Origin of the sequence: Streptomyces sp. NPDC002888 (assembly GCF_042888465.1) — a bacterium.
Taxonomy (GTDB): Bacteria; Actinomycetota; Actinomycetes; order Streptomycetales; family Streptomycetaceae; genus Streptomyces.
On sequence record NZ_JBIAPU010000009.1, the window covers coordinates 55,464 to 169,280 of the forward strand.

Here is a 113,817-nt window from a genome sequence, read left to right on the forward strand (position 1 = left end):
CACCGCGCGCAGCCAGCCCGGGAACAGGGCGACCGGGAACCACAGGCCGCCGAGGACGGACAGGCCCAGGTTGCACAGCATGTTCGCCACGCCCGTGGCCGGCCCGGTCAGCTGGTAGCCGTTGCCGAGGCCGAGCAGGGTGAAGGGGAACGAACCCAGCCACAGCAGCAGCGCGACCGCCGCCCACTGCCAGGCCGCCAGCCGTACGCCGTTGAGCAGGCCGCCCGCCGCGAGGACCGCGACGATCGCCGGAAGCACGGTCACCGAGCCGGTCAGCGCCCGGCCGACGACGACCGCGCGCGAGCTCAACGGGGTGACCCTCAGCTGCCGCAGCCAGCCGATCGCCCGGTCCTCGGCGACCCCGCCACCGGTGTTGACGGCGGAGCCGACGGCCCCGTACGCCGCCATTCCGACCATCGCCTCGGTGCGCCAACCGCCGTCGTCGGCGCCCAGGTTGGTGAAGAGCAGGTACATCAGCACCGGCATCGCGATCCCGCCGATCACGAAGCCCGGGTCACGCAGCGTCCGGCGCACCTCAAGCCACACGTAGTCCCTCATCGCGCCGACTCCTTCTGCTGTGCCGTCTCCCGCCTTGTGAGGTTCAGGAACGCGTCGTCCAGCGACGCCGGGGCGACCTCGAGGCCGCGGATCGCGCCCAGCCTGGCCAGGGCGACCACGGTGGCGTCGGAGTCGTCGGTGCGCAGCCGCGCCCGGCCCCCGGTGACCTCCACCGACCGGACGCCGGGCAGCAGGGCCAGGTCCGCCGGGCCGCGGCCCGCCCGGTCGACGGAGACTAGGTTGCCGCCCGCCGAGCGCCGCAGTTCCTCGCCCGTGCCGTCGGCGACGACCCGCCCGCGGTCGAGGACGAGGACCCGGTCGGCGTACGCGTCGGCCTCCTCCAGGTAGTGGGTGGAGAACAGCACGGTGTGGCCGCGCCGGGCGTAGGCCCGCATCGCCTCCCAGAAGGCGTGCCGTGCCTCGACGTCGAGGGCCGCCGTGGGCTCGTCCAGGACGAGCAGCGCGGGGTCGCCGGCGAGCGCGACCGCGAACCGGACCCGCTGGGTCTGGCCGCCGGACAACCGGTCCACGCGCCGTCCCGCCAACTCCGCGATCCCGGCCAGTTCCAGGGCCCGTGCGACGGGCAGCGGGGCCGGGTAGCGGCCGGCCACGAAGGCGACCAGCTCGCCGACGGTGACCCGGGGCACCGCCCGCGCCTCCTGGAGCATGGTGCCGACCCGGCCCGCCCGCACGGACACCTCCGGGGGCGCGCCGAACAGTTCCACCGTGCCCGCGTCCGGCTCGGCGAGGCCGAGCAGCAGGGAGATCGTCGTCGACTTGCCCGCGCCGTTGCGGCCCAGCAACGCGACCGTTTCGCCGTGCGCGATCTCCAGATCGACGCCGTCGACGGCGCGGACGTCGCCGTAGGCCTTGACCGCCCCTCGGAAGGAGACGGCCCGCTCTGTCTGTGTCATGGCCTCGACGCTACGGACCCGGCGCTCCCGCCCGGCAGATGCGCTTGTCCGGACTTCCGTAGGACAAATGTCAGGGGTGCCGCTCATTCTGCATCGGTGTTTCTGACATGCCGTCAGGAGACTTCACAAGTGCAGGTGCCTGGGCTATACAGAGGGTCCGCCGTACTGGAACGCGTTCTAGATCCGCGCCTTCCGCGGCCCGTGAACGACCTCGGTACGGCCGACGGTGCGGACGGCCGTACCGGGGTCTTCTCCATGAGTGACCGCAGTAACCGCAGTGACCGCAGTGGCCGCAGTGGCCGCAGTGACCACAGTGGCAGTGAACGCAGTGACCGCCGACTTCAGGAGCCCCATGCCCATCGATGCAGCCAAGGCGCTCGCCGCCGAGCCCCGCTCCGGCGAGCTCTCCTGGGACCACAAGGACGTGCAGCTCTACCACCTCGGTATCGGCGCGGGCAGCCCCGCAACCGATCCCGACGAGCTGCGCTACACCCTGGAGTCCCGGCTGCACGTCCTGCCCAGCTTCGCCACCGTCGCGGGCTCCGGCTCGCCCGGCGTGATCAGCGGACTGTCCATGCCCGGCGTCGACGTCGACCTCGCCCACGTCCTGCACGGCGGCCAGTCCCTGACCGTCCACCGCCCCCTCCCGGTCCGGGGCACCGCCACCGCCACCGGCAGGATCGCCGCCGTGTACGACAAGGGCAAGGCGGCCGTCCTCGTCATGCGCACCGAAGTCGGGGACACCGACGGGCCGTTGTGGACGAGCGACGCGCAGATCTTCGTACGGGGAGAGGGCGGCTGGGGCGGCGACCGGGGGCCGTCCGGGCGTCTGGAGCCACCGGCCGGTGAGCCGGACCGTGTCGTCGAGCGCCCGGTCCGCGAGGACCAGGCCCTCCTCTACCGCCTCTCCGGCGACTGGAACCCACTGCACGCCGATCCCGAGTTCGCCAAGCGCGCGGGCTTCGACCGGCCCATCCTGCACGGCCTGTGCACCTACGGCATGACCCTCAAGGCGGTCGTCGACACGCTGCTCGGCGGCGACGTCACCCGCGTCCGCTCCTACACCACGCGCTTCGCCGGAGTCGTGTATCCGGGCGAGACGCTGCGCGTCCGCATGTGGCGGCAGACCGGGAGGGTCCAGGTCGCCGTGACCGCCGTGGAACGCGACGACGCACCCGCCCTCGCCGACACCGTCGTCGAACACTCCTGAGCCGCCCACCGTCAGTCCACCGTCGAGTCCCGCAGTCTTGAGCCGCCCACCGTCGAGTCCCGCACTCTTGAGCCGCCCACCGTCGAGTCCCACACTCCTGAGCCGGCCCAACGTCGAGCCGAACAGCCCTGAGCCGGCCCACCGTCGAGTCCCACATTCCTGAGCCGGCCCACCGTCGAGCCGAACAGCCCTGAGCCAGCCCACCGTCGAGGGGAGCCGCACCATGCGCGCAGCCGTACTGCAGGAGATCGGCCAGGAAAAGCTGGAGGTGCTGGACGACGTCGAGGCGGTGGGCTTTGGTCCCGGCAGGGTGAGGATCCGGGTGCGGGCCACGGGCCTGTGCCACTCGGACCTGTCGGCGATGAACGGGGTGCTGCCGCAGCCGGCACCGTTCGTGCCCGGCCACGAGGGCGCCGGCGAGATACTCGAAGTCGGCGAGGGCGTCACCCACCTGAAGGCGGGCGACCGGGTGGTGGTCTGCTGGCTGCCGGCCTGCGGCGTGTGTCCCGCCTGCAAGCGCGGGCAGACCGAGCTGTGCCTGGCCGGGTTCATGAACGCGGGCACGCCCAACTTCCGCCGCCCCGGCGGGGATCTCTTCGGCTTCGCGGGCACCGGCACCTTCGCCGAGGAGGTCGTCGTGGACGCGGGCTGCGCGGTGCCGATCCCCGGCGACGTGCCCTTCGACATCGCCGCCCTCATCGGCTGCGGGGTCACCACCGGACTGGGCGCGGCCCTCAACACCGCCGACGTGGAAGCGGGTTCGTCGGTCGCCGTCATCGGCTGCGGGGGCGTCGGCATCTCCGCGATCCAGGGCGCGCGGCTGCGGGGCGCCGCCGAGATCGTCGCCGTCGACCCCGTCTCCGCCCGCCGCGAGGCGGCCCTCAGGTTCGGCGCCACGCAGGCCGTATCGCCGGACGAGCTGGCCGACGCCAAGCAGCGCGTCACCGGCGGCGAGGGCTTCGACTACGTCTTCGAGGTCGTCGGCAAGTCGGCCACCGCGCGGACGGCGTACGAGACGACCCGGCGCGGCGGCACCCTGGTCGTCGTCGGCGCGGGCGCCATGGACGACTTCCTCCAGCTCAACATGTTCGAGCTGTTCTTCGACGAGAAGCGGATCCTGCCCTCGATGTACGGCGGCGGCGACGTCCTGCGCTCCTACGAGCGCACCATCGCCCTGTGGCGGGCGGGCCGCGTCGACCTCGACGGCCTCATCACGCACCGGGTGCCGCTCGCCGAGGTCAACGAGGCCCTCGACCAGATGCGCACGGGGACCTCGCTGCGCACCTGCGTCGAGATCTGAGGCACGGGGGCCTTCATGTCACTGCCACTCGAGGGACTCTCCGCCATCGTCACCGGCGCCGGGCGCGGCCTCGGCCGGGCGGAGGCGCTGGAGCTCGCCCGGCTCGGCGCGGCCGTCGTCGTCAACGACTACGGGCGGCCAAAACGCGACGGATCGGGTCCGGCCTCCGCCGGCCCCGCCGAGGAGGTCGCCGCCGAGATCCGCGCGGCGGGCGGCACCGCACTCGCCCACACCGGGGACGTCGGCGACTTCCAACAGGCCCGCGAACTGGTTGAGTTGGCGATCGCCGAGTACGGCAAGCTGGACATCCTGGTCAACAACGCGGGCATCCTGCGTGACCGTATGGTCTTCTCCCTCTCCGAGGAGGAGTGGGACGCGGTGCTCCGGGTCCACCTCAAGGGCCACTTCAACACGACCCGGTTCGCGGCGGCGCACTGGCGGGAGCGGTCCAAGGCGGCGGGCCGGCCGGTGTACGGGCGGATCGTGAACACCTCGTCCGAGGCGTTCCTGGCCGGCTCGGCCGGACAGCCCAACTACGCGGCCGCCAAGGGCGGAATCGTCGGGCTGACCACCTCCACGGCCCTCGCCCTCACCAAGTACGGCGTGACGGCCAACGTCATCTGCCCGCGCGCCCGCACCCGGATGACCGAGGACGTCTTCGCCCGCATCGAGCAGCCCGCCGAGGGCCTGGACCCGCTCGCCCCCGAACATGTCGCCCCGCTCGTCGGCTACCTCGCCTCGCCCGCCGCCGGGCGGATCAACGGCCAACTGCTCGTCGTGCACGGCGGCATGGTCGCGATCGTCGAACGGCCACGCATCCAGGCGAAGTTCGACAGCAAGCAGGACGCCTTCACGTACGACGAGCTGGACACCCTGCTCACACCGCACTACGCGGACCGGCCACCGGGGGAGACGTTCGCGGCGGCGGAGGTGCTGGCGCTGAAGCGGGGGTGATCGTCCCCGGCCGCACGGCGGTCGGGCCGTAAGCCGGTCCGGTCGTACGGCACTCCGGCCGTAAGCCGGTCCGGTCGTAAGCCGGTCCGGCCGTAAGCCGGTCCGGTCGTACGGAACTCCGGTCGTACGGTGCTCCGGCCGTACGGTGCTCAGGCCGTAAGGCGGTCCGGCCGCACGGCGTTCATGACAACGGCCCCGCCCGTCCGGAGACGAGCGGGGCCGTGTGCCGCGTACCCGGGAGACCGGGTCACGCTGACGTACCGTCAGGCCGCCGTTTCGGCGGTTCGGTCCGCCGGCTTGCGGTGGCGGCCGCGCGGGGCCGCCTCGCTGTCCTGGGCCGAGACCGGCCCCCGGTGCTTTCCGTGCCCGGTGGCCTCCTGGGCCTCCTTGGCGTCGGTCTGCAGCGGCTGGGTCGTGCTGGCGTCGTTCATCGGAAGAATTCACCCCGTCAACATGATCTTTCTTACAGCCGGGCGAGTCTAACCGGCACACCTCGGCCCGAATCCAGCCGCACACGCCAACCGGCACTAGTTCGTTACAAGGCGTCCCAACGGGGCCTGTTGCAGGGGAACGGGCCGTGCAGCCACGGGCTCCGGAGGCGACTCGGCGTCCGCCGGGTCCGTCGGCTCGGGAGCCGGTGCCGGTACCGACTCGGGCGCGGATTCCGACACCGGCACCGACACCGGCTCCGGTGCCGGCGCCGAAGCCGTACTCTCCTGGATCGCTCCCATCGGAACCTCCAACTCCGCCACACCGCACGGCACTTCCGTCGTGGCGTACGGCAACCGCAGTACCGCCTCCGGCGTCCACAGGCCCGCCCCCGTCAACCACCCTTCCGGGGCCCGGAGATGGTGCAGCTGCCGCTGGGCCGGCCGCCACACCGCGAGCGAGCTGCCGTACGGCCCGTCGACGCGCAGCGCCACCGCGCAGCCCTCCGGCGTCAGCATCTGCTCCGGCTGGATCGCGAAGGGCGTGACCGTGCAGCCGGACACCCGCAGGCACTCCGGGAAGCGCACCGGCAGCGAGCTGCCCAGCACGCCCCAGCCCAGTCGCCGGCGCCCGGGCGAGGGCGCGTCCGAGGCGATGAGGAGCAGCCCGCTGTCGGGGTCGGCGAGCAGCAGCCGGTCGTCGCTGTCGGCGGTGATCTGGAGCAGCGGCGACACCTCGCCACCCCGCTCCAGGTCCACCACGACCGCCTTGGTGCGGCCGCCGACCTCGCGGTCCAGCGCCAGCATCCGCCCCGTGCGGTCCAGCCACACCCCGCCCGAACAGTGCCCGGGGATCTCGGCCAGGTGTTCGGGCCCGAACGCGCCGCCCGCCACCAGCCACACCGCCGTGGAGTGCGGGCCCGCGGCGATCGCGTACGCCCGTTCGCCGCCCGGCGCCGGAGGCAGCAGTCGCAACCGGGTGACGTCGTCCGGGCACTCGACCGCGCCCAGCGGGAGCTCGCCGGTGCCGGGGCCGGTGGGGTAGAGGAGCGAGAACGCGTGCCGTCCGTCGACGAACCGGCGGATGAGGACGCGCCCGTCCTTCATCGGCTGCACCTCGGTGCCGGGCTCCTCGGGCTGGTTGCCGGGCAGGGGCACGGCGTACGGCTCGGGGCCGTCGAGCGTCCAGCGCTCCGGGAACCAGATGTCGGGCCCGGCGCCCCGGGCGAGGCGCGCGGCGTAGCCGCCGTCCACCGTGATCACGCATCCCGCCTGCGGCGTCCGGTCGTCCTCGTCCTCAGCGGCGGGTTCGATGGCACAGGCTGTCATCGTTCGGTCACCTCCGGTCACTCTCGGCGACGAAGGTAGTTTTCGTACGCACGGACGTGGGAGCGGGGCCGGACGCTTCACACATAAGGGTGGTGGAGAAGCGATTCGCCTGAGCCGACCGGGGCGGATGTGCTGACCGGGCCGTTCGCCCCCGGGAGCGGTGCGTTCGCGCAGAACGGCCAGGTAGCCTTTCCCCGTGCCCCGTCTGTCTGAAGTCATCACCGCGCTGGAGAACCTGTGGCCCGCCGAGCGGGCCGAGTCCTGGGACGCGGTCGGCACCGTCGTGGGCGACCCCGGCCAGGAGGTCTCCCGGGTCCTGTTCGCCGTCGACCCCGTCCAGGAGATCGTCGACGAGGCGGTGAAGATCGGCGCCGACCTGCTCGTCACCCACCACCCGCTCTATCTGCGCGGGACGACGACGGTCGCGGCCTCCACCTTCAAGGGCCGAGTGGTGCACACCCTCATCAAGAACGACATCGCGCTGCACGTGGCGCACACCAACGCGGACACGGCCGACCCGGGTGTCTCCGACGCCCTTGCGGGCGCCCTGGACCTCCGTGTCGTACGACCGCTCGTGCCGGACCCCACCGACCCCGAGGGCCGTCGCGGCCTGGGCCGGGTCTGCGAGCTGGACCACCCCGTCACCGTCCGCGAGTTCGCCGCCCGCGCGGCCGAGCGGCTGCCCGCCACCGCGCAGGGCATCCGGATCGCCGGAGACCCCGAGGCGGTCGTCCACACGGTCGCCGTCAGCGGCGGATCCGGCGACAGCCTCTTCGACCACGTCCGCGCGGCCGGCGTCGACGTCTTCCTCACCGCGGACCTGCGCCACCACCCGGCCTCCGAGGCCCGCGCCCACAGTCCCCTCGCGCTGCTCGACGCCGCGCACTGGGCCACCGAATGGCCCTGGTGCGAGCTGGCCGCCGCCCAGCTCGACGAGATCTCCGACCGTCACGGATGGGGCCTTCGCGTCCACGTCTCGAAGACGGTCACCGACCCCTGGACGGCCCACGCGGCGTCCACCGCCACCGAATCTCTGGGAGCCCCCAACTGAACGCCGCGCCCGCCGACCAGATCCGACTCCTCGACGTCCAGGCCCTCGACGTCCGCCTCCAGCAGCTCGCCCACAAGCGGAAGTCGCTCCCCGAGCACGCCGAGATCGAGTCGCTGACCAAGGACCTGACGCAGCTGCGCGACCTGCTCGTGGCCGCGCAGACCGAGGAGAGCGACACCGCCCGCGAGCAGACCAAGGCCGAGCAGGACGTCGACCAGGTCCGCCAGCGCGCCGCCCGCGACCAGCAGCGCCTCGACTCCGGTGCGATCACCTCCCCGAAGGACCTGGAGAACCTCCAGCGCGAGATCGCCTCCCTCGCCAAGCGCCAGGGCGACCTCGAGGACGTCGTCCTGGAGGTCATGGAGCGCCGCGAGTCCGCCCAGGAGCGGGTCGCCGAGCTGACCGAGCGGGTCGGCTCCGTCCAGGCGAAGATCGACGACGCGACCGGGCGCCGGGACACGGCCTTCGAGGAGATCGACGGCGAGGTGGCCTCGGTGACGAAGGAGCGCGAGGTCATCGCCGCCGCCGTCCCGGCGGACCTCCTCAAGCTCTACGACAAGCTGCGCCAGCAGCAGGGCGGCGTCGGCGCGGCCCGGCTGCTCCAGCGCACCTGCCAGGGCTGCCGTCAGGAGCTGTCGATCACCGACATCAACGACATTCGCAAGGCCACGCCCGACATGGTGGTCCGGTGCGAGAACTGCAGCCGCATCCTGGTGCGTACGGGCGAGTCCGGGCTGTAAGAGGCAAGCGCGGCAAGCGCGTCAGCGACAGTAAGGGGCTTTGGTCGTGCGGGAGTTCATCGTCGAGGCGGACGGCGGATCACGGGGCAACCCGGGGCCCGCGGGCTACGGATCCGTCGTGATCGACGCGGCGACGGGGCAGGCGCTCGTCGAACGCGCCGAGTACATCGGCGTCGCCACGAACAACGTCGCCGAGTACCGCGGCCTCGTGGCCGGCCTGCACGCCGCCCGCGAACTCGACCCGTCCGCCAAGGTCCACGTCCGCATGGACTCCAAGCTCGTCATCGAGCAGATGTCGGGCCGCTGGAAGATCAAGCACCCCGACATGAAGCCGCTGGCGATGGAGGCGTCCCGCGTCCTCCCGCCCGAGCAGGTCACCTACGAGTGGATCCCCCGCGAGCAGAACAAGCACGCGGACCGCCTGGCGAACGAGGCGATGGACGCGGGCAAGCGGGGCGAACGCTGGGAGCCGTCGACGTCGACCGCCGAACTGGACGCGGCGACCCCGTCGCTTCCGACGGCCGGGTCTCCCGGCACCGATGCCGCCCTCGGTACCGGCACCGATGCCGCCCTCGGTACTGGCACCGATGCCGCCCTCGGTACTGGCACCGATGTCACTGGCGCTACCGACGCCACGCTCGGTGCCGATGCCACCCTCGGCACGGATGCCACCCTCGGCACGGATGCCGCCAAGGCCGATGCCGACGTGCGGGCCGCGCGTGCCGTGGTCAGCCCCGGGTGGGCCCCCGCCGACATGGGTGCCCCCGCGACCTTCGTGCTGCTGCGGCACGGTGAGACGCCGTTGACGCCGCAGAAGCGGTTCTCGGGGAGTGGCGGGACGGATCCGTCCCTGTCGGACGTCGGGCGCGAGCAGGCCGAGCGGGTCGGCGCGGCGCTGGCCCGGCGCGGCACGATCCAGGCCGTCGTCGCCTCCCCCCTCGCCCGCACCCGCGAGACCGCCGGCATCGTCGCCGCGCGCCTCGGCCTGGAGGTGAGCGTCGACGACGGGCTGCGGGAGACCGACTTCGGCGCCTGGGAGGGCCTCACCTTCGGCGAGGTCCGCGAACGCTACCCGGACGACCTGAACGCCTGGCTCGCCGATCCGGAGGCCGAACCGACCGGCGGCGGCGAGAGCTTCGCGGCGACCGCCACCCGGATCACCGCCACCCGCGACAAGCTGATCGCGGCGTACGCGGGCCGCACGGTCCTGCTCGTCACCCACGTGACCCCGATCAAGACCTTCGTACGGCTCGCCCTGGGCGCCCCGCCCGAGTCCCTGTTCCGCATGGAGCTCTCGGCGGCCGCGCTCTCGGCGGTGGCGTACTACGCGGACGGCAACGCGAGCGTCCGCCTGTTCAACGACACGTCCCACCTGCGGCCCTGAGCCGGGAGGCGGCGCGCGCCAGGCTCTCGACCCGGGCCCAGTCCCGCGCCGCCACCGCGTCCGCCGGAAGCATCCAGGTCCCGCCCACACACGCCACGTTGGGCAGCGCCAGATACTCCGCCGCGTTGTCCGGGCCGACCCCGCCCGTCGGACAGAAGCGGGCCTGGGGGAGCGGCCCGGCCAGGGACCTGAGATAGGCCGTCCCGCCGGCCGCCTGCGCCGGGAAGAACTTCATCTCCCGCACCCCGCGCTCCAGCAGCGCCACCACCTCGGACGTGGTCGACACCCCCGGCAGGAACGGCAGCCCCGACGCCCGCATCGCCGTCAGCAGTACGTCCGTCCAGCCAGGGCTCACCAGGAACCGCGCCCCCGCCGCCGCGCACGCCGTGACCTGCTCCGGCGCGATCACGGTCCCCGCCCCGACCACGGCCTCCGGGACCGCCCCGGCGATCTCCCGGATCGCGTCGAGCGCGACCGGCGTCCGCAGAGTCATCTCGATCGCGGGCAGCCCGCCTGCCACCAGCGCCCGCGCCAGCGGTACGGCGTCGGACACGTCGTCGAGGACCACCACGGGCACGACAGGGGCCAGATCCAGTACCGAGGCAGCCGGAGAGGAGGGCAGCGGTGAGGTCATGCGCCTCATCCTGCCCTCGGGGTGCAGCCTGCGCAAAGGTCATTGCGTATGTTGCAATATCGACCCCGGATGCGCGATTTGATCGGCTCAGTGCACCTCGTCCACCAGCACATCCAGCGTCCAGGGCGTCCCCGCCCGCGCCGGCTCCCGCGCCTCCACCACATACCCGAGCTCGCGCAGCGCCTCCACCAGCTCCGCCGGGCCCTTCGGCGCGATCCCGGCCGCCAGCAGGCTCCGTACGATCCGCCCCTTCGTCGCCTTGTTGAAGTGGCTGACCACCTTCCGGGTCGGCGCGTGCAGCACCCGCACGCTCGCCGTGCGCCCGGCGACCTCCCCCTTCGGCTTCCAGGCCGCCGCGTACGCCGACGACCGCAGATCCAGCACCAGCCCGTCCCCGGCCACCTCGGGAAGCGCCGCCGCCATCGGCGCACGCCAGTACGCGCCCAGTCCCCCGAGCCCCGGCAGCTTCACCCCCATCGAGCAGCGGTACGACGGAATCCGGTCCGTCACCCGGACCGCACCCCACAACCCCGAGAACACCAGCAGGGACCGGGCCGCGCGCCTCTTCGCGGCCGTGTCCAGCGAGGCCAGGTCCAGGGCGTCGTACAGCACACCGGTGTAGATCTCCCCGGCGGGCCGGGCCCCCGCCGTGCGCAGCCCGGTGTTCTTCGCGACCTCACCGCGCAGCCCCTCGCTCAGCCCGAGCACGTCGCGGGCCTTGTCCTCGTCGCCGGCGCACAGTTCGACGAGCTCGCCGAGCACGGTCTCACGGGCGGCGGTGAGCTCCGGCAGCGACAGCGACTCCAGCTTCAGCGGGGCGCCACGACCGGACGAGGCCTTGCCTTCGGAGGGCGGCAGCAGGACGAGCACGGGGGATCTCCTTCGGTTGAGCTCTGCGACAGCGTACGGCGTGCCGCCCCGCGACCCCGGCCCTACGCTCGTTGCATGCCCCGCCGCCACATCCGCGTGACCGGCGCCCCCGAAAACCCCCTCCGGGCCGCCCTCACCGCCCTGCGTGTCCGACTAGGTGTGCCGGAGAACTTCCCGACGGAGGTCCTGGCCGAGGCGGACCGCGCGGCGCAGTCCGCCGACCCGCCGCCCTACGACGCCACCGACATCCCCTTCTTCACCATCGACCCTCCCACCCGTCGCCCGCCACCACCCTTCCCACGAGTCGCTACGCGACCACCTCTTGATTCCACCGACCTCGACCAGGCGCTGTACCTCGCCCGGCAGGGCACCGGCTACCGCGTCCGGTACGCCATCGCCGACGTCGCCGCCTTCGTCGTACCCGGCGGAGCACTCGACGCGGAGGCCCACCGCCGGGTGACCACCCTGTACTTCCCCGACGAGAAGACCCCGCTGCACCCGCCCGTGCTCAGCGAGGGCGCCGCGAGTCTCCTCCCCGGCCTGCCCCGCCCGGCCGCGCTGTGGACGATCGACCTCGACGAGGACGGCCGGACGCTCGCCGTCGATGTCCGCCGGGCCCTCGTCCGCAGCCGGACCAGGCTCGACTACACCGCCGTACAGAAACAGATCGACGTCAAGACGGCCGAGGAACCGCTGGCGCTGCTCAAGGAGCTCGGCCAGGCGCGCGAGCGGCTGGAGACGGAGCGGGGCGGCATCTCACTGAACGTGCCGGAACAGGAGATCGTCGAGCGGGACGACACGTACGAACTCACCTACCGCGCCCCCCTCCCCGTCGAGGGCTGGAACGCCCAGATCTCCCTGCTCACCGGCATGGCGGCCGCCGACCTCATGCTGGCCTACGGCACCGGCGTCCTGCGCACCCTCCCCGCCGCCCCGGACGGCGCCGTCGGCCGTCTACGCCGTACCGCCCGCGCCCTGCGCATCGACTGGCCGCACCACGTCTCGTACGCCCAGCTGATCCGCTCCCTCGACCCGCACCGCCCCGACCACGCGGCCTTCCTCCAGGAGTGCACGACCCTGCTGCGCGGCGCCGGCTACACGGTCTTCCGCGACGGCAGGCTCCCCGCCATCACCACACACGCCGCCGTCGCCGCCCCGTACACCCACTGCACCGCCCCCCTGCGCCGCCTCGCCGACCGCTACGCCACCGAGATCTGCCTCGCGGCGGCAGGCAGCCGGCCCGCCCCACCCGACTGGGTGCTCGCCGCCCTCGACACGCTCCCCGGCGAGATGGCCGAGGGCGGCCGCAGAGCGGCGGGCATCGAGCGCGCCTGCGTCGACATCGTCGAGGCCGCCCTGCTCAGGGACCGGGTCGGCGAGATCTTCGACGGCTGCGTGGTGGACGTGGAGGAACGCCGACCGACCGTCGGAACGGTCCAGCTGGAGTCCCCGGCCGTCATCGGCCGCATCGACGGCGACCCCCTCCCCCTGGGCGAGCGCCTCCCGGTCCGCCTCACCCGGGCCGACCCGACAGCTGCGACGGTCCGCTTCGCTCCCGCGTGAGGGCATGGGTCAGGGCCCGTACGAGGTCGTCGGCGTCGTCGGCGTGAAGGCGGACGAGGCTCACCTGCCGTGCCCGGCCGAGCAAGGTGAGGTGGGTGACCGGCTCGGCGGGCTCCAGAGTGAGGGAGGTCTGCGAGCCGACGGCGACATCCAGCTCACCGTCGCTCCGCTCGTGGCTCATCCGCCCCAGGCCGGTGAACAGCCGCAGCTCATGCCGGAGGAGCACGGACGCGACCCTCATGGCGTTCCTTCCGTTCCGTCGATGAGCATCCGCAGCGCAAGACGGAGCGCCTCCGCCTGCGCCGGGGCGAAGTCCGCGTACAGGGCACGCAGGAAGGCGTGGTCGTGGTCGATGTCGCCCTCCGGGAGCATTTCCCGGGGGATGAGGGAGGCCAGGACCCGGGCCGCTTCCGTCACCCGGGGATCATCGGTCTCCGCATCCGCGAGCGCGTCGAGCAGGGTCAAGCGAGCGGTTCGGTGCCTGACGGCCGCCGTGATCGTGTGCCACGATCGAGGGAACGGTTCCCGATCCACGGACAGGTGATCCACCGATGTCCCAGTCTGGCGAGCGACCGAAGGAGGGGCGTGACATGACTGCCATGGCCCATGAGCCGCTCACACAGGAAGAGATCCTGCTGGACGGCTTTCTCGCCCTGGACACGCCGGAGGGTTTCCGGGCGGAGCTTGTCGAGGGGGACATCGTTGTGACACCGCCGCCGGACGGGGATCACGAGGACTACATCGGGCTCATCCTGGAGCAGGTGCTCCAGCGGTCCCGAACCAGGATGCAGTTCGCCGGGCACAAGGGGCTGAAGCTGGGGAAAGCGGAGGGGTGCCCGAAGGACCACGTGATTCCGGACGGCACGTTCGCTCCCAGGGAACTACGGCTCTATCGGGGCGCCGACCCCTGGATGCCCTGCCAGGGCGTCGCCATGGTGCTGGAGGTGACGTCCACCAAGCCCCAAGCAGACCGTGAAGTCAAACGCCGCTGCTACGCCCGCGCCGGCATTCCCTTCTACCTGCTCGTCGACCGCGAAACCACTGAGGTCACACTTCTCAGCAATCCGGGTCCAGACGACTACCGCCAGCGCTGCACCGTCCCCTTCGGCAAGCCGCTCAACCTCCCCGACCCCTTCGCCTTCGACCTGGACACGAGCGACTTCCTCTGATCCCCTGTGAGCCGGGAGGGGGTGTGAGGTGAGCGCACGGGAACAGGCCCTGTGGACCAGGGCGCGGCTCGGTCGTTGCGGACCCCCGCTCGACCTGCTCACCGCCTGCTTCGACCACCACGTCTACGCCCCGCACGCCCACGACGAGTTCACCATCGGCGTCTGCGTGGGCGGCTCCGAGTTCATCGACTACCGCGGCGGCCGTATCCACACGGGCCCGGGCTCCATCGTCGTACTGGCCCCCGGCGAGATGCACACCGGCGGCCCCGCCAACGCCACCGACGGCTACGCGTACCGCGCCCTGTACGCGGAACCCTCTCTCCTCACCGAGGGCACCCTCGGCAGCGGCCTCCCGCACTTCCGTGACCCCCTCCTCGACGACCCCGAGCTGGCCGCCGCCCTACGCCTGACGCACACCGAGCTCAGCGCCTGCCCCGACCCGCTGGAGGCGGAGTCCCGCCTGCCGTGGCTGCTCACGGCACTGGCCCGACGCCACTCCACGGCCCGCGCGGGTTGCGACACGGTCCCCGGCGCCGCGCTCGTCGCCCACGCCGTCCGCGACCGCCTCGCCGACGAACTCCTCGCCCCACCGTCCCTCGCCGCCCTCGCCGCCGACCTGGGCCTGTCCCGCTACCAGCTCCTGCGTGCCTTCCGTACGACGATGGGGGTGCCGCCGTACGCATGGCTGGCCCAGTACCGGGTCCACCGGGCCCGCGGCCTCCTGGAGTCCGGCCTGCGCCCGGCGGAGGTGGCGACCATGGTGGGCTTCGCCGACCAGGCACACCTGACCCGCTGGTTCCGCCGCGTCCTGGGCGTGACACCGGCGGCGTACCGCAACAGCGTTCAAGACACGGGCGGTTGACCCGGCCGACACTCCCCGCATGACTGCACGCGGCTGGTTCCTCTTCTCCCTCATGGGCGTGATCTGGGGCATCCCCTACCTGATGATCAAAGTGGCGGTGGAGGACCTCTCCCCGTCCATGGTGGTGTTCACGCGATGTGCCTTGGGGGCCGTGCTCCTGCTCCCCTTCGCACTCCGGCAGCCCGGCCTGCCCCGCACGATCCGCGCCCACTGGCGCCCCATGCTGGCCTTCGCGTGCATCGAGATCATCGGCCCCTGGTTCACCCTCACCGACGCCGAACGCCACCTCTCCAGCTCCACGGCGGGCCTGCTGATCGCGGGCGTCCCCATCGTCGGAGTACTCTTCGCCCGCTACTTCGGCGACACGGAGACCCTGGGCATACGCCGCGTGACGGGCCTCGCCCTCGGCCTCGCAGGGGTGGCCGTCCTCACCGTCCCCCACCTCACCGGCGGCGACGCCCGCTCCCTGGGCGAGGTCTTCCTGACGGTGCTCGGGTATGCGACGGCCCCGCTGATCGCCGCTCGCCACTTGAAGGACGTCCCCTCCCTCCACCTCACGGCCCCCTGCCTGGCCCTGGCGGCGCTGGTCTACGCCCCGGCGGCGGCAGCAACCTGGCCCACGGAACTCCCTTCCGCCGAAGTCCTTGCCGCCCTCGCCGGCCTGGGCGTGATCTGCACGGCGGTCGCCTTCGTCGCCTTCCTGGAGCTGATCAAGGAGGCGGGCCCGACCCGGGCGACGGTCATCACGTACGTCAACCCGGCGGTAGCGGTCGCGGCGGGCGCCCTGCTCCTGGACGAGCCCCTGACGGCAGGGATCGCCGTAGCCTTCGGCCTGATCCTCGCAGGCTCGGTCCTGGCGACGGCCGGACCCGGCAGGAAGCGCCCCTCCCGCCCGGTAACATGGTCGACACGGCAGACGAGCCGGGCGGACGGCCGCGTGGAATCCTCTCTCGGAGGACTCCCCGAGGAACGTCCGGGCTCCACAGGGCAGGGTGATGGCTAACGGCCACCCGGGGTGACCCGCGGGACAGTGCCACAGAAAACAAACCGCCCGGCGCTTCGGCGCCGGGTAAGGGTGAAACGGTGGTGTAAGAGACCACCAGTGCCCAGGGCGACCTGGGCAGCTAGGTAAACCCCACCCGGAGCAAGGTCAAAAGGGAGTGCCTGTAGGGATACGAGGCGCTCCTGCGCGGACGTTCGAGGGCTGCCCGCCCGAGTCCGCGGGTAGACCGCACGAGGCCGGTGGCAACACCGGTCCTAGATGGATGGCCGTCTCCCCGGCCGCCGCGAGGCGACTGGGTGACAGAACCCGGCGTACAGCCCGACTCGTCTGCCATTTGAGCCCTGACCAGGGAAAACAACCTGGCCGGGGGAGCTCTCGGGCGGTTGTGCACTGGATGTGCCGGAGGTGGGGTGCTGTTGGGTGGGGCTGCGGGCTGTGAAGGGCGCGCGGGTAGGATTCCTCGGCAGGACTTGAACTTGCGGTCAAGCGCTCGGCGGCCAGCCTCCGCAGCCGGCGCAGCACTTCACGCTCGGCCGTCAGCTCTCCCGGCGCCCCCTGCCCACGGTCGATCGTGTCCTGCTTGACCCAGTTCCGCAGTCCCTCGGCACTGACCTGAGCTCCCGGGCCACCTCGGTGACGGGCTTCCCGGACGAGCGCACGAACGCGACCGCATTCCGTTCGAACCCCTCCGTGTACCGCCTGCTGCGGTTGCTCTTGCTTCCCACCTGGCCTGCTTCCTCTGGAAGCTCACGTCCCAATCTCCAGGTGTCCTGGGTCAAGGGGAAGGTTCAGGGGTGCCTGGCGACTTCGTCTTTCCGGTCCTGATCGGACTTGGTGGAATGGCCGCCGTGCTGCTGCTACGGGCGCGGTGGCCTGAATAGTTCGTTTGTTGCTGCTGAGGAATGGGGGTGTCACCCGCTGCAGTGGCGCACACGGCACACGGCGTCCGTACTGATACGTCTCGCGGGTGCGTCGCGGCGATCGTGTCTGGTCTGGATTTCTTCCTTGCCGATGGGGTCATGGTCAGTCCCGGCGAACTCAAGGCAGTAAGGACTGCTGTGTTCGATTCAAGCGGCCTGGCTGCTGCAGCCGACAGCAATGTCGCCAGCCGCCCGCGCACACTGGATCCTGATCAAGCCAGGGTCTGCGCCCCCTGCTGTCACCGGTGATCTCGCGGGTAGGGTTGCTCGGTGGGCTCAGGGGTGGGTGGTTGTGCGGTTGTGATCAGCCAGACGCAAGAGCAGCGGTACCGCGAGATACGAGTCGTGCATGAGGGGGATTGGCAACGCCATGGATGTGTTCGGCGCGCATGAGCGGCTCATCGAGGACTACGACGAGTTCACGCGCTCCCTGGTCTGGGTGAGGGATACTGCCATTCGTGAGCACCTCAAGGTGGAGCGGGACAGAAAGTCCAGGTGGCCTGATCCATGGATTTCGCTCAATCCCACATTCCGCAAGGGCGGAACGGTTGCGGAACTGACCGAACCGGGATCCGATGACACCAGGCTCCTTCATCCGCTGTGCGCGCAGTACTTCCGCAACAAGAACCGCGCGGGTGATACGGCCGCGGACGAAGACATCACGCTTACCCTGCACTACCACCAGCGCCAGGCGATCGAGATCGCCGCGTCGAAGAGTTCGTACGTCCTGACCACCGGAACCGGGTCTGGAAAGAGCCTCTGTTACCTGATTCCGATCGTGAACGAGGTCCTTGAGAACCCGAACCCCGACGGCATCTCCGCGATCATCGTGTATCCGATGAATGCCCTGGCCAACAGCCAGATGGACGAGCTCAAGCACTATCTCGAGAACGGGGTGGCTTCCGAGGACCGCCGCGTCACCTTCGCCCGCTACACAGGGCAGGAGAAGCGCAAGGAGAAGGAGTCCGTACTCAACAGCAAGCCGGACATCCTGCTCACGAACTACATGATGCTGGAGTACCTCCTCACCCGTCCCGATGAGCGCAAGGAGCTGATCAAGGCGGCGAAGGGCCTGCGCTTCCTCGTCCTGGACGAGCTGCATACCTATCGCGGCCGCCAGGGAGCTGACGTGGGCATCCTGGTGCGTAGGCTCAGGGAGGCGTGCGAGGCGACGGATCTGCGTTGCGTCGGGACGTCCGCGACCATGGCCACGACGGAGACGTTCGCCGAGGCCCAAGAAACGGTGGCCGAGGTCGCCACACGGCTCTTCGGCACCCCCGTCGATCCGGACCGGGTGATCGGAGAGACGCTTGAGAGGGCCACTGATCCCGGCCGGCCACTCGCGCCCGAGGAACATGCAGTCGCCCTCACCGCCGCTGTGCGCCGTGCGGTCTCCGGTCCCGATGCCCTGCCGTCCTCGTATCAGGTCCTCAGCCGTGATCCGCTCGCTGTCTGGGTCGAGCATGCCTTCGGCCTTGAACTGGAGCCGGGCCCCACGGACGGAGACCCGCGGCGCTTCCGCCGCCGCAGTCCCACCACGATTCCGCGGGCTGCCGTCGACCTGCGCCGGGCGTGCGGCGAACAGACCGTGTCGGAGGCCGACTGCAGGGAAGCGATCAAGGCGATGCTGGAGGCCGGCGCACGGGTGAAGGATTCCGGCACCCGCCGCCCCCTGTTCGCGTTTAGGCTCCACCAGTTCCTCTCCAAGGGCGACACGGTCTACGCCAGCCTTGAGGCACCCGCCGCCCCTCGCCATCTCACGAGTCAGTACCAGCTGCGGGTACCCGGACACCGGGATCGGCCGCTGGTCCCGCTCCACTTCTGCCGTGAATGCGGACACGACTACCTGGCCGTGACCCACGACGGGCGGCAGGAGCGCTACTTCGCACGCAAGGACCCCGAGGCCCCGGCCGAGGCAGGTGACGGCTACCTCTACGTGGACAAGGAACGTCCCTGGCCCAGCGACCCCGAGGAGATCCTGGACCGGCTTCCGGCAAGCTGGATCGAGACGGACGACCAAGGACAGCGCACGGTCGTCAAAGCCCGCAAGGACGACCTTCCCGAACAGGTGTGGATCAGCCCCGACGGGCGGCGGGCGCAGCCCGGCACCGGACTGCGCGCCTGGTGGATCAGGGCACCGTTCCGCTTCTGCCCCCGCTGCCGCGTCGGATACGAGCAGCTGCGCGTCCGGGACTTCGCCAAGCTCGCCACCTTCTCGGCCGAAGGGCGCAGTTCCGCAGTGTCCCTGGTCAGTGCGAGCGTAGTGCGGTCACTGCGTGGCCAAGCCGACCTCGGCAAGCGTGCTCAGAAGCTGCTGACGTTCGTCGATAACCGTCAGGACGCCAGTCTCCAGGCCGGCCACTTCAACGACTTCGTCCAGGTCACCCAGATCAGGGGCGCTCTGTACCGGGCCCTGGACAAGGCGGGTACGGCGGGGCTGCGCCACGACGCGCTGCCTCAGGCCGTCGCCGAGGCGCTGAACCTGCCGCTGACGGCCTACGCCCGCAACGCCCAGGTCAAGTACGGGCCGCTGGAGGACACCCAGGCGGCCCTGCGTTCCGCACTGGCCTACCGCATCTACGCGGACCTGGAGCGCGGCTGGCGGCTGACCATGCCCAACCTCTCCCAGACCGGCCTGCTGCGCTTCGACTACACCTCGCTCGCCGACATCGCCGCCGACGCCGACCTTTGGCGCGGCACCCACTGGGCTCTGGAGAACGACGACCCCGCTCATCGGCAGGAGATCGCGCGCACCCTGCTCGATGAACTGCGCCGGGCTCTCGCCGTCAACGAGAAGTGGCTGACCCAGCTGGGACACGAGCAACTGGTCGCTCTCAGCAAGGAACACCTCGCCGGTATCTGGGCCGTGCCGGACACGGATCCGCGCACACCTGCCCGAATCGCGTACGCCGGGCCGCGGCCGAAGCGCTCCTCGACAGCGGACACCGTGTACTTCAGCGCCCGCGGTGGTTACGGCCGCTATCTGCGCAGGCCGGGAGAGTTCGGAGCACTGCCGCAGCTAGCGGGCAAACGTCTCGGTGAGGCTGACGCCGATGTCATCATCGGCGACCTCCTCCGGGCACTGCGCACCGCCGGTCTGCTTCAGGTCGTGGACGAGCGGTCCGGCGGCAGCCTCGGCCACCAGCTCAAGGTCTCCTCCTTGATCTGGCTGCCCGGTGACGGCGAGACCGGCGAACCGGACCTCGTACGCAAGACGTTCGACTCTGGCGCCGGAGCCCGGGTGAATCCGTTCTTCCGGGACCTGTACCGGGACGCGGCCGACGAACTGCGAGGGCTGGAGGCCAGGGAGCACACCGCTCAGGTGGACTCGGAGATGAGACGGGAGCGTGAGCGGGGCTTCCGGGACGGCGATCTTCCGCTGCTGTTCTGCTCACCCACCATGGAGTTGGGCGTCGACATCGCGGAACTCAACGCGGTCACCATGCGCAACGTCCCGCCGACCCCAGCCAACTACGCGCAGCGCTCGGGCCGTGCAGGACGGTCGGGTCAGCCGGCCCTGGTGACGACGTATTGTTCGACGGGTAGCGCCCACGACCAGTACTACTTCCGCCGTCCTGAACTCATGGTGTCCGGCAGTGTGGTGCCTCCGCGTATCGACCTCACCAACGAGGATCTGCTGCGTTCCCATGTACAGGCGGTGTGGCTGGCCGAGACGGGAGCGAGCCTGGGGCACCGTATGACGGAGGTACTCGATGTCGCCGCGCCCGCGAGCGCGGCGAGCGGCCCTCTTCCGCTGCCGCTCGACAAGGAACTGCGCAAGACCCTGGAGACCGACGCCTACCGCCGCAACGCCATTGCACGCTGCGTACGGATCCTCGCCCCGCTGCAGGGGGATCTCGCCGACACGGCCTGGTGGTATGACGGCTGGATCGAGGACCAGGTACGAGACGCGCTGCGCACCTTCGACCGGGCCTGCGACCGCTGGCGTCGGCTGTACCGCAACGCGCACGACGAACGCGACGAGCAGGACCGCCTCGCCAACGACTCCTCGATCGGCGCCCGGGACCGCAGGCAGGCGAGGTCCCGCCGTATTCAGGCCGAGCAGCAGCTCGACCTGCTGCGCAACGACTCGGATGACAACGAGGGCGCCCGCTCCGACTTCTACACCTACCGCTACTTCGCTTCCGAGGGGTTCCTGCCCGGCTACTCGTTCCCGAGGCTGCCGCTTGCCGCGTACGTTCCCGGAGAGCCCGGCGAGAGCAAGTATGGTCAGAAGCGCGGTGCCTACATTCAGCGGCCGCGGTTCATCGCCATCGGCGAATTCGGTCCTGGAGCACTGATCTACCACGAGGGCCGCCGTTACACCGTCTCCAACGTTCAGGTCCCGATGGGGGAGACCCCTGGCCGGATCGCCACGGTGGACGCCAAGGTGTGCGGCGACTGCGGCTACTGGCACGACACCCGGGAAAAGCGTGACGACTGCCTCGGCTGCGGGGCCCGCCTCGTACCGGTCCTGCGCCGGTTGATGCAGCTGACCACCGTGTACGCGGAACCCCGACGCCGTATCTCCTCCGACGAGGAGGAGCGCCTGCGGGAGCCTTTCCACCTGAAGACCGCCTACCGCTTCCACCATGGCAAACTCACGGCCCGGTTCTGCCTTCCCGGCACCGCGGACGCCGAGCGCGCGATCGCCGAACTCACCTATGGCGACGCGGCGGTGCAGGTCATCAACCTGGGACGGCGGACCCGTCGCCCCCCTGGCGACGAGGGCTTCTGGCTCGACCCCGTCTCGGGGCGCTGGCTGAGCGACACCAAGGCCGCCGAGCGCGCCGAGACCTCGGCGGAGCAGGAGGCGCTCGGCACCTTCCGGCTCACTACACGGACCGAGAAGGTCGTGCCCTACGCCGAGGACAGCAAGAACATCGCCGTACTGCGGCTGTCCACCCCGGTCGACCACTACACGCGTGTGACGCTCCGCTACGCCCTGGAGCGCGGCATCGAAGCGCACTTCCAGTTGGAGGACGCCGAGCTGCACAGCGAGGACTTGCCCGATCCCGAGGACCGGGCCCGCATGCTGTTCGTCGAGGGCGCGGAGGGCGGCGCCGGAGTGCTGAGGCTGCTGCACGATGACCACGAGACGATCGCCAAGGTCGCCGCCAAAGCCCTGGAAATCATTCATCACGAGTGGGAGGACGGGCAGTGGCACGACCGGAAGCACGCCAGGGGAGCCCGCGAAACCTGTGAGTTCGGCTGCTACGACTGCCTGCTCACCTACCACAACCAGCTCTTCCATCCCATGATCCGTAGGCAGACGGCCGTCGAGGTGCTGAAAGAACTCGCTCAGTGCCGGGCGGTCAGGGACCAGCCGCAGGCGGCGAGCCCCGTCGAGCACGCGGCAGCACTGGCGCTGCGTTCGTCGCACGACAGCGGCGGTGGATTCGTGGAGTGGCTGCGCGGCCACGGCTACCGGCTGCCGGACGAGACCGGCGAGGAGACGGCTTCGGCACGGGCCGTGCCCGATTTCGTCTACCGTCTACCCGACGCCGACGTCGCGGTCTTCCTGGACCTGCCCGGCAACGGCGTCCCCGACGAGTCGCGCGACACCAAGGCCAGAACCTGGCTGGAGAACCGTGGCTGGCTCGTGATCGAGATGAGCGACGAAAGCGAAGAGGAGTGGCACAGTACCGTGCGCGCGTATCCGAACGTCTTCGGCCCGGGACGGGCGCCGCGATGACCAACCTCTACACGCCCGGTGCACTGGTCCGCGCTCGCAACCGGGACTGGGTGGTGCTGCCCGGTACCACGGCGGACTTCGTGCTGGCCCGCCCACTCGACGGCGACAGCGAATTCGACACCCTGCTGTTCCCCGAAGAGACCGGCGACCCGCACTTCTCCGCCCCTGAGCTGCTGGTCAAGGATGACGGAACGGGTCGGCCCCAGGCTGTCGACAGCGACGACATCGGCGACTTCGCCTCCGCGTCCTTGCTGCGTACGGCCCTTCGGGTATCGGCGTCCAGCGGTGCGGGCCCGTTCCGCTGCCTGTCCGGAATCGCCGTTCAGCCACGTCAGTACCAGCTGGTGCCGCTGATGGCCGCTCTGCGTATGGACACCGTACGGCTGTTGATCGGAGACGATGTCGGGATCGGCAAGACCGTCGAGGCATCGCTGATCGCCAAGGAACTCATCGAACAGGGCTCCGCGACGAAGATGGCCGTGCTGTGCTCCCCGGCGCTGGCCGAGCAGTGGCAGCGGGAGCTGCACGACAAGTTCAGCCTCGATGCTGAACTCGTGCTGCCTTCCACGGCCGGCAAGCTGGAGCGGTCGATCATCGAGACCGATCAGACGATCTTCGACCGGTATCCGTACACCGTCGTGTCCACGGACTTCATCAAGCAACGCGATCGCCGCGACGCCTTCCTGCGCACCTGCCCGGACCTGCTGATCGTGGACGAGGCGCACACCTGCATCGGAGCCGGTGCGGGCCGCCAGCAGCGCTACGAGCTGCTGAAGGACCTGGCTGCCGATCGTGACCGCCATCTGATCCTGATCACCGCGACCCCGCACAGCGGAGACCGCGACGCCTTCGCCAAACTCACTGGCCTGCTCGATGAGAGCCTCGCCCAGCTGGATCCGACGGTACCCGCGCACCGCGACCGGATCGCCCGTCACCTGGTGCAGCGCCGCCGCCGCGACATCCGCCACTTTTTCGACGAGGACACTCCCTTCCCGGCCGATCGCATGCTGCGGGAGGTTCCGTACCGGCTCGATTCCTCGTACGCCGAGTTCGTCTCCGACGTGATCACGTACGCCCGTGAGCAGATCCGCCGGCCCGACGGCGAGCTGCGCCAGCGCATGAGCTGGTGGTCCGTCCTCGCGCTGTTGCGCTGTGTGCTGTCCTCCCCGGCGGCGGGCCGGGCGACCCTGACCACCCGCTCCGCGGTCGGCGCCGCACGCACCCCTCAGGAGGCCGACCGCATCGGCCGCGACGCGGTCCTGGAAGCCCCGGACGCGGAGGCGTCGGAGGGCCTGGACGCCGTTCCTGGCACACTCCTCGATGGAGGGGAACCGCCCGTCACGGACGCGAAGACCGAGGATGCGGCGAGCACGGGGGCGTCCGAGGAGGCCACCCGTCCTCGCAAGGCGGACCGCCGACTGAAGGAGTTCGCCCAGCGTGCCGCCGAACTCGCGGGCCCCGAGCACGACGCGAAGCTGCGCCTGCTGATCGACGAGGTCAAGGCACTCATCGCCGACGGCCACGATCCCATCGTGTTCTGCCGTTACATTCCCACCGCCGACTACGTCCGTACCCACCTCCACGATGCTCTCGGTGGCCGGGCCCACGTCGAGGCGATCACCGGCAACCTGCCCCCCGAGGCGCGAGAGGCACGCGTCGCGGAGCTCACCGTACGGCCCGGACGTCAGGTCCTGGTGGCCACCGACTGCCTGTCCGAGGGCGTCAACCTCCAGGAACGCTTCAGCGCCGTCCTCCACTACGACCTGTCGTGGAACCCGACCCGCCACGAGCAGCGCGAGGGCCGGGTCGACCGGTTCGGCCAGCGCAGCGAACGTGTCATGGCCGTCACGCTCTACGAGACCGACACCGGTATCGATGGACTCGTCCTGGACGTCCTGATCCGCAAACACCGCGACATCGCTCAGCAGACCGGTGTCGCCCTGCCCGTGCCCAAGGCGGGTGAGCGCGTCCTGGAGGCGCTCACCAACAGCCTGCTCCTGCGCGGTCGGCCCGAAGCGGCGGCTGCTGGCCAGATGTCCTTCGACTTCGGGGCGGACGAACAGATCGGGGCGGCTCGCGACGCGCTGCACCGCGAATGGGAGAGCGCCGCGGAACGGGAGTCACGGATTCCGACCAAGTTCTCCCACTCGGGTATGCGGCCGCAGGACGTCGAGGACGAGCTGACCGCGCTGCGGCAAGTCCTCGGCGTACCCGGCGACATCGTCGAGTTCACCCGGGAGTCCCTCGCCGCGCTGCGCGCCCCGGTACGGAGTCTCCCGCATGCTCCGGGCTTCGCCGCCCAGCCCGGCCCGCTCCCTGCCGGCCTGCGCCATTCGCTCGGCGTGTACGAGACCGAGGACCAGGCGGCGGCTGCCGCCGGCACTGGAAGGACCGCGCGCCGAACGACGGCGAAGGCCCCTCGGAGTACCAAGTCCCTGAAGAAGACCGCAGGTTCCGCGTCCGGCCCCCGCGACCTGGTCTTCCACCGGGACCTGCCCGTTCCGCCGAACGAGCACGCGCTGGTACGCACCGACCCCGCGGTTCGCGCCATCGCCCGCTACGTCCTTGACTCAGCACTCGACCCCGCCGTATCGACCGAGGACCGGCCCGCCCGCCGTCTCGGCGTGATCCGAACGGAATCCGTCGACACCTACACCGTGCTCCTGCTGGCCCGCTACCGCCTCCAGCTCAAACTGCCCCTCAAAAGCAGTGGCGAGTCCAAGGAACTGGTCGCCGAGGACGCCCGTGTGCTGGGCTGGCGCCCTGACGACGACGGCGGTATCGAATGGCTCACCGATGAGGAGACCGCCCGTCTCCTCGCTGCCGAACCCAAGGGCAGCGTCATCACCGAGCAACGCGTGCGCGCCGTCAGCCGTGCCCTCGGCGAGCTGAGGCTTCCCGAGGTGCGCGACTATCTGCACGCCTACGGGGATCAGCTTGCCGCGCAGCTCACCACCGCGCATCTGCGGGTGCGCGAGGCCGCAGGCGAGCGTGGTCGTGCGCTCGGTGCCGCCGCGGCCCGCCGTATCACAGTCACCCCTGCCGGGCCGCCCGACGAGCTCGGCGTCTACGCCTTCGTACCCGCCGGAGTCCGCCGTTGACCGCCGTACTGCCCGACCCGCGGGCCGCCGTCCTCTCCGTATCCACGTCCGCCGTTCGGGTCGAGGGCCGGCTCTTCACGGCTGATCTGCTCGCCCGGGTCACCGCGGGGGACCGCGAGCTGCCCGGCTGCGCCCCCGCCGACTACGGCCTGTACCGCGGCGAACGCATCGGCGACGCGGCGGGCCGCGCCTGGACGGCGCTCACCGGCGCCTACCGGGCCTTCCGCGACGACCTCGACCGGCTGCCCGGAGAGAAGTCCGCGACCACGCTCACCCGCAGGGCGTGGCTGCTGCGTCTGTTCACGGAACTCGGCTACGGGCCGCTGGCCGCCGACGGCGTCACCGTCGAGCACCCGGGCCGGGGCGAGCGGCTGCACACGAGCCACCGCTGGCAGGACCACCTTCCGGTGCACCTGCTGGCCTGGGACAAGCCGCTCGACCGGAAGGTGGGCAACCGACGCGCCCCGCAGTCTGTCCTCCAGGAACTCCTCAACGTCTCGCCCGGCCACCTCTGGGGCATTCTCTCCAACGGCCAACTCCTGCGCGTCCTGCGGGACTCCACCTCCCTGGTCGGCTCCGCATATCTGGAGTTCGACCTCGAAGCGATCTTCGACAACGACCAGTACGCCGACTTCGTCCTCCTGTACTCCCTGCTGCACGCCTCCCGTTTCGAGCTGGTGGCCAAGCCGCGCAAGCGCGGTCGTGGGCGAGCCGTCGGGGACGGGGGAGAGGAACCGGACGGCGACACCGCCGAAGAACCGGAGTCGGCGGAGACGTCCGAGGGCGATGAAGGAGACAACGAGGAGGACGAGGGCGAGGGCGAGTACGACTCCCGTGGCGACGCGGTCGGCGGCGTCGCGCAACCGACGCTCGACGAGACCGGGGACCCCGACGCCCCCGCCCTCACCCCGGCCGACTGCCGCATCGAGTGGCTGCGCACCCACTCCGTCGAGACCGGCCTGCGCGCCCGCGACCACCTCCGTGACCAGGTCGCCGACGCCCTCGGCGTGCTCGGCACCGGCTTCCTGGACACCAACGAGCATCTGCGGGACGCCGTCGCACGCGGCGGCCAGGAGACTCTGGAGGAGTTCCACCACGAACTGCTGCGCCTCGCCTACCAGTTGATCTTCCTGTTCGTAGCCGAGGACCGAGGCATTCTCCTCGACCCAGAAGAGTCCGAGGAGGTGGCGCGCGCCCGTAAGCGGTACATGGCCTACTTCTCCACCAGACGCCTGCGCCGTATTGCCTTCCGCCGCCCCGGAGACCGCAACACCGACCTGTGGCCCACCCTGTGCAGAGTGCTCGACGCCCTCGGCACTGACCGCGGGGCACCCGCTCTCGCCCTGCCCGAACTCGGCGGCCTGTACTTCCGGGACGTCCGGGACGATGACGACGTCGCCGCCACCCGGCTCGGCTCGGCCGAACCGCTGCGTACCGCCAGGCTGCCCAACGACCGCCTCCTGGAGGCCGTACGGCTGCTGTGCCAGGTCCAGGACACGAACCGCCGCTGGCAGCGTGTCGACTACCGTCACCTCGGCGCCGACGAGCTCGGCAGCGTCTACGAGTCGCTGCTGGAACTGCGGCCCCGGCGCAGCGCCCAGCCGGAACGGTTCTGGCTCCAGACCCTCGCCGGCAACAAGCGCAAGACGACCGGCGCCTACTACACGCCCGTAAGCGTCATCGAAAAACTTCTGGACGAGGCACTCGACCCGGTCATAGATGGCTTCGCGACGACGGACCCACGCCGTCTCCTCGACCTGAGGTTCATCGATCCCGCCTGCGGTTCGGGCCACGTCCTGGTCGCCGCCGCGCGCCGCGTCGCCCTCCGCTACGCCCAGCTCGACACCGGGGACCCCGAACCGGCCCCGGAGCAGGTGCGAGCCGCGCTCGCCGAGGTCGTACGCCACTGTGTGCACGGCGTGGACATCAACCCGATGGCGGTGGAGATCGCCAAGGTCTCCCTGTGGCTGGAGTCCCTGGAGCCTGGCCGGCCCCTCGCCTTCCTCGACGACCGCGTCAAAGTGGGCAACGCCCTGCTCGGTACGACGCCGAAGCTTGTCGCGGAGGCGATCCCGGACGGCGCGTTCAAGAAGCTCGCGGGCGACGACGGCAAGATCCTCACGCGGCTCAAGGCGACCAACAAGAAGGAGCGTGCGGGCGGCGACGGAATCCAGACAGCCCTGGGGCGCAGCCCGCTACGGGTCGGGACGGCCGAACTCCGTCAGGAGGCCGAAGAACTGGCCAAGCTGCCGGATCGCAGTCTGTCCCAGGTGCGTGAACAGGCCCGCCGCTACGAGGAGTTCGTACGGGAGTCCGAGGAGCGCCAACGCCATCAGCGCGTCGCGGACGCCTGGTGCGCGGCTTTCCTATGGCCCAAGTACGAGGGCGCTCCCTCGGCGATCACGAGCACCACCCTGCTGTACCTGGCAGACGGCGGCACCCTGGACGAAGAGGAGACCGAGACCCTCCAGAACATCGCCTCCCGCAATCAGTTCTTCCACTGGCACCTGGAGTTCCCGCGCGTCTTCCGCGTCGAGAACGACGAAGACGACGACCACAACCCGGACACCGGCTGGCAGGGCGGCTTCGACTGCATCCTCGGCAACCCGCCCTGGGAGCGCGTCAAGATCCAGGAGAAGGAGTGGTTCGCCTCCCGTGACGAGACCGTCGCTGACGCGCTCAACGCCCACGAGCGCAAGAAGCTCATCGCGGCGCTTCAGGAGAGCGAGGACGCCGTCGACCGCGAGCACTACGACGACTTCCAGGTGGCGCTGCGCGAGGCGGCAGGTACGACGCTGATGCTCCGCAACTCCGGCATCTTCCCGCTCACCGGACACGGCGACGTCAACACGTACGCGGTGTTCGCCGAGCGCGCCCGGATGCTGCTCGCCCCGAAGGGCATGTCGGGGCTTGTGCTGCCGACGGGGATCGCGACGGACATGACGACGTCGCGGTTCTTCGGGGATCTGGTGGAGCGGCGGCAGCTGGTGACGGTGTTGGACATGGAGAACGAGGAGAAGGTCTTTCCCGACGTCCACAACCAGTACCGCTTCTGCCTGTTCACCGTCTGCGGACCGGACGGGCGCCACGAGCGAGCGCGGCTCGCGTTCCGGGCCCGCAGGCCGGATCAGTTGGACGCCCGCACCTTCGAACTGGACGCGCAGGGCTTCCGCGACATCAACCCCAACACGCGGACCTCACCTGTGTGCGAGAGCCCGGAGCACCTGAGCGTGCTGCGGGGGATTCATGAGCGGGTGCCGGTGCTGTGGGCGGACAAGGGGATGGGGGGTGAACGGAATGCTTGGGGGTTGCGGTTCATGCGTATGTTCGACATGGCCAGCGACTCGAAGCGGTTCCTGACGGACGAGACTCTGCTTAACGACGGCTGGACTCGCGCGGGCACTACGTTCGTGCGCGAGGACGAGCGTGCCCTGCCCCTTTACGAGGGCAAGTTCGTCCACCACTACGACTCGCGCTTCGCGACGTACGAGAACGCGACGCAGGCGCAGAAGAACAAGGGGACGCTACCCCGGCTGGGCACCGGGGCGCATGAGGATCCCTATGCGGTGCCGCTGCCCCGGTACTGGGTGCTGGAAGAGCAGGTTGAGAGTCAGATCGCTAAGGAAGGGCGTACATGGCCCCATGCCTGGTACCTGGGAAGGCGAAATGTCAGCAGGGCCTCGGACCAGCGAACTGTGATCGTTACTCCGGTGCCCCGCGTGGCGGCCGGAGACAAGCTTCCCCTGATGTTCCCCCAACAGTCCCCTGATCTCTTGCTGGCCAACCTGACTAGCTTTGTGCTTGATTTCACCGCGCGGCAAAAGCACTCTGGTGCATCGCTTTCGTACTTCGTAGTAGAGCAGTTGCCCGTCCTTGAACCCGACGCATACACGCGCGCGGCCCCCTGGCTTGCGAACGAGTCCCCCGCCTCCTGGATCCGCGACCGAGTCCTCGAACTCACCTACACCTCCCACGAACTGTCCCCCTTCGCCAGCCACTTGGGCGATGAAGGTGCCCCCTTTGTCTGGGACGAGGAGCGCCGTTTCCTGATGCAGGCGGAGCTGGACGCCGCGTACTTCCACCTGTACGGCGTGTCCGAGGGAGAGGCCGCCCTCGTGCTGGACAGCTTCCGGGCATTCCGCAACAAGAAGCCTGAGCTGTTCCAGCGTACGAAGGACGAGATCCTGGCGATCTACCGCGAGATGGCGAAGGCGGCGGAGCAGGGCACGCGGTACGTCCACGCCGAGCTGAGCCCGGCCCCCGGCCGGGGCCGTCGGCACGGGCCCGGTACGAGTCCACTCACCCGGTCGGTGTCCCCGGCCCCGGAGCCGCCGGACTCGGGCGGGCAGGCGGTCGCCGATGTGGGTCGGCCTGACGCGGAGGACGTCCTGTTCGGCATGGCGGACATAGGGGTGGACGAGCAGCTCGGCTTCTGGAGCTGAGGCGCGGCAGGGGTGGATCAGCGCCGGTCACAGTTCGCCGGCGATGACCCCTTCCCGGAAGGCGGCCCACTCCGAGGCCGTGAAGCGCAGGGGTTCCCGTCCGGGGTTCTTGGAATCCCGGACGGCCCTGGCGCCGCCAGGGAGTTGGGCGACTTCTACGCAGTTCCCTTCTCCTCCGCTTGCTGACGCCTTGCGCCACACCGCCGTGGCGCCAGGTCGACGGCGTACAGGTCCGACTTGCGGTTGCCGTTCACTTGCGCTGTTTCTCCTCGATGCGCGTGATCAGAGCCAACGAGTCATCGGGGGGAGTGCTGCCGCGACGATGCGTTCGAAGGCATCAGCGAAAGTCCGAACATCGCCGACGCCCTCAAACGTAGGACGAGCCGATCAGCTTCTCCAGTAGTACTACGTCGGGCATCGGCGGAGGGAAGCTGACCAGCTGAATCCGCCGACGTTCCCTGGGTGCGGTGTGGCGTCCGACGGCATGACCTGAAGGGTCACATGGGGCATGTCGGCGACATCGAGTAGCCGCTGCAACTGCTCGCGCATGGTCGTGGGGCGGAGAGCGAACCGCTGGTGCAGGGCGGCCTCATGGATGACCGCCCAAACCTTCAGCGGGCCATCGGGGCGTGTGAGTACGGACTGCCGCGCCTGGCGCACCTCGGCCTGCAGCAGCCCCGGGATGAACGTCGCACGGCATCGCGGTGAACGTGCACGACCCGGACCTCGGGGTTCTGCCACGACGAAGGGCGACACCGTTGGACCATGCCGAGGCGGAGACGGGGAGGGGGCTCGGCCTGGTCGATCTGCTCGCGCCGGACTGGCAGGTACGGCGGTCGGCGATCGGGAAGCAGGTGCGCTGCCGGGTGCCCGTGCCCGCTCAGCCGATGCTGAATTGAACGGCGATACCCACGCGGTAGGGCATGCCGCCGGGCGTGCGGCCCGCTCCGGAAGTACACCGCTCCTCCCGGAGCGGCATCGTCACCGGTCGGCCGCACCCCGACATGGGCACCCGCCGCCGCCCCTGTCCTCGCCAGGACGGATCTCGCTGCGGCTTGAACACCGTCCCATCGCCGGATTGTCAGTGGGCGCAGCTATGTTGGAGGTGCTGGAGTTGATCGGCCTGTGACCGGGCGTATGTGCCGGGATGGGACGAGGACGGAGGGGCTGGGGGGATGCCATGACCGTGGTCTTCGAGTTGAACGCGCGTGCGGTGCACGGCGCCATGCAGGTGCTCGCCAAGCTGCCGAAAGGCCACGGGCTGGCGTTCCGCGAGGTGTGGGAGCGGGTGCAGGAGCTGGACCCGCTGTTGAAGGCGGACTGGGAGGAGGCATTCCCGGACCTGTCGACCACGATCAGGACCAAGCTGCGGTACGAGAGTGTCAACCTCGGCAAGGCGGGCTGGCTACGCAAGACGGGGAGGACGTGGAGGCTGACCGGCCCGGGGCGTCAGGCGTTCCTGGCCTACGAGGGCGATCCGGCGGCACTCCTGACCCGCGCGTACGAGCGATACGGGTACTGGAGTACCGAGCGCGCGGCCTTCGACCGGGCGGCGGAGATCCTGGAGACGTTGCCGGACGCCAACCAGTGGGTGGAGATCGCCGAGCTGGCGCGGGCTGTCGGCCTGGACAAAGAGCCGCTGCGGGCGTGGCTCCAGAGTCATCGCCCGACCGGCTGGCATCTCGCCCTGGGAGCGGACGGGGAAGTCCCCGAGCAACTCGTTCTGGCAGAGAGCGAGTATGACGAGTGGCGCACGCTCCTTGAGGAGAGTCGGGTCTATGACCCGGCCGCCTCCGGGGCACATGCGGTGCGCGCACTGCTCACGAAGAGAATCCGGGGGGAGGAGCTTCAGGACCTCGTCCCTCAGGAACTCAAGGCCGCGGCCCCGGAGGACAAGCCGCGTCGGCGAGCCTGGCTCATCCGTGGAACCGACGGGAGGGGAGCGACGCTGATCCGCTCGCTGTGGCGGGAGAAGGGTGTCTGCACGCTCTCGGCGGACCGGCTTCCCGGACTGGCAGAGGGGGATGAACCGGAGCACGTGCGGCAGGTCGTCGACCTGTACTACACCGATCTCAGCCAGTCCCGGCGCACCGAAACGGCCACCGCCTTCTACACCTTCCTGTCCCGGATGAGGGAGGGCGACATCGTGGTCACCACCGATGGCGACCAGATCTACCTCGGTGAGGTCAGGGGACCGGCCGTGTCGACCGTCACAGGGGACGGGACCGTTCTGCAGAGGGCGGTCGACTGGAGCAACCTGGACAGCCCGCTCACCATGGGCGACCTGCCCGAGGCGCTCGCCGGACCGCTGGGCAACCCGAACTCCGGCCTGCTCGAACTCTCCGAGTTCACCGGCGACCTCGAAGTCTTTCTCGACGAGGACCCCGAGCAGACCCCCACGGGTGCGGTCGACGCCGCCGAACTGCCCGACGCCACAAAGGAGCTGGCCGACGAACTGACCATGCGTGACACCGAATGGCTCCAGGACTGCGTGGAACTGCTCCGTGATCGGCCCCAGTTGATCCTGCACGGACCGCCGGGCACCGGAAAGACCTTCACGGCCCTAGCCCTGGCCCGCCACCTCACGGCGGGCCGGTCGGCCAACGTCCAGCTGGTGCAGTTCCATCCGGCCTATTCGTACGAGGACTTCTTCGAGGGCTTCCGCCCGCGCGCGGTCCCTCTCGCGCCGGAGGAGACCAAGAGCGGGAGCGGCCCGAAGGCCGTGACGGGAGGACCTGCTGGAAAGGATCTCTCGGACGCCGGGTCCGGCATCGTCTTCGACCTGGTCCCGGGCCCCCTCAAGAACCTCGCCGAGAAAGCCGACGACAACCCCGGCGAGAACTTCGTCTTGGTCATCGACGAGATCAACCGTGGCCATCTCGCCAAGGTCTTCGGCGAGCTGTACTTCCTCCTCGAATACCGCCGTGAGTTCGTGCACCTCCTGTACGGCTCGGACAAGGGGCGCCGCTTCAGGCTGCCGCGCAACCTGGTCATCCTCGGCACGATGAACACGACGGACCGTTCGATCGCCCTCATGGACGCGGCCATGCGCCGGCGTTTCTCCTTCATGGAACTGCACCCGTCCGAGAGGCCGGTGGACACCGTTCTCGCCGACTGGCTGGCGAAGAAGCAGTACCCGCAGGATGCCGCTCGTCTCCTCGACGCCCTCAACAACCGCATCGAGCGGGCCCGGCTTGACGACCGCGACTTCCGGATCGGCCCGTCCTACTTCATGCGGACGCCGGTGCACACCCATCCCAAGGGCCTGGACCGGGTCTGGCGCCACCAGATCCTGCCCCTGCTCAAGGAACTCCACTGGGGGGACGACATGGACGTCTCATCCGAGTACGGCCTGGAAGGGCTGCGGGAGGAGCTCGGACTCGGCGCACCCACCGCTACCCCGGCCGCTGAGGAGGGGCCGGGCCAAGGCGTTCCGGCGGCGCGAGGGGCCGCTGAGTGACGGAGGTCAGCGGGCGGCAGCGGCCCGACATCGCGGTGCGGGCCGCTCTTGCGGCGCCTGCCGGCGCCACCGTCGAGGCCGTGCCGCGCGCCACTGGTGTGACAACGGCTTGGCGCGGTCGGGACCCGTTCCCAGTCGATGTGGCCGAGGGTGGCGGATGGAGTGCCTGGACCCTGACCGCCGCACAGGTGGACACGCTCAGCTCCGAGGATGCCCGCAAGCTCATCGAGGTTCGTCCAGCCGGCCGGGGCACGGATCGTTCCCGCTGGGAGCTGAGGGCCAGACGGACGGTCGGTGCGGTCCGGCTCGGCACAGCCGAGGGCGCCGTCCAGCTGCGTATCGCCCCGAAGGTCACGGTGGACCGGCTGCTGTATCTGCTGGCCTACGCGCCGCGCTGGGCGCGCTGGCAGCCCGACCCGGTCGACGCGGCCGTACGGAACGAACTGTTCCCGGCGATCGCCCACACATTCGCTCGAGCAGCCGAACAGGCACTCCGTCGCGGCCCGCTGTCCGGATACCGGGGGCGCGAGGACACCTCGATGATGCTGCGCGGGAGGCTGCGCGCAGCCGCTCAGCTCCGCAGCCGCCCGGGTCTCGCCCTTCCCCTGGAGATCTCGTACGACGAACACACTCCCGACATCCCCGAGAACCAACTGCTGCTCGGTGCGGCCCGTCGCCTCACCCGGCTTCCAGAAGTCCAGTCGCAGGACCGTGCCAGCCTTCGGAGGCTGGACGCCCTGTTGGACGGCGTGACCGCACCGGTGCGCGGAGCTCCCGTGGCGGCGTGGACCCCCAACAGACTCAACGCCCACTACATCCCGGCTCTGCGCCTCGCCGAGATCATTCTCAAGGGTGCTTCCTTCGAATACACCGACGGCCGGCCGGTCAGGGTCGACGGCCTCCTCCTCAACATGGAGAAAGCCTTCGAGGAGTTCCTCGCGAAGGCCCTCGGGTCCGCACTTGAACGGCAGATCGGAGGGCGCTTCCAGGCTCAGGCGAACACACACTTCCTGGACGACCGGAGTGAGTACCCCCTCCTGCCGGACCTCGTGCACAAACTGCCGGGTGAGGACGGGGCCTTGCACCCGGCTATCCTCGTGGACGCCAAGTACCAGGACGGCGTCAAGCGGGCCAATCTCTACCAGATGCTGGCGTACTGTACCTGCTTCGGACTGTCCGAGGGACATCTCGTATCCGTCGCGGGGGACGAGGACGGCACGGGGATACGCGTCCCCGTTCCCGGCGGTGCGATCATGCTCTACCAGCATGTGGTGGACCTGTCTCTGCCGCCCCAGGCGCTCACAGCACGCATCGACGACCTCGCGAGGACGATTGCGGCAGCTCGGACCACAACTCCACGGCCTCGTACAAGGACTGGAACGTGATCGTGGGAGTAGACCCTATGCAGCGGCTCTTTCGAGCATGGCACCCTGCCAGATTCGGACACGAGGCAGCGGCGGTACCTGCCAGACGGGGAGTATGAGCGGATGATGAAGTCCGATCCTTCCGGCCCCGAGCGCGCCGATCAGGCCCATCGCCGTTGAGTCAGCCTTGGTCGTAGAGCTTGCACGCGGCGATCGCGTTGCGGTAACTCTCCCCGGCGTACAGCCCGACTCGTCTGCCGCTACCTGCGGCTCTGCCACGGAAGGCCTCTGGCCTGCGGCGGAGGTTTTTTCCGATCTGTCGGCGGCTTGCCGCGTCATTCAAAGCTGCCGAATCGATCTGCCGTTGCCGCCCCGCATCTGAGGATTCACGGACCTGCGGCAAGCCATTGCAAAGAATCGCCATCATCGAGAGCGGGCGAACTACCCCCACATCCCAGCGCCGATGTTGGTGACGATCTCAACCCACTCGCTGTGTTCGCTGCCGAAGGGGTTGGCGTCGCGGAGACTGACGTCGCTCTTGAGGCCGTCCACGGTTTCCTCCAGGCCTTCGAGGAACTCGTCATTGTCCTCGTAGTCTTCAGGCAGGCTTCCGACGATCTTGGTTAACTCGGTGATCGTGTAGAGCAGCGACGAGAGGTCCGCGTGCAACGGGAGAGGGCGCATGATGCCCTCGGCCAGCTGGTGTACCTCTCCGGTCTGGGTGTCCATCACGATGGCGCTGATCTCGAAGTTCCCCAGGTAGACCCAGTTGGCGGCCGAGGACGGCCAGTGCCATGTGGCTCCCAGCTCCTCAAGGGAGACCTGCTGGAAGCCGGTATCTGCGTCATCAAAGTCGGGGAAGGAGATGAACTGGTTCTCCGGAAGACCGACGTTCGCAAGGAGCGCAAGAGCTTCGCCGGTGAATCCGGCAGCCTGCGCTGCTGCGAGTGGGACCTGCCTGACATGCTCGGCGCCGAAGGTCTGGACAAGGTCATCCCGAGACAGTTCGAAGTAGCGACTGGTCATAGCTTCTTGAGTGGGTGACGGGCAGATCGTCGCCAAAGCACTTGGCTGTCCAGCGGTCACAGTACGAGGGTTGCTTTCGGAGTGAACGCTTTTGCTGGCGCCGACCAGGATGAACTCGTGGCCCTGCCGTCGTCGAATCTGCCAGCCGCGTAGTTGTTTCGGTCCGAGCCCCGGCGGGGTCTGTCTAGTTTCAGCCGTGCTGGGTGCCCGTTTCGTGCGCGGCAGAGACTGCCGGGTGTCGAGACGCCGGGATTCGTCAAGGGCGCCAGGTCGTCATCGCCCCGGGAGACGCCGAGAGCTGATCAGACCCCTCGCTGCACCAGAGCCCTGCCGTCCAACACGAACCGGCAGGGCTCTCCGCGACCGTACGAGCGTCAGACGTCCCGCCCTGACGAGGCCAGCGCGACGAACCCCGCCCACGCCTCACGCGACACCGTGACGACGGGCCCGGCGGCGGCCTTGGAGTCCCGGACGTGCACAAGTGCCGTAGCCGCCGCGACCTCTACACACTGACCACCCTCGGTTCCGCTGTAGCTGCTCGTGAACCAGGCGAGGCCAGATGCGACGGTTGAGGACTCAGCGTTGTTCATAGCGATCCCAGCAACCCTTCCATGAACTCCAGTGACTCTCGCGGAGTGAGAGCTTGTGAGCGGATAATCCCATAGCGGGCCGCAGCGAGGACCGTCTGTTCCGGGTCGGTCTCGAGAGTGCTGGTCGCGTAGGTCTCGGCGTACACGAACTTCTTGCCGTCCTTCCGCGTGACGACTGTGAAGGGCCCGTTCACGCCCGCGTTGTCCTCGCAGTCGATCGGCATGACCTGGATCTCGACGTTCTGCTTCTGGCCGATCAGCAGGAGATGCTCCAACTGTCCTCGCAGCACGTCCTTGCCGCCGTACCGGTGCCGCAACACCGACTCGTCCATCACGAAACCCAGGAGCGGTGCGGGGCGCCGGTCAAAGATGTCCTGTCGAGCCAGCCGCGCGGCTACCCGCTGCTCGATCGTTTCCTGGTCCAGTGGTGGCCGCCGCATAGCAAGCAGCGCCCTCATGTACTCCTCGGTCTGGAGGAGTCCGTTGACGACATGCGTGTCGTACATGAGCAGCTCAAGGCACTCCTTCTCCAGTGCCGCCATCCCCTGAAAGAACACCGGATACTGCGCCCGCTCCACCTGCTCCTTCCACAAGCACAGCAAGCCGCCCGCCCTCAGCACCTCATCCGCCCGCTCGATCGTCCGCGGTGACGGAATCCTCCGCCCCTGCTCGAACGACGCGATCGTGGACGCCGAGTACCCGAGCCGCCTCCCGAACTCCTCTCGTTCCATCCCTTCCCGTAACCGCAGCGTCTTCATGGTTTGCCCGAATGCCGTGACGACGCCCCGTCCAGCATCCTCCTCCGGCCGACGGCCGCCCCCCTCGTCGTTCTCCCAGCCGTCTCCGAGACTCGCGACCGCCTCGCCGGCGCCCGCTACTGCCGCGGCCCCCGTCGCCGTGCCCGCCGTACCGTTCGTCATCGAACCACCGCCTCCCCGGCCCAACGCCCCCGCAGGGAACGCTGTAACGCCGCGCGCCTCGTACTCGTACCGACACCACGTGTACAGCCGGTCCGCGTCGGTGCGTCACCACTGGTCACGCTACGCCACCAACGGGATCGTTATCGGCATGACTACTAAGCCCGACTGCCCCACCACCCCCATGCAACTCACCGCCCCCACCCCGGGTTTGATCACCGCTCCCGAACCACGCGACGACCGCACCTTCGAGATGCGCTTCACCTCCACACCCCGCGGCGCCCGTCTCGCCCGGCGCCTGGTGGCCGTACGGCTGGACGCATGGGGTATCCCGTACGGCGCCGAACCCCACGACGAGATCGTGCTGATCGTGGCTGAGCTGACCGCGAACGCCGTGCGGCACGGCCACGTACCCGGTCGCGATTTTCACCTCCGCGTGCACGCCCCGGACGACGGCCGCAATGTCCGTGTCGAGGTCACCGACACCCGTGCCGAGCGCATCCCTCGGCGTCCCGCCCTCCCGGATCCTGCCGGTATCGAAGAGACGGGCCGGGGGCTGCTCCTCGTATCAGGCCTCGCCGCGCGCTGGGACTGGCACCCGAGCCCTGACGGTCCGGGGAAGACGGTCTGGGCGGAGTACGTGCTCCCTGGGAGAACGGCTTCCGCGGCGATGGGGAAGGAGGCCGACGCGGTCAGCCGGGCCCTTGGCTGACCAGCCGGTCCAGCATGCGCTCCAAGGGCTGGTTGTCGCCGAGGAAGCTCTTGATCGAGGCTTCCTGGTTCTCGTCGGGGGCCGGCGTGGCCCTGTTGATCGGCCGGCCCGCCTGCTTGCTCAGCTCGCCGAGGAAGGCGCGCTGGGCGCTTCCGTTGCCCTCGCGGAAGGGATGCAGGGCTTTGATGTCGCCGTAGAGGCCGGATGACGCGCGGACGAAGTTTGCCGCGTACGAGGCTTGCCCCGCTGAGCGTCCTGACCCCCGCACGCGGAACAATGGGCCCATGAGCATCGTAAAGATCAACGTACTCACGGTTCCCGCCGAGCAGCGCGAGACGCTCGAGAAGCGGTTTGCCGCTCGGGCGGGGGCGGTGGAGGGCTCGGACGGGTTTGAATGGTTCGAGTTGCTGCGGCCGGTGGAGGGGACGGACCAGTACCTCGTGTACACGCGGTGGCGGAGCGAGGAGGACTTCCAGGCGTGGATGTCCGGGCGGGCGCAGGCGGCGCATGGGGGTGGGGGTGCCCAGTCGGGTGAGGGCGAGCGGCCCAAGCCTGCCGCCACCGACGCGACGCTGTGGTCGTTCGAGGTGGTTCAGCAGGCCGGGGCCAAGCAGGGCTGACGCCCCCGGTTCCTTCAAGCACGCCCCTGGCCGGGCACCGTCTCTCCCAGCGAGCGCTGCATCACCCCGGCCAGGTGGCGGAGGAACACCTCCCTCGCCTCCGGTGTCAGCGTGCGCAGGGCGACCAGCGCCGTGATCGCGACGTCGCAGAGTTCGGACTGGACGTCCTCCCAGGTGTGGGAGACGCCCTTGCGCGGGTTCTGGCCGGTTGCGCCGATTACCGCCTGGGCGACCTCGCCGACTTCCTCCGACAGCTTCAGCATGCGCAGCAGCAGGCCGGCCTGGCCGCCGTGTGGTTGGGTCGACTCCAGCCAGGTCCACAGGACGTCGATGGCGGGCCAGAGGTCAGCGGGGTCAGCAGGGGCAGCAGGGGTGTCCTGATCGGTCATGAAGGCGCAGCCTGCCACGCCCGGCTACTCCTCGAACAACACCTCCTGCTCGCCCGCCTGCTCCCTCTCCTTCTCCTCCCGCACCCTTTTCGTCCGCATGCCCACGACCAGCGCCGTCGCCGCCGCCGTCACGCCCAGGGCCGTCGGTACCATCCAGCCCCGGTCGAAGACGTGCCGGAACGCGTGGTCCAGGGAGAGGCGGCCGGGGCCGGCGATGGCGAGGCCGGTCGCGGCCAGGCCGAGGGTCGCGGCGTATTCGTAGCCGCCCTCCGCCGCGAAGAAGCCGTTCGGTACGTGCACGGTCGCCGCGCCCGCCATCGCGCCGGCCGCCGCGGCGCCCGCCGCCGGGGTGGCCAGGCCCAGCGCCAGGAGCGTGCCGCCGCCCGTCTCAGCCAGGCCCGCCGCCGTCGCGCTCGCCTTGCCGGGCTTGTAGCCGACGGACTCCATGAAGTGGCCCGTCCCCTCGACGCCGTGTCCGCCGAACCAGCCGAACAGCTTCTGCGCGCCGTGCGCGGCCAGCACCCCGCCGGTACCCAGTCGGAGCAGCAGCAGGCCCAGATCACGTCGGTCGTAGGTGGTCACGGTGACTCCAGACACGTCAGCAGGAACAGGTCCCCTCCCGCGTTTCCACCGTCGCACCGTCCACACCTGCCAGGCGCGTCCGGGCCGCCGTTCGAGTGGCGGGGGCGGGGGAGCGGTGTGAACGTGGCCGGTATGACGATTCAGACCGCCCGACTCAGAGACCCGGCCGTCCGCGCCTTCGTCACCGCCGTCAACGCGCGCGACCGGGAGGGGTTCCTGGAGCTGCTCACGCCCGACGCGACCATGTCGGACGACGGCTCCGACCGTGACCTCGCCGAGTGGATCGACCGCGAGATCTTCTCCTCTCACGGTCACCTCGACGTCGACAACGAGTCCAGCGGCGGCCGCGCCCTCCTCGCCCGCTACAGCAATGACACCTGGGGCGAGATGCGCACCCGCTGGAACTTCACCGTCGAGGACGACGGGCGTATCTCCCGCTTCGAGACCGGGCAGGCGTAAACCCGCAAACCCGTAAACCGGTAGATCCTCCCAGTAGGCCGCAAGCCCTTGCCTTGATGTGCACTCCAACTCCTAGCGTCCTCAGGCATGCAGAACACAGAGACGCAGATGCACAGGACGCTCGGACGCAGCGGTATCCCCGTCAGCGCCCTCGGCTTCGGATGCTGGGCCATCGGTGGTGAGTGGCAGGACCTCGACGGGCAGCCCCTCGGGTGGGGCAAGGTCGACGACGAGGAGTCCGTGCGGGCCATTCACCGCGCCCTCGATCTCGGTGTCACCTTCTTCGACACCGCCGACGTCTACGGCGCCGGGCACAGCGAGCGGGTGCTCGGCCGTGCGCTGGGCAAGCGGCGGGATGATGTCGTCGTCGCCACCAAGTGGGGCAACCTCTTCGACGAGCGCACCCGCACCCGCACCGGCCAGGACGACTCCCCCGAGCACGCGCGCGGCGCCCTCACCGCGTCGCTCGCCCGCCTGGGCACCGACCACGTCGACCTCTACCAGCTGCACATCTCCGACGCCCACCCCGAGCAGGCGGCGCGACTCCGCGACACCTGCGAGGAGTTCGTACGGGAAGGGCTCGTACGGGCGTACGCGTGGAGTACCGACGACCCGGCCCGCGCCGCCGTGTTCGCGGAGGGGGAGCACTGTGCGGCCGTACAGCACGCCCTCAACGTGCTCCAGGACGCGCCCAGCATGCTCACGTTGTGCGAGGAGCTCGGGCTCGCCAGCATCAATCGGAGTCCGCTTGCGATGGGGTTGCTCACCGGCAAGCAGCACATGGGGCGCGACACCCTTCAGGAGGGGGACATCCGCAGTCGGCCGCCGGCCTGGCTGCAAGGGTTCGGGGACGGGTCCGGGGCCGATCCGGCGTGGCTCGCCCGTGTCGACGCGCTCAGGGACGTCCTCACCAACGGCGGCCGTACGCTCGCCCAGGGCGCGCTCGCCTGGCTGTGGGCGCGCAGCCCGCACACCGTTCCGATCCCGGGCTTCCGGTCGGTCGCGCAGGCCGAGGAGAACGCGGGGGCCATCGAGAAGGGGCCGCTGACCGCGGAGCAGTTGGCCGAGATCGATCGCGTCCTCGGTAGGTGACGACGGCGCTCTCGGTAAGTGACGACGGAGCCCTCGGCAGGTGACGGCCAATCCCTCGGCAGGGACGGCCGGGCCCTCGCAGGATGGTGCAGCCGTTCCACGGTCCGGTGCGTACCCCGCGGTCCCACGCGAGGTCCACCCCCATCCGGGCCGTGGAACGACTGCCTTTCCCCCCTCGGGTTGGTTCACGGCTTTCGGAATCACCGTGTTCCAAGTGTGAAGTTCTGGTGGAGGAGTGTTGAGCATAAGCCCGCCACCGGCCGGAATGGGGTGGAAGTTCACATTCCGCTTGTGCAGGTTGAAGAGTGGACCACCCTCAGCCCCGCCCCACGTACGGCATCGCCGTCGCCAGTACGGTCGCGAACTGCACGTTCGCCTCCAGCGGCAGCTCCGCCATGTGCCGGACCGTGCGCGCCACGTCGGCGACGTCCATCACGGGCTCCGGCGCGACCTCGCCGCCGGCCTGGAGCGCGCCCGTCCGCATCCGCGCGGTCATGTCGGTGGCCGCGTTGCCGATGTCGATCTGGCCCACGGCGATGCGGTACGGCCGCCCGTCCAGGGAGAGTGACTTGGTCAGGCCGGTCAGCGCGTGCTTGGTGGCGGTGTAGGCGACCGAGTGCGGGCGGGGGGCGTGTGCCGAGATCGAGCCGTTGTTGATGATCCGGCCGCCCTGCGGGTCCTGCTCCTTCATCTGCCGGTACGCCGCCTGCGCGCACAGGAACGCCCCGTTGAGGTTGGTGTCCACGACGTGCCGCCAGGCGTCGTACGGCAGCTCCTCGACCGGGACTCCACCCGGTCCGAACGTCCCCGCGTTGTTGAACAGCAGGTCCAGCCGTCCGAAGCGCTCACGCACGGCGGTGAACAGGGCGGCCACGTCGTCCGGCTGTGACACGTCGGCGCGTACGGCGAGCGAGGCGGCCTCCGGTACGAGAGCCGCCGTCTCCTGCAGCGTCTCGGTGCGCCGGCCCGCGAGCGCCACCGACCAGCCCGTGCGCAGCAGCTCCACGGCCACAGCGCGGCCGATACCGGAGCCCGCGCCGGTCACCACCGCAATCCTCGACGCCTGCTTCACGGTTCCGTTGGCATTCATGGAGCCGCAGCGTACGGGGGAGCGGCAGCGTACGGGGGAGCGGCAGCGTACGGGGGAGCCGCAGCGTACAGGCGAGCCGCAGCGTACGGGGCCCCTGCCCCGGCCCCGGTCCGCCACGCGGAACGCGTTCATCCGTCACGCGACTGTTGTGTACGTGCCAAGCTCACGTCGTCCGTGGGTCGTTCCCGGCCACTTCCATGCCTCCTGCAACCACTGCGACACGGGAGGCCCGGATGACACCCACCGCACGCCCGTCCCAGCACGCCCCCGAACTGCGCGCCGCCGCCCGGCACTTCGGGCGCCGCCGCTTCCTCACCGTCACCGGCGCGGCCGCCGCGCTCGCCTTCGCGGTGAACCTGCCGACGGCGGGCACCGCGGCCGCCGCCGAACTCGACGCCGCGAAGATCACCGACGACCCCTTCACCCTCGGCGTCGCCTCCGGCGACCCCCAGCCCGGCTCCGTCCTGCTGTGGACCCGCCTGGCCCCGGCCCCGTACCAGCCCGACGGCGGCCTGCCCGCCCAGCGCGTCACCGTCCGCTGGGAACTCGCCCACGACGAGAACTTCCGCCGGACGGTCAGACGCGGCTCGGCCACCGCCCACCCCGAGTTCCACCACACCGTGCACGTCGAGGTAGGCCCCCTGGCCCCCGACCGTGTCTTCTACTACCGCTTCCGCGTGGGCAGTTGGATCAGCCCGACCGGCCGCACCCGCACCGCGCCCCTCGCCCACAGCCGCGTCACCGGACTCACGCTCGCCGCGGTCTCCTGCCAGGCCTACCACGACGGCTACTTCACCCCGTACGCCCATCTCGCCCAGGACGACGTCGACGTGGTCTTCCACCTCGGGGACTACCTGTACGAGTACGCCGTCGACGCGGTGGGCGGCCAGCGCAAATACACCGACCGCACGCTCCCCGACGCCTTCAACCGCGAAACCGTGACGCTGGAGGACTACCGCCTGCGCTACGCCCTCTACAAGACCGACCCCGACCTGAGGGCCGCCCACGCCGCGCACCCCTTCGTCGTCACCTGGGACGACCACGAGACCGAGAACAACTACGCCGACGACACCCCCGAGAACAACGTCCCCCCGGAGGAGTTCCTGCTGCGCCGCGCCTCCGCCTACCGCGCCTACTGGGAACACCAGCCGCTGCGCCGCCCGCAACTGCCGGAGGGCCCGGACATGCGGCTCTACCGGCGCCTGCCGTGGGGCCGGCTCGCCCAGTTCGACGTTCTCGACACCCGCCAGTACCGCTCCGACCAGGCGTACGGCGACGGCGCCCAGCTGCCCGGACCCGACATCGACGACCCGGCGCGCACCATGACCGGCGCGACGCAGGAGCGGTGGCTGCTCGACGGCTGGCGGTCCTCGCGGGCGCTGTGGAACGTCGTACCGCAGCAGGTGACCTTCTCCCAGCGGAAGCTGGACCTGAACGCCGTCGCCAAGCTGTCGATGGACGCCTGGGACGGCTACCGCGCCTCCCGCCGCCGGATCCTGGACGGCGCCAAGGCCGCCGGGATCGAGAACCTCATGGTCCTCACCGGTGACGTGCACGTCGGCTACGCCTTCGACATCAAGGACGACTTCGACGACCCGGCGTCACGGACCCTCGGCACGGAGATCGTCGCCACGTCGATCGCCAGCGGCCGCGACGGCTCCGACAAGCCCGCCAACTGGACGACGTACACGACCGCCAACCCGCACCTGAAGTTCTACAACGGACGGCGCGGCTACGTGACCGTCGCCCTCGGCGAGGACCAGGCCCGCGCCGACTTCAAGACCGTGCCGTACGTGACCAGGCCGGGGGCACCGGTCACGACGGCGGCGTCGTTCGTGACGGGGGTGGGGGAGCCGGGGCTCAGGCCGGCGTGAGCTGGTGTGAGTTCTGGCAGGGAGCCGGGGCTCAGGCCGGCGTGAGCTGGTGTGAGTTCTGGCAGGGAGCCAGGGCTCAGGCCGGCGTGAGTTCCGGTGCGGTGTCCTCGTCGGGGTAGCGGACGCCGATGCGGTCCCGTATCGCGTCGAGCGTCCGCATCACGGCGAGGCTGCCGTCCAGCGGGACCAGCGGGGACTCGGTCTCGCCCGCCCGCAGCGCGCGCATCACCTCGCGGGCCTCGTGCTTGAGGCTGTTGCGCGGGCCGTCGGCCGGGTCCGCCACGAACTCCTCGGGGTCGTGTCCGTCCCGGTGCAGCACGAAACGGTCGGGGTGGAAGAAGCCGGACGGAATGTCGATACGGCCCTGCGAACCGGTGACGGAGGCGATCGTGGCCGTACCACCGGTGATCGAGCAGTGCACCGACGCGAGCGCGCCGCCCTCCCAGGAGAGCAGCGCGCCCGTCTGGAGGTCGACGCCCTCGTCGGAGAGGACCGCCCGCGCCGCCACGTCCGACGGCTCGCCGAGGAGAAGTTGGGCGAACGAGATCGGATAGACACCGAGGTCCAGCAGGGCGCCGCCGCCCTGGGCCGGGTCGCGCAGCCGGTGCGAGGGCGGGAAGGGACCCGCCAGACCGAAGTCGGCCTGCACGGTGCGCACGTCACCGATGGCGCCGTCGTCCACCAGCGTCTTCAGGCGCCGGACCAGCGGATTGCAGTACATCCACATCGCCTCCATCAGGAAGCGCCCGTGCTCCCGTGACAGCGCGACCAGCTCCTCGGCCTCCCGCGTGTTCAGCGTGAACGCCTTCTCGCACAGGACGTTCCGGCCGGCCGCCAGGCAGAGGCCGGCGGCCGCCCGGTGCGTGGAGTGCGGAGTGGCGACGTACACGACGTCGACGTCCGCGTCCTGCGCGAGCGCCTCCCAGTCGCCGTACGCCCGGGGAATCCCGAACCGTTCCGCGAACGCCTTCGCCGTCTCCTCCCGCCGGGAGGCCACCGCCACGACCTCCGCGTCGGGCAGATCGACCAGGTCCGCGGTGAACGCGGCCGCGATGCCCCCGGTCGCCAGGATTCCCCACCGCACGCTCTCCGCCGTCATCCCGGCTGCTCCCGCCCTCGCTCGCTCATGTGACCAGACCATCGGCATTCTGTACGAGCTGAGAGCATAGGGGGCGGATCACTCGGAGAGGGAGGGGCACATGCCCGAGGCCAGGGAGGGACAGACGCCCGAGGTCGACGCGTCGGCACCGAGCGTGCCCCAGGCCGCCGGACCGGAGGCGAAGTCGTCGGCACGCGCGGCGCGCGGTACCGGGCTGCTCGTCACCGTCGTCCTCGGCGGGCTGACCGCCACGCCACCGCTGGCGATGGACATGTACCTCCCGGCCCTGCCCGAGGTCACCCGCGCCCTGCACGCGCCCGCCGCGACCGTGCAGCTCACGCTCACCGCCTGTCTGGCCGGGATGGCCCTGGGACAGCTGGTGGTCGGGCCGATGAGTGACAGGTGGGGCCGTCGGCGCCCGCTTCTGGCCGGCCTCGCCGTCTACGTCCTCGCCACCATCCTGTGCGCGCTCGCGCCGACTGTGGAGTCGCTGGTCGCCTTCCGACTGGCGCAGGGGCTCGGGGGCGCGGCCGGGATCGTCATCGCGCGGGCCGTCGTACGCGACCTGTACGACGGCGTGGCGATGGCCCGCTTCTTCTCCAACCTCATGCTCATCTCCGGCGTCGCCCCGATCGTCGCGCCCCTCATCGGCGGACAGGTCCTGCGGGTGACGGACTGGCGGGGCGTCTTCGTGGTCCTGACGGTTGTGGGTGTGCTGCTGACCGGGGTGGTGTGGGCGCGGCTCCCGGAGACGCTCCCTTCGGGTGACCGGCACTCCGGCGGCGTCGGCGAGGCCCTGCGCTCGATGCGGCGGCTCCTCGCCGACCTGCCCTTCACCGGCTACCTGCTCGCCGGCGGCTTCGCCTTCGCCGCGCTGTTCGCGTACATATCCGCTTCCCCGTTCGTCATCCAGGAGATCTACGGCGCCTCCCCGCAGACCTTCAGCCTGCTGTTCGGCCTGAACTCGGTCGGACTGGTCGTCATCGGCCAGCTCAACGGCAAGGTGCTGGTCGGCCGGGTCCGCCTGGACAAGGTCATGGCCGTCGGCCTGACCGTCGTCATCCTGGCCGCGACGGCACTGCTGCTGATGGCCGCCGGTGCCTTCGGCGAGGTCGGGCTCGTCCCCGTCGCCGCCGCGCTGTTCGTGCTGATGTCCGCGATGGGCCTCACCCTGCCCAACGCCCAGACCCTCGCCCTCCTGCGCACCCGGCACTCCGCCGGGTCCGCCTCCGCCCTCCTCGGTACGTCCTCCTTCCTCATCGGGGCGATCGCCTCGCCGCTCGTCGGGATCGCCGGGGAGCACACCGCCGTCCCGATGGCCGTCGTCCAACTGGCCGCATCGCTGGTGGCGCTCGGCTGCTTCGTGGGAATGTGCCGTCCCTGGAAGACTGGTGCGGGCGCGGAGGGAGCAGACAGCTGAGCGGCGCGGAGGGAGCAGACAGCTGAGCGGCGCGGAGGGAGCAGACAGCTGAGCGCACCGAGACTGCGCAACGACACACCGGAACGGGCCGGACTCGACCCCGAGGAACTGAGGCTGCTGGTCCGTGAGGTACACGACCTCACCACCGGGGAGCGGCCCTGGGCGGCGGGCGCCGTCGTGGTCGCCGGACGAGGTCCGGTGATCGCGGTGGAGGAGGCGGCTGGCTGGGCGGTGCGATACGCGCGCTACGACGCGGAGACGGACGCCGGAGTGGAACTGCCGGCGCGGGCACGGGTACCGATGACGGTCGACACCCCCTTCGACCTGGCCTCCCTCACCAAGCTGTTCACGTCGGTCGCCGCGGTGCAGCAGATCGAGCGCGGGACGCTCGGGATCGACGCGCGTGTGGGGGCCTACCTGCCGGACTTCCGCGCGGTCGTCGAGCACGGCATCACGGTACGGCAGCTGCTGACCCACACATCCGGGCTGCGGCCGGAGCTGCCGCTGTACGACTGCCCGGACGACGCGGCGCGGCTGGAGCTGCTGCGGTCGGAGGCACCGGTGCGCAGGCCGGGCTCCTCGTACCTCTACTCCGACCTGAACATGCTGCTCCTCCAGCACCTTCTGGAACGCCTCACCGGGCGCGGCCTCGACGTCCTCGTGTACGACGGGATCACCCGGCCGCTGGGCATGACGTCGACGGACTTCGGGCCCTGCCCCGACGCGGCGGCGACCGAGGACCAGCGGCGGCCGTGGGCCAAGGCGGACCGGGGGATGCTGCGGGGTGTCGTCCACGACGAGAACGCCTGGGCGCTGGGCGGGGTGGCCGGCCACGCGGGCCTCTTCTCGACCGGCCGCGACCTGGCGGTGTTCTGCCGCACCCTGCTCTCCGGCGGCTCCTACGGCCCCGCCCGCATCCTCGGCCCCGACTTCGTGGAACTGCTGCTGACCCCGCCCGGCCTGGGCTTCGCTGTCGACCAGCCCTGGTTCATGGGCGAACTCGCGGGGCGGGGCGCCGCCGGGCATACGGGGTTCACGGGGACGTCCCTGGTGCTGGACCCGGCGACGGACACGTTCGTGGTGCTGCTGGCCAACACGGTCCACCCTCGGCGAAGGGGGGCGGACAGCAGGCCAAGGGCGGCGATGGGGACTTGGGTGGGGCGGGGGGTGCGGGGGGTGCGGGGGGCTTGAGGTGAGGTGGGCTGGGCTGGGTGGGTGCCTGTTGGTGAGGTGGCTGTTGGGTGAGGTGGCTGTTGGGTGAGGTGACTGTTGGTGAGGTGACTGTTGGGGCCGCCCGCTTCTTGGCCAGTGTCGTGCTTCCGCGGCCCGCCTCAAGGGCGCTTCGCGTCGGCTGCGCCGATCGGCCTGCGGCCGACCCTTGACCCGGTCCGCTCCAGCACGGGTGAGAAGCGAGCGGGCGGCCGGGGAGGAGCGGGGGGCCGAGGTGTGCTTGCGGGTGGGGGCTTGCTGTGTTGTGGGCCGGGGTTGGCGGGCGCGGGCGCGTCTTGCATGGACGCCGGGTTTGGCTGGCGGCGATCGGCCGGTGGGTGGGGTCCGCCGTGGCCCGTAGCCAGGCCGACGGCCACCGCGTCGGCGGGGTGGCGGAATGCCGGGGGGCTTGGCGTCTGCGGGCGGTGTGTGGTGGGCGGCAGGTGGTTGGGGGCGCGCCGGGTGGGTGTGGCGGCTTCGGCTGGTGGGGCCGCCGTCGATAATTGGCGGATGTGGGCCATCGGAAGGGGCATGCCGCGAGGTGAGCGGGCTTTGGGGCTGGCACGGATCTGCCAATTGTTGCCGCCGTGCCTGCTCGGGAGGCGCTGGGAGTGGTGGGGCGGGTAGGGGGTGGGGGCTGCGAGAATTGGGGGGTGAACGTTTCCGTTTCTGTTGCCGAGAGTCTGCGTGGGGCCCTTGCCGGGCTGCTTGAGGGACTTCCGCCCAGGCAGGCTGCCGGGGCCGTGGAGCGGCTCATCGCCAGCTATCGCGGGGTCACGCCTACCGACGCGCCGATTCTGCGGGACCGGGCCGATGTGGCCGCGTACGCCGCCTATCGGATGCCGGCGACCTTTGAGGCGGTGCGGTCGGCGTTGGAGGCGTTCGCCGAGGCCGTGCCCGGGTGGGTGCCCGGCAGTCATGTGGATGTCGGTGGGGGGACGGGCGCCGCGACGTGGGCGGTCAGCGCCGTCTGGGGTGGGGAACGGGCCGTGACCGTGCTCGACTGGGCCGAGCCCGCGCTTGCCCTCGGGCGGGAGATCGCCGCCGCCAATCCGGCGCTGGAGGGTGCTCGGTGGCAGCGAGCCCGTATCGGGGCGGCGCTCGACCTGGGCAGTGCCGACCTCGTCACCGTTTCGTATGTCCTCAACGAGCTCACCGAGGGCGACCGTGCCGCCCTTGTCGATGCCGTCGCGGCTGCCGGACAGGTTGTTGTGATCGTCGAGGCCGGTACCCCTGACGGGTACGCCCGCCTCATCGAGGCCCGCGATCGGCTGGTCGGCGCCGGGTTCCATGTCGCGGCCCCCTGCCCGCACAGTGCCGCCTGTCCCATCGTCCCCGGGACGGACTGGTGTCACTTCTCGGCCCGGGTCAGCCGGTCCTCCCTGCATCGGCAGGTCAAGGGTGGCTCCCTCGCCTACGAGGACGAGAAGTTCAGCTACGTCGCCGCCAGTCGGCTGCCCGTGGCCCCCGCTCCGGCCCGCGTCGTCCGTCGGCCCCAGATCCGTAAGGGGCAGGTCCTCCTCGACCTGTGCGAAGCCGACGAGCGTCTGGCCAGGGCGACGGTCACCAAACGTCACGGCGACCTGTACAAGGCGGCCAGGGACGCCGACTGGGGCGATCCCTGGCCACCGGCTGAGCGCTGAGTGCGGCCGGTCTCCTCACCGGCGGTCTTCGCGCGCCTCCTGGAGCCTGCGCAGCAGTTCCCGTTTCTGGGCCTGGGGGTCGAGGCCGCCTCCGATGCGGCCCCTCTCGCCGGCGCCCCGCAGGGCCTTGCGGCCGAGGTTCCTGCGGGTGCCGCCGACGCCCAGCATGTTTCCTGATCCGCCTCGTGTCATCAGGGGTTCCTTACGTCGAATGAGTTGCGAGACGATGCGTATCGTCTTGCGTGACAGTCACCACTGTCCGGCGAGACGATCCGTCTTGTCAAGGTGATAAGTTCGGGCCATGGCCGCTCAGAAGTCCGCCCAGTCCGCTCGATCAGCCTCCCCCGACGCCACCCGCCGCAGCGAGAAGTCCCGCCGCGCCATCTATGCCGCCGCCCTCGAACTCGTCGTGGAGGTCGGCTATCCGAAGACCACGATCGAGGGAATCGCCGCCCGCGCCGGCGTCGGTAAGCAGACGATCTACCGCTGGTGGGGGGCGAAGGCCGACGTCCTGCTGGAGGCGTTCCTGGATCTCAGCGAACAGGCGGCGCGGGACGCGGGGGTGTCGGAGCGGGAGCTGTACGTCATCCCGGACACCGGCGACCTCGCCGCCGACATCAAGGCCGTGTTGCGGGCCACCGTCGACCAGCTGACGGATCCCCGGTTCGAGGCGCCCTCCCGAGCCCTGGCCGCCGAGGGCGTGGTCAACGAACAGGTCGGCCGCGAGTTCATGGCCAAGCTCATGGAACCGTCCCTCCAGCTGTATGTGGACCGCCTGCGCTCCGCCCAGGACGCCGGCCAGGTCCGCCCCGAGATCGACCCGCGCATCGCCCTCGAGTTCTTCATCTCCCCGCTGGCCCAGCGCTGGCTCCAGTACACGGGCCCGATCTCCTACGAGTACACCGACACCCTCGTCGACTACGCCCTCCACGGCCTCGCCCCGCGCTGACCCGGCGCCGTATCCGGGAAAACACACCCGGAAATGCGTACGATCAACCCCGATCCGGGTACGCGGTATGTCTTGTCTCACTCACCCCGGATGTCGGCTACCGCCCCCCGGGGCCCAGGAAGGTGGGACCATAGGGCATGCTGTCCGCACCACAGCGAGGCTAGGGGATAGATGAGCGCGGAGTTCGGCGGTCGGTCCGGCCGGCAGGGCAAACTCTCCCAGTGGCTGCGAGGACGCCGTCCCAAGGAAGCCGCCGGTGACGGTGGTCGTGAGGCCCTGCTGCTCGCCGCCGCCGAGGTGGGGCTTCCGCTCGCGCCCGCCGCTTATCCGGCGCCCGGCTATCGCTGTTCGTGCGATCGCGTCGGTTGTCCGACTCCAGCCCGGCACCCGGTGTCGTTCGCGTGGCAGACGCAGTCCACCACCGACCGCGGCCAGATCGAGCGGTGGGCCCGCCACCAGCCCGAAGCCAACTTCATCACCGCCACCGGCATGGTGCACGACGTGCTCGACGTGCCGCTGGAGGCGGGGCGGGAGGCGCTGGAGCGGCTGCTCGGGGCGGGCGTCGAGGTCGGTCCGGTCGCCGAGAGCGACGACGGACGCATGCTGTTCTTCACCCTCACCCGCGGCACCCCCGAGGACGAGGACGAGTGGTGGCCGTGCGAACTGGACTGTCACCCCGAGACGATGGACGAGCATCCCGGGATGCGCTGGCACTGCCGGGGCTCCTACGTTCTCGTACCGCCGGCGCGGCTGCCCGGTGACGACGGCCCGACCGTGCACTGGGTGCGCGGGCTGGAGCATCCACTGCCGGACCCGCTGAGCCTCCTCGAAGTCCTCACGGACGCCGGTGCCCGCCATGCCGGGCAGGAGTCCGACCATCTGAGCGCGGGCTGGCCCCTGCGGCACTGAGGGCCTATTCGCCCTGAGCGCCCGTCAGTCCCTCGACGCGGCCGAGTACGGACACCTTTGCGCCGTCGAACTCCTTGCCCGGGTCCAGGGCCACCTCGTTGGAGACGAACTCCATCGTGAGGGACTGCTTGATCTCGCCCTTCGTCAGCGCCTGCACGTTCTTGTTCGGCGTGGGGACCGACGTGCCCGGCGCGGCCGTCTGCTTGACGTAGTGGTGCGTGGTGAAGAACACCAGCGCCCCGCCGTCCGCCGTGCGCAGCGCCAGGGGCGCGTAGTCGCCGCTCGTCAGCGGCTCGTCGATGTACTGCGTCGCCAGGCCCGGCCTGGTGGCGTTCCGCTGCCGCTCCACCCGCCACGCGCTGGTGTGCGTGCCGTTCGCGAAGGTGCTGCCGCCGCTCTTGAGGTACGTCGTGTAGTCGTCGCTCAGGTTCTTCGGCGCGACGGCCAGTTCCGTCGAGTCCGCCGGCACGGCCTCGGCCCAGCCGTCCGCGTCCTTCTTGAACTCCGGTACGGCGTCGGGGGCCACCAGCGTCAGATACGACGCCTGCCACGGCTCGGACAGGTCGTCGCGCATGAACACCAGCAACCAGCGGGCGTCGCCGCCCTTGTTGGCCTTGGTGTCGGCGACGAACCAGCGCGGCCAGCCCGCCTTCTTGGGGATCGTGTAGTTCGCGTCCGTCAACACCAGCGGGGAGTGCGTGGAGTTGCCGTCCGGGCTGGTGGCGTTGCCCGCCTTCAGCCGTGCCGCGTCGATGTCCCCGAGCGCCCCGGTGGTGTAGTCGGCGTCCAGGGAACCGTCGTAGGCCTTGTCGGCCGCGTTGTACGCGTTCGTGAACTGCTTCAGTGCCTTGGCGGCCTCGGCCCGCGTGGTGGCCGGGATTACCTCGCGTTCCCCGTGTACCACCACGCAGCCGCTCGACGTCAGCGACAAAGCGGCCAGTGAGGCCGCTATGAGTGCGTTCCGGTCACGCCTGCGGAGCTTTCGAGGGCTGCGATCCCTGGTCATCAGGTGACTTCACCTTCCCCTTCCCGGAGGCGAACCCTACCGGGGCGAGGAACAGCGCGAGCGTCGGGATCAGGTACAGCAGCCACACCGTGACCTGGAGCACGGTCGGATCCGCCTGGAAGTTGAAGACGCCCTTCAGCAGGGTGCCGTACCAACTGTCCGGCGGGATCGTGGCGGTGATGTCGAAGGCCTTGTCGGTCAGGCCCGGGATCCAGTCGGCCTCCTGGAGGTCGTGGAAGCCGTACGCCAGCACACCGGCCGCGATCACGACCAGCATGCCGCCGGTCCACGTGAAGAACTTGGCCAGGTTGATGCGCAGGGCGCCCCGGTAGAACAGCCAGCCGAGGACGACCGCCGTGGCCAGCCCCAGGGCGGCGCCGGCCAGCGGGCGCGGGGTGCCGTCGCTCGCCGAGTGCACCGACACCCATACGAACAGGGACGTCTCCAGACCCTCACGGCCCACCGCCAGGAAGGCCGTGGCCACCAGTGCGCCCGTGCCCATCCGCAGTGCCGCGTCCAGCTTGCCGTGCAACTCGGACTTCAGGTGCCGGGCGGTGCGCCGCATCCAGAACACCATCCACGTCACCAGGCCCACCGCGAGGATCGACAGCGAACCACCGAGCGCCTCCTGCGCCTCGAACGTCAGCTCCTGGGAGCCGAATTCCAGGGCGCAGCCGAAGCCGAGGGCCAGCGCGACCGCGACGCCGATGCCGATCCAGAGGGGTTTGAGGGCGTCCCGGCGGTCCGTCTTGACCAGGTAGGCGATGAGGATGCAGACGACGAGGCTCGCCTCGAGCCCCTCGCGCAGACCGATCAGGTAGTTGGAGAACATGGGCTACGCCTCCTTGGAGAACAGCGTGCTTCCCCACCAGTCGTCCTTGTCGCGGACGCCGGGCGGGACCGCGAAGACCGCCGAACCCACGTGCTGGATGTACTCGTTGAGCGCGTCGGTGGCCAGGTTGCGCTGGACCTGGATGAACCCCTTGCGTACGTCCCTCTGGTAGGCCAGGAAGAACAGGCCCGCCTCCAGCCGGCCCAGGCCGTCCGTGCCGTCGGTGAAGGAGTAGCCGCGGCGCAGGAGAGTCGCCCCGTGGTTGGAGTCGGGGTGCGCGAGCCGCACGTGCGCGTCGGGCTTCATCGCCTTCAGGAACGGTTCGTCACGCTCCTTGGCCTTGCCGACCGGGGCGCCCTCGCCCTTGTCGCGGCCGAAGATGTCCTCCTGCTCCTGGAGGGAGGTGCGGTCCCAGGTCTCGATGTGCATGCGGATGCGGCGGGCGACGAGATAGGAGCCGCCGGTCATCCACTCCGGGCCGTCCTTCTCGTCCGCCCACACGAACTTCTTGAGGCGGTCGGTCTCCGTGCCCGCGATGTTGCGGGTGCCGTCCTTGAAGCCCATGAGGTTGCGCGGGGTCTGCGCCTCGGGGGTCGTGGACGAGGTCTTGCCGAAGCCGAGCTGCGACCAGCGGATGACGACCTTGCCGAAGCCGATCCGGGCGAGGTTGCGGATGGCGTGCACCGCGACCTGGGGGTCGTCCGCGCACGCCTGGACGCACAGGTCGCCGCCGCTGCGGTTCTTGTCGAGGTTGTCGCCGGCGAACTTCGGCAGGTCGACGAGGGCCTCGGGCCGCTGCTCCGCCAGGTCGAACTTCCCGAACAGCGACGGCCCGAAGCCGACGGTGAGGGTCAGCCGCGACGGCTTCAGGCCCAGCGCCTCACCGGTGTCGTCCGGCGGCGCCTCCGCGAGGCCGCCGTACGCGCCCTCACCGACCGCGTGCCCGGCGGTCATCCGCCGGGCCGCCTCGGTCCAGTCCTTCAGCAGCTGGACGAACTCGGCGCGGTCGTCGGTGGTCACGTCGAACGCGGCGAAGTGCAGCCGGTCCTGCACGGGCGTGGAGATGCCCGCCTGGTGCGCGCCGTGGAAGGCGATGGCGGCGCCCGCCTCGGCTCCGGCCGGGTCGACGTCGTTGCCGGTGCGGGTCATCGCGACCGCCCCGCCGGCCGCGGCGGCGCCGAGCGCGAGCCCGGCACCGCCCCAGCCGATCAGCGCGCGACGGGAGGGCGTGGGGGAGGTGCTGTCGGTGTCCGTCATGGTCAGGTCCCTACTTCACGACGACGGCGGCGGCGAGCTTGGACAGCGGCTCCGCAAGGGCGTTGACCGCGTCCGACAGCTCCTTGCGGTCGGCGTCGCCGACCTTGTCGTAGGAGGTGAAGTCGTACGAGTTCTTGTCCGCGCGGTACTTGTCGAGCAGCGTGTTCAGCGTGCCGAACTGCTTGTCCAGCTCGGTGGTGAGCGTCTTGTCGTTCTCCTGTGCGACCGGCTTGAGCAGCTCGTACGACTTCTGCGCGCCCTCGACGTTGGCCTTGAAGTCGACCAGGTCGGTGTGCGAGTAGCGCTCCTCCTCGCCGGTGACCTTGCCGGTGGCGACCTCGTCGAGCAGCTCCTTGGCGCCGTTGGCCATGGAGGTGGGGGTGATGTCGGCCTTGCCGACCCTCGTCTGCCAGTCCTTGAGGTCGGTGATCAGCTGGTCGGCGAGCTGCTTCTCGCGGTCGCCGATCTTCTTGTCCTGCCAGAGGGCCTTCTCCAGGCGGTGCCAGCCGGTCCAGTCCTTCGCCGGGTCCTGGCCGTCCTCCAGGCCGTCCTCGCGGACGTCGACCTTGGGGTCGATGTCGCCGAAGGACTCCGCGACGGGCTCGGTGCGCTCCCAGCCGATGCGGGAAGGCGCGTAGGCCTTCTTGGCGGCCTCGATGTCGCCGTCCTTGACCGCCTTGGCGAAGGTTTCGGCCAGCGGCAGCGTCTCGTCGGCCTGTCCCTGCACGTAGGTGCGGTAGGCGGCGACGGCCTTGTCCAGGCGGGGGTCGCGCTTGGTGGCCTTGCCGCCGGTGACCTTGAGGGTCTGGCGGATGCCGTCGCCCTTCATGCCCGGCTTGCAGGCGATCTGGTACTCGCCGGCCTTCACCTCGGCGGTGACCCGCTGCTTGGTGCCGGCGCCGATGTTCTCGCGCTCGGTGACGACCCGGTCGTCCGGGAAGAGGACGTAGACCTCGGTGACCTTGGAGCCCTTGTTCTCTATGGAGAGCTCGATGTGCCCGGCGGGCACTTCCTTCTTCGACGTCTCGCACTTGTCGTCGGTGGCGGTCACGCTGATCACGTGGTCGCCGTCCTTCGCGCTGCTCTTCTCTGTGCAGCCCGTGACGGCGGTCAGGGCCGCCGCGGTGGCGGCGGCGGTGACGACGGACAGTCTGACGGCACGCATGCGGGCTCCCAGCGGCTGGCTCAAAAATGACGTGACAGAGCTCACGAAGGTTGGTGAGGCTCGCCTAACTTATCTGAGGCTTACCTGTGCGATACCCCAGCGTGCCGTGATTCACCTCTCATAGACGCTGTAAGAGCGCGAGATGATCACGGTGGCGTAAATCGGACCCCATGGAATGGTCAAAGGGGATTCAAGGATTCCGGTGGGGAGTGATCAGGATCGCACCGGACCGCGGATGCGGAATTCAGGCGCTCCAACTGTTTCAATGCGCGGGTGACTGACTACGACGTGCTCCGCGTCTTCTGCGCGCCGAACGGCGGATACGGCAACGAACTGGGCGTCGTCCGAGAGGGCTCGGTGGTGCCGGAGCGGGACGAGCGGCAGGCCCTGGCGGCGAAGCTCGGCTTCAGCGAGACGGTGTTCGTGGACGACCCCGAGCGCGGGATCGTCGACATCTACACCCCCGGCCTGCGCCTGCCCTTCGCCGGGCACCCCTGTGTCGGTACGGCCTGGCTGCTCGACGTCCCCGAACTGGTCACCCCGGCCGGAGTCGTGGGTGCCCGCCAGGACGGGGAGTTCAGCTGGATCGAGGCGCGGGCGGAGTGGGCCCCGCCGCGCACCCTGCGCCAGTACGCCACCGCCGCCGAGGTCGACGACCTGTCCGTCCCCCCGCCCGGCGAGTGGATCTACGCCTGGGCCTGGGAGGACGAACCCGCCGGCCGCATCCGCGCCCGCGCCTTCCCGGGCCGCGACGACGGCATCGAGGAGGACGAGGCGACCGGGGCGGCGGCCATGCTCCTCACGGATCAGCTGGGGCGGGCGCTGAACATCACGCAGGGGGCGGGGTCGCAGATCCTGACGGCGCCACAGCCGGGAGGGTGGGTGGAGATCGGAGGGCGCGTTCTCCTCGAGCGCTAGGCCGTTCCCGGCCCCGCCCTACGGCAGCGTGAGGATCTCCGCGCCCGTCTCCGTCACCACCAGCGTGTGCTCGAACTGCGCCGTCCGCTTCCGGTCCTTGGTGACGACCGTCCACCCGTCGTCCCACATGTCGTACTCGTGCGTCCCGAGCGTCAGCATCGGCTCGATCGTGAACGTCATGCCCGGCTGGATGACCGTCGTCGCGTGCGGGCTGTCGTAGTGGGGGACGATCAGGCCGGAGTGGAAGGACGAGTTGATGCCGTGCCCGGTGAAGTCCCGCACCACCCCGTAGCCGAAGCGCTTGGCGTACGACTCGATGACCCGCCCGATGACGTTGATCTGGCGGCCCGGCCTGACCGCCTTGATCGCCCGGTTGAGGGACTCCCGGGTCCGCTCCACCAGCAGCCGCGACTCCTCGTCGACGTCACCCACGAGGTACGTCGCGTTGTTGTCGCCGTGCACCCCGCCGATGTACGCCGTCACATCCAGGTTGATGATGTCGCCGTCGCGCAGCACCGTGGAGTCCGGGATGCCGTGGCAGATGACCTCGTTGAGCGAGGTGCACAGGGACTTGGGAAAGCCGCGGTAGCCCAGCGTCGACGGGTAGGAGCCGTGGTCGCACATGAACTCGTGCGCCACCTTGTCCAGTTCGTCGGTGGTGACACCCGGCGCGATCAGCTTCGCGGCCTCGGCCATCGCCTGCGCGGCGATCCGGCCGGCGAGGCGCATCGCCTCGATCGTCTCGGGTGTCTGCACCTCCGGCCCGGTGTACGGCGTCGGCGCGGGCCTGCCGACGTACTCGGGGCGGCGGATGTTTCCGGGCACGGAACGGATGGGAGACAGCTCCCCTGGTACGAGCAGCGACTGGCCAGACATGCCAGCGAGTCTAGCGAGCGGGTATGGGGGAACATGTCGGTGGCGAGAGGAGCTGGTCATGCCCCTGTTCAAGAAGCGGACCGTCGGAAAGCCGGGCGAGTGGTACTACTGCCTGGAGCACAAGAAGGTCGAGGAAGGGCCGGAGTGCCCTGCCAAGGACCGCTTCGGTCCGTACGCCTCCCGTCAGGAGGCCGAACACGCGATGCAGAGCGCCCGTGAGCGCAACGTCCAGTGGGAGAACGACCCCAAGTGGCACGACGCCCCGGCGGGTGACCGGCGCGAAGACTGATCACACGGGGGAGACGGGTGCGGCTGCCGCGCGCTGGTCGCGCAGCCGCACCGCGTGCTCGTTCGTCCGCACGTCGTACGTCATCAGCTTCGGCAGGCACAGCGCCAGCAGCCCCACCGCGCCCACGCACAGCAGCCCGCCCGACCACACGGACGTCCGTACGCCCCGCCAGGCGGCCATGCCGCCCAGCCAGACCTGGCCGAGCTGCGGACCGACCGAGTAGGACAGCAGCTCGATCCCGGCGAGCCGGCCACGCAGCTCGTCCGGGATCGTCTGGTTCCACATGGCCCCGCGGAAGATGCCGCTGACCATGTCGAAGCCGCCGCCGAGGGCGAGGAACAGCAGCACCAGCCAGACGTTCCCGGAAACACCGGCGGCGGCGATGGCCAGACCCCACAGCGCGGCCGAGAGGACCACGATCCGCCCGTGCCGGTGGATCCGTGAGGTCCAGCCGCTGGTCAGGCTCACCAGCAGCGCGCCGGCCGGGACCGAGGCGTACATCAGGCCGAGCGACCACTCGGCGTCCAGCTCGTCCGCGAGGAACGGCAGCACGGCGAGCGGCATGGCGAAGAGCATCGCCGCGATGTCGATGACATACGTGCCGAGGAGCTCCTTGCGGCTCCAGGCGTACCGGGCGCCCTCGACGATGGACTTCAGCGACGGTTTCGCGGCCTCGTGGGAGGCGGGGGAGGGGGCGAGCCGGACGCAGATCGCCACGGAGACGAAGAAGGTGAGCAGATCCACGGCGTACGCCCAGCCCAGCCCCGCGTAGGCGACGACCACGCCCGCGAGCGCGGGGCCCGCGACGCCGCCCACCTGCCAGCGCAGCGAGTTGAGGGAGGCCGCGGCGGGCAGGTGCTCGTGGGACACGATTCTCGGCATCAGCGAGTCGAGGGCGGGGCGCTGCACGGAGCCGAGGGCGGAGGACAGGGCGGCGACGACGTACAGCGGCCAGACGGCGGAGTGCGGCGCAGCTGCGTTGACCAGCAGCCCCACGGCCAACAGCCCCTGCCCGGCCTCCGTCCACACGATCAGCTTCCGCTTGTCCCACGCGTCGGCGAGCGCACCGCCGTACAGCCCGAACACGATCAGCGGCACCAACTCCACCGCCCCGATCGCCCCCACCGCGGCCGCCGACCCGGTCAGCTCCTTGATCTGCACCGGCAGCGCGACGAACGTCAGAAAACTCCCGAAGTTCGTGATCAATCCCGACATCCAGAGCCTTCGGAAGTCGGCGGAGGCCCGCCAGGGGGCGAGATCGGGGAGCAGCGCGCGGAGTCCGGAGGGGGGCGGGGAGGCGGGGGGCGCGGGGGAGGCGGGGTGTTCGTCGGTCACGAGGGGTCATGGTCGGAGGAGGGGTGACAGGGAGCAACCGCTTTTCGTGAGGGGGGCGAAAACCGGCCGTTGGCCTCTGGTTTCGTACGGGGAAGTCACCAGCGGGCAGGTGGCGGGGCCGTCAGTAGTTCCGCCAACCTGGACAGGCGGTCCTTGAAGCCCCGGGCGGCGGGACGGGCGTTCTCGCCGGCCGCCGCGCTCACCAGGTGCTGGACGGTGTCGAGGTCCAGCTCCGCGCCGTCCGGTACGGTCAGCGCCTCGTGGGCCATGCCCGCCAGTTCCTCCTCACGGGGGCCGAGCGCCAGCACCGTCACCCCGGCGCGACGGGCGTCGTGCACCCGTTCCAACAGGGGAGCGGCGGGCCCCCGCGGGGCCACCACCAGCAGCGTCTCTCCCCGTCGCGCCGCCTCGATCCGCCCGGGCCCGACCGCCAGGTGCGCCGGATCCGAGGGGCGCGCGTCATGTCGTACGAGCGTGGGCGCCAGCTCCGGCGTCCCCGACCACGCGGCCTCGTCCGTCAGATGCGCCGCCAGATGCCACGGCTCGTACTCCGGCGTACCCACGAGCAGCAGCCCGCCCCCGTGGGACACCACGGACCCGCGCAGCACCCCCGCGAACCGCCGTGTGGCCCCCAGCCACTCCGTCCCGGCGAGTACTTCACGCAGCAACGCGACTCGTACGGCGTCCATGCGCCCGCATACTGCCGTAACCGGCCACCGTTGACCCCGCGTTCACTGCGAATTCGCCCGCAGTGGGGAGGGGCCGCCCCATGACCGAGGCACCACCGCCCCAAACCGAGGCGACCACATCCGAGGCATCCACGTCCGCGGCGACCGTCCCCTTCCGGGCGGGCCGCGAGGGCTACGCCAGTTTCCGCATTCCGGCCGTCGTCGCCACCGCGTCCGGCACCCTGCTCGCCTTCTGCGAGGGCAGGGTCGGCTCCCGGAACGACTTCGGGAACATCGACATCGTCCTGAAACGGTCCACCGACGGCGGCCGTACCTGGGGCCCCCTCCAGGTCGCCGCCGAGAACGGCGACGCCCTCGCGGGCAACCCCGCTCCCGTCGTCCTCGACACCGGCCGGATCCTCCTCGTACACGTGCGCAACGCCGCCCTCGCCACCGAGGACGCCATCCGGCGTGGTGCCGTCGGGCCGGCCGACGGCCGCCGCGTGTGGGTGCGGCACAGCGACGACGACGGGCTCACCTGGTCCGCCCCGAGAGAGATCACCCCGCAGGTGAAGCGCGAGGAATGGCGCTGGTACGCCACCACCCCCGGCCACGCCGTCCAGCTGAGCACCGGCCGGATCGTCGTCCCCGCCAACCACTCCCTCCCCCCGACCGGCCGGGACAACGGCACCGAGGGCCGCTACAACGGCGGCCACTGCCTGCTCAGCGACGACCGCGGCGAGACCTGGGGCATCGGCTACGTCGACGACCACACCGACGGCCATGTCAACGCCAACGAGACCACCGCCGCCGAACTCCCCGACGGCCGTGTCTACTTCAACACCCGCAACGACTCCCCCGCGCCCGGCACCCGCGCCGACGCCCACTCGGAGGACGGCGGCCGCACACTCGTCAAACCCTTCCGCCCCCAGGCAGGCCTGACCGCCCCCGTCTGCGAGGCGAGCGTCCTGCAACTCCGCGGCCCCGACCTCCTCCTCTGCTCCGGTCCCGCCGACCCCGGCTTCCGCGCCCTGATGACGATCCGCGTCTCCACCGACGGCGGCACCACCTGGCGCCCGGCGTTCACGGTGGACGGCCTGCCCGCCGCCTACTCCGACCTCGTACGCGTCGACGCGGAAACCGTCGGGCTGCTGTACGAGACCGGCGACTTCGGCGCCTACGAGACGATCACCTTCCGGCGGGTGCCCGTGAGCCGCCTCACCTGAGCGGATGACCGCGCGCGTCCGCACGTAAAGTCGGCCCATGACCTCTACCGACAGTGCACAGCAGCCCACCGGCACCCCGGCGAAGGCCCCCGCCAAGGACCCCTGGGACCTTCCCGACGTCTCCGGGCTGGTCGTCGGCGTGCTCGGCGGGACCGGGCCGCAGGGCAAGGGCCTCGCCTACCGGCTCGCCCGGGCCGGGCAGAAGGTGATCATCGGCTCGCGGGCCGCCGACCGCGCCCAGGCCGCCGCCGAGGAGCTCGGGCACGGCGTCGAGGGCGCCGACAACGCCGAGACCGCGCGCCGCAGCGACATCGTGATCGTCGCCGTGCCCTGGGAGGGCCACGGCAAGACCCTGGAGTCCCTGCGCGAGGAGCTGGCCGGCAAGCTCGTCGTCGACTGCGTCAACCCGCTCGGCTTCGACAAGAAGGGCGCGTACGCGCTGAAGCCGGAGGAGGGCAGCGCCGCCGAGCAGGCCGCCGCCCTGCTGCCGGACTCGCGGGTGACCGCGGCCTTCCACCACCTGTCGGCGGTCCTCCTCCAGGACCCGGAGATCGAGGAGATCGACACCGACGTGATGGTGCTGGGCGAGGAGCGGGCCGACGTGGAGGTCGTGCAGGCGCTGGCCGGCCGCATCCCCGGCATGCGCGGCGTCTTCGCGGGGCGGCTGCGCAACGCCCACCAGGTGGAGTCGCTGGTCGCGAACCTGATCTCCGTGAACCGCCGCTACAAGGCGCACGCCGGGCTGCGGGTCACGGACGTCTGAGGGGATGGGGGACACTGGTGGGCATCAGCAGTGCCCGCAGTGCCCGCAGTGTCCCCCGACAGGAGTCGACCCCATGCCCCGCCTCGCCCTCTACGCCTTCGTCGTCTGCGCCCTCGCCGTGGCCGCGGCGGTCGTGTCCTTCGTCCAGGGCAGCTGGCTGGGCATCGTGTGGGTGATGCTGGCGGGGCTGTCGTCCAACATGTGCTGGTACTACGTGAAGCGGGGCAAGGCCTCCCGGCAGGACGGGCCCGTCACGGGCTGACCGAGCAGAACTCGTTCGTGCCCTGCCAGAAGCGGAACAGCTCCTGACCGCAGTACGTGTCGAGGTCGCTGATCCCGAGGCTCTTCAGGATCGAGTCGACCACGTCGAAGAACGCGGCGTTGACCGACGGCACCCACAGCAGCGCGAACACGAACAGCAGGCCGAACGGCGCGAACGGCTCGACCTGGCGCCGGATGTTGTACGACAGCCAGGGCTCGATCACGCCGTAGCCGTCCAGGCCGGGGACCGGCAGGAAGTTCAGGATCGCCGCGGTGACCTGGAGCAGGGCGAGGAAGCCGAGGGCGAACCGGAAGTCCGTCGGCACCCCGTCCAGCGCGTCCAGCCAGAACGGGGCCGTGCACACGACGGCGAACAGCACGTTCGTCAGCGGGCCGGCCGCCGAGATGAGGCTGTGCCGCCAGCGGCCCCGGATGCGGCCGCGCTCGATGAAGACGGCACCACCGGGCAGACCGATACCGCCCATGATCACGAAGATCACGGGGAGCACGATGCTGAGCAGGGCGTGGGTGTACTTCAGCGGGTTCAGCGTGAGGTAGCCCTTCGCGCCGACCGAGATGTCGCCGCTGTGCAGGGCGGTGCGGGCGTGCGCGTACTCGTGGAGGCAGAGCGAGACGATCCACGCCGACGTCACGAACAGGAACACCGCGACCCCGGGCTGCTCGGCGAACCCGGTCCAGGTGGCCCAGCCCGTGACGGCGGTGACGGCCAGTATCCCGAGGAAGACGGGGCTGATCCGCCGCTCGCTGCGGCGGGTGAGGGCGGTGGTCATGGGGCTCCCTGAGCTCTCGGACACGCGGGGGGACTGCCCGACCGTACCGGGCGTACGGGGAAAACGTCTCATGGTGGGCGGGGGTTCCAGGGCGGGCCCACTGCGCGCCGCACCGTCGAAACCCCGTGACCCGCCCCGATTCCACCGGAGACAATGGACCCCGTGCGCTATCGCATCCTCGGCACCACCCAGGCACTCCGTACCGACGGCACCGCTGTCCCGGTCGGCGGGGCGCGGCTGCGTGCCCTGCTGACCGTGCTGGCACTGCGGGCCGGCCGGACCGTCCCCGCCGGACTCCTGGTCGAGGAGGTGTGGGACGACGACCCGCCCGCCGACGCGCCGGGTGCGCTGCAGGCGCTGGTGGGACGGCTGCGGCGGGCGCTCGGTGCGGGCGCGGTGGCCTCGGTGGACGGCGGCTACCGGCTGGCCGCCGCCCCCGACGACATCGACCTGCACCGTTTCGAGCGGCTGGCCACGGACGGCACCCGCGCGCTGGCCGACGGCGACCCCGCGAAGGCGGCCGTCATCCTCGACGACGCGCTCACCCTGTGGCACGGTCCGGCCCTCACCGACCTGCCCGACCGCACGGCGGAGGCGGCCCGCTGGGAGGCCCGGCGCCTCGACGCGCTCCGCGCCCGTCACACCGCCGCGCTCGCCCTCGGTCAGGCCGAACAGTCCCTCCCCGAACTCACCGCCCTCTGCGACGCCCACCCCCTGGACGAGCCACTCCAGGCCCTCCGCCTGCGCACCCTCCGCGCCGCGGGCCGTGCAGCGGAGGCCCTGGCCGCCTACGAGCACGTACGCCACCTCCTGGCAGACCGCCTCGGCTCCGACCCGGGCCCGGAACTCCGCGCCCTGCACGTGGAGTTGCTGAGTCCTGCCGCAGGGGATGAGCCGGTTCCGGGGGCCGCAGGCGCGCGGGACGCCTGGGAGGCCGAGGGGCACGATGTCGTCGCCGGGTCAGCAGCGGGCAGCCCCGAGGAGCAGCGCGCGGCCTCCCCTGTCCCCTCCGCCCCCACCCCGCCCCCCGGCAACCTCCGCGCCCGGCTCACCTCCTTCGTGGGCCGGGAGGCCGACATCGAGGCCATCCGGGAGGATCTCGCGGGTGCGCGGCTCGTGACGTTGCTCGGGCCCGGCGGGGCCGGGAAGACGCGGCTGTCGCAGGAGGCGGCCGAGACGGTGCGGGACGCGGCGCGGGACGGGGTGTGGCTCGCGGAGCTGGCGCCCGTGGACGACCCGGCCGCCGTGCCGGAGGCCGTACTCACCGCGATCGGCGCCCGCGAGACGGTGCTGCACGGCGCCGGCGCCGAGGGCATGCGCGCCGCCGCACCCGACCGCTACGACGACCCGGTGGAACGCCTCGTCGAGCACTGCGGCAGGCGGCGCATGCTGATCGTCCTCGACAACTGCGAGCACGTGGTCGACGCCGCCGCACGGCTCGTGGACGAACTCCTCGCCCGCTGCCCGGAGCTCACGGTGCTGGCCACCAGCCGTGAACCCCTCGGCGTACCGGGCGAGTTGCTGCGCCCCGTGGAGCCGCTGCCCGAGCCGGTGGCGCTGCGGCTGCTAGCCGAGCGCGGGGCCGCCGCCCAGCCCGGGTTCCGTATCGCCGACGACCCCGACGCGTGCGCCGAGATCTGCCGGCGCCTCGACGGCCTGCCGCTCGCCATCGAGCTCGCGGCCGCCCGGGTACGGATGTTGACGCCTCGCCAGATAGCCGACCGGCTCGACGACCGCTTCCGGCTCCTCACCTCCGGCAGCCGCACCGTCCTGCCCCGCCAGCAGACCCTGCGCGCGGTCGTCGACTGGTCCTGGGACCTGCTCGACGAGGACGAACGGGAGGTCCTGCGCCGCCTGTCGGTCTTCGCGGGCGGCTGCGACCTCGCCGCCGCCGAGGCGGTCTGCGGGCCGGTCGCGTTCGACGCGCTCGGCTCCCTCGTCGACAAGTCCCTCGTCGTGGCCGCTCCTTCGGCCGACGGCACCATGCGCTACCGGCTCCTGGAAACCGTCGCCGAGTACGCCGGGGAGCGGCTCGGCGAAGGCGCGCAGCGCACCGCGGCCGAGCGCACGCACCTGACGTACTACCGCGAACTCGCCCGTACCACCGACCCGTTGCTGCGCGGCCCCCACCAGCTCGCCGCCATCGCACGCTTCGAGCTCGAGTACGAGAACCTGCGCACCGCGCTGCGCCGCGCCGTCGCCGCACGCGACGAGCAGGAGGGCATCTGCCTCGTCCTCTCGCTCGCCTGGTACTGGCAGATGCGTGACCTGCGCATCGAGGCCCGCGCCTGGTGCAACGAGGTCATGGCGCTCGGGCCCGACCCGTTCGCGGCCCCGGCACGGCCCGCCGCCCCCGTCCTGCAGCGCTGCACGGACATCCCGCCCCCGCTGACCGGTGAGCTGCTCCAGGAGGCCCGGCGCGGCCTGCACCTCGCCCATCTCGCCGGTATGGACACCGAGTTGGAGGCCTGGCAGACCCCCGAGGCACAGACCAAGCTGCGTGTCATCGCCGAGGTCTACGAGCCCGGGCTGCCACAGACCTGCCGCGCCCCGGGCATGCTGTGGTTCTTCGCCGTGATGCTGACCGGCGACATGGACCGGCTGCGCACGGTCATCGACGCCAACGTCCGCACCTGCCGTGAGACGCCCGGGTTCGAGTGGGAGCTCGCCGGCTGTCTGCAGATGCGCGCCAACCTGCTGGCCAACCGCACCGACTGGGCGGGCGACGCGGCCCGCGACGCCGAGGAGTCGCTGGAGATCTTCCGCCGCCTCGGGGACGCCTGGGGCCTTACCGAGGCCCTCTCCGCGCGCGGAGAGGCCCGTGAGCGACAGGGGGACTACCAGGCGGCCGCCGCCGACTACGAGTCGGCCATCGCCGAGGCCGAACGGCTCGGTGCCCGCGCTCAGGTGGCGGTGCTCAAGGCCCGCCTCGGCAGCGTGCTGCTGGAGGCCGGGGAGGCCGAGCGGGGCGAGCGCATCCTGCGCGAGGTGATCGCCGAGAAGCAGCACACGGCCAACGAGTCGATGCCCGCCGCCCGGCTCTTCCTGGCCGGCCGGCTCGGCATGACCGACCGTACGGCCGAGGCGCGCGAGCAGCTCCGGCTGCTGCGTGAGGAGTTCGGCATCGCTCACTTCTTCGTCTTCGACGCCCTGATCCTGGGCGCGGAGGCCTGGCTGGACGCGGCCGACGGGCGATACGAGGAGTGCCTGGCCCTCGTCCGCCGCGCCCTGGAGCGGGCCGACGACGTGCTGTCCAAGACCATCGCCCCGCACATGCCCTCCGCGTACCTGACCATCGCCGCGGTCGCCCTGGCCGAGGTCGACGGCGGCAGCCGTGCCACCGCCGCCGCCCGCTGCCTCGGTGCCGCCGACGTCCTGCTGCTGCCCGGGCACATCCCTTCCCGCCTGGAAAACGAGGTGCGCGCCCGTGCCGAAGGGCCGGCCCGGGCCGTGCTCGGCGACGCCGCGTACGAGGCCGCGTACGCCGAGGGCGGCGGCCTCTCCTTGGAGGAGGCCGCCGCCCTGGTGTGACCGGCAGGCGGGGAGGACTCGCGCCCGCCGGTCAGTTCTTGGTCCGGAACTTGTGGATCGCGACCGGTGCCATCACCGCCGTGATCGCCACCGACCAGCCCAGCGTGATCCAGAGGTCGTGCGCGACCGGGCCGCCGATCATCAGTCCGCGGGACGCGTCCGCGAGCGTGGACAGCGGGTTGTAGTCGGTGAACGCCTGCAGCCAGCCCGGCATCGACGTCGTCGGCGCGAAGATCGAGGAGCCGAACTGCAGCGGGAACAGCACCAGGAAGCCCATCGCCTGCACGGACTGCGCGCTCTTCATGATCACGCCCAGGGTGAGGAACACCCACATGATCGACGAGGCGAACGCCGTGGACAGGGCCACGGTCGCGAACAGGCCGGGCCAGTTGGTGATGTCGAAACCGACCGCCACGGCGACGATCATCAGCACGGTGGTCGCGAACAGCATCCGCAGCAGCTCCACCGAGATCTTCGCGAAGAGCACCGAGCCGCGGCCGATCGGCAGGGACCGGAAGCGGTCCATGACACCGGAGTTGAAGTCCTGGCTGAAGCCGGTGCCGACGCCCTGCGACAGCGTCATGCTCATCATCGCGATCATGCCGGGAATGACGTACTGGATGTACTGGTCCTGTCCGCCGCCCAGCGCCTGCCCGATCGAGCCGCCGAAGACGAACACGAACAGCAGGGTGAAGATGATGGGCATCAGCAGCGCGTCGGCCATCGACTCCGGGTCCTGCCGGATCCACAGCAGGTTGCGGCGGATCAGGGCGCCGGTGTGGCGCAGATGGCCGCGCAGCGGGATACGGGCGTCGGTGGCCGCTGTGGCGGTGGCGGTGACGGTTGTGGCGGTCATGCGGCGACCTCTTCGCGGGTGTCGGCGGGCGTGTTGTCCTGCGGGGCACTGGCGCGGTGGCCGGTGAGGGACAGGAACACCTCGTCCAGGCTGGGCAGTTCGGTGGTGATGGAGGAGAGCGTGATGCCGCGCGCGGTGACCGTGCCGACCACGGCGGTCAGCTGCTCGTCGCTGAGGATCGGCACCAGGACGGCACCGCGTTCGGCGTCCACGGTCGTGGTGGCGAGCCCGGTGATGCCCAGCTCGTCCAGCGCGGTGGCGAGAGGCCGCAGATGCCCCGGATCGGCCGGGTGGACCCGCAGGGTGCGTCCGCCGACCTTCGCCTTCAACTCCTCGATCGCGCCGTTCGCGATGACCTTGCCGCGGTCCACGACGGTCAGCTCGGAGGCGAGCTGCTCGGCCTCCTCCATGTACTGGGTGGTGAGCAGGACGGTGACTCCGTCGCCGACCATCCGCTTGACCTCGTCCCACACCTCATTGCGGGTACGGGGGTCCAGGCCGGTGGTGGGCTCGTCCAGGAAGAGGACGGACGGACGCCCGATCATCGACGCGGCGAGGTCGAGCCGCCGCCGCATACCGCCGGAGTACGTGCTGGCCGGCCGCTTGGCCGCGTCGGTGAGCGAGAACCGCTCCAGCAGCTCGTCGGCGCGGGCCCGGGCGTCCTTGCGGGGCAGGTCGAGCAGCCGGCCGATCATGTAGAGGTTCTCCCAGCCCGGGAGCTTCTCGTCGACGGAGGCGTACTGCCCCGTCAGCCCGATCACCCGGCGCAGCTGCCGGGGCTGCCCCACGACGTCGTAGCCGGCGACGGTCGCCTGCCCGGCGTCGGGGGAGAGCAGGGTGGAGAGGATGCGGACGAGCGTCGTCTTGCCGGCCCCGTTGGGGCCGAGCACCCCCATCACGGTGCCCTCCCGCACGTCCAGATCCACGCCGTCCAGCGCCTTGGTCTCGCCGTAGTGCTTGACCATCCCTCGCACGGTGACGGCCATTCCGCGGAGTTCGTTGTCGATTCGCTTCATGTGAAGGACGGTGTCAGCCGCCACCGACAAACCACCTACAGCTCACCGACAGAAGGCCGTCGGCACCGACAGGACCCCGACGACCACCGCGACCGTCAAGCAGAAAACAGCAGCCCCGCCGACTGGGGGAAGGTCGGCGGGGCTGCCTCGGTGCGGAGTTGGCTCAGTGGACGGAGTGCTCCTCCTGCGGGAACGTTCCGCCGACGACGTCGTCCGCGAAGGCCTTGACCGCGTTGCCCATGACCTCGCGCAGGTCGGCGTACTTCTTGACGAACTTCGGCACCCGGCCCCCGGTCAGACCGAGCATGTCGGTCCACACGAGGACCTGCGCGTCCGTCTCGGGGCCCGCGCCGATGCCGACGGTCGGGATGTGCAGCACGCGGGTCACCTCGGCGGCCAGCTCGGCCGGAACCAGCTCGAGGACCACCGCGAAGGCGCCGGCGTCCTGCACGGCCTTCGCGTCGCGCAGCAGCTGCTGGGCCGCCTCCTCGCCGCGACCCTGGACGCGGTAGCCCATCGCGTTGACGGACTGCGGGGTGAGGCCGATGTGTGCCATGACCGGGATGCCGGACTCCACAAGGAGCTCGATCTGCCGGTGCGAGCGCTCGCCGCCCTCCAGCTTGACCGCGCCGACGCCGGCCTCCTTCACCAGGCGCGTCGCGGAGCGCAGCGCCTGCACGGGGCCCTCCTGGTAGGAGCCGAAGGGCAGGTCGCCGACGATCAGGGCGCGGCTGGTGCCCCGTACGACCGCGGCGGACAGCATGGTCATCTCGTCGAGCGTGACGGGCACCGTGGACTCGTACCCGAGGTGACAGTTGCCCGCCGAGTCGCCCACGAGCATGACCGGGATGCCGGCCTCGTCGAAGACGGACGCGGTCATCGCGTCGTACGCGGTGAGCATGGGCCACTTCTCGCCGCGTTCCTTGGCGGCGGTGATGTCGCGGACGGTGATGCGGCGAGTGCCCTTCCCCCCGTACAGCGCTTTGCTGCCGTCGGAGGGCTTGTGCTGGGCAGCCGAAAGCTGCGTCATTGCAACGGCTCCTTACGTCATCTCGAGGCGCCCTGACGGCGTCCCCGGACCGTCTCCATGGTGGCACCTCGTGCCATCGACGGCTAGGGCGCCCCCTGTGAGTTCTGCCCCTGTGAGTTCCGTCCTCGGGGCTTCCCCGGGCGGCGGTCCGCGTACGGGCTGGGTAAAGTAATTCCAATACGAGACGGTCTCGTATCGAAATTCGCCTAGTCTGGACCGCATGACTACTCCTGCCACCCCCGCCCCCCGGATACCGGACGTCGTGCACCGGCGCCGCTGGGCGATTCTCGGCGTGCTGATGCTGAGCCTGCTGATCGTGGTGCTGGACAACTCGATCCTGAACGTCGCCATCAAGACGATCTCCACCCCCGCCCCGACCGGCCTGGGCGCCACCCAGAGCGAGCTGGAGTGGGCGATCAACTCCTACACCCTGGTCTTCGCCGGCCTGCTGTTCACCGCCGGCCTCCTCGGCGACCGCGTGGGCCGCAAGAGGGTCCTGCTCGGCGGCCTCGCCGTGTTCGGCATCGGCTCCGCGCTGGCGGCCGAGTCCGGCTCACCCGGACAGCTCATCGCCTTCCGCGCGCTCATGGCCCTCGGCGCCGCCTTCGTCATGCCCGCGACCCTCGCCGTGCTGATGAACGTCTTCGAGCGCGAGGAGCAGCCCAAGGCGATCGGCATCTGGGCGGGCGGCGTCGGCCTCGCCATCGCGATAGGGCCGATCACCGGCGGTCTGCTCCTCGACCACTTCTGGTGGGGCTCCGTCTTCCTCATCAACGTGCCGATCGTGATCCTCGCCATCGCGCTGATGATGTGGCTGGTGCCCGACTCCCGCGACCCGAAGCCGGGCCGCGTCGACCCCGTCGGCGTCGTCCTGTCCGTCGTCGGCCTGGTCCTGCTGGTCTACGGCATCATCAAGGGCGGTGAGCTGGCGGACTTCACGGACCCGACCGTGCTGTCGACCATCGTCGCCGGACTCGTGATCCTCACCGCCTTCATCGTGTTCGAGCAGCGCAGCGACCACCCGTCCCTCGATGTCACGTACTTCAAGAACAAGGTCTTCTCGGCCGCGATGGCCGCCATCGCGCTGGTCTTCTTCGCGCTGATGGGCGTGACCTTCTTCTCGGTCTTCTACACCCAGAGCGTACGCGGCTACTCGGCGCTGCAGTCCGGGCTGCTGATGCTGCCGCTGGCCGCCGCACAGATGATCTTCGCGCCGCGCGCCCGGCTCGTCGTCGACCGCTTCGGCAACAAGGCCACCACGACCGGCGGCCTGCTCCTCATCGCCGCGACGCTCGCCGCGTTCGCCACGTTCGAGGCGGACACCCCGATCTGGATCCTGGAGGTCGTCTTCTTCCTCATGGGCGCGGGCATGGCCCACATCATGACCCCGACCAGCGTCGTCATCATGCAGGCGCTGCCCCGTGAGAAGGCCGGCTCCGCCTCCGCGCTCAGCAACACCTTCCGCCAGCTCGGCGGCGCCCTCGGCATCGCCGTCCTCGGCTCGGTGCTGTCCACGGCGTACCGCTCGGGCGTCGAGGACAAGCTCGGCGCGCTGCCGGCGGGCCTGCGGGAGACGGCGGGTGAGTCCATCGAGGCCACCCTCGGTGTCGCCGCGAAGCTCGGACCGCAGGGCCGCGCCCTGATCGACCCCGCCAACGACGCCTTCCTGCACGCGATGCACGTCACCGCGCTGGGCGGCGTGGCGGTGGCGCTCGTCGGAGCGGTCGTGGTCGCGCTGTTCCTGCCGGGCAAGCCGACGGCGCCTCAGAAGGGCGAGGAGGAGGCCCGGTTGGTGACCGCGCCGGAGTAGCCGGGACCGACCGCACAGGGCCCCCGTAGGACAATGTGCCTTGTCGACCGAAGGGACGGACCGAAGTGAGCCTTGCCGGCAGCCAAGCCTCTCCTGGCACCTCGGGGCGCGGCCGACCCCGCAGTGAGGCCGTCGAACGGTCCATAGTCGAGGGCGTCATGAAGCTGCTGGAGGAAGGCGTTCCGCTCGCCGAGCTCTCCATCGAGCGCATCGCCCGCACCGCCGGGGTCGGCAAGGCCACCATCTACCGCCGTTGGAGCGGCAAGGAGGAACTCTTCGTCGACGTCGTGCGCAGCGCCGAGCCCCCCGACCCCGAACTGCCCGGCACCTCCCTGCGCGACGACCTCGTCGCGATCCTGGAACAGCTGCGCCAGCGCGGGCTGATGACCCGCTCCTCGGCGCTCCTGCACAGCGTGTACGCCCAGATGAAGAGCAGCCCGAAGATCTGGGCCGCGTACCACTCGACCGTCGTCGAGCGGCGGCGCAGGATGCAGATCGACGTCCTGCGCCGCGGACAGCGCAACGGTGAACTCCGCGCGGACGTCGACATCGAACTGCTGAACGACCTCCTCGTCGGGCCGATGCTCCTGCGGACCGTCATGCGCCCCGAGGCCGCCCTGCCGGAGGGCCTCCCGGAGCAGATCGTCGACGCGCTCCTCGAAGGGCTACGCCCCGTCAGTTCCCGCTGACCTCAACCTCGACCGGCCGTCTCAATGTGCGTGTTTCGTCACAGACGGCGCCTCGTCGGGCTCGTTCGGAACCCCGAACACCGACTCGTTCGTCCTCGTCTTCCGTACGGCCGTCATGGGACGGCGGGAACGGAGCCGATCATCCCCTAGGGTCGTAGGTACGGGGGAGACGGTGTGCAGGCGGGTAGTGAGGCGACGGTATGGCGCAACAGGCGTACGTGACGGAGACGGACGACGGCGGCTCGGGTGACGAGCGCCAAGGACCCCGGCTCCGGCGCCTGACTGACCGCCTGATCGCAGACTGGCGGGGTGACCGGCGCGTCTGGCGCCGGGGGATCGTGGTGGCCGCGTTCGCGGTGCTCCTCGCCCTGGTGATGGGGCTGCACTCGCGTATCCCGAACCGCTTCGGCAACCTCGGCAGCCTCACGGAGACGTTCCTGCCCTGGCTCGGGATCTTCGTCCCGGTGCTGCTCCTGCTCGCGCTGGTCCGCAAGTCCGCGACCGCGCTGATCGCGGTGGTGCTGCCGGCGATCGTGTGGCTGAACCTCTTCGGCGGGCTGCTCACCGACAAGACGGCCGCCGGCGGCGACCTCACGGTGGCCACGCACAACGTCAACGCCGACAACGCCGACCCGTCCGGCACCGCCCGTGACGTCGCCGCGTCCGGCGCCGACGTGCTGGCCCTGGAGGAGCTGACGGCCTCGGCGGTCCCGGTGTACGAGAAGGCGCTGGCGTCGACGTACAAGTACCACTCGGTGCAGGGCACCGTCGGCCTGTGGAGCAAGTACCCGCTGACCGGGGTCGAGCCGGTCGACATCAAGCTGGGCTGGACCCGCGCCATGCGGGCCACGGTGACGGCGCCGGCCGGGCAGGTCGCGGTGTACGTCGCCCATCTGCCGTCGGTCCGCGTGAAGATGGAGGCCGGGTTCACCGCCCGCCAGCGCGACAAGAGCGCCGACGCGCTCGGCGAGGCCATCGCCGAAGAGCCGCTGAAGAAGGTCGTCCTGCTCGGCGACCTCAACGGCACCATGAACGACCGCGCCCTGAACGCCGTCACCGCCCAGATGCGCTCCACGCAGGGCGCGGCGGGCAGCGGCTTCGGCTTCAGCTGGCCGGCGTCGTTCCCGCTGGCGCGCATCGACCAGATCCTGGTCAAGGGTGTGGAACCGGAGACCTCGTGGACGCTGCCGGAGACGGGAAGCGACCATCTGCCGGTCGCGGCGCGTGTGAAGGTCGACACATCGTCCTGACGCCACCTGCCGGAATAGCGGGCCGGAGTGAGTTTGTTCCGTACTTGAACATAAGCTGTACGGAACCCGCTCTCTTCAGAAAGGCACAGGCTTCTCCATGCCCTTGGCCCTGCTCGCCCTGGCCGTGGGTGCTTTCGGCATAGGCACCACCGAGTTCGTGATGATGGGCTTGCTGCCCGAAGTCGCGGACGACCTGCACATCTCGATTCCCACCGCCGGTCACCTGGTCTCGGCGTACGCGCTCGGTGTCGTCATCGGCGCCCCGCTGCTCGCCGCGGTGACCGCGCGGATGTCCCGCCGCACGGTCCTGATCGGCCTGATGGCCCTCTTCATAGCCGGCAACGCGCTCTCCGCGTTCGCTCCCGACAACGGCTGGCTGCTGGCGGCCCGCTTCCTGAGCGGACTGCCGCACGGTGCCTTCTTCGGCGTCGGCGCGGTCGTCGCGACGACCATGGTCGCGCCCGAGCGCAAGGCCCGCTCCGTCTCCCTGATGTTCCTGGGCCTCACCGTCGCCAACGTCGCCGGCGTCCCCGTCGCCACCCTCATGGGGCAGCACCTCGGCTGGAGGGCGACGTTCCTCGGCGTCAGCGCGATCGGCCTGGCGGCGATCGCCGCGCTCGCGCTGCTGATCCCGCGCGACCACTCCCACGCCGCCCCGGCCGCCGGACTGCGCGGCGAACTGGCCGCGCTGCGGTCCCTGCCGGTGTGGCTGGCGCTCGGTACGACGGTCGCGGGCTTCGGCGCGCTCTTCGCCGCCTACAGCTACATCACACCGATGCTGACGGACTCCGCCGGGTACGCCGACTCCAGCGTGACCCTGCTCCTCGCCCTGTTCGGCGTCGGTGCCACCGCCGGCAACCTGCTCGGCGGGCGGCTCGCGGACCACTCCCTGCGCGGCACGCTGCTCGGCGGCCTGGTGTCCCTGGTCGCGGTCCTGGCCCTGTTCCCGCTGCTCATGGCCACGACGTGGAGCGCGGCCCTGGCAGTGATCCTGCTCGGCACGGCCGCGTTCGTCACCGGCTCCCCGCTCCAGCTCATGGTCATGGAGAAGGCGTCGGCGGCCCCGTCCCTGGCGTCCTCCGCGAACCAGGCCGCCTTCAACCTGGCCAACGCCGGCGGCGCCTGGATCGGCGGCCTGGCCCTGTCCGCCGGCTTCGGCACGACGTCCCCGGCGGTCGCCGGAGCGGGCCTCGCGGTCCTGGGCCTGGCGGTGGCCGGCGCGGCGTACGCGGTGGACCGGCGCAGGGCGCCCGCCGCCGGCCGGGAGAGGGTTGTCGCGACCCACGTACCGCAGGAGTCGGAGGCACTGCACCACTGAGGCGCCGGCCTCGGCGCCCCTGAGGCTCGGCCCGGACGCCGCGCCGTTGAAGCTGCGGGCAGGGGCGGCGGGTGATCGCACCCGCCGCCCCTGCCCGTCGGCGTATACGCGGACACCCCGCCCGAGCGGGTCACGGAGACCCACCTGCCCGGAGCCGCCTCCCTGGTGGGACACGTGCCCGGCGAGGCGGGACGCTGCCGTGCTACCGACGGAGGTCTTGGCCGCTGATCCGCAGATCCTCCAGGCGCAGAAGGGCGTCCCGGGCCAAGTCCCGCTCCGCGGAGGTGAGGCGGACCGCTGCGGCCCGGCTGAGTACGGACGCCACGGTCTCCTCGTCACCGAGGCGTTCGGCGACATCCGCACGCAGCGCGAGGAGCTGGAGCAGCTGCACGCCCCTCGCCCTCTCGTCCCCGAGGCCCAACACGCGGTCGATGACCTTGGCGGCGCCCGCCGGGTCCTCTTTCGAGTCCGCGAGGAGGGACGCGTGGTGCAGGGCCTTCGCGAACGTCCCGTCGGGCGCGGGCCGATGACGCGGGTCCTCGCTCGTGCTCTGCCCCACGCGGACGCAGTTGCCGCCCGGATCGGTCATGAGGAACTGCCGTACGCCGTAGGACATGTCCTTCAGCGGCCCCACCCGCGGCAGCCCTCGGGTCGGGATCCGTCCGTACGCCGCCTTGAGCCCGGCCCGAAACGCCTCGTACAGCCCGTCGACATCGTCGGTCGTGACGTAGCACGTGCTGAACGACTCCGCCGGCTCGTACTGCTTCATCCCGAAGAACTGCAGCTCGATGCCGCCGCGTTCCACGACTGCGAAGGGGTTGGGACTCCGCTGCTGGAAGGTCACCTCGAATCCGAGGGCGGTGTAGAAGTCGAGCACGGGCTGGAGGGTCCGGCACGGCAGGATCGGAATGGTCTTCTCACCCATGCGCCCACCCTAGTCAACTTTGACTAGGGTGGGCGCAGAGGGGTGACGCTTGGCCGGTTCCCGTCGGTTACACCGACTCCCGCCAGCCGTTGGTGATCGGCAGCCTGCGGTCCTTGCCGAAGCCCTTCGCCGAGATCTTCGTGCCCGGCGGGTACTGGCGGCGCTTGTACTCGGCCGTGTCGACCATGCGGAGGGTCTTGGCGACGAGGGCCGGATCGAAGCCGGCCGCGACGATGACGTCGGCGCCCTGGTCGCGGTCCACGTACAGGTCGAGGATCGCGTCGAGGACGGGATAGTCCGGCAGGGAGTCCGTGTCGACCTGGCCCGGGCGCAGCTCCGCGCTCGGGGGCTTGGTGATCGAGTTCTCGGGGATCGGCGGGGTCTGGCCCCGCTCCGCCGCCGCGCGGTTGCGCCACTGGGCCAGGCGGAAGATCGACGACTTGTACACGTCCTTGATGGGGCCGTACGCGCCCACCGAGTCGCCGTACAGCGTCGAGTAGCCCACCGCGAGCTCCGACTTGTTGCCGGGGGCCAGGACGATGTGGCCCTCCTGGTTCGAGATCGCCATCAGCATCGTGCCGCGCAGACGCGACTGGAGGTTCTCCTCCGCCAGACCGGTCAGGCCCAGCGAGCCCATGTACGCGTCGAACATCGGCTCGATCGGGACGGTGCGGAAGTTCAGGCCCGTGCGCCGTGCCAGCTCCGCCGCGTCGCCCTTCGAGTGGTCCGAGGAGTACTTCGACGGCATGGACACGCCGTACACGTTCTGCGGGCCCACCGCGTCGCACGCGATCGCCGCGACGAGGGCCGAGTCGATGCCGCCCGAGAGGCCGATGAGGACGGACTTGAAGCCGTTCTTGGTGACGTACGCCCGCAGGCCCACGACCAGCGCCGAGTACACCTCCTCGTCGTCGTCCAGCCGGTCCGCGTAGGCACCGGTGTGCTCCGGCTCGTACGCGGGCAGCGGGTCCTCGGAGAGGATCACCCGGTCGATGCGCAGGCCGTCGTCCACCACGCCCTGAGGCGGGTTCGCGGACGCCGCCGGCAGGTCCAGGTCCAGGACCACACAGCCCTCGTCGAACTGCGGCGCCCGCGCGACGACTTCGCCGTGCCGGTCGACCACGATGGAGTCGCCGTCGAAGACCAGCTCGTCCTGGCCGCCCATCATGGCGAGGTAGGCGGTGGTGCAGCCCGCCTCCTGGGCGCGCTTGCGCACCAGCTCCAGGCGGGTGTCGTCCTTGTCACGCTCGTAGGGGGAGGCGTTGATCGACAGCAGCAGGCCGGCCCCGGCGGAGCGGGCGGCCGGGACGCGGCCGCCGTCCTGCCAGAGGTCCTCGCAGATCGCGAGGGCCACGTCGACGCCGTGCACGCGCACCACCGGCATGGTGTCGCCGGGCACGAAGTAGCGGAACTCGTCGAAGACGCCGTAGTTCGGCAGGTGGTGCTTGGCATAGGCGAGGACCACCTCGCCGCGGTACAGCACCGCCCCCGCGTTCTGCGGAGCGCCGGCCGGCTGGCCGAACTTCGGCTGGGCCGTGTCGGAACGGTCGAGGTAGCCCACGACCACCGGGAGCTCGCCGAAGCCCTCCTCGGCGAGACGGGCGGCGAGGGTGCGCAGGCCCGCGCGGGAGGCCTCGACGAACGAGGAGCGCAGGGCCAGGTCCTCGACGGGATACCCGGTCAGCACCATCTCCGGGAACGCCACGAGATGCGCTCCCTGCTCGGCGGAGTGCCGGGTCCAGCGGAGGATCGACTCGGTGTTCCGGGCGAGGTCGCCGACACGCGAGTCGATCTGGTTCAGAGCGAGGCGAAGTTGAGGCACGGGCCCAGTCTAGACACCAGTAATCGTCAAAGCGACACAATGGGGGTGTGGCCCAGCCCACGTGGCCGTGCCGCGGTCGTGGGGAGGCCGCCGCCGGGAGGATGTGACCTGCGGCACTGCCAGGACGAGTGGTCTGCGGTGACTATGGGCGCGCGTATCCGGACAAGGAAAGCGACGCCTCATGGGTGAGCACGTGCACGTCCCGTTCAGCGAGTTTCTGGGCGTATCGGAGGACGGGGAGCTGGTCGAGCGGTCCCGCTGCCGCTGCGGGGTCGCGTCGACCAGGACGTACCGCGTGGAGGACGGAGAGCCGGACGACTCGTCCTCGTCCTGATCGCCCCGTCGGCGCGGTGCGGCGGCACAGGAGGGCGCCCGCCCCTCGGGGAGGAGCGGGCGCCGGTGGCCGGGCCGCCGAGCAGGTGTCAGCGGCGCCGGTAGGACTCCACGTAACCGCCCGTGGGCGTGCCCACGCCGGTGACGTCGTCGTAGCCCTTGACCGCCTTCAGCGAGCTGTCCTTGCCGAGGCTGCGCACCGAGGTGAGCAGACCGTCGGAGGCGTCGACGCTGTTGGCGAAGTCGACGCGGGCCACCGCGAGGCCGGAGCCGGTCGGGTTGTCCGTGACGTCGTGGTAGACCTTCGAGCCGTACTTGGCGTAGATCGACGGGTTGGCGAACCCGATCGCCTTGCCGCCCCGCGCCTGCTGGGCGAGGGCCTGCACGGCCGCGATGACCGGAGAGGCCAGCGAGGTGCCGCCGATGCGGTACTCGCTGTACTGCTCCGAGCCGTCCGGGAAGGTCTGCGTCTGGCCGACCAGGAAGCCGGTGTTCGGGTCGGCGATCGCCGCGATGTCCGGGACCACGCGGTTGCCGGCGGCGCTGTTGGCCTTGGCGAGCGCGTCCGGCACGACGCCCTTCTGGTACGCGGGCTCGGCGACCGTCTTACTGGTGCCGCCGCCCGCGCCCGAGGTGAACGCGCCGGGGAAGCTCGTCCAGCTCTTGCCGTCGGCCGACAGCGCGGCCTTCTCGGTGCCCCAGCCGGTCTCCCACAGGTACTTGTCGCCCTTGCCGACCGCCAGCGAGGTGCCGCCGACCGCCGTCACCCACGCCGAGTTGGCCGGGGTGTCGACCTGCTTCGTGCCGGTGTTGGCGACCTCGTCGCCGTTGTCACCGGAGGAGAAGTAGAAGCCGATGCCCTCGACCGCGCCGAACTGGAAGACCTGGTCGTAGGCGGCCGCGAGGTCCGGCGTCTGGTTGGCCTCGATGTCGCCCCACGAGTTGGAGACGATGTCCGCCAGATGGCCGTCGACGATCTTGCCGAGCGAGTCGAGCAGGTCGTCGTCCATGCAGGACGCGGCGCCGACGTAGGTGATCTGCGCGGCGGGCGCGACCGCGTGCACGGCCTCGACGTCGAGGGTCTCCTCGCCGTACCAGCCGGAGGCGTCGCACTCCTCGGGCTTGGTGTGCGTGTAGTTCTTGGGCAGGACCTGGCGCAGCTGGCCGCTGGTGTAGGCCGCGTCGCCGTGCTTCTTCGCGTAGGTGGCCGCGTCGAAGGCGATGGTCGGCGAGGCGTACGCGTCGGTGATGGCGACCCGCACCCCCTTGCCCGTGTACGTGCCCGCGCCGTACGCGGACCGCAGCTGCTTGCCCGTGTAGCCCTTGACCGCGTACGGGATCTTCGTGCCGTACGCGTCCGGCAGCGTGGTCGCGGTGTTCGAGCCGTAGTACGAGGAGAACGGCCCGGCGTTCTTGAACGCCGCCCCCGGACCGGGCAGTTGGTCGTCGTGGGACGCCTTGTGCGGCGCGTTGTCCAGACCGGTCACGGTCAGGACGGCGCCGTTCAGGCTCTCCGGCGCGGAGGCCGTCTTGGACGGCGCGCGGTAGGTCTTCGAGCCCTTGGTGAAGTTGTGCAGCTGCGTGCCGAACGCCTTCTCCGCGGCGGCCACGTCACCGGTGACGGAGACGTAGTGCCGCGTGACGCCGGTGACCTTGAGGCCGGCCGACGTCAGCCAGGACTTCACGGCCGCCACCTGAGCCTTGGTCGCGCCGAAGCGGGCCTGCGCCTGCTTGGCACTCAGGTACTTGCCGTACACGGGCGAGGACGGGTCGGAGGCCGCCTTGGCGTAGGCGGCGAGGCCGGCCGCGTCCCGTCCGGCGAGGTACACGCGGGCGGAGACCTGGGCGCCGTCGGACGTCGCGCCCTGGTCCGCCTTGGCCGTGGCCCACGCGGGCTTGGTCCCGGCCAGCGTGTCACGGGCCGGGGCGTCCGCGGCGTGCGCCGCGGGTATGCCTAGCGCCAGCGCGCCCGCGAGCATCGGCAGTGTCGCTGCCAGGCTCACTCCGGCGCGCACCTTGGCGCGGTTGGATCTCATGGAACCCCCTGTGCGGTTCTGTTCGCGAGTGGATCACTCGACGGTCGCCACTCTCGCGATGAACCGTTCATGCCAGGGGAATGAGCAGGCCAAGAAGAACCAAGAAGAGCCCAAGTAACCCAAAGGCGGGGCGATTTGAGGCTTACGCCCTAGGAGCGGGCCTTCGCGCCCCGCTCCTTGAGCATGCCCGCCATCAGATCGATCTCCGACTGCTGCGCCTCGACCATGCCCTGCGCGAGCCGCTTCTCCACCCCGACCGTGCACTTGGCGACACAGCCCTCGGCCATGTGGACGCCGCCCTTGTGGTGGTCCGTCATGAGCTGCAGGTAGAAGACCTCCGCCGGCCTGCCCTTGAGGGTGTTCAGCTTCTTCATCTCGGTGTTGGTCGCCATGCCCGGCATCAGCGCGCCGTCCTTGCCGGAGGCCATGTCACCCATGCCCATCCAGGTCATCGGCGCCTTGGACGACACCTTCGGCAGCCCCCACAGGTCCAGCCAGCCCAGCAGCATGCCGCGCTGGTTGGCCTGCGTCTGCGCGATGTCGTAGGCGAGGCGCCGCACCTCCTCGTCGGAGGTGCGGTCGCGCACGATGTACGACATCTCGACGGCCTGCTGGTGATGCACCGCCATGTCCCGCGCGAACCCGGCGTCCGCCGAGTCGGCGGCCGGCGTCTGCGCGTCCGAACCGCCGTCCTCGGCGACGGAGTACGTGATCGCCCCGGCCGCGACGAGCACACCCGCCACGGCGACGGCGACGCCGGCGAACCTCACTGGGACAGACCGTTCGTGCAGGCGGCACCCGGCTCAGGGGTCTGCTTGCCCTGCACGAACTTCTCGAAGAACTTGTCCACGTTCGGGTCCTTCGCGCCCGTCACCGTGCGCTGGTTCCCCCACGCCGTCAGCACGATCGGGTCCGCCTGTTTGTCGTCCGGGCTCATCAGCGTGTACGGCGTCTTCTTCACCTTCGCCGCCAGCGCGTCGACGTCCGCCTTGGAGGCCTTGCTGTTGTACGTCACCCAGACCGCGCCGTGCTCCAGCGAGTGCACGGCGTTCATGTTGTTCACGGCCTTGCCGTAGACGTCGCCGTTGCAGTTCATCCAGACCTGGTTGTGGTCACCGCCGACCGGGGGCTCCACCGGGTACTTCACGGTCTTGGTGACGTGGGTGCGCCCCAGCGTGCCCTTCCAGGTCTTCACACCGTCCGCGCCGGTGGTGAACTTGCCCGAGGTCGACTTCCCGTCGGCCGCCGTGCTGCTGTCGTCGGACTGGGACCGCACGAGCACGACCGTGCCGACGACGAGAGCGGCGACTATCACCGTGCTGGCGCCGATCGTGAGGATCCGGTTGCGGCGCTCACGGGCCTGCTCGGCGCGCCGCATCTCCTCTATCCGTGCCTTGCGCTCGGCGCTGTTGCTCTTCTTCGCGGAACCCATGGGGTGTGTCCTTCGGGGGGTGACGTGGACGGGAGGGACGATCGGTCCGCTGATCGTAATGGGGGAGGACGACGCCCCAGTAGGTCGGGCGCGGGAAAGGCGAATATTTGAAGCTCAGATGCGTATTACCTAGGCTGCCGGTATGCGGCTGTTGCGATCCACCGACCTGGCGCTGCGCGTGCTCATGCGGCTCGCCGTGGCGGGCGGGGCCACGCCCACCACCCGGGACGTGGCGGCCGACATGGAGGTCCCCTACACCCACCTCGCCAAGGTCGTCGCCGAGCTCCAGCACCTCGGCCTCGTCGACGCCCGGCGCGGCCGCGGCGGCGGGCTCTCCCTCACCGAGCGGGGCCGTACGGCATCGGTGGGCGCCGTGGTGCGCTCCTTCGAGGGCACCGGCGACGTCGTCGACTGCGAGGGCCCCGTCCCCTGCCCCCTGAACTCCGCCTGCCGTCTGCGCGGCGCTCTGCGCCGGGCCCAGGAGGCGTTCTTCGCCTCGCTGGACCCGCTCACCGTGGCGGACGTCGTGGCGGAGCCGACGGGACCGCTGCTGCTGGAGATCACCAGGGCCCCGTAGCGGGCCCCGCGGTGCTCGGTGGTTAGCGCGCCAGCCAGAGGTCCGGCCCGAACACCTCGTAGTGGATGTCGGCCGGAGCCACCCCGCGCTCCAGCAGCTGGGCCCGCACCGCGCGCATGAACGGCAGCGGACCGCACAGGTACGCGCGCGTGCCCGGCGCGACGGGTACGTCCGTGAGGTCGACGAGACCGGTGCGGGTGCCCGGGGCCGCCTCCCGCTCGTACCAGAAGTGCACGGCCGCCTCCGGCAGCTTCGCCGCGTACGCCTCGTGGTCGGCGCGCAGGGCGTGGTCGGCGGGGGAGCGGTCGCCGTGCACCACGGTGACCGGGGCGCCGTGGCCGCTCTCGGCGAGGTGCGCGAGCATCGCGACCATGGGGGTCACGCCGATGCCGGCGGAGGCCAGCAGCAGCGGGGTGCCGGGGGCGTCGTCGAGGACGAGGTCGCCGTAGGGGGCCGACAGCTGGAGCACGCTGCCCGCGCGCACGCGCGCGTGGAGATGGTTGGAGACCTCGCCCTCCGGCGTCGTACCGTCGTGCACGCGCTTGACGCTGATCTGCCGCACCGTGTCGCCCGGCGCCCCGGAGAGGCTGTACTGCCGGATCTGGCGGGCGCCGTCCGGGAGCTCGACGCCGACGGAGACGTACTGTCCCGCGCGGAAGCCGGTCACCGGGCCGCCGTCGACGGGGCGCAGCCGGAAGGTGGTGACGTCGGTGGTCTCCTCGACCCGCTCGACGACCTCCCAGTCCCGCCGGCCGGGCTCGCCGGCCTCCTCGTACAGCCGCTTCTCGATGGCGATCAGCGCGTTCGCCATCAGCCAGTAGACCTCGCCCCAGGCGGCGGCGACCTCGGGCGTGACGGCCTCGCCTAGGACGTCGGCGATGGCGGCGAAGAGGTGCTCGTGGACGACCTCGTACTGCTCGGGCGTGACGCCCAGGGAGGCGTGCTTGTGGGCGATGCGGCCCAGCATCGCGTCGGGCCGCTGGTCGGGGTGCGCGACCAGGTGGGTGGCGAACGCGGCGATGGAGCCGGCCAGCGCCTGGCGCTGGGTGCCGGCGGCCTGGTTGCCGCGGTTGAACAGGTCGCGGAGCAGCTCGGGGTGCGCGGCGAACAGTCCGGCGTAGAAGCGTTCGGTGATCTCACCGATGGCCGCCGCAACGGCGGGGAGCGTGGCGCGCACGGTCGCGGCGGACTGCTCGGACAGCATGGGTCCTCCTTGGGAAACGAGAGCTGCTGGTGCGGCTCACCGCTAATTGTTGCATCTGGAATGCAAATTAAATGTCAGGGGGTGGGCGGCCATACCGGATGTCGGTCTCAGCAGGCACTATGGGCCTCAGAGCTGTACACCCGCCGGACACGAGGCGTTCGGCCCTGAGTCGCCGCGACGATCAAGGTCCGCAACGCGCATGAAATGCTGTTGTGGTGTGATGCTCGGGTGCCCGACCGCCTCCCGCGGTACCGGAGACAGGCGGCCTGACCAGCAAGGATGGGAAGCGGAAGATGGACAAGCAGCAGGAGTTCGTGCTCCGGACGTTGGAGGAGCGTGACATCCGGTTCGTACGCCTGTGGTTCACGGACGTGCTGGGCTTCCTCAAGTCCGTCGCCGTGGCCCCGGCCGAGCTGGAGCAGGCCTTCGACGAGGGCATCGGCTTCGATGGCTCGGCGATCGAGGGCTTCGCCCGCGTCTACGAGTCGGACATGATCGCCAAGCCCGACCCGTCGACGTTCCAGGTCCTGCCCTGGCGCGCGGAGGCCCCCGGCACCGCCCGCATGTTCTGCGACATCCTCATGCCGGACGGCTCCCCGTCCTTCGCCGACCCGCGCTACGTGCTCAAGCGCGCCCTGTCCCGCACCTCCGACCTGGGCTTCACCTTCTACACCCACCCCGAGATCGAGTTCTTCCTGCTGAAGGACCGCCCCCTCGACGGCTCGCGCCCCACGCCGGCCGACAACTCGGGTTACTTCGATCACACCCCGCAGAACATCGGCATGGACTTCCGCCGCCAGGCGATCACCATGCTGGAGTCCATGGGCATCTCGGTCGAGTTCTCCCACCACGAGGGCGCCCCCGGCCAGCAGGAGATCGACCTGCGCTACGCCGACGCGCTCTCCACGGCCGACAACGTCATGACCTTCCGCCTGGTCATGAAGCAGGTCGCGCTGGAGCAGGGCGTCCAGGCGACGTTCATGCCGAAGCCGTTCTCGGAGCACCCGGGCAGCGGCATGCACACGCACCTCTCACTCTTCGAGGGCGACCGGAACGCCTTCTACGAGTCGGGCTCGGAGTACCAGCTCTCCAAGGTCGGCCGCTCCTTCATCGCGGGCCTGCTCCGGCACGCGGCGGAGATCGCGGCGGTCACCAACCAGTGGGTCAACTCCTACAAGCGCATCTGGGGCGGCGCCGAGCGCACCGCGGGCGCCGGCGGCGAGGCCCCCTCGTACATCTGCTGGGGCCACAACAACCGCTCCGCCCTCGTCCGCGTCCCGATGTACAAGCCCGGCAAGACCGGCTCCGCGCGCGTGGAGGTCCGCTCCCTCGACTCCGGCGCCAACCCCTACCTCGCCTACGCCGTCCTCCTGGCCGCCGGCCTCAAGGGCATCGAGGAGGGCTACGAGCTCCCGCCCGGCGCCGAGGACGACGTCTGGGCCCTCTCCGACGCCGAACGCCGCGCGATGGGCATCGAGCCGCTGCCCCAGAACCTGGGCGAAGCCCTGACCCTCATGGAACGCAGCGACCTCGTCGCCGAAACCCTCGGCGAGCACGTCTTCGACTTCTTCCTGCGCAACAAGCGCCAGGAGTGGGAGGAGTACCGCAGCGAGGTCACCGCGTTCGAGCTGCGGAAGAACCTGCCGGTGCTGTAGGCGCAGGCCGGCAGGGGTAGCTCCCCGGGAATGGCGCCAGGGGCAGACGGTTGTGGGCCGTCTGCCCTGGGGCGTCGGCAAGGTATCTTCCTCCCGCGGCACGTCGAGCGTTTCTCCGTGCCGCTCAGGGAGGGAAGAAATGCGCGTATCACTGCTTCGGCGCGTGGCCACGATGGCCACGACGCTGGGGCTCACCTCGCTCGGGCTCCTCGGTGCGGGCGCGGCGCCCGCACAGGCCGCGATCAGCGACTGCCCGGCGGGCTATTTCTGTGCCTGGAAGTCCGAGAACGGCACGGGCACCATGTTCAAGACGAACACGAACAAGGCGACGCTGGGGACCTGGAACAACACGTTCCAGTCCGTCGTGAACCACACGTCCAAGTTCGTCTGCCTGCACGACGACACGAACTACAGCAAGCCCGACGGCGTCGACATATGGGGCCCCGACCCCGCGGGTACCGAGTGGGGTCACACGGAACCCACCGTCAGCTCGGTGAGCTTCGTCCCCACCGAGCGGGAGTGCATCCTCCCGGCCTACCCGCAGTGGTACGCGTCGACCGCGTCCCAGGCGGCGGGCTTCGGTGATCTGAACGCCGACCGCCAGGCCGACGTCCTCGTCCGGGACAAGGCGGGCCGGCTGTGGTTCCTGCGCGGCGACGGCAGCGGGCAGCTGGTCGGCAAGAGCGGCTGGAACGGCATGAACGCCCTCGTCCGGCACGGCGACTTCAGCGGTGACGCCCGTGAGGACGTGATCGCCCGCGAGGCGTCCACCGGGAAGCTGTGGCTGTACCCGGGCGCCGGCACCGGCAGCCTCGGTTCGCGCAAGCTCATGGGCAACGGCGGCTGGAACGCCATGAGCCGGATCGCCGCCTACGGCGACCTCTCCGGCGACGGCCGCTCTGACGTCCTGGCCGTCGAGAAGTCCACGGGCAAGCTCTGGCTGTACCCCGGCACCGGCACCGGCACCCTCGGTGCGCGCAAGCTCATCGGCGCCAGCGGCTGGAACGGCATGAGCGCCCTGGTCGGGGCGGGCGACATGAACGGTGACGGCCGTGCGGACCTGATCGCCCGCCAGGCCTCCACCGGGCAGCTGTGGCTGTACCCGGGCAAGGCCGGGGCCTTCGGGTCCCGTGTGCTGATGGGCAACAGCGGCTGGAACGGCATGGACTCGTTCCTGGGCCTGGGCGATGTCACCGGCGACGGCCGTGCCGACCTCGTCACCATCACCAAGAGCAGCTATGTCGGCGAAGCCTGCCGAGGCGTCGGCTGCCAGCTCGTGTACCCGGGCCGCGGCAACGGCGCGCTGGACTCGCGCGTGGAGACGGCCGGCGACTGGTGGAACCTGAACGGCTTCTTCTGACCGAGGGAAAGGGCCTCCGCTTCCGGGCGGGGGCCCTTTCAGCGCCCCGCTCTCCTACCCCCCGTAGAACAACGCCTCCACCACTCCCCGGGCCCGCCGCGCCGTCCGTCGGTAGGCGTCCAGCAGCTCTCCGACATGCCCCGGTCCGTACCCCAGGTACCGGCCCACAGCCGCCAGGTCCCGCCGCTCCGACGGGAACGTGTCGCCGGCGCGACCCCGGACCAGCATCACCGCGTTGCGTACGCGGGTGGCCAACACCCAGGCCTCGTCCAGGATCTCGGCGTCCTCGTCCCCGATGAGCCCGGCCCCGCGGGCCGCCGACAGGGCCTCGCGGGTGCGGGTGATGCGCAGGCCCGGCAGCTCCCACCCGTGCTGCAACTGGAGCAACTGCACGGTCCACTCGACGTCCGACAGACCGCCCGGGCCCAGCTTGGTGTGCAGCTTCGGGTCAGCCCCGCGGGGCAGGCGTTCCGCCTCCATACGGGCCTTCAGGCGGCGGATCTCCCGCACGGCCTCTTCCTCCAGGCCTCGCACCGGGTACCGCAGGGGGGCGACCATCTCGAGGAAGCGTCGCCCCAACTCCTCGTCGCCCGCCACGAATTCGGCCCGCAGCAGCGCCTGCGACTCCCACACCAGCGACCAGCGCCGGTAGTACGCCTCGTACGACTTCAACGTCCGTACCAGCGGCCCGGACTTGCCCTCCGGCCGCAGGTCCGCGTCGATCAGCAGCGGCGGGTCCGCGCTCGGAATCTGCAGCAGGCGCCGCATCTCGGAGACGACCTTGTGGGCGGCCTCGGACGCCTCCCGGTCCTCGACCCCGTCCCGCGGCTCATGCACGAAGATCACGTCCGCGTCCGAGCCGTAGCCGAGCTCATGGCCCCCGAAGCGCCCCATTCCGATGATCGCGAAACGGGTGGGCAGCTGGTCTCCCCATCCTGCGCGCACCACGGCCCGCAGTGTTCCGGCAAGGGTCGCCGCCGTCAGGTCCGACACCGCGCCGCCCACGAGGTCCACGAGGGCACCCTGGTCGGCCTCGGCCGGCTGGGCCTCGGTGCCGTAGGAGCCGACGATGTCCGCGGCGGCCGTACGGAACAGCTCACGGCGCCGCACCCCACGCGCGGCCGTCACCGCCTGCACGGACCCCTCCGCGCGGCCCACCGCCGCGAGGATCTCCTGCTCCAGGTGAGCGCGGCCCCGGGGTTCCAGGCCCCCGCCGTCACCGTCCCCCAGCAGCGCCACGGCCTCCGGCGCCCGCATCAGCAGGTCGGGCGCCAGCCGCCCCGCCGACAGAACGCGCGCGAGGTTCTCCGCGGCCGCGCCCTCGTCCCGCAGCAGGCGGAGGTACCACGGCGTCTTGCCCAACGCGTCCGACACCTTGCGGAAGTTGAGCAGCCCGGCGTCCGGGTCGGCGGAATCCGCGAACCAACCCAACAGCACCGGCAGCAACGTCCGTTGGATCGCTGCCTTGCGTGACACCCCGGACGCCAGCGCCTCCAGGTGCCGCAGGGCGGCGGCCGGGTCCGCGTACCCGAGCGCGACCAGTCGCTCCCGCGCGGCCTCGGGGCTCAACCTCGCTTCCCCGGGAGCGAGTTGGGCGACCGCGTCGAGCAGTGGCCGGTAGAAGATCTTCTCGTGCAGCCGCCGTACGACACCGGTGTGCCGCTTCCACTCGCGGGTCAGCTCGTTGACCGGATCGGTGCGCAGGTCCAGCGAGCGGCCGATGCGACGCAGGTCGCCCTCGCCCTCGGGGACGAGGTGGGTGCGGCGCAGCCGGTAGAGCTGGATGCGGTGCTCCATGGAGCGCAGGAAGCGGTACGCCTCGTCGAGCCGGCCGGCGTCCTCCCGGCCGACGTACCCGCCCGCCGCGAGCGCCTGGAGCGCGTCCAGTGTGGTGCCGCTGCGGAGGGACGCGTCGGCGCGGCCGTGCACCAACTGCAGGAGCTGTACGGCGAACTCCACGTCCCGCAGACCGCCGGGGCCGAGCTTCAGTTCGCGCTCGACCTCGGCGGCGGGGATGTTCTCGACCACCCGGCGCCGCATCTTCTGCACGTCGGCGACGAAGTTCTCCCGCTCGGCGGCCTGCCACACCAGCGGCTCCACCACGGCCACGTACTCCTCGCCCAGGCCGAGGTCCCCGGCGACCGGGCGCGCCTTGAGCAGTGCCTGGAACTCCCAGGTCTTGGCCCAGCGCTGGTAGTAGGCGAGGTGGCTGCTGAGCGTGCGGACGAGGGGGCCGTTGCGGCCCTCCGGGCGCAGGTTGGCGTCGACGGGCCAGATCGAGCCCTCGATGGTGGTCTCCGAACAGATCCGCATCATGTGCGAGGCGAGTTTGGTGGCGGCGCGCAGGGCCTTTCCCTCGTCGGCCCCGTCGGCGGCCTCCCCGACGAAGATCACGTCGACGTCCGACACGTAGTTCAGCTCGTGGCCGCCGCACTTGCCCATCGCGATCACCGCGAGCCGGCACAGCGCCGCCTCCTCGGGCGCGGCGGCCCGCGCGATGCTCAGCGCGGCCCGCAGCGTCGCCGTCGCGAGGTCCGCGAGCTCGGCCGCCGTCTGGGACACGTCGGTCGTGCCGCACACGTCACGCGCCGCGATGGACAGCAGACAGCGCCGGTAGGCGACGCGCAGCGAGACCGGGTCCGTCGCCTCGGCGAGGCCCCGCTCGAACTCCTCCACCCCGGGGTGCAGGTCGCTGGGCTCGTACATCACGAGGGCGTGCCAGTCGCGCGGGTGCCGGGCGAGGTGGTCGGCGAGGGCGGCGGAGGCGCCCAGCACACCGAGCAGCCGGTCGCGCAGCGGCTTGGCCGCTATCAGCGTGTCCAGCAGCTCGCGGTGGGCGGTGGGGCCGGACTGAGCCTCCAGCAGTCGTACGAGACCGTGCAGCGCGAGGTCGGGGTCGGCGGTGCCGCCCAGGGCCTCCAGGAGAAACGGGTCGTTGCGGACCGGTGCGAGTTCTCCGCTCTCCAGGAGCCGCTCCGCGGCCGACGGGTCGGTGAAACCGTGCCGCAGCAGCCTGGAGAAGGTGCTGCTCCTGCGCCCAGGCGCCATCATGCCCGGCCTCCCGTCGGATCGGCGTCGGCGATGAACAATCCGAGCCGTCGAGCAAGCCCGTCGATCAAAGCCGTCGATCAAGGTCGTACGCGGTTGAGCGTAACCCGGGCTCCTGGGCTGGCGCGCCGTTCGGGTTTCGGGTTCTGTGGGCAGAGCCCTATGACGGAGGAGTCGCGTGATGGACATGAGTCTCGAAGTCGTTCTGCTGCCGGTGTCCGACGTGGACCGGGCCAAGGAGTTCTACCGCGACAAGGTCGGCTTCCACGTCGACCTCGACGGCGAGGTGATGGCGGGCGTGCGGATCGTGCAGCTGACGCCGCCGGGGTCGGGCTGTTCGATCGCGCTGGTCGACGGGCTCCAGGTGCCGACGGGCACGCCGCAGCCCGGGACGTACCACGGGCTGCAGCTGTGCGTGACCGACGCCAAGGCGGCGTACGAGGAGCTGACGGCTCGCGGGCTGGACGTCAGCGAGCCGCAGCAGTTCGCGCCGCAGGACGGTGCGACCTTCATGTACTTCAAGGATCCGGACGGCAACGGGTGGGCGATCCAGGAGTACCGGAGGCGGGCGACCGAGCCCTTGCACAAGGTGCTGGCCGCGCTGGCCGCGCGAGGGGAGTGAGCATCACGTGGCCCCGGTCCGGGCGTACCGGCAGCCCTCCAGGCGCCGGTACCACCAGACCTCGGGGCGCCACTCCCGGCGGGTGTCGGCGAACGGGTCCGGCAGGGTGCGGGTGAGGTAGGCGGCGTCCAGGGGGGCGAGCAGGCGGGCCAGCTCGGCGCGGGCGCGATAGGGCAGGTGGTGCAGGACCTCGTCGAGTGCGTCGCGGGCGTGGCGGACGTCGTCGAGTGAGCAGCCCTGGCAGCCGCAGTCGTCCAGGTACGGGTAGCGGGGGCGGCGTCCGGGTGGGCTCAGGAAGGCCCGGTAGCGGCGTAGTGCGCGGTCGGTGACGCCGGGGAAGACGTCGTAGTGGCTCGAGAGCTGCTCGTAGCGGTGGACGGCGAGGCTGGTGCGGGCCGAGAGGCCGTGGATGCGGTCCGGGGCGGGGGTGTTCCACCTGTGCGGACGGTGTTGGAGCGGCTGCGTTGCGCGCAGCGTGCCGGGCCGGTTACGCGGCATCGGCCTTTCGGTGTGTCTGCTTCGTCATGAGGGTCATGATGCACCAACCCCGCGCGTGCTGTGGGGGTGGGTCGGGGCCGTGGCGGTGCGTCGAGCCCGTCGCCTGTCGGGCCCCTCTGTCCGTTGCCACAGTGGGGCGGTACGGGGACCAGCTGCGCGACGGGCTGCGACGCACCGCCACGGCCCGCTCCCGGTGTGGGGCGGCTGCGGGTCGTCCTGCCTGTGGCGGGGATGTGGGGTGTCTTTGTGCGGGTCAGGGCTACTCCTGAGAGGACTACGAGCATGCCGACTACGACGCGTGTGCCGATCTCTTCGTCCAGGATCAGTGCGCCCAGTGCTACGGAGACCACCGGGAGGAGGTAGCCGACGGTGGCCGCGCTGGTGGCGCCCTCGTCTGCGATCAGGCGGTAGTTGAGGTAGAAGGTGACGCCGGTGCCGAGGATGCCCAGGGCGGTGACCGCCAGGAGGGCTGTGGCGTCGGGGCGGAGGGGGCCGGCGGTGGGGAGGGCGAGGGTCGTCCAGGCTGTGGCCGTCAGGAGTTGGGCCGCCGATACGGCGAGGGGGGCGTCGTTGGCGGTGAGGTGGCGGGCCATGTAGGCGAAGGCCACGGCGTAGCTGGCGGCGGCGCCCAGGAGGGACAGGGCGCCCCAGGACAGCAGGCCGGACTGGTGCCAGGGGGCGAAGATCAGCAGGGTGCCGGTGAAGCCGAGGAGCAGGCCGGCCAGGCGTGTGGGGCCCAGGGCGCGGTCGGTGCCCAGGCCGATGCCGATGAGGAGGGACCAGAGCGGGGTGGTGGCGTTGAGGACGCCTGCGACGCCCGAGTCGACCGTCTGCTCGGCCACGCTGAACAGCGCGAAGGGGATCGCGTTGCAGAGGAGGGCCGCCACCGCGAGGTGCGCCCAGGTCTTGCGGGTGCGGGGGAGGCGTTGGCCTGCCGAGCGGGCCAGGAACAGGAGGACGGCTGTGCCCAGGGCGCAGCGGGTGATCGTGATCTGGGTGGGGGTCAGACCGTGGTTGAGGGCCAGCTTGATCCAGAGGAAGCCGGAGCCCCAGAGAAGGGCCAGGGCTGCCATGCGGAGGGAGGAGGCGAGGGGCATGGGATCTACGGTGGCTGCTCGGGTGTGTGAGCACAAGTGAAAAGTTTTGGTGGTCGTATTAAGGTGCGCTACATGATTGATGTGCGGCGGATGCAGGTTTTGCGGGCCGTGGTGGGGAGTGGGTCCGTTTCGGGGGCTGCGGCTCGGCTGGGGTATACGCCCTCCGCGGTCAGTCAGCAGATCGCCGTGTTGGAGAAGGAGGCGGGGGCCGCGCTGCTGGAGCGGGTCGGGCGTGGGGTGCGGCCCACTGCTGCGGGGTTGCTGTTGACCGAGTACGCGGAGGTCATCGGGCGGCAGGTCGCGGAGGCGGAGGCTGCCCTTGCCGATCTGCTGGCGGGGCGTACCGGGCGGTTGGCCGTGCGGTACTTCGCCACGGCGGGCGCCGGGTTGATCGCTCCGGCCGTGGCGCGGTTGCGGGCCGGGCATCCGGGGGTGCAGGTCGATCTCAGGCTGGCCGATCCCGATCCGTTGCCGGACGTGCGGGAGGGGCGGGCGGACGTGGCCCTGCTCGTGGGGGCGGCTCGGAGCTCCTACGACGGCGTACGGCTGGTGCATCTGCTGGACGATCCCTACCTCGCCGTCCTGCCCGAGGGGCATCGGCTGGCGGCGGGGGCGAGCGTGCGGCTGGCCGAGTTGGCGGGGGAGCCGTGGGTCGGCAGCGAGTGGCCCGGGCCGTGTCTGGATGCGCAGATGGCGGCTTGCGAGGCGGCCGGGTTTCGGCCGGAGTTCGTCGTGGAGAGCGAGGACTACGTGACCGCCCAGGGGTTCGTGGCGGCGGGGCTCGGGGTCGGTCTCGTTCCGCGGCTGGGGCTGGGGAGCCGGCATCCGGGGGTCGTGGTGCGGGAGGTGCGGGAACCCGAGCCCTCGCGTGCGATCTACGCGGCCGTGCGGGAGACGGCTCCGCCGCAGCCGGCCCTAGACGCGTTCATCGAGGCGCTGAGGGAGGTGGCGGGAGCTGGGTAGGCGGCGGTCCTGCACTTTTCTCGGCAGGGCGTGCGGCAGGGTGCCGTACCAGGTGCGGGCCACCGTGAAGCCGAAGGTCAGGCAGAGGATGCCGCCCACCGCGTCGAGCCAGAAGTGGTTGGCGGTGGCGACGATGACCACCAGGGTCGCCGCGGGGTAGAGCAGGCCCAGGACGCGCACCCAGGGCAGCTTCGCAAGGGCGAAGATCGTCAGGCCGCACCACAGGGACCAGCCGATGTGCATGGACGGCATCGCGGCGTACTGGTTGGACATGTGCTTGAGATCGCCGGAGGCCATCGAGCCCCACGTCTGGTGGACCATGACCGTGTCGACGAAGTGGCCGCCGGTCATGAGACGTGGGGGTGCGAGCGGGTACAGGTAGTAGCCGACCAGGGCGACGCCGGTGGTCGCGAAGAGGACCAGGCGGGTTGCCGCGTAGCGGCCGGGGTGGCTGCGGTAGAGCCACACCAGGACACCCAGGGTGATGATGAAGTGCAGCGTCGCGTAGTAGTAGTTCATGCCGATGATGAGCCAAGTCGCCGAGTTGACGACGTGGTTGACGGACTCCTCCACGGCCATGCCGAGGTGGTGCTCCATCCGCCAGATCCAGTCGGCGTTGTGCAGGGCTTCGGTGCGCTGTTCCGGCACCGCGTTGCGGATCAGTGAGTACGTCCAGTAGCTCACCGCGATCAGCAGGATCTCGAACCACAGCCGGGGGCGGCGCGGGCTGCGCAGCCGGCGCAGGAAGGTGGGGCCCGTTTCGGCCGTGACGGGGTACGGAACGCCCTTCTCGGGGCGTTCCACCGGCGTAACGGACGTTTCACCCATAGGCACAGAGTCTGCCAGAAAACAGTTACCCCACCGATCATCCCCCTGTTGGGTTCCCGTTGCATGTTGTATGGCCGAAAGACTCCTGCCGGCGCACTGCGGGAAAGGGGCCGTTCTCCGCCCTACGGACGATTTCGGTCACCGGGCGCCGAAGCGGTCGAACCCCGGACCACCAGCTCCGGCATGAACACGAACTCGCTGTGGGGAGCCGGTGTCCCGCCGATCTCCTCCAGGAGGGTCCGAACCGCCGCTTGGCCCATGGCCGGAACCGGCTTGCGGATCGTCGTCAGGGGCGGGTCGGTGAAGGCGATCAGCGGGGAGTCGTCGAAGCCCACGACCGAGATGTCCCGGGGGACCTCGAGACCCCGCTGGCGGGCCGCCCGTATGGCACCGAGGGCCATCATGTCGCTGGCGCAGACCACCGCCGTGCAGGCGCGGTCGATCAGGGCCGTGGCGGCTGCCTGGCCGCCCTCCAGGGTGTAGAGGGAGTGCTGGACCAGCTCGGACTCGATCGTCTCCGCGCCCAGGCCCAGCTGATCCTGCACCGCGCGGACGAAACCCTCGATCTTGCGCTGGACCGGCACGAAGCGCTTCGGGCCGAGGGCGAGGCCGATGCGGGTGTGGCCCAGAGAGACGAGGTGGGTGACGGCCAGGGTCATCGCCGCGCGGTCGTCGGGGGAGATGAAGGGGGCCTGGACCTTGGGCGAGAAGCCGTCGACCAGGACGTACGGCACGCCCTGGGCGCGGAGCTGCTCGTAGCGCTGCATGTCGGCCGTGGTGTCGGCGTGCAGGCCGGAGACGTAGATGATGCCGGCGACACCGCGGTCGACCAGCATCTCGGTCAGCTCGTCCTCCGTGGAGCCGCCCGGTGTCTGGGTGGCGAGGACCGGGGTGTAGCCCTGCCTCGTCAGAGCCTGGCCGATGACCTGGGCGAGGGCCGGGAATATCGGGTTCTCCAGCTCCGGCGTTATCAGGCCGACGAGGCCCGCGCTGCGCTGCCGCAGACGGACCGGGCGTTCGTAGCCCAGCACGTCGAGGGCGGCCAGCACGGACTGGCGGGTGGTGGCGGCGACGCCCGGCTTCCCGTTGAGGACGCGGCTGACGGTCGCTTCGCTCACCCCCGCCTGAGCAGCGATGTCGGCAAGCCGTGTGGTCACAGGGTGGGACTGTACCGGCCAGGTCTCCCCTTGCACACCAATGGGACGCCGTGTGCGAGCGGTTGAACGGCCCGGCCGGGGCTGCTGCGTCATCGGGCTCCCTCGTGAAAGTGATGGCAAGAGCTTGCAGAGTCTTGCACAACAGGCCCGTGCCCCGCTCTACAGCGGCTCAACCGCGCCAACAACGGTCTCATGGCGGTCGCCACCAGGTCACGCACGGATAACTTCGGAGACGTCTTGCACTTTTTTTCTGCAAGGTCTTTCGTCGTGCTTGCATCGCTGTTACGTTCACGTCGCCCGGCGGCGGCAACGGCGCAGTCGGCAAGTCGACACAGGCGGTGGACGGGACCGCCCCTGTGAACCGGACGGGCTTTCACCCTCAAGGAGAACTCATGCGGCGTGGCATAGCGGCCAGCGCGCTGGTGGCGTCCCTCGCCCTCGCGGCGACGGCCTGCGGCGGCGACAGCGACAGCGGCGACAAGGCCGACGGTCCGGTGACCCTCACCTGGTGGGACACCTCCAACGCCACCAACGAGGCACCGACGTACCAGGCCCTCGTCAAGGAGTTCGAGGCCGCCAACAAGGACATCAAGGTCAAGTACGTCAACGTCCCCTTCGACCAGGCGCAGAACAAGTTCGACACCGCCGCCGGTTCCAAGGGCGCCCCCGACGTGCTGCGCTCCGAGGTCGGCTGGACCCCCGCCTTCGCCAAGAAGGGCTTCTTCGCGCCGCTGGACGGCACCGAGGCCCTCAAGGACCAGGGGAAGTTCCAGCCCAGCCTGATCGAGCAGGCCAAGTACGAGGGCAAGACCTACGGCGTGCCGTTCACCACGGACACCCTCGCCCTCGTCTACAACAAGCAGCTCTTCGAGAAGGCCGGCATCAAGGAAGCCCCCAAGACCTGGGACGACCTGAAGAAGGCCGCCGCCACCGTCAAGGACAAGACCGGCGTCGACGGCTACTGGGGCTCCACCCAGGCCTACTACGCCCAGTCCTTCCTCTACGGCGAGGGCACCGACACCGTCGACGCCGAAGGCAAGAAGATCACCGTCGACTCGGCGGAGGCGAAGAAGGCGTACGGCACCTGGCTCGGCCTCTTCGACGGCAAGGGCCTGCACAAGGCCGACACCACCGCCGACGCCTACGCCCACATCCAGGACGCCTTCGTCAACGGCAAGGTCGCCGCGATCGTCCAGGGCCCCTGGGAGATCACGAACTTCTACAAGGGCTCCGCCTTCACGGACAAGGCCAACCTCGGCATCGCCACCGTCCCGGCCGGCTCCACCGGCAAGGCCGGCGCCCCGACCGGCGGCCACAACCTCTCGGTCTACGCCGGCTCGGACAAGGCCCACCAGGAAGCCGCGCTCAAGTTCGTCAACTTCATGACCTCGGCGAAGGCGCAGGAGACCATCGCCCTGAAGAACAACACGCTGCCCACCCGCGACGACGCCTACACCGCGCAGGTCAAGGCCGACCCGGGCATCGCCGGCTACCAGGGCGTCCTCGCCGCCGCCCAGCCGCGCCCGGCGCTGCCCGAGTACAGCTCCCTGTGGGGTCCGCTCGACACCGAGCTGCCCAAGATCGCCGGTGGCAAGGAGTCCCTCGACAAGGGCCTGAGCAACGCGAAGACCGCGATCGCCAAGCTGGTCCCGGACTTCAGCAAGTAAGCCCCGCGTGGCCGTCGGATCCCCCACTGGGGGAGGGATTCGGCGGCCACCGGCCTGTGCCTGCCCAGCCCACCCCCTTGAGTCCCCGAAGGTGTCGAACCATGACAGTCGCCATCGACCGAGCGACCGGCAAGCGGCGCGGTGAGCGAGACCCGCGACCCGGGCTGGGCCAGCGTCTGAAGCACGGCTACCAGAAGCACTGGTACGCCTACGCGATGATCGCCCCGGTGCTGATCGTCCTCGGCGTCCTCGTGCTGTACCCCCTGGTCTACGGCTTCTACCTCACCCTCACCGACGCCAACAGCCTCAACACGGCCCGCACCATCGGCGTCAACCACATCGACGCCACCTACCAGTTCATCGGCCTCGACAACTACGCCGACATCCTGTGGGGGCCGACGGCGTACGACCGCTTCTGGTCGCACTTCATCTGGACCATCGCCTGGACCGTGCTGTGCGTCGCCCTGCACTACTTCATCGGGCTCGGCCTCGCGTTGCTGCTCACCCAGAAGTTCCGCGGGCGCACGTTCTACCGCATGATCCTGGTCCTGCCCTGGGCCGTCCCCACCTTCGTCACCGTCTTCGGCTGGCGGTTCATGCTCGCCGACGGCGGCATCATCAACACCGCCCTCGACGCCCTGCACCTGCCCTCGCCGCTGTGGCTGGAGGACACCTTCTGGCAGCGGTTCGCCGCGATCATGGTCAACACCTGGTGCGGTGTGCCGTTCATGATGCTCTCGCTGCTCGGCGGCCTCCAGGCCATCGACCACTCGCTGTACGAGGCGGCCGAGATGGACGGCGCGAACGCCTGGCAGCGGTTCCGGTACGTCACCCTGCCAGGGCTGAGGTCCGTCAGCTCCACCGTCGTGCTGCTCGGTGTCATCTGGACCTTCAACCAGTTCGCCATCATCTTCCTGCTGTTCGGCAACACCGCACCGGACGCGCAGATCCTCGTCACCTGGGCGTACCACCTCGGCTTCGGACAGCAGCCGCGCGACTTCGCCCAGTCGGCCGCCTACGGCATCCTGCTGCTGGCCATCCTGATCGTCTTCACCTCCTTCTACCGCCGCTGGCTGAGCCGCAACGACCAGCAGCTCGCGATCTGAGGCAGGAGTCCCCATGAGCACCAGCACCGCCCCGACCTCCGTCGCGAAGACCGACCAGCCCACCGCGGCCGCCCCCAGTGGCACCGCCCGCCGCCGGGGCCGGCGCGGCCCTCTCGCCGCCCTCACCACCCACGGCATCCTGATCGTGGCGAGTCTCGTCGCCTTCTTCCCGGTCGCCTGGCTGATCTTCCTGTCCCTCGGCCCGGACAAGGACGACTATCTGCACCCCGGGCAGATCTGGCACAAGATGACGTTCGACAACTACACGTTCGTCCTGCAGCACACCGGCTTCTTCGACTGGCTGAAGAGCACCCTCGCCGTCACCCTCGGCACCACGGCCATCGGTGTGATCATCGCCGCCACCAGCGGGTACGCCGTCTCCCGGATGCGCTTCCCGGGCTACAAGAAGTTCATGTGGGTTCTGCTCGTCACCCAGATGTTCCCGGTCGCCGTCCTGATCGTGCCGATGTACCAGATCATGTCGGACCTGGGCCTCATCGACACCTACCTCGGTCTGACCCTCGTCAACTGCACCACCGTCGTGCCCTACAGCGCCTGGCTGCTCAAGGGCTACTTCGACACCATCCCGTTCGAGATCGACGAGGCGGGACGCGTCGACGGGCTCAGCCCCTTCGGCACCTTCCTGCGGCTGATCCTCCCGCTGGCCAAGCCCGGCCTCGCGGTCGCCGCCTTCTACAACTTCCTCACCGCCTTCGGCGAGGTCGCCTTCGCCTCGACGTTCATGCTGTCCGACACGAAGTACACGTTCGCCGTCGGCCTGCAGAGCTTCGTCAGCGAGCACGACGCCCAGCGCAACCTCATGGCCGCCACCGCCGTGCTGATCGCGATACCCGTCTCCGTCTTCTTCTACCTCGTGCAGAAGAACCTGGTGACCGGCCTCACCGCGGGCGGCACGAAGGGCTGACGCCCCAGGTGGAACAGCTCCCGCGCGCCTGTCGCGCGGGTGGCGGCCGCGGTGCCCATCCGACCCCGCTGTCACCGCGGCCGCCTCGTCACCGTCCCCGTCCCAAGAGCCCCATGACATCAACCCCGACACGCCACTTACGTTCCAAGGACACCATGAGCCAGCACTCCGCCGACCCGGCACCGAACTCCGCCGTCGCCACCGTCGTCAAGCGCCGCGACTGGTGGCGGGACGCGGTGATCTACCAGGTCTATCCGCGCAGCTTCGCCGACAGCAACGGCGACGGCATGGGCGACCTGGAGGGCGTACGAGCCCGCCTCCCGTACCTGCGCGACCTCGGCGTGGACGCCGTGTGGCTCAGCCCCTTCTACTCCTCGCCACAGGCCGACGCCGGCTACGACGTCGCCGACTACCGGGCCGTCGACCCCATGTTCGGCAGCCTGCTCGACGCCGACGCGCTGATCCGCGACGCCCGCGAACTGGGGCTGCGGATCATCGTCGACCTGGTGCCCAACCACTCCTCCGACCAGCACGAGTGGTTCAGGCGAGCGCTCGCAGACGGCCCCGGCTCGCCGCTGCGGGAGCGCTACCACTTCCGCCCCGGCAAGGGGAAGAACGGCGAACTCCCGCCCAACGACTGGGAGTCGATCTTCGGCGGCCCCGCATGGACGCGAGTCGACGACGGGGAGTGGTACCTCCACCTCTTCGCCCCCGAGCAGCCCGACTTCAACTGGGAGCACCCGGCCGTCGGCGACGAGTTCCGCTCGATCCTGCGCTTCTGGCTGGACATGGGCGTCGACGGCTTCCGCATCGACGTGGCACACGGACTGGTGAAGGCGGAAGGCCTCCCGGACCTGGGATCCCACGACCAGCTCAAGCTGCTGGGCAACGATGTCATGCCGTTCTTCGACCAGGAGGGCGTGCACGAGATCTACCGGCAGTGGCGTCACGTCCTCGACGAGTACGCGGGAAATGAAAAGGGGCCCGAAGGGCCTTCGTCAGAAGGGCGGTGGCGGGAGACGGGTGGGCGGATCTTCGTCGCGGAGGCGTGGACCCCGACCGTCGAACGCACCGCGAACTACGTCCGCCCCGACGAGCTGCACCAGGCCTTCAACTTCCAGTACCTCAGCACCGACTGGGACGCGAAGGAGCTCCGCAAGGTCGTCGACCTCACCCTGGAGGCGATGCGCCCCGTCGGCGCCCCCGCCACCTGGGTGCTGTCCAACCACGACGTCACCCGGCACGCCACCCGCTTCGCCAACCCGCCCGGCCTCGGCACCCAGATCCGCCTGGCCGGCGACCGCGCACTCGGCCTGCGCCGGGCTCGCGCCGCCACCCTCCTCATGCTGGCGCTGCCCGGATCGGCGTACATCTACCAGGGCGAGGAACTCGGCCTCCCGGACGTCGTCGACCTGCCCGACGAGGTGCGCCAGGACCCCGCGTACTTCCGCGGCGCCGGCCAGGACGGCTTCCGCGACGGCTGCCGGGTGCCGATCCCGTGGACGCGCACCGGATCGTCGTACGGCTTCGGCAGCGGTGGCAGCTGGCTGCCGCAGCCGGAGAGTTGGGGCGAGCTCAGCGTCGAGGCGCAGACCGGCGTCGCCGGCTCCACCCTGGAGCTGTACCGCACCGCCCTCACAGTCCGACGCGAACAGCCCGACCTGGGTGCGGGCGACGCGGTGGAGTGGCTCAGGGCCCCCGAGGGCGTTCTCGCCTTCCGGCGCGGTGACTTCGTCTGCGTGGCCAACACCGGCGGCGAGTCGGTGACGACCCCGGCCTACGGCCGTGTCCTGCTCGCCAGCGGCGAGGTGACGCAGGCGGACGGCGAGACGAAGGTCCCGTCGGACACGACGGTGTGGTGGACCACGGCCTGACAGCTGATCACGTTTCATGAGGGACCGCTTCGGCGGGCCCTCATGAAATTACTTGCTCTGAGTTTCAACTCTCTTGCTGTAAACCTTTCGTGGCGGTACGGTCACGCCGGCGCCCGGCAAAGACGCCTGGCCGTCGTCGCAAGGAGTACACGCCTGTGATATCGAGATGGTCCGTCACCGCGACCGCGCTCGCCGCCACTGCGGCAGCCCTCCTGGCCCCGGGCACCGCCCAGGCCTCCCCGCCCGGCACCAAGGACGTCACCGCCGTCCTCTTCGAGTGGAAGTTCGCCTCGGTCGCCAAGGAGTGCACCAACACCCTCGGCCCGGCCGGTTACGGCTACGTCCAGGTCTCCCCGCCCGCCGAGCACATCCAGGGCTCGCAGTGGTGGACGTCGTACCAACCGGTCAGCTACAAGATCGCGGGCCGCCTCGGCGACCGCGCGGCCTTCCAGAACATGGTGAACACCTGCCACGCGGCCGGTGTGAAGGTCGTCGTCGACACGGTCATCAACCACATGTCGGCGGGCAGCGGGACGGGGACCGGCGGCTCGTCGTACACGAAGTACGACTACCCGGGCCTGTACTCCTCCTACGACTTCGACGACTGCACCAGCCGGATCACCAACTACCAGGACCGCTGGAACGTCCAGCACTGCGAACTCGTGGGCCTCGCCGACCTCGACACCGGCGAGGAGTACGTCCGCAAGACCATCGCCGGCTATATGAACGACCTGCTCGGTCTCGGAGTCGACGGCTTCCGCATCGACGCGGCCAAGCACATCGACACCAATGACCTCGCCAACATCAAGTCGCGGCTGACGAACACGTCCGCGTACTGGAAGCAGGAGGTCATCTACGGCAGCGGAGAGGCCGTCCAGCCGACCGAGTACACGGGCAACGGGGACGTCCAGGAGTTCCGCTACGCCTACGACCTCAAGCGTGTCTTCAACAACGAGAACCTCGCCTACCTGAAGAACTACGGCGAGGGCTGGGGGTACATGAACAGCTCGGTCGCGGGCGTGTTCGTGGACAACCACGACACCGAGCGCAACGGCTCCACCCTGAACTACAAGGACGGCGCCAACTACACCCTGGCCAACGTCTTCATGCTGGCCTACCCGTACGGCGCCCCGGACATCAACTCCGGCTACGAGTGGTCCGACACGGACGCGGGACCGCCGGGCGGCGGGACGGTCAACGCCTGCTGGCAGGACGGCTGGAAGTGCCAGCATGCCTGGCCGGAGATCATCCGCATGGTCGCCTTCCGCAACGCCACGCGCGGCGAGTCGGTCACCAACTGGTGGGACAACGGGGGCGACGCGATCGCCTTCGGGCGGGGCGCCAAGGGCTATGTGGCCATCAACCACGAGTCGGGCAGCCTGAGCCGCACCTACCAGACGTCCCTCCCGGCGGGCACCTACTGCAACGTGCAGAACAACACGACGGTGAGCGTCAACGCCGGCGGTCAGTTCACCGCGACCCTCGGGTCCAACACCGCCCTGGCGATCTACGCGGGCAAGAGCAGCTGCTGAGCCGTTCCGCGTACCGCGCGTTGTGGTGCCCAACAACGCGCGGTACGCGGGGGGTTGACGGTTGTGGAGCCCGCCCCTACGGTTCCGCACTGACATGGGAGCGCTCCCACGATTGGGCGGGATCATGATGCGCAGACTCAGAACGTGGCTGGTGACGTCCTTGGCGGTCCTCCTGACGGCCGTCGGAGCCACCGCGGCCACCCTCCCCGAGGCCAGAGCGGCCACCACGGCGACCATCAACGGCTCCACCACCTACCAGCCCGTCGACGGCTTCGGTTTCTCCGAGCACTTCGGGCGGGCCGACATCATGCGCGGCTCCCAGGGGCTGCCCGCGCAGAAGCAACGCGAGATCCTCGACCTGCTGCTCAACCGCACGACCGGCGCCGGTCTGAGCATCCTGCGCCTCGGCATCGACTCGGGCATCCAGCCGACCGACCCGGGCGGTCCGAACGCCACCCCGAAGTACGTCTGGGACCGCCAGGACAAGGGCCAGCTGTGGCTCGCCCAGCAGGCCAAGGCGTACGGGGTGAACCGCTTCTACGCCGACGCGTGGACGGCGCCCGGCTATATGAAGACCAACGGCACGGACGCGGGCGGCGGGACGCTGTGCGGGCTTTCGGGGGCCACGTGCGCGAGCGGCGACTGGCGCCGGGCGTACGCCGACTTCCTGGTCCAGTACGCGAAGTTCTACGGCCAGGAGGGTATCCGGGTCACCGACCTCGGGTTCACCAACGAGCCCGACTGGACCGCCACATACGACTCGATGCGGCTCACCCCCGCCCAGGCCGCCGAGTTCACCAAGGTCCTCGGCCCGGTCGCGAACGCCGCCGGATACAAGGTGGCCTGCTGCGACTCCTTCGGCTGGACCCAGCAGAAGAGCTACAGCAGCGCGATAGAGGCCGACGCGACGGCGCGGGGCTACGTCGCCACCCACACCGGACACACGTACGCGAGCGCGGTCGACGGGCCCCTGCCGACCCAGAAGCGCACCTGGATGTCGGAGTGGTCGCCCAACGGCACCACTTGGAACGAGAACTGGGACGACGGCAGTGGCTACGACGGATTCACCGTGGCCTCCGCCCTCCACGACGCGCTCACCAAGGGCAACACCAGTGGTTACGTGTACTGGTACGGCGCCTCGACCGGCGCGACCCGCGGACTCATCCAGATGGACGGCGCCGACTACCACGTCTCCAAGCGCCTGTGGGCGATGGCCAACTACAGCCGCTTCATCCGCCCCGGCGCCACCCGCATCGGCGCCACGACCCCCGACGCCGACCTCAAGCTGTCGGCGTTCCGCAACACCGACGGCACGGTGACGGTCGTGGCGCTCAACGCGGCCACCAGCGCGCAGCAGGTGTCGTACAGCCTGCAAAACACCGGGATCACCACCGGCACGGCGACCCCGTACCTGACCAACGGCTCGAACAGCATGGCCCGGCAGTCAGCCGTCGCCGTCAGCGGGGGCTCGCTGACCGCCACGGTTTCGGCCCGGTCGCTCGTCACCTACACCATCAAGCGATAGGAGTCGCGATGCGCGTGACAAGACGTCTGGGGGTCTTACTCGGGGGGAGGCTCGCCTTGCTGTTCGACGTCAGCGCCGACGCGTACAGCATGGTGTACGTCAACTACTCGTGGCCAAAGCCGCCGGGATTGCAGAACGGGCATCACTGGCGGTGATGCTGCGTTTGCGTCCAGCCCCGCCCCACTGACGCGGTGGTGGGGCAGGGGCCGTTGACTCGGCCCCGCGTCGCCACAACTCCCACGCTCTCGCGCGAATGTTGCGGGAGCCGTTCCGGTCCGCGTGATCAACGAGTCCGCAGGACCGGCACGCGAACCAGGCCTGCGAGACCCGGTTCGCCTTGTCTACGTGGCCGCACTCGGCGCAGGTGCGCGATGTGTACGCCGGATCGACGTACACCACCGGTACCCCCGCCCGGCGGGCCTTGTACGCGATGAACGCCCCCAGCTGGGCAAACGACCAGCTGGCGTGGGTGGCCCGTTGGGGCTTGCGAAGCCGTACCCGCTCGCGGATGCCCGTCAGTTCTTCCAGGGCGATTCCGCGACCGGTGCGTTCTGCCTCGGCCACCACGTGTTTCGCGATTTTGTGGTTGATGTCTCGAGCCCGCCGCGCCTCCTTGCGGCGCCGCTTTTTCAGGCGGCGTTTGGAGGACGGAGTGTTCTTGCGTTGCAACTTGGCACGGAGGGTGCGTTCGCGGACCCGCACGCGGTTGAGTTCGCGGCCGTCCATGATTTCGCCGTCCGAGGTGGTGGCGATGTTCACGATGCCTAGGTCGATGCCGAGGAAATCCACCGCATCGGTGTTCAGCTCGGCTTCGGGCACCTCGCAGGTGGCGCTGAGGAACCACATGCCGTCCCGGCACACCAGGTCGGACTCGCCCCTGCGATACAGGGCCAGCATGGCCAGTTGCTCGGTCGACGCAGTGAACGCCACGTCTTTCACGCGCCCGCACACAGTCCAGATCGAGATCCGCCGTTCGGTGATTTGGCAGGACAGCATCCGGTCGTCGTAGGGCTGTGCGCTCTCCGGCCGAAACGTGACCGGCTTCTCGGTGGCCTTCCGATATCGCTTGGAGCCTGGCCTCCCCAGATTTCCGGCCTTCAGGTTGGCCTTGAGCGTGGTGTACGCATCGCACGTCTTCTTGATCACGTGCTGGGCGGCTTGCGCGCCCAGCCCCCACCGGGCCTTGACCTCACCGTAGGCGTGCTCGCGCAGAGCGAAGTTGTGCTTCACATCTCTTTCGAAGGCAACGCTGCTAGCCCAGGTGGCCGCCTCGTTGCAGGCGAGCACCGTCGCCTCAAGTGCCGCCGCCTGGACGGGCGTCGGCAGCAGCTTCACTTGCACCACGACCTTCACACACGCGACGCTAGCGGGCCCCTCTGGGTCCGCGCATTCGAACAGGGAAAAGTCTCCGGATCTTCTGATCCGATGTTCCGCACCACGGCGAGATGATCCGGGCGGGCGTCGACCAGACCTTCACCATCAACCGTGCCGGCTGCAGTACCTGTACCCAGTACCTGTACCCAGGGCCTGAACCCCTCGGCAACCGGCCCCTACAACACCCTGCCCTGGTGGCTCGGCCTGCTGACGCAGACCAACTCCACCTGCTGAAAGTTCTTTCCGTTTGTTTCAGGACTCTTGCTGTAAGCGTTTCGACGGCGATACGTTGCGCCCGGGGTCGGACCCAACAGAGCCGTCATCGCAAGGAGTCCACGTCAGTGATACCCAGATGGCCGGTGCCCTCAAGGCGCCGTACCGCACATGCCGGACGGGTCGCTGCGGTCACCGTGACCGCGCTGGCCGCAGCACTCGTCCAGCCCGTCGCCGCCCGGGCCGACACCCCGCCCGCCCCGCCGTCCGACGCGAGGCTCGCCGCTGAGCCCGCCCGGCACGACGACACACGCGAGCAGTTCTACTTCGTCCTACCGGATCGTTTCGCCAACGGGGACACCGCCAACGACAAGGGCGGCCTGACCGGTTCCCGTCCTAGCACCGGCTACGACCCCACCGACAAGGGCTTCTACCAGGGTGGTGACCTCAAGGGCCTGACCAAGCGGCTCGACTACATCAAGGGCCTCGGCACCACCTCCATCTGGATGGCCCCGATCTTCAAGAACCGGCCCGTGCAGGGGACGGGAAGCAACGCCTCAGCCGGCTACCACGGTTACTGGATCACCGACTTCACCCAGGTCGACCCGCACTTCGGCACCAACAAGGACCTGGAGACCCTCATCTCCAAGGCGCACGCCAAGGGCATGAAGGTCTTCTTCGACGTCATCACCAATCACACGGCGGACGTCGTCGACTACGAGGAGAAGTCCTACGAGTACCTCTCCAAGGGCGCCTTCCCCTACCTGACGAAGGACGGCGAGCCCTTCGACGACGCCGACTACGCGGGCAGTTCTGATGTCCCGGCCGTCGACGCCGACTCCTTCCCACGCACACCCGTCGCGTCCTCGGCTGTCAGGAAGGTCCCCTCCTGGCTCAACGACCCGACGATGTACCACAACCGGGGTGACTCGACCTACGCGGGCGAGTCGACCACGTACGGCGACTTCTCCGGGCTCGACGACCTGTGGACCGAGCGTCCCGAGGTCGTGAAGGGCATGGAGCGGATCTACCAGCGCTGGGTCAGGGACTTCGACATCGACGGTTTCCGCATCGACACCGTGAAGCACGTCGACATGGAGTTCTGGACCCAGTGGGCGACGGCTCTGGACGCCTACGCGGCCAGGCACGGGCGCGACGACTTCTTCATGTTCGGCGAGGTCTACTCCGCCGACACGAACATCACGTCCCCGTACGTCACCCAGGGCCGCCTCGACGCCACGCTCGACTTCCCCTTCCAGGAGGCAGCCCGGCAGTACGCCTCGCAGGGCGGCAGCGCGCGGAAGCTGGCGTCCGTCTTCGGGGACGACTACAAGTACACGACCGACAAGGCCAACGCGTACGAGCAGGTCACCTTCCTCGGCAACCACGACATGGGGCGTATCGGGTACTTCCTGAACCACGACAACCCGAAGGCCACCGACGCCGAACTCCTCACCAAGGACAGGCTCGCCAACGAACTGATGTTCCTCAGCCGCGGCAACCCGGTCGTCTACTACGGCGACGAGCAGGGCTTCACCGGCGCAGGCGGGGACAAGGACGCCCGCCAGACCATGTTCGCCTCGCGCACCGCCGACTACCTCGACGACGACGAGATCGGCACCGACCGCACCCACGCGAGCGACGCCTACGACACAGACGCACCGCTGTACCGGCAGATCGCCACCCTCGCCAAGCTCCGCAAGGCCAACCCGGCCCTCACCGACGGCGTGCAGACCGAGCGCTTCGCTGCGGACGGGGCCGGCGTCTACGCCTTCTCACGCACCGGCACCGACAAGGCTGAGTACGTCGTCGCCCTCAACAACGCCGGCGAGGCGAAGTCGGCGACGTTCGCGACCGGCTCGGCGAACATGGCGTTCCGGGGCATCTACGGCAGCAAGGACACCCTGAAGTCCGACGCCGACAAGAAGATCACCGTCACGGTTCCGGCCGGCTCGGCGATCGTTCTCAAGGCGGCCGGCGAGCTCGCCCAGCCGTCCGCCAAGCCGACGATCACCCTCAAGGTCCCGGATGCCGGCGCCACCGGCACCGTCGAGCTGAGCGCCGATGTCGACGGCGGGCAGCTCAACCGGGTCGTCTTCGCCGCCCAGGTCGGTAACGGCAAGTGGCGGACGCTCGGCTCCGCCGACCACGCCCCCTACAAGGTCACCCAGACCCTCACCAAGGACGTACCGGCCGGCATGGCCCTGCGCTACAAGGCGGTCGTGATCGACTCGGCCGGGCGGACGTCGAGCGCCACGGCGGACAGCCTCACCGGTACTGCGCCCGCCCCCGAAACGCCCACCGCCTCCTCCCGCGACTACGCGGTCGTCCACTACAAGCGCACCGACGGCGACTACGCCGACTGGGGCCTATACGCCTGGGGCGACCTCGCCGACGGGGAGTCCACGAACTGGCCCGACAGCCACCCCTTCGCCGGCCGGGACGCCTACGGCGCCTTCGCCTACGTCAAGCTGAAGCCGGGTGCCTCGAACGTCGGCTTCCTCGTCATCGACAAGCAGGGCGACAAGGACGTCTCCGCCGACCGCACGATCGACGTCACCAGGACGGGTGAGGTCTGGATCGAGCAGGGCAAGGAGGACGTACGGACCGAACGGCCCGACTACCCGGCGCAGGACAAGGCCAAGGCCGTCCTGCACTACCACCGCGCCGACGGGAACTACGACGGCTGGGGGCTGCACGTCTGGACGGGTGCCGCCGGCCCCACCGAGTGGTCGAACCCGCTGAAGCCGGTGAAGACTGATGCCTATGGCGCTGTCTTCGAGGTGCCGCTCACCGAGGGTGCCACCAGTCTCAGCTACATCATCCACAAGGGCGACGAGAAGGACCTGCCCTCCGACCAGTCGCTGGACCTCACGGCGAACGGCCACGAGGTGTGGCTGTTGAACGGCCAGGAGAAGTACCTGCTGCCGCAGCCCGCGGGCAGCGCGGCCGCCCTCGACCTGTCCACCTCCAAGGCGGTCTGGATCGACCGGAACACCATCGCCTGGAACGGCTCCGACGCGGCCGCCTCCAGCCAGCTGCTGTACTCCCGCGACGGCTCGATCGAGGTGAAGAGCGGCGCGCTGACCAGTGACGACGAGCGCTGGCTGCGGCTGTCCAGGACCACCCTCACCGACGCGCAGAAGGCGAAGTTCCCGCACCTGAAGGACTACACCGCCTGGTCCGTCGACCCGCGCGACCGCGACCGGGTGCGCGAGGCGCTGCGCGGGCAGCTCGTCGCCTCCCAGCGGGCCGTGAACGGCGCGGTGCTCGCGGCGACCGGCGTACAGATCGCCGGCGTGCTCGACGACCTGTACCCCGGGGCGACGAAGGCGCGGCTCGGGCCGACGTTCCGCGACGGGCGGCCGACGCTGGCCGTCTGGGCGCCGACGGCACAATCGGTGAAGCTGGAGCTCGACAGCTCAACCGTCGCCATGAAGCGGAACGACACCACCGGCGTCTGGTCCGTCACCGGCCCCGCGTCCTGGAAGAACAAGCCCTACCGGTACGTCGTCCAGGTGTGGGCGCCCAGTGTCCGCAAGGTCGTCACCAACAAGGTCACCGACCCCTACTCCCTCGCCCTCACCGCGAACTCCGGGCGCAGCCTCGTCGTCGACCTCGACGACAGGTCCCTCGCGCCGAGCGGCTGGTCGGGGCTCGCCAAGCCGAAGGCCGTGCCGCTGAAGGACGCCCAGATCCAGGAGCTGCACATCCGGGACTTCTCCGTGGCGGACCGGACGGCGAAGCACCCCGGCACCTACCTCGCGTTCGCCGACCAGGACAGCGACGGCTCCAAGCACCTGCGGGAGCTGGCGAAGGCGGGCACGTCCTACGTTCACCTGCTGCCCGCGTTCGACATCGCGACGATCCCCGAGAAGAAGTCCGACCAGGCGAGAACGGACTGCGATCTCGCCTCCTACCCGGCCGACTCCGACCGGCAGCAGGAGTGCGTCGGGAAGATCGCCGCGAAGGACGCCTTCAACTGGGGCTACGACCCGTACCACTACACGGTCCCCGAGGGCTCGTACGCCACCGACCCCGACGGCACGGAACGCACCGTCGAGTTCCGGAAGATGGTCAAGGCGCTGAACGAGGACGGCCTGAGGGTCGTCATGGACGTCGTCTACAACCACACCGCGGCGAGCGGCCAGGCGGACACCAGCGTCCTCGACCGGATCGTGCCCGGCTACTACCAGCGGCTCCTCGCCGACGGCTCGGTGGCGAACAGCACCTGCTGCGCCAACACGGCCACCGAGAACGCCATGATGGGCAAGCTGGTCGTCGACTCGATCGTCACCTGGGCCAAGGAGTACAAGGTCGACGGCTTCCGCTTCGACCTCATGGGCCACCACCCGAAGGCGAACATCCTCGCGGTCAGGAAGGCCCTCGACGCGCTCACGCCCGCGAAGGACGGCGTCGACGGCAAGAAGATCATCCTCTACGGCGAGGGCTGGAACTTCGGCGAGGTCGCCGACGACGCCCGGTTCGTCCAGGCCACGCAGAAGAACATGGCCGGCACCGGCATCGCCACCTTCTCCGACCGCGCCCGGGACGCGGTGCGCGGCGGCGGCCCCTTCGACGAGGACCCCGGCGTCCAGGGCTTCGGGTCCGGGCTGTACAACGACCCCAACTCATCGACACACAACGGCACTTCCGCCGAGCAGAAGGCCCGCCTGCTGCACTACCAGGACCTGATCAAGGTCGGTCTCTCCGGGAACCTCGCCCGCTACCGCTTCACCGACACCGGCGGCAAGGAGGTCACCGGCGCCGAGGTCGACTACAACGGCGCCCCCGCCGGCTACGCGGACGCCCCCGGCGACGCCCTCGCCTACGCCGACGCGCACGACAACGAGTCGCTGTTCGACGCGCTGGCCTACAAGCTGCCCGCGTCGGTGAGCGCGTCCGACCGGGCCCGGATGCAGGTCCTCGCCATGGCCACGGCGACCCTCTCGCAGGGCCCGTCCCTCTCCCAGGCGGGCACCGACCTGCTGCGCTCCAAGTCCCTCGACCGCAACTCCTACGACAGCGGCGACTGGTTCAACGCGATCCACTGGGACTGCCGGGACGGCAACGGCTTCGGGCGCGGGCTGCCGATGGCGGCCGACAACGCCTCCAAGTGGCCGTACGCGGTGCCGCTGCTCGGCTCGGTCGCGGTCGGCTGCGAGCAGATCGAGGGGGCCTCGGCGGCCTACCGGGACCTGCTGAGGATCCGTACGAGCGAGAAGGACTTCTCCCTCGGCACGGCCGAGCAGGTCCAGTCCCGGCTCTCCTTCCCGCTCTCGGGGAAGGACGAGACACCCGGCGTGATCACCATGTTCCTCGGTGACCTGGTCGTCGTCTTCAACGCGACCCCGACGGCACAGGAGCAGCGCGTCGCCTCGCTCGCCGGTACGGGCTACCGGCTGCACCCGGTGCAGGCGGCGGGCGCGGACTCCGTGGTCAAGGCCGCCGGGTACGAGGCTGCCTCCGGCACGTTCGCCGTCCCGGGGCGCACGGTCGCCGTCTTCTCTCGGACGGCCCGATCGGAGACCGATTAGGGTGAGCGTGTTGCCATAGAACAGGAGTGCCCATGCCGCAGATCACCGTCGACTACTCGGCTCGGCTGGCGGAGGACTTCGACCGCCCGGGCTTCGCTCAGGCGCTGCACGCCGCGACGGTCGAGATAGCGGCCGCCAAGCCGCCGGCCTGCAAGACGCAGTTCCGCCCGACCGAGGACACCGTGGTCGGCCCCGACACCGCGGGGCACGCCGTCGTGCACGTCCACATCGGTCTGCTGGCCGGCCGCACGGAGGAGACCAAGGCCCGGCTCACCGAGACCGCCCTGGAACTGCTGCGGCAGCACCTGAAGCCGGCCGAGGGCCTGGCGCTGCACGCCTCCGCCGAGGTACGCGACCTCGACCCCTCGTACCGGAAGTTCGAGGTCTAGGACGCGAGGGCGAGCAGTCGGCCGACGAGTTCGCTGAACGGACCGTCGGCCGGCTCGTCCTTGAGCATGCCGCGCAGGATCGTGCTCATCTCCTGGTCGTAGGCGGCGCTGACCGCGGCGAGCGCGGCGAAGTCGTGCACGAGTTGCGCCTCCAGCTCGGCGCGCGGGATGCGTCGGCCGTCCAGCCAGATCAGCGCGGTCGACTCGGCGAGCGAGATCCACGACCGGACGATCAGTTCCAGTCGCGCGGGCGGCTCGGTGACGTCCAGGTGCGAAAGGATCTGGTCATACGCGGCCTGGCGCACGGAGTCGACGAGCGCGTTGGTGGTGGAGGAGCCAACCGCCGGGCCGCCGCGCATCAGTGCCGAGAAACCGGGCCCGTGTTCGTCGACGAAGTCGAAGTAGCGGCGCATCACCCGCAGCAGTCGCGCGCCGAGCGGCCCCACCTGCGGTTCGGCGAACCGGCCCGCCAGATCCTCCGACGCGCGCTTCAACGCGGCCTCGTACAGGCTGAGTTTGCCGGGGAAGTAGTGGTAGACGAGCGGGCGCGAGATGCCCGCAGCGGACGCTATCTCGTCGATGGAGACCTCGTCGGGCGAACGCCGGCTGAAGAGTTCGAGGGCGACGCCGATCAACTGCTGCCGTCGCTCCTCGACACCCATGCGACGACGAACTCCGGTAGTCATGCGAACACTCTACCGATCGGATCCGGCCGCGAACGGACCGGATCGGCCACGGTTGTTCACATGGCCGGCGCCCGCTGATCACTTCTACCCCAGCCCGTTGATCGACCGCCCGTCCGTCAACGTGCTCTTCAGTTCGGCCTGGGCCCCCTGTTGCGCCTTCACCGCCAGCAACCGTCCCCGCGAGGTCGCGGTGATACCGCCCGTCGCCGCGATGGACGCCGTGTTCTTGCTGCCCGCGGCGAGCAGGTACCAGTGACCCCCCGCCGACTTCCACAACACCCCGGCCAGCACGTGCGGATCACGCGGTCCGCACGCCGGCACGTCCGCGGCCTTCGCCACCACCGCCCCGACCGGCAAGCGCGGCGTCCCGAACTGCGCCAGCACCCGGGGACCGCCGCCCCGCCACGTCTCCGCACGCGTGCACACCCACGCGCCGGAACCGCTCCCGTCGGGCAGCGGCTGGCTCGCGTACTTCCACGCGTTCACCGACCGCACGCCCTGGCCGCGCGCGTCCGCCAGCGAGCAGGCGAACGGGGCCCAGACACGCAGCGCCTCCGCCCCTCTCACCTCGCGCGACTTCCCCGGCCGCCCAGCCGAGAGGTGGGCGGGCACCAGCTCGCCCAGGTCGGTCAGCAGCCGCGTGCCGGAGGCGTCCGTCACCTGGAGAGCGTTCCACGACGTGCACGTCCCCGTCCGGGCCGCGGGGCCGGCCAGCGGTGAGGTGATCCCGTCGGTCACCGTCAGGGCCATCGCACCGGCGCCCGGCTTCAGCAGGTCCCGCTCGGCCGCCTTCGTCACCCACGGCGCCGTGAGGTAGCGGACGTTGCCGTCGGCCCGCTCCAGGACCACCGCGCTCGCCTCGGCCCCGCGCGCGCCGTCGGCCCGGGCGAAGTCGAGGGCGGCGCCGGCCGTGCCGTCCTTCGGCTCGGCGTACCGGGCGATGCGCAGACCGTCGTACAGGATCACCACGCGCGCGTTGTCGACGTTGCCCGCGTACAGCAGCTGGGGCGGTCCGGCGGGGCCACCGGACTGGGTGCCGGGGGTCGCCGAGACGCGGACGGTCTCGCCGGGCCGCGCCCAGACCGCGAGCGCGCGGCGCAGCAGCGCCGAGTCGCCGGTGAGGTCGCCGCGCGCGGGCCACACGGAGAAATCGGCGCGGGTGGCGGTGCGCCAGGCGGTGGGCGCGGCCCGGGTCACCCGGCCGGGATCCAGGGCGGCCTCGGCCGCGGAGTTCTTCGCGTACGGCGGGGCGGCGGCGCCGTCGGGGCCCCAGCCGTCGCCGGGCAGCGCGACCAGCGCGCCGCACACGGCGAGGGCCGCGGCCGCGGCGAGCGCGGCCTTCGTGTACTGCCTGCGCCGCATCAGGTCGGTGGGCCGGGCCTGGAGCGAGCAGGGGTCGAACTCGGGGGAGTCGAGCAGCGCGTACTGCGCGCCGACCTCGTCGGCCTCCCGCAGCGCGTCCGCGGGGTCGTCGACGCCGGCCGCGGTCAGCACCTTGCGGATGTCCGCGTCGGGCAGCTTCTCGAGGCCGCGCAGCACGTACGTGGCCCGGGCCGGGCCGGTGAGCGCGGACAGCCGCTGGTCCAGGGCGAGTTCGTCGGCGCCGCCCGAGCGGGGGAAGAGGCGCAGGCCCCACACCTGGGGCAGCAGCGGCGGCAGCTGGGAGCGCCTGGGCCAGACCCTGCCCTTCATCGGCAGGCCCGCCTCCAGTGCCGTGCGCAGCACCTGGAGGCGGACGTACGCGTAGCCGGCGTCGGCGCCGACGCCCCCCGACGACTGGGCCGGGATCACGGGTGCGGACGTCCGGCCCCGGGGCAGCGCGCGCTGGGCGAGGGCGTGGGCGGCCAGGACGCGCCTGCCCCGGCCGAGGCTCGGCGGCAGCACCAGGTAGGCGATCCGGACGAGCCGTGGGTAGTGCTCGACGAGCGCGGCCTCGGCCTGTTCGAGCGAGGCGGAGAGCGTGGAGGAGGGGTGCTGGGCGACATCCTGTGACTGCACGTTCAGCAGAACGAGCGAATCGGTGGATGGTCACCGCCACCCGGGCGACTCACTCTTCCGGTGCAACCAGGGCCCGCGCGTAGTTCGCCATCGATCGCTGGTAGCGCGGCAGATGGGCCGCCAGGGCGCCCAGGACCAGGGACAGGCCCTCGCGGTCGCGGCCGAGGCTCGACAGGCACAGCGCGAGGGTTGCACGTACCGCGTCGTCCAACTCGTCGGAGGGTGCGTCCAGTTCGGGCGTCAGCAGCTTGACGCCCTCCTCGGCCTGCCCGATGTTCCTGAGCGAGCTCGACAGCTGGATCTTGGCGCGCCTGCCCTTGTAGCCGTTCAGGCCGCGCGCCAGCGCCTCCCGGTAGAGCGGGGCCGCCTTGTCCGAGTGGCCGGTCGAGTCCCAGGCGCACGCCTGTTCGAATGGGCCGAGGGGGCTGTCGTCGGGCAGTTCGGAGACGAGCTTGTCGATCACGGCCCGGAACTTGGCCGCGTCCTCCTCGGCGTAGTCGTCGAAGGTCGCCCAGGCGGCGGTCACACGATCTTCCCAGTCTTGGTCCACCGGGTCACTTTCGCACGGGTGTGCCCGTCGTGACCGGTATTTTGAGCGGTCCGCACCCGGGAGCCGTATCCAGGACGAGGCTCTCGCAGGGAGGACAGATGAAGGTGACCCGACCGATGCTCGCGCTGAGCGGCGCCGCGCTGATGCTGGCGCTGGCGGGCTGCGGCTCCGGCTCCGGCTCCGACAAGGAAACGAAGGCCGTCCCGTCGGCGGCCACCGGCAGCCTGGAGCACCTGGCCGCCGAGGTGAAGTGCACGCCGAACATGCAGACCGACGCCGACGAGATCCGTCAGGCCATCTGCAAGGTCCCCGACGGCAAGTTCATCCTGGCGACCTTTGCCACCGACCGCGGCCAACGCGAGTGGATCAACGGGGCCAAGGACTACGGCGGCCACTACCTGGTCGGCCGCAAGTGGGTGGCCGTGGGCGAGACCAGCACGGTGGTGGCGCTGCGCAAGACGCTCGG

94 protein-coding genes, 1 other RNA gene and 2 pseudogenes (2 of these 97 running past the window's edge) are annotated in these 113,817 nt (G+C 70.4%); 52 read left to right on the forward strand and 45 right to left on the reverse strand.

Annotated features, from left to right (window positions below; genetic code table 11):
• Together ACFYWX_RS16595 and ACFYWX_RS16600 are read right to left on the reverse strand one after the other, a co-directional pair.
• On the reverse strand, positions 1-558 hold the 5' portion of the coding sequence (locus tag ACFYWX_RS16595; RefSeq protein WP_389424737.1) for an ABC transporter permease. It extends 159 nt beyond the left edge of the window; only the first 558 of its 717 coding nucleotides appear in the window; its start codon is at positions 556-558; the stop codon falls past the left edge of the window.
• Positions 555-1,472 (reverse strand): ATP-binding cassette domain-containing protein, encoded by a 918-nt coding sequence (locus ACFYWX_RS16600; protein ID WP_389424738.1) that lies wholly within the window; start codon positions 1,470-1,472, stop codon positions 555-557. The genes ACFYWX_RS16595 and ACFYWX_RS16600 overlap by 4 nt, the downstream gene beginning before the upstream one ends.
• A 352-nt stretch (positions 1,473-1,824) precedes the next feature.
• On the opposite strand from ACFYWX_RS16600, the gene ACFYWX_RS16605 reads away from it, so the two are divergent.
• The 3 genes from ACFYWX_RS16605 (at position 1,825) to ACFYWX_RS16615 (ending at position 4,936) form a co-directional block, all read left to right on the forward strand.
• A complete protein-coding gene (locus ACFYWX_RS16605) occupies positions 1,825-2,682 on the forward strand; it encodes a MaoC/PaaZ C-terminal domain-containing protein (protein WP_389424739.1) in 858 nt (285 codons plus the stop codon).
• Between the two features lie 223 nt (positions 2,683-2,905).
• On the forward strand, positions 2,906-3,982 hold the full coding sequence (locus ACFYWX_RS16610) for a Zn-dependent alcohol dehydrogenase (RefSeq protein ID WP_389424740.1): 1,077 nt from the start codon (positions 2,906-2,908) through the stop codon (positions 3,980-3,982).
• Positions 3,983-3,997: 15 nt separating this feature from the next.
• Complete coding sequence (locus ACFYWX_RS16615; protein ID WP_389424741.1) at positions 3,998-4,936, forward strand: 3-oxoacyl-ACP reductase; 939 nt, start codon at positions 3,998-4,000, stop codon at positions 4,934-4,936.
• 263 nt (positions 4,937-5,199) lie between these two features.
• On the opposite strand, the gene ACFYWX_RS16620 is transcribed toward ACFYWX_RS16615, so the two are convergent.
• Both ACFYWX_RS16620 and ACFYWX_RS16625 read right to left on the reverse strand, forming a co-directional pair.
• On the reverse strand, positions 5,200-5,367 hold the full coding sequence (locus tag ACFYWX_RS16620) for a hypothetical protein (RefSeq protein ID WP_389424742.1): 168 nt from the start codon (positions 5,365-5,367) through the stop codon (positions 5,200-5,202).
• A gap of 96 nt (positions 5,368-5,463) precedes the next feature.
• On the reverse strand, positions 5,464-6,693 hold the full coding sequence (locus tag ACFYWX_RS16625) for a hypothetical protein (protein ID WP_389424743.1): 1,230 nt from the start codon (positions 6,691-6,693) through the stop codon (positions 5,464-5,466).
• A gap of 196 nt (positions 6,694-6,889) precedes the next feature.
• Between ACFYWX_RS16625 and ACFYWX_RS16630 the strand changes: the two genes are divergently transcribed.
• From ACFYWX_RS16630 to ACFYWX_RS16640, 3 genes are read left to right on the forward strand one after another with little or no spacing between them, the layout of a single operon-like run.
• A complete protein-coding gene (locus tag ACFYWX_RS16630) occupies positions 6,890-7,744 on the forward strand; it encodes a Nif3-like dinuclear metal center hexameric protein (protein WP_389424744.1) in 855 nt (284 codons plus the stop codon).
• Complete coding sequence (locus ACFYWX_RS16635) at positions 7,741-8,484, forward strand: zinc ribbon domain-containing protein (protein WP_389424949.1); 744 nt, start codon at positions 7,741-7,743, stop codon at positions 8,482-8,484. Before ACFYWX_RS16630 ends, ACFYWX_RS16635 begins: the two co-directional genes overlap by 4 nt.
• Before the next feature lie 46 nt (positions 8,485-8,530).
• A complete protein-coding gene (locus ACFYWX_RS16640) occupies positions 8,531-9,868 on the forward strand; it encodes a bifunctional RNase H/acid phosphatase (RefSeq protein ID WP_389424745.1) in 1,338 nt (445 codons plus the stop codon).
• On the opposite strand, the gene eda is transcribed toward ACFYWX_RS16640, so the two are convergent.
• Positions 9,840-10,502, reverse strand: a complete 663-nt coding sequence (eda, locus tag ACFYWX_RS16645; RefSeq protein WP_389424746.1) for a bifunctional 4-hydroxy-2-oxoglutarate aldolase/2-dehydro-3-deoxy-phosphogluconate aldolase — start codon at positions 10,500-10,502, stop codon at positions 9,840-9,842. The two genes, ACFYWX_RS16640 and eda, sit on opposite strands and share 29 nt — an antisense overlap.
• 87 nt (positions 10,503-10,589) lie before the next feature.
• Positions 10,590-11,372, reverse strand: coding sequence for a peroxide stress protein YaaA (gene yaaA, locus ACFYWX_RS16650; protein WP_389424747.1), 783 nt, complete (start codon positions 11,370-11,372; stop codon positions 10,590-10,592).
• A 75-nt stretch (positions 11,373-11,447) separates the two neighbouring features.
• Between yaaA and ACFYWX_RS16655 the strand changes: the two genes are divergently transcribed.
• A complete protein-coding gene (locus ACFYWX_RS16655; protein ID WP_389424748.1) occupies positions 11,448-12,935 on the forward strand; it encodes an RNB domain-containing ribonuclease in 1,488 nt (495 codons plus the stop codon).
• On the opposite strand, the gene ACFYWX_RS16660 is transcribed toward ACFYWX_RS16655, so the two are convergent.
• A complete protein-coding gene (locus tag ACFYWX_RS16660; protein ID WP_389424749.1) occupies positions 12,886-13,176 on the reverse strand; it encodes a hypothetical protein in 291 nt (96 codons plus the stop codon). The genes ACFYWX_RS16655 and ACFYWX_RS16660 overlap by 50 nt on opposite strands.
• Entirely contained in the window at positions 13,173-13,400 is a 228-nt protein-coding gene (locus tag ACFYWX_RS16665; RefSeq protein WP_389424750.1) for a hypothetical protein, read from the reverse strand. The genes ACFYWX_RS16660 and ACFYWX_RS16665 overlap by 4 nt, the downstream gene beginning before the upstream one ends.
• A 125-nt stretch (positions 13,401-13,525) precedes the next feature.
• On the opposite strand from ACFYWX_RS16665, the gene ACFYWX_RS16670 reads away from it, so the two are divergent.
• The 7 genes and pseudogenes from ACFYWX_RS16670 (at position 13,526) to ACFYWX_RS16700 (ending at position 30,127) form a co-directional block, all read left to right on the forward strand.
• Entirely contained in the window at positions 13,526-14,104 is a 579-nt protein-coding gene (locus ACFYWX_RS16670) for a Uma2 family endonuclease (protein ID WP_389424751.1), read from the forward strand.
• A gap of 28 nt (positions 14,105-14,132) precedes the next feature.
• Positions 14,133-14,966, forward strand: coding sequence for an AraC family transcriptional regulator (locus ACFYWX_RS16675; protein ID WP_389424752.1), 834 nt, complete (start codon positions 14,133-14,135; stop codon positions 14,964-14,966).
• A gap of 19 nt (positions 14,967-14,985) precedes the next feature.
• Positions 14,986-15,813, forward strand: a pseudogene (locus tag ACFYWX_RS16680) (DMT family transporter); the annotation flags it as partial.
• Positions 15,814-15,883: 70 nt separating this feature from the next.
• An RNA gene (rnpB, locus tag ACFYWX_RS16685) (RNase P RNA component class A) lies at positions 15,884-16,299 on the forward strand.
• 939 nt (positions 16,300-17,238) lie between these two features.
• Entirely contained in the window at positions 17,239-22,584 is a 5,346-nt protein-coding gene (locus ACFYWX_RS16690) for a DEAD/DEAH box helicase (RefSeq protein WP_389424753.1), read from the forward strand.
• Positions 22,581-25,685 carry a helicase-related protein gene (locus tag ACFYWX_RS16695; RefSeq protein WP_389424754.1) on the forward strand — a complete coding sequence of 1,035 codons (3,105 nt, stop codon included), beginning with the start codon at positions 22,581-22,583 and terminating at the stop codon, positions 25,683-25,685. The genes ACFYWX_RS16690 and ACFYWX_RS16695 overlap by 4 nt, the downstream gene beginning before the upstream one ends.
• Positions 25,682-30,127: an Eco57I restriction-modification methylase domain-containing protein gene (locus tag ACFYWX_RS16700; RefSeq protein WP_389424755.1), complete on the forward strand. Its 4,446-nt coding sequence runs from the start codon at positions 25,682-25,684 to the stop codon at positions 30,125-30,127. The genes ACFYWX_RS16695 and ACFYWX_RS16700 overlap by 4 nt, the downstream gene beginning before the upstream one ends.
• 27 nt (positions 30,128-30,154) lie before the next feature.
• Here ACFYWX_RS16700 and ACFYWX_RS16705 read toward each other — a convergent pair whose 3' ends face one another.
• Together ACFYWX_RS16705 and ACFYWX_RS16710 are read right to left on the reverse strand one after the other, a co-directional pair.
• Positions 30,155-30,328 carry a DUF397 domain-containing protein gene (locus ACFYWX_RS16705; RefSeq protein WP_389424756.1) on the reverse strand — a complete coding sequence of 58 codons (174 nt, stop codon included), beginning with the start codon at positions 30,326-30,328 and terminating at the stop codon, positions 30,155-30,157.
• 204 nt (positions 30,329-30,532) lie between these two features.
• Positions 30,533-30,883 (reverse strand): Scr1 family TA system antitoxin-like transcriptional regulator, encoded by a 351-nt coding sequence (locus ACFYWX_RS16710; RefSeq protein ID WP_389424757.1) that lies wholly within the window; start codon positions 30,881-30,883, stop codon positions 30,533-30,535.
• Positions 30,884-30,885: 2 nt separating this feature from the next.
• Between ACFYWX_RS16710 and ACFYWX_RS16715 the strand changes: the two genes are divergently transcribed.
• The 3 genes from ACFYWX_RS16715 (at position 30,886) to ACFYWX_RS16725 (ending at position 34,972) form a co-directional block, all read left to right on the forward strand.
• Positions 30,886-31,026, forward strand: a complete 141-nt coding sequence (locus tag ACFYWX_RS16715; protein WP_389424758.1) for a hypothetical protein — start codon at positions 30,886-30,888, stop codon at positions 31,024-31,026.
• Between the two features lie 281 nt (positions 31,027-31,307).
• Positions 31,308-33,587 (forward strand): McrB family protein, encoded by a 2,280-nt coding sequence (locus ACFYWX_RS16720; protein ID WP_389424759.1) that lies wholly within the window; start codon positions 31,308-31,310, stop codon positions 33,585-33,587.
• Entirely contained in the window at positions 33,584-34,972 is a 1,389-nt protein-coding gene (locus ACFYWX_RS16725) for an McrC family protein (protein WP_389424760.1), read from the forward strand. The genes ACFYWX_RS16720 and ACFYWX_RS16725 overlap by 4 nt, the downstream gene beginning before the upstream one ends.
• 420 nt (positions 34,973-35,392) lie before the next feature.
• Here ACFYWX_RS16725 and ACFYWX_RS16730 read toward each other — a convergent pair whose 3' ends face one another.
• The 3 genes from ACFYWX_RS16730 to ACFYWX_RS16740 all read right to left on the reverse strand — a co-directional run bounded on the left by ACFYWX_RS16730 (position 35,393) and on the right by ACFYWX_RS16740 (position 37,487).
• On the reverse strand, positions 35,393-35,977 hold the full coding sequence (locus ACFYWX_RS16730; protein WP_389424761.1) for an SUKH-4 family immunity protein: 585 nt from the start codon (positions 35,975-35,977) through the stop codon (positions 35,393-35,395).
• 374 nt (positions 35,978-36,351) lie between these two features.
• A complete protein-coding gene (locus ACFYWX_RS16735) occupies positions 36,352-36,567 on the reverse strand; it encodes a DUF397 domain-containing protein (protein WP_389424762.1) in 216 nt (71 codons plus the stop codon).
• On the reverse strand, positions 36,564-37,487 hold the full coding sequence (locus ACFYWX_RS16740) for a helix-turn-helix domain-containing protein (RefSeq protein WP_389424763.1): 924 nt from the start codon (positions 37,485-37,487) through the stop codon (positions 36,564-36,566). The genes ACFYWX_RS16735 and ACFYWX_RS16740 overlap by 4 nt, the downstream gene beginning before the upstream one ends.
• A gap of 148 nt (positions 37,488-37,635) precedes the next feature.
• Between ACFYWX_RS16740 and ACFYWX_RS16745 the strand changes: the two genes are divergently transcribed.
• A complete protein-coding gene (locus ACFYWX_RS16745; protein ID WP_389424764.1) occupies positions 37,636-38,196 on the forward strand; it encodes an ATP-binding protein in 561 nt (186 codons plus the stop codon).
• Here ACFYWX_RS16745 and ACFYWX_RS16750 read toward each other — a convergent pair.
• On the reverse strand, positions 38,177-38,482 hold the full coding sequence (locus tag ACFYWX_RS16750) for a hypothetical protein (protein ID WP_389424765.1): 306 nt from the start codon (positions 38,480-38,482) through the stop codon (positions 38,177-38,179). The two genes, ACFYWX_RS16745 and ACFYWX_RS16750, sit on opposite strands and share 20 nt — an antisense overlap.
• On the opposite strand from ACFYWX_RS16750, the gene ACFYWX_RS16755 reads away from it, so the two are divergent.
• A complete protein-coding gene (locus ACFYWX_RS16755; RefSeq protein WP_389424766.1) occupies positions 38,481-38,816 on the forward strand; it encodes an antibiotic biosynthesis monooxygenase family protein in 336 nt (111 codons plus the stop codon). The two genes, ACFYWX_RS16750 and ACFYWX_RS16755, sit on opposite strands and share 2 nt — an antisense overlap.
• Before the next feature lie 14 nt (positions 38,817-38,830).
• Here ACFYWX_RS16755 and ACFYWX_RS16760 read toward each other — a convergent pair whose 3' ends face one another.
• A complete protein-coding gene (locus ACFYWX_RS16760) occupies positions 38,831-39,205 on the reverse strand; it encodes a MazG-like family protein (protein WP_389424767.1) in 375 nt (124 codons plus the stop codon).
• 24 nt (positions 39,206-39,229) lie between these two features.
• Positions 39,230-39,787 (reverse strand): DoxX family protein, encoded by a 558-nt coding sequence (locus ACFYWX_RS16765; protein WP_389424768.1) that lies wholly within the window; start codon positions 39,785-39,787, stop codon positions 39,230-39,232.
• A 132-nt stretch (positions 39,788-39,919) separates the two neighbouring features.
• Between ACFYWX_RS16765 and ACFYWX_RS16770 the strand changes: the two genes are divergently transcribed.
• Together ACFYWX_RS16770 and ACFYWX_RS16775 are read left to right on the forward strand one after the other, a co-directional pair.
• Positions 39,920-40,246, forward strand: coding sequence for a nuclear transport factor 2 family protein (locus ACFYWX_RS16770; RefSeq protein ID WP_389424769.1), 327 nt, complete (start codon positions 39,920-39,922; stop codon positions 40,244-40,246).
• A gap of 87 nt (positions 40,247-40,333) precedes the next feature.
• Positions 40,334-41,338 carry an aldo/keto reductase gene (locus tag ACFYWX_RS16775; protein WP_389424770.1) on the forward strand — a complete coding sequence of 335 codons (1,005 nt, stop codon included), beginning with the start codon at positions 40,334-40,336 and terminating at the stop codon, positions 41,336-41,338.
• Positions 41,339-41,654: 316 nt separating this feature from the next.
• Here ACFYWX_RS16775 and ACFYWX_RS16780 read toward each other — a convergent pair whose 3' ends face one another.
• The gene (locus ACFYWX_RS16780) at positions 41,655-42,428 is read right to left on the reverse strand and encodes an SDR family oxidoreductase (protein WP_389424771.1); all 774 of its coding nucleotides are present in this window, start codon (positions 42,426-42,428) and stop codon (positions 41,655-41,657) included.
• Between the two features lie 233 nt (positions 42,429-42,661).
• Here ACFYWX_RS16780 and ACFYWX_RS16785 point away from each other — a divergent pair, with 233 nt between their 5' ends.
• A complete protein-coding gene (locus ACFYWX_RS16785) occupies positions 42,662-44,302 on the forward strand; it encodes an alkaline phosphatase D family protein (RefSeq protein WP_389424772.1) in 1,641 nt (546 codons plus the stop codon).
• A 76-nt stretch (positions 44,303-44,378) separates the two neighbouring features.
• Here ACFYWX_RS16785 and ACFYWX_RS16790 read toward each other — a convergent pair whose 3' ends face one another.
• Positions 44,379-45,401: a Gfo/Idh/MocA family protein gene (locus tag ACFYWX_RS16790; protein ID WP_389424773.1), complete on the reverse strand. Its 1,023-nt coding sequence runs from the start codon at positions 45,399-45,401 to the stop codon at positions 44,379-44,381.
• Between the two features lie 100 nt (positions 45,402-45,501).
• On the opposite strand from ACFYWX_RS16790, the gene ACFYWX_RS16795 reads away from it, so the two are divergent.
• The 3 genes from ACFYWX_RS16795 (at position 45,502) to ACFYWX_RS16805 (ending at position 49,673) form a co-directional block, all read left to right on the forward strand.
• The gene (locus tag ACFYWX_RS16795) at positions 45,502-46,821 is read left to right on the forward strand and encodes a multidrug effflux MFS transporter (RefSeq protein ID WP_389424774.1); all 1,320 of its coding nucleotides are present in this window, start codon (positions 45,502-45,504) and stop codon (positions 46,819-46,821) included.
• Positions 46,822-46,869: 48 nt separating this feature from the next.
• On the forward strand, positions 46,870-48,012 hold the full coding sequence (locus ACFYWX_RS16800) for a serine hydrolase domain-containing protein (protein WP_389424950.1): 1,143 nt from the start codon (positions 46,870-46,872) through the stop codon (positions 48,010-48,012).
• A 671-nt stretch (positions 48,013-48,683) separates the two neighbouring features.
• Positions 48,684-49,673 carry a small ribosomal subunit Rsm22 family protein gene (locus tag ACFYWX_RS16805; protein ID WP_389424775.1) on the forward strand — a complete coding sequence of 330 codons (990 nt, stop codon included), beginning with the start codon at positions 48,684-48,686 and terminating at the stop codon, positions 49,671-49,673.
• A 15-nt stretch (positions 49,674-49,688) separates the two neighbouring features.
• On the opposite strand, the gene ACFYWX_RS16810 is transcribed toward ACFYWX_RS16805, so the two are convergent.
• Positions 49,689-49,865, reverse strand: coding sequence for a DUF6243 family protein (locus tag ACFYWX_RS16810; RefSeq protein ID WP_389424776.1), 177 nt, complete (start codon positions 49,863-49,865; stop codon positions 49,689-49,691).
• A 109-nt stretch (positions 49,866-49,974) separates the two neighbouring features.
• On the opposite strand from ACFYWX_RS16810, the gene ACFYWX_RS16815 reads away from it, so the two are divergent.
• Both ACFYWX_RS16815 and ACFYWX_RS16820 read left to right on the forward strand, forming a co-directional pair.
• On the forward strand, positions 49,975-50,622 hold the full coding sequence (locus tag ACFYWX_RS16815; RefSeq protein ID WP_389424777.1) for a TetR/AcrR family transcriptional regulator: 648 nt from the start codon (positions 49,975-49,977) through the stop codon (positions 50,620-50,622).
• 171 nt (positions 50,623-50,793) lie between these two features.
• A complete protein-coding gene (locus ACFYWX_RS16820) occupies positions 50,794-51,531 on the forward strand; it encodes a bifunctional DNA primase/polymerase (protein WP_389424778.1) in 738 nt (245 codons plus the stop codon).
• 4 nt (positions 51,532-51,535) lie between these two features.
• Here the strand turns inward: ACFYWX_RS16820 and ACFYWX_RS16825 are convergent, their stop codons facing one another.
• The 4 genes from ACFYWX_RS16825 to efeO are packed head-to-tail and all read right to left on the reverse strand — an operon-like array spanning position 51,536 to position 55,791.
• Complete coding sequence (locus ACFYWX_RS16825) at positions 51,536-52,537, reverse strand: hypothetical protein (protein WP_389424779.1); 1,002 nt, start codon at positions 52,535-52,537, stop codon at positions 51,536-51,538.
• Positions 52,497-53,369 carry an iron uptake transporter permease EfeU gene (gene efeU / locus ACFYWX_RS16830; RefSeq protein ID WP_389424780.1) on the reverse strand — a complete coding sequence of 291 codons (873 nt, stop codon included), beginning with the start codon at positions 53,367-53,369 and terminating at the stop codon, positions 52,497-52,499. Before efeU ends, ACFYWX_RS16825 begins: the two co-directional genes overlap by 41 nt.
• Before the next feature lie 3 nt (positions 53,370-53,372).
• On the reverse strand, positions 53,373-54,626 hold the full coding sequence (efeB, locus tag ACFYWX_RS16835) for an iron uptake transporter deferrochelatase/peroxidase subunit (protein WP_389424781.1): 1,254 nt from the start codon (positions 54,624-54,626) through the stop codon (positions 53,373-53,375).
• A gap of 10 nt (positions 54,627-54,636) precedes the next feature.
• The gene (gene efeO, locus ACFYWX_RS16840) at positions 54,637-55,791 is read right to left on the reverse strand and encodes an iron uptake system protein EfeO (protein WP_389424782.1); all 1,155 of its coding nucleotides are present in this window, start codon (positions 55,789-55,791) and stop codon (positions 54,637-54,639) included.
• Positions 55,792-56,064: 273 nt separating this feature from the next.
• Here efeO and ACFYWX_RS16845 point away from each other — a divergent pair, with 273 nt between their 5' ends.
• Positions 56,065-56,709 (forward strand): PhzF family phenazine biosynthesis protein, encoded by a 645-nt coding sequence (locus ACFYWX_RS16845; RefSeq protein WP_389424783.1) that lies wholly within the window; start codon positions 56,065-56,067, stop codon positions 56,707-56,709.
• Between the two features lie 18 nt (positions 56,710-56,727).
• On the opposite strand, the gene map is transcribed toward ACFYWX_RS16845, so the two are convergent.
• Positions 56,728-57,585 (reverse strand): type I methionyl aminopeptidase, encoded by an 858-nt coding sequence (gene map / locus ACFYWX_RS16850; protein ID WP_389424784.1) that lies wholly within the window; start codon positions 57,583-57,585, stop codon positions 56,728-56,730.
• A 58-nt stretch (positions 57,586-57,643) separates the two neighbouring features.
• Here map and ACFYWX_RS16855 point away from each other — a divergent pair, with 58 nt between their 5' ends.
• On the forward strand, positions 57,644-57,874 hold the full coding sequence (locus tag ACFYWX_RS16855) for a hypothetical protein (RefSeq protein ID WP_389424785.1): 231 nt from the start codon (positions 57,644-57,646) through the stop codon (positions 57,872-57,874).
• On the opposite strand, the gene ACFYWX_RS16860 is transcribed toward ACFYWX_RS16855, so the two are convergent.
• Together ACFYWX_RS16860 and ACFYWX_RS16865 are read right to left on the reverse strand one after the other, a co-directional pair.
• Complete coding sequence (locus ACFYWX_RS16860; RefSeq protein WP_389424786.1) at positions 57,875-59,209, reverse strand: MFS transporter; 1,335 nt, start codon at positions 59,207-59,209, stop codon at positions 57,875-57,877.
• 95 nt (positions 59,210-59,304) lie between these two features.
• Positions 59,305-59,898, reverse strand: coding sequence for a hypothetical protein (locus ACFYWX_RS16865; protein ID WP_389424787.1), 594 nt, complete (start codon positions 59,896-59,898; stop codon positions 59,305-59,307).
• An 80-nt stretch (positions 59,899-59,978) separates the two neighbouring features.
• Here ACFYWX_RS16865 and ACFYWX_RS16870 point away from each other — a divergent pair, with 80 nt between their 5' ends.
• From ACFYWX_RS16870 to ACFYWX_RS16880, 3 genes are read left to right on the forward strand one after another with little or no spacing between them, the layout of a single operon-like run.
• Entirely contained in the window at positions 59,979-61,103 is a 1,125-nt protein-coding gene (locus ACFYWX_RS16870) for an exo-alpha-sialidase (protein WP_389424788.1), read from the forward strand.
• A 37-nt stretch (positions 61,104-61,140) separates the two neighbouring features.
• Positions 61,141-61,866, forward strand: a complete 726-nt coding sequence (gene npdG, locus ACFYWX_RS16875) for an NADPH-dependent F420 reductase (RefSeq protein WP_389424789.1) — start codon at positions 61,141-61,143, stop codon at positions 61,864-61,866.
• A 4-nt stretch (positions 61,867-61,870) separates the two neighbouring features.
• Positions 61,871-62,128, forward strand: coding sequence for a hypothetical protein (locus tag ACFYWX_RS16880; protein WP_389424790.1), 258 nt, complete (start codon positions 61,871-61,873; stop codon positions 62,126-62,128).
• Here ACFYWX_RS16880 and ACFYWX_RS16885 read toward each other — a convergent pair.
• Positions 62,118-62,918 carry a site-2 protease family protein gene (locus tag ACFYWX_RS16885; RefSeq protein WP_389424791.1) on the reverse strand — a complete coding sequence of 267 codons (801 nt, stop codon included), beginning with the start codon at positions 62,916-62,918 and terminating at the stop codon, positions 62,118-62,120. The genes ACFYWX_RS16880 and ACFYWX_RS16885 overlap by 11 nt on opposite strands.
• A gap of 153 nt (positions 62,919-63,071) precedes the next feature.
• On the opposite strand from ACFYWX_RS16885, the gene ACFYWX_RS16890 reads away from it, so the two are divergent.
• Positions 63,072-66,449, forward strand: coding sequence for a BTAD domain-containing putative transcriptional regulator (locus ACFYWX_RS16890; RefSeq protein ID WP_389424792.1), 3,378 nt, complete (start codon positions 63,072-63,074; stop codon positions 66,447-66,449).
• A 31-nt stretch (positions 66,450-66,480) separates the two neighbouring features.
• Here the strand turns inward: ACFYWX_RS16890 and ACFYWX_RS16895 are convergent, their stop codons facing one another.
• From ACFYWX_RS16895 to panB, 3 genes are all read right to left on the reverse strand, one after another.
• A complete protein-coding gene (locus tag ACFYWX_RS16895; RefSeq protein WP_389424793.1) occupies positions 66,481-67,305 on the reverse strand; it encodes an ABC transporter permease in 825 nt (274 codons plus the stop codon).
• Entirely contained in the window at positions 67,302-68,321 is a 1,020-nt protein-coding gene (locus tag ACFYWX_RS16900) for an ATP-binding cassette domain-containing protein (protein ID WP_389424794.1), read from the reverse strand. Before ACFYWX_RS16900 ends, ACFYWX_RS16895 begins: the two co-directional genes overlap by 4 nt.
• A 163-nt stretch (positions 68,322-68,484) precedes the next feature.
• On the reverse strand, positions 68,485-69,351 hold the full coding sequence (panB, locus tag ACFYWX_RS16905) for a 3-methyl-2-oxobutanoate hydroxymethyltransferase (RefSeq protein WP_389424795.1): 867 nt from the start codon (positions 69,349-69,351) through the stop codon (positions 68,485-68,487).
• A gap of 220 nt (positions 69,352-69,571) precedes the next feature.
• Here panB and ACFYWX_RS16910 point away from each other — a divergent pair, with 220 nt between their 5' ends.
• From ACFYWX_RS16910 to ACFYWX_RS16925, 4 genes are all read left to right on the forward strand, one after another.
• A complete protein-coding gene (locus tag ACFYWX_RS16910; protein ID WP_389424796.1) occupies positions 69,572-71,161 on the forward strand; it encodes an MFS transporter in 1,590 nt (529 codons plus the stop codon).
• A 65-nt stretch (positions 71,162-71,226) separates the two neighbouring features.
• On the forward strand, positions 71,227-71,850 hold the full coding sequence (locus tag ACFYWX_RS16915; protein WP_389424797.1) for a TetR/AcrR family transcriptional regulator: 624 nt from the start codon (positions 71,227-71,229) through the stop codon (positions 71,848-71,850).
• Between the two features lie 200 nt (positions 71,851-72,050).
• Positions 72,051-73,100, forward strand: coding sequence for an endonuclease/exonuclease/phosphatase family protein (locus ACFYWX_RS16920; RefSeq protein ID WP_389424798.1), 1,050 nt, complete (start codon positions 72,051-72,053; stop codon positions 73,098-73,100).
• A 97-nt stretch (positions 73,101-73,197) separates the two neighbouring features.
• Positions 73,198-74,418, forward strand: coding sequence for an MFS transporter (locus tag ACFYWX_RS16925; protein ID WP_389424799.1), 1,221 nt, complete (start codon positions 73,198-73,200; stop codon positions 74,416-74,418).
• Between the two features lie 202 nt (positions 74,419-74,620).
• On the opposite strand, the gene ACFYWX_RS16930 is transcribed toward ACFYWX_RS16925, so the two are convergent.
• Together ACFYWX_RS16930 and ACFYWX_RS16935 are read right to left on the reverse strand one after the other, a co-directional pair.
• Positions 74,621-75,343, reverse strand: coding sequence for a bleomycin resistance protein (locus ACFYWX_RS16930; RefSeq protein ID WP_389424800.1), 723 nt, complete (start codon positions 75,341-75,343; stop codon positions 74,621-74,623).
• A gap of 67 nt (positions 75,344-75,410) precedes the next feature.
• On the reverse strand, positions 75,411-77,165 hold the full coding sequence (locus tag ACFYWX_RS16935) for an NAD+ synthase (protein WP_389424801.1): 1,755 nt from the start codon (positions 77,163-77,165) through the stop codon (positions 75,411-75,413).
• Between the two features lie 181 nt (positions 77,166-77,346).
• Between ACFYWX_RS16935 and ACFYWX_RS16940 the strand changes: the two genes are divergently transcribed.
• Positions 77,347-77,499, forward strand: coding sequence for a hypothetical protein (locus ACFYWX_RS16940; protein ID WP_389424802.1), 153 nt, complete (start codon positions 77,347-77,349; stop codon positions 77,497-77,499).
• 88 nt (positions 77,500-77,587) lie between these two features.
• Here ACFYWX_RS16940 and ACFYWX_RS16945 read toward each other — a convergent pair whose 3' ends face one another.
• From ACFYWX_RS16945 to ACFYWX_RS16955, 3 genes are all read right to left on the reverse strand, one after another.
• Positions 77,588-79,534, reverse strand: coding sequence for a protease pro-enzyme activation domain-containing protein (locus tag ACFYWX_RS16945; protein ID WP_389424803.1), 1,947 nt, complete (start codon positions 79,532-79,534; stop codon positions 77,588-77,590).
• A 149-nt stretch (positions 79,535-79,683) separates the two neighbouring features.
• Positions 79,684-80,304 (reverse strand): DUF305 domain-containing protein, encoded by a 621-nt coding sequence (locus ACFYWX_RS16950; protein WP_389424804.1) that lies wholly within the window; start codon positions 80,302-80,304, stop codon positions 79,684-79,686.
• Positions 80,301-80,966, reverse strand: a complete 666-nt coding sequence (locus ACFYWX_RS16955; RefSeq protein ID WP_389424805.1) for a DUF3105 domain-containing protein — start codon at positions 80,964-80,966, stop codon at positions 80,301-80,303. The genes ACFYWX_RS16950 and ACFYWX_RS16955 overlap by 4 nt, the downstream gene beginning before the upstream one ends.
• Positions 80,967-81,108: 142 nt before the next feature.
• On the opposite strand from ACFYWX_RS16955, the gene ACFYWX_RS16960 reads away from it, so the two are divergent.
• Complete coding sequence (locus ACFYWX_RS16960; RefSeq protein ID WP_389424806.1) at positions 81,109-81,543, forward strand: RrF2 family transcriptional regulator; 435 nt, start codon at positions 81,109-81,111, stop codon at positions 81,541-81,543.
• A gap of 22 nt (positions 81,544-81,565) precedes the next feature.
• Here ACFYWX_RS16960 and ACFYWX_RS16965 read toward each other — a convergent pair whose 3' ends face one another.
• The gene (locus ACFYWX_RS16965; protein ID WP_389424807.1) at positions 81,566-82,747 is read right to left on the reverse strand and encodes a globin domain-containing protein; all 1,182 of its coding nucleotides are present in this window, start codon (positions 82,745-82,747) and stop codon (positions 81,566-81,568) included.
• 293 nt (positions 82,748-83,040) lie between these two features.
• On the opposite strand from ACFYWX_RS16965, the gene glnA reads away from it, so the two are divergent.
• Positions 83,041-84,402, forward strand: coding sequence for a type I glutamate--ammonia ligase (gene glnA, locus ACFYWX_RS16970; RefSeq protein WP_389424808.1), 1,362 nt, complete (start codon positions 83,041-83,043; stop codon positions 84,400-84,402).
• A 139-nt stretch (positions 84,403-84,541) separates the two neighbouring features.
• Positions 84,542-85,762, forward strand: a complete 1,221-nt coding sequence (locus ACFYWX_RS16975) for an FG-GAP-like repeat-containing protein (RefSeq protein WP_389424809.1) — start codon at positions 84,542-84,544, stop codon at positions 85,760-85,762.
• A 54-nt stretch (positions 85,763-85,816) separates the two neighbouring features.
• Here ACFYWX_RS16975 and ACFYWX_RS16980 read toward each other — a convergent pair whose 3' ends face one another.
• Entirely contained in the window at positions 85,817-88,813 is a 2,997-nt protein-coding gene (locus tag ACFYWX_RS16980) for a bifunctional [glutamine synthetase] adenylyltransferase/[glutamine synthetase]-adenylyl-L-tyrosine phosphorylase (RefSeq protein ID WP_389424810.1), read from the reverse strand.
• A 178-nt stretch (positions 88,814-88,991) separates the two neighbouring features.
• Here ACFYWX_RS16980 and ACFYWX_RS16985 point away from each other — a divergent pair, with 178 nt between their 5' ends.
• Positions 88,992-89,432 (forward strand): VOC family protein, encoded by a 441-nt coding sequence (locus ACFYWX_RS16985; RefSeq protein ID WP_389424811.1) that lies wholly within the window; start codon positions 88,992-88,994, stop codon positions 89,430-89,432.
• A gap of 3 nt (positions 89,433-89,435) precedes the next feature.
• Here the strand turns inward: ACFYWX_RS16985 and ACFYWX_RS16990 are convergent, their stop codons facing one another.
• Together ACFYWX_RS16990 and ACFYWX_RS16995 are read right to left on the reverse strand one after the other, a co-directional pair.
• Positions 89,436-89,930 (reverse strand): hypothetical protein, encoded by a 495-nt coding sequence (locus ACFYWX_RS16990; protein ID WP_389424812.1) that lies wholly within the window; start codon positions 89,928-89,930, stop codon positions 89,436-89,438.
• A gap of 311 nt (positions 89,931-90,241) precedes the next feature.
• Positions 90,242-91,027 (reverse strand): annotated as a pseudogene (locus ACFYWX_RS16995) (DMT family transporter); the annotation flags it as partial.
• Between the two features lie 72 nt (positions 91,028-91,099).
• Here ACFYWX_RS16995 and ACFYWX_RS17000 point away from each other — a divergent pair.
• Positions 91,100-91,990, forward strand: a complete 891-nt coding sequence (locus ACFYWX_RS17000) for a LysR family transcriptional regulator (protein WP_389424813.1) — start codon at positions 91,100-91,102, stop codon at positions 91,988-91,990.
• Here the strand turns inward: ACFYWX_RS17000 and ACFYWX_RS17005 are convergent.
• Both ACFYWX_RS17005 and ACFYWX_RS17010 read right to left on the reverse strand, forming a co-directional pair.
• Positions 91,943-92,818 (reverse strand): phosphatase PAP2 family protein, encoded by an 876-nt coding sequence (locus tag ACFYWX_RS17005; protein WP_389424814.1) that lies wholly within the window; start codon positions 92,816-92,818, stop codon positions 91,943-91,945. The two genes, ACFYWX_RS17000 and ACFYWX_RS17005, sit on opposite strands and share 48 nt — an antisense overlap.
• A 122-nt stretch (positions 92,819-92,940) precedes the next feature.
• Positions 92,941-93,975, reverse strand: a complete 1,035-nt coding sequence (locus ACFYWX_RS17010; RefSeq protein ID WP_389424815.1) for a LacI family DNA-binding transcriptional regulator — start codon at positions 93,973-93,975, stop codon at positions 92,941-92,943.
• Between the two features lie 392 nt (positions 93,976-94,367).
• Here ACFYWX_RS17010 and ACFYWX_RS17015 point away from each other — a divergent pair, with 392 nt between their 5' ends.
• The 6 genes from ACFYWX_RS17015 to ACFYWX_RS17040 all read left to right on the forward strand — a co-directional run bounded on the left by ACFYWX_RS17015 (position 94,368) and on the right by ACFYWX_RS17040 (position 102,604).
• Complete coding sequence (locus ACFYWX_RS17015) at positions 94,368-95,642, forward strand: extracellular solute-binding protein (RefSeq protein WP_389424816.1); 1,275 nt, start codon at positions 94,368-94,370, stop codon at positions 95,640-95,642.
• A gap of 101 nt (positions 95,643-95,743) precedes the next feature.
• The gene (locus tag ACFYWX_RS17020) at positions 95,744-96,748 is read left to right on the forward strand and encodes a carbohydrate ABC transporter permease (RefSeq protein WP_389424817.1); all 1,005 of its coding nucleotides are present in this window, start codon (positions 95,744-95,746) and stop codon (positions 96,746-96,748) included.
• 13 nt (positions 96,749-96,761) lie between these two features.
• The gene (locus tag ACFYWX_RS17025; RefSeq protein WP_389424818.1) at positions 96,762-97,673 is read left to right on the forward strand and encodes a sugar ABC transporter permease; all 912 of its coding nucleotides are present in this window, start codon (positions 96,762-96,764) and stop codon (positions 97,671-97,673) included.
• 155 nt (positions 97,674-97,828) lie between these two features.
• Positions 97,829-99,547 carry a glycoside hydrolase family 13 protein gene (locus ACFYWX_RS17030; protein WP_389424819.1) on the forward strand — a complete coding sequence of 573 codons (1,719 nt, stop codon included), beginning with the start codon at positions 97,829-97,831 and terminating at the stop codon, positions 99,545-99,547.
• A gap of 155 nt (positions 99,548-99,702) precedes the next feature.
• A complete protein-coding gene (locus tag ACFYWX_RS17035) occupies positions 99,703-101,079 on the forward strand; it encodes an alpha-amylase family protein (protein WP_389424820.1) in 1,377 nt (458 codons plus the stop codon).
• A gap of 151 nt (positions 101,080-101,230) precedes the next feature.
• Entirely contained in the window at positions 101,231-102,604 is a 1,374-nt protein-coding gene (locus tag ACFYWX_RS17040; RefSeq protein WP_389424821.1) for a glycoside hydrolase, read from the forward strand.
• Between the two features lie 99 nt (positions 102,605-102,703).
• Here the strand turns inward: ACFYWX_RS17040 and ACFYWX_RS17045 are convergent, their stop codons facing one another.
• The gene (locus ACFYWX_RS17045) at positions 102,704-103,957 is read right to left on the reverse strand and encodes an RNA-guided endonuclease InsQ/TnpB family protein (RefSeq protein ID WP_389424822.1); all 1,254 of its coding nucleotides are present in this window, start codon (positions 103,955-103,957) and stop codon (positions 102,704-102,706) included.
• Positions 103,958-104,319: 362 nt separating this feature from the next.
• On the opposite strand from ACFYWX_RS17045, the gene pulA reads away from it, so the two are divergent.
• Both pulA and ACFYWX_RS17055 read left to right on the forward strand, forming a co-directional pair.
• Positions 104,320-109,728 (forward strand): pullulanase-type alpha-1,6-glucosidase, encoded by a 5,409-nt coding sequence (gene pulA, locus ACFYWX_RS17050; RefSeq protein ID WP_389424823.1) that lies wholly within the window; start codon positions 104,320-104,322, stop codon positions 109,726-109,728.
• A 32-nt stretch (positions 109,729-109,760) separates the two neighbouring features.
• Complete coding sequence (locus tag ACFYWX_RS17055) at positions 109,761-110,117, forward strand: 5-carboxymethyl-2-hydroxymuconate Delta-isomerase (protein ID WP_389424824.1); 357 nt, start codon at positions 109,761-109,763, stop codon at positions 110,115-110,117.
• Here the strand turns inward: ACFYWX_RS17055 and ACFYWX_RS17060 are convergent.
• The 3 genes from ACFYWX_RS17060 to ACFYWX_RS17070 form a co-directional block, all read right to left on the reverse strand.
• Positions 110,114-110,803 carry a TetR/AcrR family transcriptional regulator gene (locus ACFYWX_RS17060; protein ID WP_389424825.1) on the reverse strand — a complete coding sequence of 230 codons (690 nt, stop codon included), beginning with the start codon at positions 110,801-110,803 and terminating at the stop codon, positions 110,114-110,116. The genes ACFYWX_RS17055 and ACFYWX_RS17060 overlap by 4 nt on opposite strands.
• 84 nt (positions 110,804-110,887) lie before the next feature.
• A complete protein-coding gene (locus ACFYWX_RS17065) occupies positions 110,888-112,801 on the reverse strand; it encodes a hypothetical protein (protein WP_389424826.1) in 1,914 nt (637 codons plus the stop codon).
• 49 nt (positions 112,802-112,850) lie between these two features.
• Positions 112,851-113,351 carry a tetratricopeptide repeat protein gene (locus ACFYWX_RS17070; RefSeq protein WP_389424827.1) on the reverse strand — a complete coding sequence of 167 codons (501 nt, stop codon included), beginning with the start codon at positions 113,349-113,351 and terminating at the stop codon, positions 112,851-112,853.
• 98 nt (positions 113,352-113,449) lie between these two features.
• Here ACFYWX_RS17070 and ACFYWX_RS17075 point away from each other — a divergent pair, with 98 nt between their 5' ends.
• Positions 113,450-113,817: the 5' portion of a hypothetical protein gene (locus tag ACFYWX_RS17075; RefSeq protein WP_389424828.1), read on the forward strand. 85 nt of this gene lie beyond the right edge of the window; the window shows 368 of its 453 coding nt (coding positions 1-368); it begins with the start codon at positions 113,450-113,452; its stop codon lies beyond the right edge, outside the window.

What these genes read in the sequence shown, in the direction of transcription:
- ACFYWX_RS16600 (WP_389424738.1), bottom strand. Translation starts at nt 1,472, where the DNA reads ATGACACAGACAGAGCGGGCCGTCTCCTTCCGAGGGGCGGTCAAGGCC.
- ACFYWX_RS16605 (WP_389424739.1), top strand. Translation starts at nt 1,825, where the DNA reads ATGCCCATCGATGCAGCCAAGGCGCTCGCCGCCGAGCCCCGCTCCGGC.
- ACFYWX_RS16610 (WP_389424740.1), top strand. Translation starts at nt 2,906, where the DNA reads ATGCGCGCAGCCGTACTGCAGGAGATCGGCCAGGAAAAGCTGGAGGTG.
- ACFYWX_RS16615 (WP_389424741.1), top strand. Translation starts at nt 3,998, where the DNA reads ATGTCACTGCCACTCGAGGGACTCTCCGCCATCGTCACCGGCGCCGGG.
- ACFYWX_RS16620 (WP_389424742.1), bottom strand. Translation starts at nt 5,367, where the DNA reads ATGAACGACGCCAGCACGACCCAGCCGCTGCAGACCGACGCCAAGGAG.
- ACFYWX_RS16625 (WP_389424743.1), bottom strand. Translation starts at nt 6,693, where the DNA reads ATGACAGCCTGTGCCATCGAACCCGCCGCTGAGGACGAGGACGACCGG.
- eda (WP_389424746.1), bottom strand. Translation starts at nt 10,502, where the DNA reads ATGACCTCACCGCTGCCCTCCTCTCCGGCTGCCTCGGTACTGGATCTG.
- ACFYWX_RS16655 (WP_389424748.1), top strand. Translation starts at nt 11,448, where the DNA reads ATGCCCCGCCGCCACATCCGCGTGACCGGCGCCCCCGAAAACCCCCTC.
- ACFYWX_RS16660 (WP_389424749.1), bottom strand. Translation starts at nt 13,176, where the DNA reads ATGAGGGTCGCGTCCGTGCTCCTCCGGCATGAGCTGCGGCTGTTCACC.
- ACFYWX_RS16670 (WP_389424751.1), top strand. Translation starts at nt 13,526, where the DNA reads ATGACTGCCATGGCCCATGAGCCGCTCACACAGGAAGAGATCCTGCTG.
- ACFYWX_RS16690 (WP_389424753.1), top strand. Translation starts at nt 17,239, where the DNA reads ATGAGGGGGATTGGCAACGCCATGGATGTGTTCGGCGCGCATGAGCGG.
- ACFYWX_RS16695 (WP_389424754.1), top strand. Translation starts at nt 22,581, where the DNA reads ATGACCAACCTCTACACGCCCGGTGCACTGGTCCGCGCTCGCAACCGG.
- ACFYWX_RS16720 (WP_389424759.1), top strand. Translation starts at nt 31,308, where the DNA reads ATGACCGTGGTCTTCGAGTTGAACGCGCGTGCGGTGCACGGCGCCATG.
- ACFYWX_RS16730 (WP_389424761.1), bottom strand. Translation starts at nt 35,977, where the DNA reads ATGACCAGTCGCTACTTCGAACTGTCTCGGGATGACCTTGTCCAGACC.
- ACFYWX_RS16735 (WP_389424762.1), bottom strand. Translation starts at nt 36,567, where the DNA reads ATGAACAACGCTGAGTCCTCAACCGTCGCATCTGGCCTCGCCTGGTTC.
- ACFYWX_RS16740 (WP_389424763.1), bottom strand. Translation starts at nt 37,487, where the DNA reads ATGACGAACGGTACGGCGGGCACGGCGACGGGGGCCGCGGCAGTAGCG.
- ACFYWX_RS16745 (WP_389424764.1), top strand. Translation starts at nt 37,636, where the DNA reads ATGACTACTAAGCCCGACTGCCCCACCACCCCCATGCAACTCACCGCC.
- ACFYWX_RS16755 (WP_389424766.1), top strand. Translation starts at nt 38,481, where the DNA reads ATGAGCATCGTAAAGATCAACGTACTCACGGTTCCCGCCGAGCAGCGC.
- ACFYWX_RS16750 (WP_389424765.1), bottom strand. Translation starts at nt 38,482, where the DNA reads ATGGGCCCATTGTTCCGCGTGCGGGGGTCAGGACGCTCAGCGGGGCAA.
- ACFYWX_RS16760 (WP_389424767.1), bottom strand. Translation starts at nt 39,205, where the DNA reads ATGACCGATCAGGACACCCCTGCTGCCCCTGCTGACCCCGCTGACCTC.
- ACFYWX_RS16770 (WP_389424769.1), top strand. Translation starts at nt 39,920, where the DNA reads ATGACGATTCAGACCGCCCGACTCAGAGACCCGGCCGTCCGCGCCTTC.
- ACFYWX_RS16775 (WP_389424770.1), top strand. Translation starts at nt 40,334, where the DNA reads ATGCAGAACACAGAGACGCAGATGCACAGGACGCTCGGACGCAGCGGT.
- ACFYWX_RS16780 (WP_389424771.1), bottom strand. Translation starts at nt 42,428, where the DNA reads ATGAATGCCAACGGAACCGTGAAGCAGGCGTCGAGGATTGCGGTGGTG.
- ACFYWX_RS16785 (WP_389424772.1), top strand. Translation starts at nt 42,662, where the DNA reads ATGACACCCACCGCACGCCCGTCCCAGCACGCCCCCGAACTGCGCGCC.
- ACFYWX_RS16790 (WP_389424773.1), bottom strand. Translation starts at nt 45,401, where the DNA reads ATGACGGCGGAGAGCGTGCGGTGGGGAATCCTGGCGACCGGGGGCATC.
- ACFYWX_RS16795 (WP_389424774.1), top strand. Translation starts at nt 45,502, where the DNA reads ATGCCCGAGGCCAGGGAGGGACAGACGCCCGAGGTCGACGCGTCGGCA.
- ACFYWX_RS16810 (WP_389424776.1), bottom strand. Translation starts at nt 49,865, where the DNA reads ATGACACGAGGCGGATCAGGAAACATGCTGGGCGTCGGCGGCACCCGC.
- ACFYWX_RS16815 (WP_389424777.1), top strand. Translation starts at nt 49,975, where the DNA reads ATGGCCGCTCAGAAGTCCGCCCAGTCCGCTCGATCAGCCTCCCCCGAC.
- ACFYWX_RS16820 (WP_389424778.1), top strand. Translation starts at nt 50,794, where the DNA reads ATGAGCGCGGAGTTCGGCGGTCGGTCCGGCCGGCAGGGCAAACTCTCC.
- ACFYWX_RS16825 (WP_389424779.1), bottom strand. Translation starts at nt 52,537, where the DNA reads ATGACCAGGGATCGCAGCCCTCGAAAGCTCCGCAGGCGTGACCGGAAC.
- efeU (WP_389424780.1), bottom strand. Translation starts at nt 53,369, where the DNA reads ATGTTCTCCAACTACCTGATCGGTCTGCGCGAGGGGCTCGAGGCGAGC.
- efeB (WP_389424781.1), bottom strand. Translation starts at nt 54,626, where the DNA reads ATGACGGACACCGACAGCACCTCCCCCACGCCCTCCCGTCGCGCGCTG.
- efeO (WP_389424782.1), bottom strand. Translation starts at nt 55,791, where the DNA reads ATGCGTGCCGTCAGACTGTCCGTCGTCACCGCCGCCGCCACCGCGGCG.
- map (WP_389424784.1), bottom strand. Translation starts at nt 57,585, where the DNA reads ATGTCTGGCCAGTCGCTGCTCGTACCAGGGGAGCTGTCTCCCATCCGT.
- ACFYWX_RS16855 (WP_389424785.1), top strand. Translation starts at nt 57,644, where the DNA reads ATGCCCCTGTTCAAGAAGCGGACCGTCGGAAAGCCGGGCGAGTGGTAC.
- ACFYWX_RS16865 (WP_389424787.1), bottom strand. Translation starts at nt 59,898, where the DNA reads ATGGACGCCGTACGAGTCGCGTTGCTGCGTGAAGTACTCGCCGGGACG.
- ACFYWX_RS16870 (WP_389424788.1), top strand. Translation starts at nt 59,979, where the DNA reads ATGACCGAGGCACCACCGCCCCAAACCGAGGCGACCACATCCGAGGCA.
- npdG (WP_389424789.1), top strand. Translation starts at nt 61,141, where the DNA reads ATGACCTCTACCGACAGTGCACAGCAGCCCACCGGCACCCCGGCGAAG.
- ACFYWX_RS16880 (WP_389424790.1), top strand. Translation starts at nt 61,871, where the DNA reads ATGGGGGACACTGGTGGGCATCAGCAGTGCCCGCAGTGCCCGCAGTGT.
- ACFYWX_RS16885 (WP_389424791.1), bottom strand. Translation starts at nt 62,918, where the DNA reads ATGACCACCGCCCTCACCCGCCGCAGCGAGCGGCGGATCAGCCCCGTC.
- ACFYWX_RS16890 (WP_389424792.1), top strand. Translation starts at nt 63,072, where the DNA reads ATGGACCCCGTGCGCTATCGCATCCTCGGCACCACCCAGGCACTCCGT.
- ACFYWX_RS16895 (WP_389424793.1), bottom strand. Translation starts at nt 67,305, where the DNA reads ATGACCGCCACAACCGTCACCGCCACCGCCACAGCGGCCACCGACGCC.
- ACFYWX_RS16900 (WP_389424794.1), bottom strand. Translation starts at nt 68,321, where the DNA reads ATGAAGCGAATCGACAACGAACTCCGCGGAATGGCCGTCACCGTGCGA.
- panB (WP_389424795.1), bottom strand. Translation starts at nt 69,351, where the DNA reads ATGACGCAGCTTTCGGCTGCCCAGCACAAGCCCTCCGACGGCAGCAAA.
- ACFYWX_RS16910 (WP_389424796.1), top strand. Translation starts at nt 69,572, where the DNA reads ATGACTACTCCTGCCACCCCCGCCCCCCGGATACCGGACGTCGTGCAC.
- ACFYWX_RS16920 (WP_389424798.1), top strand. Translation starts at nt 72,051, where the DNA reads ATGGCGCAACAGGCGTACGTGACGGAGACGGACGACGGCGGCTCGGGT.
- ACFYWX_RS16925 (WP_389424799.1), top strand. Translation starts at nt 73,198, where the DNA reads ATGCCCTTGGCCCTGCTCGCCCTGGCCGTGGGTGCTTTCGGCATAGGC.
- ACFYWX_RS16930 (WP_389424800.1), bottom strand. Translation starts at nt 75,343, where the DNA reads ATGGGTGAGAAGACCATTCCGATCCTGCCGTGCCGGACCCTCCAGCCC.
- ACFYWX_RS16940 (WP_389424802.1), top strand. Translation starts at nt 77,347, where the DNA reads ATGGGTGAGCACGTGCACGTCCCGTTCAGCGAGTTTCTGGGCGTATCG.
- ACFYWX_RS16945 (WP_389424803.1), bottom strand. Translation starts at nt 79,534, where the DNA reads ATGAGATCCAACCGCGCCAAGGTGCGCGCCGGAGTGAGCCTGGCAGCG.
- ACFYWX_RS16955 (WP_389424805.1), bottom strand. Translation starts at nt 80,966, where the DNA reads ATGGGTTCCGCGAAGAAGAGCAACAGCGCCGAGCGCAAGGCACGGATA.
- ACFYWX_RS16960 (WP_389424806.1), top strand. Translation starts at nt 81,109, where the DNA reads ATGCGGCTGTTGCGATCCACCGACCTGGCGCTGCGCGTGCTCATGCGG.
- ACFYWX_RS16965 (WP_389424807.1), bottom strand. Translation starts at nt 82,747, where the DNA reads ATGCTGTCCGAGCAGTCCGCCGCGACCGTGCGCGCCACGCTCCCCGCC.
- glnA (WP_389424808.1), top strand. Translation starts at nt 83,041, where the DNA reads ATGGACAAGCAGCAGGAGTTCGTGCTCCGGACGTTGGAGGAGCGTGAC.
- ACFYWX_RS16975 (WP_389424809.1), top strand. Translation starts at nt 84,542, where the DNA reads ATGCGCGTATCACTGCTTCGGCGCGTGGCCACGATGGCCACGACGCTG.
- ACFYWX_RS16980 (WP_389424810.1), bottom strand. Translation starts at nt 88,813, where the DNA reads ATGATGGCGCCTGGGCGCAGGAGCAGCACCTTCTCCAGGCTGCTGCGG.
- ACFYWX_RS16985 (WP_389424811.1), top strand. Translation starts at nt 88,992, where the DNA reads ATGGACATGAGTCTCGAAGTCGTTCTGCTGCCGGTGTCCGACGTGGAC.
- ACFYWX_RS16990 (WP_389424812.1), bottom strand. Translation starts at nt 89,930, where the DNA reads ATGCCGCGTAACCGGCCCGGCACGCTGCGCGCAACGCAGCCGCTCCAA.
- ACFYWX_RS17000 (WP_389424813.1), top strand. Translation starts at nt 91,100, where the DNA reads ATGATTGATGTGCGGCGGATGCAGGTTTTGCGGGCCGTGGTGGGGAGT.
- ACFYWX_RS17005 (WP_389424814.1), bottom strand. Translation starts at nt 92,818, where the DNA reads ATGGGTGAAACGTCCGTTACGCCGGTGGAACGCCCCGAGAAGGGCGTT.
- ACFYWX_RS17015 (WP_389424816.1), top strand. Translation starts at nt 94,368, where the DNA reads ATGCGGCGTGGCATAGCGGCCAGCGCGCTGGTGGCGTCCCTCGCCCTC.
- ACFYWX_RS17020 (WP_389424817.1), top strand. Translation starts at nt 95,744, where the DNA reads ATGACAGTCGCCATCGACCGAGCGACCGGCAAGCGGCGCGGTGAGCGA.
- ACFYWX_RS17025 (WP_389424818.1), top strand. Translation starts at nt 96,762, where the DNA reads ATGAGCACCAGCACCGCCCCGACCTCCGTCGCGAAGACCGACCAGCCC.
- ACFYWX_RS17030 (WP_389424819.1), top strand. Translation starts at nt 97,829, where the DNA reads ATGAGCCAGCACTCCGCCGACCCGGCACCGAACTCCGCCGTCGCCACC.
- ACFYWX_RS17055 (WP_389424824.1), top strand. Translation starts at nt 109,761, where the DNA reads ATGCCGCAGATCACCGTCGACTACTCGGCTCGGCTGGCGGAGGACTTC.
- ACFYWX_RS17060 (WP_389424825.1), bottom strand. Translation starts at nt 110,803, where the DNA reads ATGACTACCGGAGTTCGTCGTCGCATGGGTGTCGAGGAGCGACGGCAG.